The following is a 115,343-nucleotide window of genomic DNA, read 5'->3' as shown; positions in this document are numbered from 1 at the left end:
GCCAGTGCGATGGTAAAGGCGCCGAACGCCCCGATCCCGGCCGCCTCGGTTGAGGTGAACACGCCCAGATAAATGCCGCCGATAACGATCAGAAACAGCGTCAGCACCGATACGACGCCCCACAGCGCCAGAAACCGCTCGCGCATCGGCATCGGCGGTGCTGCCGGGCCGTCATCGGGGTTGAACAGGATGTGGATACGCACGGCGATCATATAGCCGATGATGCCCAGAATGCCGGGTATCAGCCCGGCCAGGAACAGTTGGCCGATATTCTGCTGGGTCAGAATGCCGTAGATGATCAGAATGACGCTGGGCGGAATCAGAATGCCGAGTGTCCCGCCCGCCGCGATCACGCCGGTGGCGAGCCGGTCGGAATAACCATAGTGCCGCATCGACGGCATGGCCACCCGCGCCATGGTCGCCGCCGTCGCCAGCGAGCTGCCGCAGACAGCACTGAAACCACCGCAGGCCATGGTCGTCGCCATGGCCAGGCCACCTCGCCGGTGGCCGAGAAAGGCATAAGACGCCCGATACAGTTCATCGGCCATGCCCGCCTTGACGATGAAATTCCCCATCAGAATAAACAGCGGCACGACTGAAAGGGTATAGGAAAGCCCGGTGTCGAACGTCGTCTGTCCCAGCATCGACAAGGCCGGACCCGTTCCGATCACCGACGCAACACCGAAGAATCCCACCAACCCCATGGCGAAAGCTACCGGCAGGCCGAGCGCGATCAGGGTCAGGAGGATCAGAAGGCCGGGAAGCCAAAGCTCCATGGCGGGGACAACCTTGCTGGGGAGGAGAACATGCGGCGGAAGACAGCCACCGCAGGTCAGGCGTTGGGCGGCGACGCGCCCTCGCTGTACGAAGGCCGCTGGCGAAGGCCGAACAGATACGAGATACCGTTGACGGCAGCCAGCAATGCCGCCATCGCGGCAAGGCCGGCGGCGGCGTAGACGACCGGCGCCATGGGTATACGCAGATAAGACGTCGTATCGCCGAACGACAACGCGCGTTCAGCGACATGCCACAGTCGCCACGCGACAACGCCTAGCAGACCGGCGATCAGCATATTGACCGCCGCTGCCTGAATTCGCCGGGCGGTCGCGGGCAGCAGATCGCTCAGCAGCGTTACCTGGACGTGCTCTTCTCGCCGGGTCACCAGCGGCAATCCGGCGAAGATCAGCAGCACGAGCAGGATCTGCGTCACCTCGAAGCCGCCGGGCAGCGGCCGGTTCAGGACATAGCGACCGAACACGTCGACGAAGGTCAGCACCATCATCGCCAGCAGCACCGTGGCCGCGACCGCCGCAATGGCGGCCGCGATCCGGTCGGGCCAGTTACCGCGATTATTCCGTCCCGGGTTCATAGGCCTCGACTTCGGCGCGGAACATTTCCAGCGCGGCCCCGCCATCGACGCCAGCCTCGTTCATGGACTCAACCAGCCCCTCTTCCACTGGGGAAAGGGTTTCGCGCAGCGAGTCAATCATCGCATCAGATGCGGTAATCATCTCGATGCCGGCTTCTTCGATGGCCTCAAGACCGGCAGCGTCGGCCTCGTCCCAGGCGCGCCCGGCCATGCGGGAAAAGTCCTCGCCGGACACGCTCATGATTGCCTCCTGATCCTCGGCGCTGAGCGCGTCGAACCGGTCGGCGTTCATGACGAAGAAGAAGCTGGTGTTATAGAGGCCGCCCGGCACGATGGTGCCGTATTCGAGCACGCCTTCCAGGTTGAAGAACGGCACGCTTTCATGCGGGAACAGAATGCCGTCGGCGACGCCGTTGGACAGCAGTTCGTATGTCTCGGTCGACGGCGCCGGAACGGTGACGACATTCAGCAGATCGGCCACCTGGCTGACGATACCGCCGCCGACACGCAGCTTCATGCCGTCGAGATCCTCGACCGCCTCGACCGGCTGCACGGTATTGAAGATGTGACCGGGGCCGTGCGTGAAGACGCCGAGAACCTGTACGCCCTCGTGCTCGTTGGCCTCGGCCAGATGCTCTTCATGGACGCGCCAGTAGGCAACCGACAGCGCCTCGGCGCTGTCGCCCAGGAAGGGCACTTCGACCATCTGGGTCAGCGTGAATCGGCCCGGCGTATAGCCGTGGACGCCGAAGGTCACGTCGGCGATCCCGTCGGCCGCCATGTCGAAATGCGCCGGCGGCGGGCCCAGCGGTGCGTCCAGAATATCGACGGTGACCCGTCCTTCGGTCGCTTCCTCGACATTTGCCGCCCAGGGCTGAACCATGTCGCGGACGATCGGATGGGATGGCGGCAGCCAGTTGGCGACCCGCAGCGTCTCGGCCCCCGCGGCCCCGGCGGACAGTCCGCCGCCGCCGACAATCCCGGCCATCAGCGCCGCCGTGGCGATGCCGGTGGTGAGTTTTGGTGCCTCCATTGTCCCTGTCTCCATATTCTTCATGGTTGATGTGGTTCTTCGATGCCCGCTTTTGGTCGGCCGGCGCGATCGATCCCGGTCAGCATGACCGATCCCTAGCGTCGATCATATCCCTGACGCGGTGATGTTGCACCTTGCCCATCGCATTTCTGGGCAATTCGCGAACGAACATGACTTCCCGCGGATGCTTGAATCGCGCGATCCGTCCATGCAGCCAGCCCAGAACGGCATCCGGATCGGGCTCGCCCCCGTCTTCGGCGAGAATCACCGCCACCGGCGTTTCGCCCCATTTCGGGTCCGGGCGTCCGACGACGGCAACATCGGCCACGCCGGGACAGCCGCGCAGCACGCGCTCGACCTCGGCCGGATAGATATTCTCGCCGCCGGAAATGATCATGTTCTTCTTGCGATCATGGATGAAATAGTCGCCGTCGGCGTCGCGGTAACCGATATCGCCGGTATGAAACCAGCCGTCGCGCAGGGCTTCCGTCGTCGCGGCGCTGTTGCCCCAGTATTCGAACATCACCTGCGGTCCGCGCACCAGGATCTCGCCGTCGCTGCCGTCCGGCACCGGCCGGCCGTCGGAACCGACGACCATGGCGTCGCAGTGCAGGCCCTGCCGCCCCGTGCTGCCGGGCTTGAACGGTGCCCCGGATTCCTGCTGATAGATCGCAATCGGTGCCGTTTCGGTCGAGCCATAGACCTGGATCATCGTCACACCCCGGTCGGCATAGGCATCGATCAGGTCCTGCGGCACCATTGACGATCCGGTGGTGACGAGCCTGAGCGACGACAGATCGGTGTCGGGAAACGCCGGGTGGCGAAGCACGGCTTCCAGCGTGGCGGGAACCAGAACCGTCAGTGTCGGCCGGTCCGCCGCAATGGCCGCCAGCGTCCGGCCGGGGTCGAAGCGGTCGTGAAGCAGTACCGTCGCGCCAGCATGCAGCCCCGGCAGGGTCTGGATGTTCAGGCCGCCGACATGGAACATCGGCAGTACCGTCAGAATCCGGTCCCGCCCCGTCAGGTCGTGCATATGCGTCGATTGCACCGCGTTCCAGAACAGCGCTCTCTGGGTCAGGACGGCGCCTTTCGGCTGCCCCGTCGTCCCGGACGTGTAGACGATCAGGAACGGGCAAGAGAGATCAACATGCGGATTGCAGTCATCCCCCGATCTGACATCCGGCGTGGCGAGCAGATCGTCGAGGGCATCGGCGTTCCCCAGCGCGCCGTCGAGTCCAATGGCCCGGATTCCGGCGCGGCCGGCGGTCACCTCGGCGATGGTCTCGTTGAACGCAGTATCGGCAACGAGCACCTTGACCGCCGCATCGGACAGGATGAAGGCATGTTCCGGCGGCGCAAGACGCCAGTTCATCGGCACGAACATGGCGCCGAGACGCGCGCAGGCGAACAGAACCACCAGCATGTCGGCGCTGTTGTAGCCGAGATGCGCCACCCGGTCGCCGCGATCGACGCCATAGGCCGATTTCAGAAGCCGGGCGACCGCCGCGACGCGGCCCGCCATGTCCGCATAGCTCAACGTGCCCGCGGCCGACACGATCGCCGGCTTGTCCGGGGTGAAGACCGCATGCCGGTCGATCCAACGCGACAGATCCATTCGCCCGTCTAGCCTTTCTTGCGACCCGTCATATCCTTAGTCGTCTGTCTCACCGGAAAGGTAGAGCGACTCGCGCCCGATTCTGTCGAGGCAGATTTCCGCCGTCCATGGCAGCATCAGCGACCCGCACCGGCTGTCACGATAATAGCGTTCCAGCGGCAGCGTCTTCAGCATCGATTGCCCGCCGCAAGTCCGGATCGCCAGCCGGGCAATCTCGTTGGCGTTTTCCATGACCGTGTGCTGAGCGGCGTAGGCGCGCAGCACCTGTTCCCTGGACGGATTGGCGCCGGCCTCGGTGATCGCCTGGAACCACAGAGCCTTGGTCTGTTCCAGCATCACATGCATCTGTGCGACCGCAAGCTGTTTGGTCGGGAACATGCGCCGCTTGACCGGCGGCGTGCCCGGCTGCTCGCCCCTGAGATAGCGCACGGTAAAATCGTAGGCCGCCTGAGCCATGCCCATATAGCTGGGCGACAGCGTCAGGAACATGTGCGGCCATTGCCCAGCCGCCTGGAAATAGACGCCCCGCGGCATCAGCAACGCATCTTCCGCAACGAACACGTCCTTGAACAACAGGGTGCGCGAAACAGTGCCGCGCATGCCCAGCGGATCCCAATCACCGACGACCGATACACCCTCGGCGCCAGCCGGCAGCGCCAGATACAGCGTATTGCGGCGGCTCGCCTTCTCGCCCTCCGTCACCTCGGTGCAGAGAACGCCGTAATAGTCGGCATGGCCGGCGAGCGATGCGAAGATCTTCTTGCCGTTGACGATCCAGCCACCCTCCACCGGCCGGGCCTCGGTCCCGAACGCCACCGTTCCGGCGGCCGCCGCCCCGCCCTCCGAGAACGGCTGGGAATAGATCGCCCCGTCTTCGAGAATACGCCGATAGTGAACCGACCGGCGCTGATGATGCGCGTGGCGCGTATTGGCATCCATGTCCAGATCGTCGGTTAGCGCGCCGGTCCACAGCGTCGAACAGACATGCATGTTCCAGGTCAGCGCGGTGGCGCCGCAATAGCGGCCCATTTCCGCAGCGGCCAGGCAATAGGTCTGAAAATCGGCGCCGAAGCCACCATCGGATTCCGGAATGCAGACGCCAAGCAGCCCCTCGCGGTGCAGATCGCGATAGTTCTCTGACGGAAAGCGGGCGTCGCGGTCGTATTCGGCGGCGCGGTCGGCCAGCACCGTCTGTCCGAGGCGGCGCACCGTGGCCAGCAGATCGGCTTGACGGTCGGTCAGCCGAAATGCCGACGGATCGAAAATCGGCGCATCAGGCACGATCACCCCGCTGGATGCACCACCCATGGTCTTCACTCCTCAATCGGTTTCTGTCAGGAACGCGCGCACCAGCGCGCTGAAGGCGTCAGGCCGCTCAAGGGATGCCAGATGGCCGGCTTCGGCGATAACGGCGAACCGGGCGCCGGGAATCTTCCCGGCCATTTTTTCCATCATCGGCGCCGGGGCGTTGGTGTCCTTTTCCCCGGCCACCAGCAGCGTCGGTACGGCGATACCGGCCAGCGCCTCGCGCCGGTCGAAGGTCACCAGGCATTCCATGGACTGTCGATAGACGGCCTCGGAGACCGACCCCATACAGTCGACGGCCAGGCTGATGCCCTCGGGGTCCGGATCGTTGCCAACCAACCCATCAACCAGCGAGGTTGCCAGTTCGGGCATGGTGTGCCCGGCATCCAGCGGCCCCAGACGTTCACTCAGGAACCGGGCCTGCCAATCGCCGTCCGGCCGCCCGAATGCCGGGCTGGTGCCCGACAGGATCAGCCGCCCCACGATCTCCGGACAGGTGGCGGCGAGTTCCTGCGCGACCATGCCGCCGATGGAGTGGCCCAGCACGGTTACAGGCCCGTCATCCAGATCGTCGATCAGCGCCTTCGCCCGGTCGGCAAGGGCCGGAAAGGTCATGGAGTCAAGCGCGGGCGACAGGCCATAGCCCGGCATGTCCCAGGCCACGAGGCGCCAGCGGTCGGCAAGCGCCGCGAGCTGCGGCGTCCAGTACCGGGCCGCGCCGCCGATCCCGTGAAGCAGAACCACCGTCGGCCCGACGCCGCCGGTTCGCAGGCTGGCCGGAACGTTTCCCTGCGCAGGAAATGTCTCTGCCTCGCGGCCGCCGATCCGGACGGTCATGGGCCTTCTCCGCCGACAAGATCGCCGTCCTCGACCACCGCCCGGCCGTCCAGCGCGATCGTGCAGCCGCGCACCGGGATATCGAAATGCCCGGCGGTATAGCGGCCCGCGAACTCGTTGGCGCCGGTACTGAACAGAAAATTACCGGCAAATGCCCGCAGTTCAGTGCCGTTGGTATCGCGTTGGCCGTACATGGCGAGCGCTTCATACCGGGCGCGCGGGTTCATGCCCCAGCCGACATGAGAAACGGCATAGGCGTCGCGATCGCCCCAGGCGGCAAAATACCGCCGCATCAGCTCGGCATCCGTGCCCTCGCCCGCGATATCGGTCACGTAATCGTCGTGAATGCGCAGGGTGACGGGACGTTCGAGATAGCGCTTGAAGGTCAGGTTGACGTCGCCGGCGTCGAGCACCAGCGTGCCGTTGACGCTGGAGCGCGCGGGAAAGGATACGACGACGCCGCCGGGCCAGTGCGCCACCGTTCCGGGCCGGTCGCAGTAGCCCCAGACACCGACGGTGCGGGCCTCGGCCAGCGCCACGCTCAGATCGGTGCCGACGCGCGAGGTCACCGACATTTCGCGGGCCGCGCGGACCTCCTTGACCGCCGCCTTGACCGCCGGTTCGAGCGCCGGATCGGGCACCAGCCTGGCCAGCGCCTCGGGATGTTCGTTGCTGACCATCAGCACGCGTGCGCCGCGTGCCAGAATATCGGGCAGTTCCGGTGCGTGCAAAAGCCCCTCGACCGTCAGGTCGACGACCAGCGAACTGTCAGCCAACGCGGTGACCGCAGGGCCCTGCCCGCCCAGCGCCTGACTGGCGCCGGTCGAGCGGACAGGGACCGGCGCCGAAGGTGGCTGCGTCGGGACCACGACATGAAACGCCCGGGCGTCAAGCCTCAGCAGGGCCAGCTCCGCCAGATGAACATTGAGACTGCGCGACTGCGTTTCGGACAGGATGGCGACATGATCGCCGGGACGAACGGCACATTGATCAAAGACGGCTGCGAAGGCATCGATCCATGCCGCCTCGATTCGGTCGTTGAGCATTGCCGGCCCCCTGTCTGTCGCTGTGAGCTTTTTTTCCGGAACGCATTCGGACAGCCGAATCCGACCTCGTCGCCCCAATCGCCTGTGCGGCGCAGCAAAAAACCATAGTTGACAAAGTATCAGAAATATAATTCCATGAAAAGTCATAATTTGAGGTTCATGGAACCCGCTTTCGTATCGTCGAACGACCGGCTTCAGGATGGGAGGAGCCCCATGGCAGGGATGGCGGCGGGTACGGCGCCCGAAACAACAACCACTCAGGCGCTTGACGGGCGCACGCTGCGCTCCGCGCTCGGCCATTTCGCAACCGGGGTGACCATCGTAACCGGAATTGGCACCCGGGGCCGACCGGTCGGCGTGACGGCGAACAGCTTTGCCAGCGTGTCACTCGATCCGCCGCTGGTGTCCTGGAGTCTGTCCCGGGAATCGCCCAATCTCGCAACATTCCGGGAAGGCGGCCGTTTTGCCATCAACATCCTGTCAGAAGATCAGCAGTCACTTTCGGCCCGTTTCGCCCGTCCGGTCGAGGACAAGTTCGCCAGCGTCCCGTGGTTCCCCGGCACAACCGGCTGCCCGATCCTGCCCGACGGCCTGGCATGGTTCGACTGCCGTGTCCACGCATCCCACGACGTCGGCGACCATGTGATCTTCATCGGACGGGTGGTGGCCTTCGAAGAACGCGGCGGAGCGCCGCTGGTCTTCTTCGGGGGGCGTTATCTGTCGGCGCCGGACCTGTATGAGCCGGACCTGTCTGAGCCGCCGAGTGTCCGGTGAAGCCGGTGGCGGATGACACGATCACATCGGACCCTGTCGACGCGCCGCAAACCGCGGCGGGCGCCAGTTCCGGCGAGCGCTTCATTGACGATTACCTGTCTTATCTGCTGTCCCACGCCGCCCATCTCGTCGCGCGGGAGTTCCATGCCCATGTGGAATCGATGGGCTTTTCCGTCCCGGTATGGCGGGTCCTGGCGACATTGTCCGACGGGGACGGATTGCCGGTCGGCGATCTGGCCCGCAAGACGCTTTACAAACAGCCGACACTGACAAGGATCATCGACCGCCTCGAAGCCGATGACATCGTCAGCCGCGCGGCCGACGCCGGAGATCGGCGACGCGTCCGGATCTATATCACCGGCAAGGGCCGGGAACTTGTTTCGCGGCTTCTGCTGGACGCCAAACGGCATGAAGCCGCAATCCTCAAGGGATACAGCGAGACAGAAGTCGCTCTGCTGAAAGAAGCGCTGCGCATGCTGATTGCCCGGTCCGGGGGGCGGTCCCTGTAATAGCGGAATCGCAGCCCTACTCGCCACGCGTTTTCGTGCCAATGACGGGCGACCGGCTCAGGTCGTTGTTGGCGTCGACCAGCCGGCGCAGCATCGCCATCAGCTTCTGACTTTCATCCTTTGACAGTGGCGCCAGAAGTCGCGTCTGCGCCTGATCGACCGCGTCCGACAACCGGCTCAGCAACGCATCGCCATCCGGCTTCAGGAACAACTGCCGGGTCCGTCGATCGGAATGACTCAATCGGCGCTCCACATACCCCTTGTGCTCCAAACGGTCGATGACGCCACCGATGGTCGACCGGTCGAAGGCGATCGCCCGCGAAAGCCCTGCCTGATCGATGCCGGGCCGTGCGCGTATTGCGACCATCGCGGCATACTGGACCGGCGTCAGTTGCTGGCCGTCGATCTCGTCGAAGAATATGGAAACGGCAATCTGGTGAAGCCGCCGGATCAGGTGACCGGGCCTCGCCAGGAGATCGTCAATATCGTCAGGCGCCCGATCGGCATCGTCGATAGCTGTCAATCCGAGGCCCCCATCTTGATTATCGCACGGTGACGAAACCCGGTTCCGGCATCAGCGATCATTCAGGCTATTCGATACCATTTCCGAAGCGTCGTAAAGAAGACGCCACCACCGTTTCAGAACACCTGCTGTCGCTCTATCGACGGCACGACGAAAAAAGGCCCCCGCCATTGTGGCGGGAGCCCTTATGTCGGGATCATCCGACACTTTCAGTCATGTGCAGCGGTAGACGCTTTCTGGCTTCAGTTCTGGGTCTCGCTTTCAGCGTCACCATTGTCGCTTTCAGACTGATCATCCGGGGATTCGTCGGATTCCATGTCCGATTCTTCCTCGGTCGCTTCAGAATCCGGCATTTCCTGCGACGGCGACTCAGCACCGCCCGTCTCGGCGCCGCCTAGTATCTCATCGTAAAACGCGACGATCGCCTCGTGCCAGGCAGGATCCTCGACATCTGGGAAACCGCCTTGTGCATAGCTTGGGGCGTTCGCCAGATCTTCGCGGCTGATGTCGAGGAGAAGCGCCATTCCTTCCAGCCGATGGCCGGGACCGACTTCTGCTCCGGACTGCTGCTGGGGCTGGGGCTGAGCCTGCTCCTGCTCCTGCTGCTGCTGTTCCTGCTCCTGCTCTTGCTCCTGCTCCTGCTGCTGCTCCTGCTCTTGCTCCTGCTCTTGCTCCTGCTGCTGCTCCTGCTCTTGCTCCTGCTGCTGCTCCTGCGGTTGCTGTGCCTCATAAGCCTGGCTCAACAGCATATCGGGGGGCAGAACCGCCTCGTCTGTGTATTCGACCTCAGGCTGGTCTCGTATCTGGTCTTCGGTAAGCGGCAGAACCAGACGTTCGTTTTCGGCGTCGTAACTGAACTGCGTAGCCCGGATCGCGACGCTGGATTCTCCGATACCAAGGAAGCCGCCAACACCAAGGACGAAATGAGGTTCGCCGTTCAGATTTATGACCTCGGCAACATCGGAAATCGTTTCGCCTTCCTGGGTCGCAACGGTCATCCCCTGGATATCGTTGATGGTGGCGCTTGCCAGATTTTCATCCAGATTGTCAGCTGGCGACTGCTCCTGCTCTTCCGCAGGCTGCTCTTCTCCCGACTGCTCTTCCGCAGGCTGTTCTTCCTGCTGGCCCTCGTCCTGAGGCTGGCCCTCGTCCTGAGGCTGGTCACCGGACTGGGTCAGGGACTGCATTTCGACCAACTGCAGCGCATCAACGGGAACAGGGTACAGGGCCTGTTCACCGCTTCCCTCAGTCGCCCGGTCCTGCTCCTGCTCGGAATCCTGCTGCTCGGCTTCAGTCTGGGCCTCGGTCCGGGTTTCTCCACGCGCCGCCGAAGATCCCGAGTCGGTAGCCAACAGTGTATAGAGAACGGACGAGTCACGGAAATCTATGATGAAGTCTTCAATGCGCCCCAGCGTCTCGCCTTGCCTGTTGACAACATCGAGAGAACGGAAACTCTCACCTTGCACGACAATATCGAGCGGCCGGGTCTGTACATTCTGAATCGAAGTATTTTCTGCCTGGCTATCGGCCAGCGCCATGGACGGCACAACGATTAAAGCGCTCGTTGCCAACATCGCTGCATTCAATTTCTTCATCATCATCATACTTACTCCCTACAATTTTAGTCGTCTCAATGACGCTTGCCTATAAACCCACGAGCCATAACCTTTGTTCCATCGACGAAATCCGTAATTTACTCAGCACATGAAGACCATGAGAGTTATAATTACATAAAATTTTTTATACTGGGGATGCCATCCGGCCAACGCGTACCACCATTCATACGCCCCTATGGCCCGGCAGGCGGAACCGGCCACAGGAAAAATCCTTAAAGGTAGTATTTTTTGTTCCCCACACAGCCCGGTTGCACTATTATCCGGGGAAAATTCAGGCTTATCCAACGATTTATAGCTGTTATGGGACATTGCCGGCATGCAGGGACGGTCATACCTAACCGCCCATTGGAATGCGTTGACCCTTCATGAGACCGTGAACGGGACTGCACAGGCAAATGGGATCAGCCTTCGCCCGCGCGCTACGACCGCGGCGCCGACAAGCTCCGTGATCCATCGGCCAATGATCGGCCCGGACCATCGACGCCACAGGATATCACCTGCTTTGCCTTTTGGGCGGGCGCGCTTTTTGCGAAACGAACCTTCGGGCCGCCCCCTGAATATCGGTATTTTCATTCCGCTGTCAGGCGCTGCCGGCATCTGGGGACCATCATGCCACCGCTGCGCCGATCTGGCCGTCCATGAGATAAACGCGAACGGGGGTGTCGGCGGGCGCCCGATTACGATGTCTGTCGTCGATGCCGGACGTTCGCCGGAAGAAGTGGCGACGGCTGCCGAGATCATGTTGCGAGATGGCAATATTGACGCGCTGATCGGCATGCATATCAGTGCCGTCCGTGTCGCGCTGGTCGCTGCGATCCAAAGCCGGATCCCCTATATCTACACACCTCTATACGAGGGCGGGGAAACGGCAACCGGCGTCTATCCTATCGGTGAAACACCCAACCAACAGGTCCGCCCGGCCGTCCTATGGTTCTCGAAAACCTTCGGGACGAGACGCTGGGCACTGATCGGCAACGATTACATCTGGCCGCATGTCTCCCACCGCGCCGCACACCGGTATATCGGCGAAATTGGCGGCTGCGTCGCCGACGATCATTTCGTTCCCCTGGGACAGGAGGATCACGACAGTTCGATCCGCCGAATCGAGGCGTCAAAGCCGGATGCGGTTATGGTCAGTCTCGTGGGACAGGATCTGGTACATTTCAACCGACAGTTCGTCGCCCGAGGCCTGGACAAATCGATCAAACGCTTCTGTCCGGCGCTGGAGGAAAATGTCCTGCTGGCACTGATCCCGGATGCCGGTGAGGAGCTCTACACGAGCGGCGCCTATTTCGGCAGCCTGCGCTCGGCGCCAAACATATCGTTCTCGACCCAGTATCTGCGCCGTTTTTCAAATACGGCACCAGTTCTCAACCGGTTCAGTGCCTTGTGCTACGAGGGCGTCCGCCTGTACGCCGAGATGGTGCGAACCGCAGGGAGCACGCAATTCTCTGCTCTGGCCGACATCGCCGAGGGGCTCACTTTCGATGGACCGCGAGGACGGCGCCAGTTAGTGGGCAATCATGTCTCGACACCTATCTTCATCGCCAAGGTCGAGGATCAGATGCTGAAGACCATCCACGGCATCCCGAATCAGTCCCCCGGCAGGTAACCTGCGAAATTCACAGATTTCTTGTACATCCTCGCCCACCCCGATCGTACCGACACCGAGCGGGGATCCCGAACCGGATGCACGCGGTTCGATTGTCACGATCGAGAGTAGCTACACGAGATCCCGGGACGGCAGCGCGTCACTTCGTGGCCGCGCTGCGCCCGATCCGTGTCAATGCTGGGGATCGAGCCGAAAGATTCCGACCCGTCCGCCAGCACCTGTCCCGACACAAGGCGCGGCGCCCATCGAGACATCACATCGCGCATTTCGTCCAATCGGCCGAGCGCTCCAGCGCCGCGGCGGCCCGATACAAATTGAATTCGTCCCAATGACGTCCGACGATCATCGCCCCGACCGGCAGACCACCTGATGTTGCACAGGGTACCGAGATGGCCGGATGTCCCGTCACATTGAATGGCGCCGTATTGGCAATCATCTCGAAAGCACGTTGAATGATCAGAGCTGTGGGAGCGTCGTCTCCGGGAATCGGCGTCGCCGTCATCGGCAGGGTCGGCAGCAAGAGGGCATCGACCTCGCCACGCAACACTGTGTGGTAGGCAAGCCTCAACCGGCGGGCAAGATTCTGGGCCTTGGCATACAGCCGTCCTTGATGAGCATCGGCCATATGCGCCCCAACCAGCATCGACAGCTTCACCGTGTCGGGCATTTCATCGGCGCGCAGCCGCCAGCGGGAATGCGCATCGGCCAGCGAAACCGGGTAATAGCCGCGCCAGTTGGTGCCGCAGGCATTTCCGCTCATCAGGACGTCGACGAACCCTTCAAGGATGATCGGTGTCCATATCGCCAGCCCCTCCCGATGCATCGGCACCGAAACGGGTCGAATGACCGCCCCCTGCCCTTCCAGTCGGCGCGCTGCCTCGCGGACACCTTCATCGACAGCCGCTTCGCTGTTGTCATGGCCAAACCCCTCGGCCAGAACGCCGATGGTCATGCCGTCGGCACCAGCAGACACGCCCTGGGAATAGACACTGGTCCGCGGCGCGTACTGGCGCGGATCCAGACCGTCTTCTCCCGCGATCACCTCAAGCAGCACCGCGTTATCGGCAACCGTCCGTGTCATGGGGCCGGTATGATCTATGGTCATTTCGATCGGCATGATGCCCGTATAGGGCACAAGGCCATAGGTGGGCTTCATGCCGCAAATTCCGGAAAACGCCGCCGGCATTCTGATCGAACCACCCTGGTCGCCGCCGATGGCCATGTCCACTTCGCCAGCGCCAACCAACGCTCCGCAGCCGCTCGACGATCCCCCGGCGCTGAAGCCGTGCCGATGCGGATTGTGGACCGGACCGGTTGCGCTGGTATGACTTCCACCGGACAGGCAGAAATACTCCGATGTCGCCTTGCCCGCGATCTCGCCGCCAGCATCCAGAATGCGCGAGACGACCGTGGCGTCGGCCTCCGGGACATATCCTTCGAGGGTCGAGGACCCGTTGGCCATGGGCACCCCGGCAACCATCACATTGTCCTTGATGGCGAGCCGCTTGCCGGCCAGGGGGCCACTGTCTGCGCCCTTGATCGTCGATTTGACGGCCCAGGCGTTCATCGGGTTGTCGGCGGCATCGGGCCGGCTGCCGGGCGTCCGCGGGTATTTGACGGCCAGAGGATCATCGACCATGGCGTCAACGACGCGATATGCCTCGATGTTCGGCGTCATCAGTTCGCGATAGCTGTCAATAGCCTGTTCGCTCAATGAGAAGCCGAACTGCTCGGAAAGCTCGGAAAGCCGGCGATGAGTAGGAAGCGGTAGGGGCATGCGTTTAGGAACCCATTCAGAATTTCTGGTTCAGGCGCATCACCTTTCAGTGGAGATAAACGCCCGTTAATGACACTTAAAGTTGTATCACCGGGCAAAAAAATCGCGAAATAAAAGTTTTTACTTCAAAATGCCACCAAATCCTCACGAAAGCGCATGGGGCCATTCCGTGTGGAGAACGCTGGATTCAAGAAACGGAATCCGGCCTCGCCAACTGTTCGGCGGCTTGCGGGTGCAGCATTGGGTCTGCGTCCAGCACACCCTGATGATCGCTATCGGTAGCGTTCTCTTCATCCCGCATGGGAGCGACATCGTCGGAGGCGGCGTTGAGCTCCTGAAGCAGGGACATCAATTGCTCAGCTTTCTCGCGTCCGAGCGCGGCGAACAATTTCTGCTGTTGTTCGATCACGCGTCCGTGAAGACGGCTCCCGACGGCGCGCCCCTTGTCGGACAGATAGATAACGACCTTGCGTCGATCGGCCGGATCGGTAGCCCTGTAGATGAACGCCTGCCCGACCATTCTGTCGGCCACCCGCGTGAGCGTGGGCAGAGTCAATAAAGCCGCTTCGGCCAGATCGCCCATTGTCCAGCCGAATCCGTCGGATAGCACCCGCAGAATCCGCCACTGCTCGATCGTGATGCCTTCTTCACGAACAATCCCGTCCAGATGTGCGGCGCCTTGGCGATCAGCCTGTGTCAGGAGATAGGTAAGATAGTGAATCATGGGTTGGTGGTCGCTCACGGATCGATACCTCTGACGAAGCCTGGAAGGCGAAAGCAGGTTTGCACGCTGGTAGCGCAACCTCGGTATAGTATCAGGCGAAAAATCTGCTCCGTCAAACGATCTATAGCTGCCATGCCCACGATGCAATGGGGACACCCCCCGGCCCGTCGCGTCGGACAATTGCCGAATGGGTGCTGGACGCAGATGGCCTGAGACGCTACCCCGTCGCAGCCCCGGAACAGCGGTACTCTGAACAATGAACGCCCACGCCCGCCCAGGCCCCGACACGACGGTGACGCAGCTGTCACGCACCATCTCGCCGACCGCCGCCATGGCGGCCATCCTCGCGATCGGAACGATCATGCGGATCGTCAATGCCGCGTCGATCGGGCTGGGCGTGGACGAATCCTATGTTACGACCGTTTCCCGGACGCTCAGCCTGAGCTACTTCGATCACCCGCCGCTGCACTACTGGATTATCCACGCGACGGCCTGGCTGACCGGAACCGAACATCCCGTCGTGATCAGGCTGCCGTTCATCGCGATTTTCGCCCTGACCACCTGGCTGATGTACCGTTTGACGGCAAAGCTGTGCGATCCCTGGTCCGGCGTTGCGGCGGCACTGCTGCTGAACCTTTCGGCGGTCTTTTCACTGACGACGGGCGGCTGGGCACTGCCCGACGGCCCGCTCATGGCCGCGCTGCTTGCCGCCGCCCTGGTCCTGGCCAATATCCTGCTGCCCCGTGAACTACGGGTCGATGCCCGGCACGAACGGCACAAGATGCTGGGTGCGTGGTCGCTGGCCGGACTCTTCGGCGGTCTGGCCATGCTCAGCAAATATCATGGCGTCTTCCTGTTCGTCGGCGTACTGGTGTTTTTGCTGTCGCACCGCGGCTCCCGCCACTGGCTGACCTCGCCCGGCCCGTGGATCGGCGCGTTGATCGCCGCCGCCGTCGCCAGCCCGGTTCTGATCTGGAACATCCAGCACGACTTCGTCTCGATTGCGTTTCAGGGCGGACGCGGCGCCCCCGGCGACGAACTGCGCCCCGACCGCATCCTGTCGAACATCGCAGGCCAGGCCGCCTGGATACTGCCATGGATCTTTGTCCCGCTGGCCTGGGTCTTCGTGCGCGCCGCCCTGGCCGGCCCCGGTGATCCGCGCCGCTGGTTCCTTGTCTGTCTGGGCGCCGGACCGATCCTTGTCTTTACCATCGTCGTCATGTGGGGGTCGCGCGGCCTGTTCCACTGGCAGGCTCCGGGATGGCTGATGATTTTCCCGCTTCTGGGCGCCGCCGTCGCCGGGCGCCTGAGATCAGGCAATGCGGTGACCCGCTGGTGGCTGACAGCGAGCGCCGTCCTGCTGGCGGCGATCACGATCATACTCGCCACTCATACGGCCACGGGGTGGATACGGGCCGCCGTTCCAACCTTCGAGGGATCCGATCCGACCGTCGAGGCCCTGACATGGCGCGAGCTTCGCGTCGCCCTGGAGTCGTCCGATCTGCTCGACGGGGGGGATCGGTTCGTGGTCGCCCTCCATTGGCTCGAAGGCGGAAAGATCGGCCAGGCGCTCGGCCCCGACATGCCCATCGTGTGTTTCTGCAGCGACCCGCGGCATTTCGCCTTTATGGCGGATCCATCGACCTTCGAGGGGCGCGATGCCGTCATCATCGGCCGGCGTGACACCATCGACAGGCACGGCGAGGCCGCCGCAGACAGGTTCGCCGGGACCGGCCCCCGCCACGACATCACCATCGACCGTGGCGGCCGGGCAGAAGTGCCGGTGTCTTTCATCCCGGTCCGCGATCTGCTAGAGCCCTATCGGCTTCCCTACCCTGACCGCTTCGACCGTGACTCCCATGGACGCTGACCCCACGGGCATTGCATTGCCCGCGACCGATCGATCCGCCGGCCCGGCCTCGGCTTACCAGGCGCCGGAGCTGACCGTCGTCATTCCCACATTCAACGAGCGCGACAATGTCGACCCGTTGCTGGCGAAGCTGCGCACGGCCCTCGCCGGCATCGAATGGGAAGCGATCTTCGTCGACGACGATAGCCCCGACGGAACAGCGGCGCGTGTGATCGAACGGGCGCGAACGGACTCGCGCATCCGTTGCCTTCGGCGCATCGACCGGCGGGGACTGTCATCGGCCTGCATCGACGGCGTGCTGGCCAGCGCCGCGCCCTATTTCGCCGTCATCGACGCCGACATGCAGCATGACGAGACATTGCTGCCCGACATGCTGCGGCAGATCAGAGCCGACGGGCTCGACATCGTCATCGGCAGCCGCTACGTCGCCGGGGGTGGAACCGGCGAATGGTCGGGTCACCGCATCGCGATCAGCCGCTTTGCAAACGCTCTCAGCCGTCTGGTGACGCGTGTTCGCCTGACCGACCCGATGAGCGGCTTTTTCCTCATGCGGCGGGAGGCCTTCGACCGGGCCGCCCCGTCGCTTTCCGGTCAGGGCTTCAAGATCCTTCTCGACCTTTTCGCGTCGTCGCCCAAGCCCCTGACTTTCGCCGAATTGCCCTATACCTTCCGCAGCCGCACCTTCGGCGAAAGCAAGCTGGATGCCCAGGTCGTCTGGGATTTTCTGATGCTGCTGCTCGACAAGACGGTCGGGCGTTTCGTGCCCGTACGGTTTGCGCTGTTTGCCGCCGTCGGCGGCATCGGCGTCCTGGTCCACCTTGCCGTTCTGGCGGCATCGCTGGCGATCGGATTCGGATTCGCGGTGTCGCAGACCACCGCCATGCTGGTGTCGATGACGGGGAACTTCCTGCTCAACAACCTGATCACATTCCGCGACCGCCGCCTGAAGGGGCGGGCCGTTATTCGCGGGCTGCTGTCGTTCTATCTGGTCTGCAGCGTCGGGGCGGTTGCCAATGTCGGCGTCGCCACGATGATCTATGAAGGCGACGTCATCTGGTGGGCGGCCGGTATTGCCGGCGCCGTCGTCGGCGCCGTGTGGAACTATGCCGCATCGACGATCTTCACCTGGCGCACCCGCTAGATCCGCGAGCCTTTGGCCCATTGCGTTAAACTGCGATGGAATTATCATGGCGCGCAACACCAATCGAAACCGCTTCGCCCACTGGCGGGCGAAGTCCAGCATCAAGGATACGAGCGACATGACAGGAAAAATCGAAGCCCGGCTTTCCGAGCGGAACATCGTATTGCCGGCAGCATCGGCACCGGCTGCGAATTATGTCCCTACGGTCAGGACCGGCAATCTCCTGTTCATATCGGGCCAGATCCCCGTTCAGGATGGCAAGATCACCCATACCGGCAAGCTGGGCGAGGAATACGCCGTCGAAGACGGCTATGCCGCCGCCCGGACTTGCGCCCTGAACATCGTGGCCCAGGCCAAGGCAGCCCTGGGCGACCTGGACAAGGTCGTCCGCGTCGTCAAACTGGTCGGATTCGTAAATGGCGTTCCGAGTTTCCCCGATGCCCCCAAGGTGATCAACGGCGCCTCCGATCTGATGGCAGAGATCTTCGGCGACTCCGGCAGCCACGCACGGTCGGCGGTGACGGTCGCGTCCTTGCCCATGGGTGTCGCGGTCGAGGTCGAAGCCATTATCGAGGTCGCCTGAACAACGGCGGCAAGCGGAACGATCACCATGGCTGATGAGCCCGCACGCCTGGAGATTCGTGCCGTGTCGTCCATCGACCAGATCGGCGCCGCCGATTGGGATCGCTGCGCCGGGCTGTCCAACCCGTTCATCCGCCATGCGTTCCTCAAGGCGCTGGAGGATTCCGATTGCGTCGGCCGCGAGGCGGGATGGCTGCCGCATCATCTGGTCGTCACACAAACCGGCAATCCGCCCGGCGGCAGCGGCGTCGTCGGGTGCGCGCCGCTATACCTGAAGGGGCACAGCTATGGCGAATATGTGTTCGATCATGGTTGGGCGGCGGCGTTCGAACGTGCCGGTGGCTCCTATTATCCCAAACTGCAGTCGGCCGTCCCGTTCACGCCTGTGACCGGGCCCCGCCTGCTCGTTGCCCCCGACACCCCGGACCGCGAAACGATCATCGATGCCATGATCGACGGCATGGCGTCGCTCTGCCGTCGCAACGGTCTCTCATCGGCCCATGTGACGTTTCCGACCGAACATGAATGGGAACGGTTCGGGCGGCGCGACTGGCTTCAGCGGGTCGGGCAGCAATATCATTGGTTCAACGATGGCTATGACAGCTTCGACGATTTCCTGGCGACCCTGACCAGCCGACGGCGGAAACAGATCCGTCGCGAGCGCCGCGAGGTGGCCGATGCCGGTGTGCGCATGCATGCAGTTACCGGCGACGACCTCCGACCCGAGCATTGGGACGCTTTCTATCGATTTTACGAGGATACCGGATCGCGCAAATGGGGCATTCCGTATCTCAACCGGGAATTTTTCGGCTTGTTGGGCGAGACAATGGCCGACAGCGTTGTGCTGGTGCTTGCCGACTATAACGGACGGACAATCGCCGGCGCGCTGAATCTGCGCGGAAATGATACATTATTCGGGCGCAACTGGGGATGCGATACGCATATCCCGTTTCTGCATTTCGAAGCATGCTATTATCAGGCTATGGATTTTGCGATCGATAACGGCCTGACGAAGGTCGAGGCCGGTGCGCAAGGCGAACACAAGATCCAGCGCGGATACCTGCCGGTTCGCACATTCAGTGCTCACTATATTTCTCATCAGGGGCTGCGCCGGGCCGTCGCCAATTTCGTCGAGCAGGAAGCAGTCCACATTGCCGAAGACATGGAAGACCTGGCCGGCTTTGCACCTTTCAAACGCACGCCACCCGGCCGCTCGGAGTAATTCCCGCCAGGGGAAAACAAATCCGAGGCCGGATCAGTAGGCGATACGGTCTTCTTTCTGGTTCCACACGGAGAAGACGGCGTTGGCCTCGTCGCGCAGCAGCGCCACCATCGGCAATGATCGCTGGTCGGGCGCCAGAGCAAGTTCCCGGTAGATGTGGGCGTCGTCGAAACCTGCGGCGGCGGCATCATCGCGACAAGCAGCAAAGACGATCCGATCCACCCTCGCCCAGTAGGCCGCCGCAAGACACATCGGGCACGGTTCGCACGAGGCATAAAGGACAGCACCGGCCAACGAGAAATCGTCAGCAGCGGCACAGGCCCGGCGGATCGCAACGATCTCGGCGTGAGCCGTCGGATCGTTATCAGACGTAACCCGATTGGAACCTTCGGCGAGTACGGCTCCGTTACGAACGATCACCGCACCGAACGGACCGCCGCAGTCGGCCTCCATGCCCGACCGCGACAATGCAATGGCGCGGCGCAACCACCGGCGGTCGGCGGCGGTGGTTGCGCCTTCGTCCGTCATACCGTCAATGGTCATCCGTCGACCATCGCCGGTTCTTTGCGGGCATCGCCATCTTCCGGCGCATCGGGATAGTCGAACGCGAGGCCATCGCCTTCGGTACGGACCCGGACAAGGCCGCCATTAACCAGTCGGCCGAACAGCAACTCGTTCGCCAATGGCTTCTTGATGTGTTCCTGGATGACCCTGCCCAGCGGGCGGGCACCATAGGACGGATCATAGCCCTTGCGACCGAGCCATTTGCGCGCCTCATCCGTCAGCTCAATCGACACCCGGCGGTCGGCAAGCTGCAACTCCAGCTGGATGATGAACTTGTCGACGACGCTGTCGATGACTTCCTCTGACAGATGGGCAAACGGAACCACGGCGTCCAGCCGGTTGCGGAACTCCGGCGTAAAGGTCCGGTTGATCGCCTCGGTATCCTCGCCCATCCGGTTCGTCCGCTCGAACCCGATGGCCGGTTTGGCGATGTTCATGGCGCCGGCATTCGTGGTCATGATCAGGATCACGTTGCGGAAATCGACGATCTTGCCGTTATGGTCCGTCAGCTTGCCGTGATCCATGATCTGCAGCAAAACATTGTAAATGTCCGGATGCGCCTTCTCGATCTCGTCCAGCAGCAGCACGCAATGCGGATGCTGATCGATGGCGTCGGTCAGCAAACCACCCTGGTCGAAGCCGACATAGCCCGGCGGTGCCCCGATCAGGCGGCTTATGGAGTGACGCTCCATGTATTCCGACATATCGAAGCGGCGGAGTTCGATTCCCATGATCCGCGCGAGCTGCCGCGCCACCTCGGTCTTGCCGACGCCTGTCGGGCCCGAGAACAGGTAGTTGCCGATCGGCTTGTCGGCTTCGCGCAACCCGGCCCGCGAGAGCTTGATGGCACTGGCCAATGCCTCGATCGCCGGATCCTGCCCGAAAACGAGAGTTTTCAGATCGCGCTCGACCGTCTGCAGGATCGCCTTGTCGTCGCGGCTGACGTTCTTCGGCGGAATGCGCGCGATCTTCGAAACGATCATTTCGACATCGCGAACGCCGATCGTCTTCTTGCGTTTGGATGGCGCCACCAGCATCTGCGCAGCACCGACCTCGTCGATGACATCGATGGCCTTGTCGGGCAGCTTTCTGTCACCGATATACCGGGCCGACAATTCGACGGCCAGACGGATGGCATCATTCGTGTAGCGCACATTGTGGTGCTTTTCGTAATACGGCTTCAGGCCGCGGAGGATCTTGACGGCGTCCTCGATCGACGGCTCGCCGACATCGATCTTCTGGAAGCGGCGCACCAGCGCCCGATCCTTTTCGAAGTAGTTCCGGTATTCCTTGTAGGTCGTCGATCCGATGCACCGCAATGCGCCGGATGCCAACGCGGGCTTCAGCAGGTTCGAAGCGTCCATGGCGCCGCCCGAGGTGGCACCGGCACCGATAACGGTATGGATTTCGTCAATGAACAGAACGGAATTCTCGACCGTCTCCAACTCCGCAAGGACGGCCTTCAGCCTTTCCTCGAAGTCGCCGCGATAGCGCGTGCCGGCCAGAAGCGACCCCATGTCCAGCGCGAAGATCGTTGCATCGTTCAGGACGTCAGGGACGTCGGAATCGACGATGCGCTTGGCCAGCCCCTCTGCAATGGCGGTTTTGCCGACACCGGGATCACCGACATAAAGCGGGTTGTTCTTGGACCGGCGGCAAAGGATCTGGATCGTTCGCTCGATTTCCTGCTCGCGGCCGATCAGCGGGTCGATTTTCCCGTTCGCCGCCTTGATGTTGAGGTTGACACAATAGGCCTGAAGAGCCTCGTTGGTCTTCTTGGCTCCCTTTTCGCCACTGGGTTCTTCGTCCGTTCCAGACACGCGCGCACCCTCCGCCGATGTCCCCCGATGCGGGGCTTTGGCAATCCCATGGGAGATATAATTGACGGCGTCGAACCGGGTCATGTCCTGCTCCTGCAGGAAATAGACCGCGTGGCTTTCGCGTTCGGAGAACAGCGCGACCAGAACATTGGCCCCTGTCACTTCCTCGCGGCCGCTCGACTGCACATGTATGGCAGCGCGCTGCAGGACGCGCTGGAAACCGGCGGTCGGCTTCGCATCGTCCAGGCGCGTCGTGACCAGATTCGACAACTCGTTGTCGATATAGGCGGTCACATCCTTCCTGAGGCGGTCGATGTCCACCCCGCACGCCTTCATCACCGCGAGCGCGTCCTGATCCTCCGACAGCGCCATCAACAGATGTTCCAGCGTCGCGTATTCGTGTCGACGATCGTTCGCATAGCCCAGTGCCCGATGAAGGGTCTGCTCGAGATTTCTTGAGAGCATTAAGCCGTCGTCCTCGCTGGTATCGTCGTCATCGACCGACAGCGTCACTCTTTCTCCAGTATACACTGAAGAGGATGCTGATGCTGTCGCGCGAAATCCATAACCTGGGTGACCTTCGTTTCCGCGACTTCGAAAGTAAACACGCCGCAGAGCCCGACACCACGGTGATGGACATGCAGCATTATCCGCGTCGCTTCTTCCCGCGACATCGAGAAGAAACGCTCCAGAACGTGAACAACGAACTCCATCGGAGTAAAATCGTCATTCAACATCAAGACCTTATACATCGCAGGCTTTTTCGTCTTCGGCCGGTTTTGAACGACAACACCGGTGCCGCTGCCTTCGTCACCGTCCTTGTCTTGGTCGCTCATGGCTCTCGTATGCCTTACTCTGGTCCTCTCGCGAGCCCCCGCAGCAGGGGCGGTTCACTTGTCACTTTCGAAAGCCGGATCCGACGGTATCGCCAAGTCCACTCCCGAATCATATGTCATCGCGACCGTGTTGGGAAAGGTCTTGAAATCAACGATCGCGTTCCCAGTGATGATACGGCATCGCTGAACTTCTGCAATCCCCGTCTGCCTTACGAACCGTCCGCTGTGCCGCAAGAGCGGCAGTAACATGACGAGACGGCGGACGGCGCCGATCTGCGCGTGCTGTACGCCCAGCCCTCGTCAGCACCCCACCAAGCGGCAGAGACCCGACGACCGACCGGGCCAACGCAAAAAAGGGCAGGCGCGACAGCACATCGCACCCACCCCGGACTTCTGGCCCCCGTGATCCGCCGAAGCGCCCGCCGCGAGCAACCCTACGCGACCGATTGCGGTCAGGCGGCCATCGGCTTGGTCATCCGCACCATCGCGTCGTTGACGCGGTCGTTGAGCGGACCCATCGCCTCGTTGGCAGATTTCAGGCTCAACTCCGACATCCGGGTCATCTCTGAAACCATGGTGTCGAAGGTGTTCTTGGCATGTGCGGATTGCAGATCGACAACTTCGGAAAGCGAAGAGGCCGCCATCATGGACTTCGCGGTCTGCACGCTTTGGTCCATTATCGACTGCGAGACCGTAAACCAGATTTTGGCAACGTCTTCAGCACCCTTCATGATGGCCGTGTTGCTTTCGGTCCATGCTTTCAGCGTGTCCTGACCGGACTGCGACGCCTCTTCCCATCCCTTCGTCCACTGCTGGCCGGATTTCGCGAGATGGTCCTTCGCGGTATTCAGGCCATCATCGAGGCTCTTTGTATAGGCTTCCTGAGTCGTGTTCATTGCTTCCTCCATCTTCTGCCTGGTCATCGTCACCGTTTCCTCAACCGCTTTGGCCGTAGTCGCCCCTGCTGTTTCGGCTGACGTTGAGCTAGCCGTCAGGGTTTCGGTAGCTGCACCAGACATTTCTTCAGCAGAGGTTTCGGGGCCCTGCTGGTTCTGGTTCGATGAACGATTCGGTGTTTTCTTCGCGTTTTTGGCGGTACTCATGATCGATATCCCCTGATCTGTGGCGTTCGGCGCCGCGCCGACTGCGCGGCTTGGTCGTGGCCGGAAAACACCGGAACTCAGGGTTCCAATCTACCAGCCCACGGTACCCGGCCATTCGCGGCCGGGCTGAATATTGCGTTGCACAACACAGCATATGGCCAGGGACCCAGCGGCTGTCAAGAAAATTTGTGCACTGCAACATAGCCAGACCGCGTTGTTGGAAACCGGCTGATTCCGGACGAACCCGGCAGGAGCAACTGTCCGGAGAAACGGCTGGGCAAGAGACTGGGCAGGCGACTGGGAAGGCGACTGGGGAAACGAAACCGGAGATGGTCGGAAATTAACCGGTTGCCGGCTTTCATGTGTTATATCAGCGGTACCGTGTCAGCGGGACCGGAACGAACCGCCGGCGCCGGACGGCATTATGTTGGCGAGACGTAACAGCCGCCGATGGGCGGCAACTGTGACGCATTCGACGCGTTGAAGAAGGAATCAGACCCAACATGACCTATTGCCTCAGCATCCGTGTGCAAGACGGCCTCGTCGCTCTCGCGGACGGGCGGGTCACGAGCGGCAGCACAATCGCAGCCGCCAGAAAAATCGTTCTGCTGGGCGAGGGAGAAAACCGGTTCTTCATGATGACCTCCGGCTTGCGCAGTGTACGAGACAAGGCGCTGGCATATCTGCGGCGGCGCATGGCCGAAACGCCGTCAGGGTTCACGACCATGCTTGCCGCCGCCGACAACTTTGCGGCGATACTCCGGGAGGTCGCGCGCGAGGACAAGTCGGCGCTTGAAGACTCCAATCTGGTCTTCAACCTGCACACTCTGATCGGCGGCCAGCTCCGCGACGATCCGCACCATACCGTCTTTCTTGTCTATCCCCAGGGCAACTGGATCGAGATCGACGAACGCTCATCGTTCCTGTCGGTCGGCGCGACCGCCTATGGCAAGCCCATCCTCGACCGGGCGCTGACGTTCCAGACGGATCTGAGCCATGCTCTGAAGCTGGCCTATCTCAGCTTCGACTCGACGCGGTTCAGTTCCACGGATGTCGGCTATCCGATCGACATTCTCACTTATGAAGCAGCAACACGGACGTGGCGTGAAGCGCAGTTCCAGTACGAAGATCTCATCGAGCAGCGGCAGTGGTGGAACGAGCACCTTACGGCCCTGGCCGCACAGATGCCGGATGCCCCGCTTTCGCGCCACCTGCTGCCGAGCACGCCCAAACGCCTGTCGGTCGTCGCTGAGCCGGACTGACATCCCCGATTTCCGCGTCCCCGAATACCGCACCATTCGAATGCCGCACTTCCGGAGGTGCGGGTGCCACGATCGGCCGAACCCCGCTAACATTTCCGGCATGCTTGTGCATTTCAACCATTGCGAAAGGAATATTCGCTAGACAGGCATAATCGGAAACGCTTATCCTCATCCGGCAGAAGGGACCGCTATTTTCCTTCCGGAACATGGAGTTAGGGAGCAAAGCTCATGGAATGTCACAAGCTCTCGAAAACCTGGGCCCTGCCCTTGGCATTCCTGGCATTCTGCACCCCGTTCAACAGGTTCAGCGGCCGCCTCCCCCGATTCGCGGGAATGCCTTTGTCGATCTCGGGTTTGGTCATACTGCTGGCCATCGCCATGGCTGGCACGCCAGCGAATGCAAATCCGCGCTATGCCGCTTTTGTCATGGATGCCGCCACGGGCGAGGTGCTTCACGCCCGCTATGCCGACCGCCCTCTCTACCCGGCGTCGCTGACCAAGATGATGACGCTTTATATGGCGTTCCAGGCGCTGGATCGCGGTGACCTGACAATGGACCAGCGGATCACGGTTTCGCGTTTCGCGGCGTCGGAACCCCCCAGCAAGCTAGGAATCCCGGCTGGCGGCACCATTCGCGTGCAAGAGGCGATCTATTCGCTCGTCACCCGCTCCGCGAATGACATCGCGACCGCGATGGGTGAGGCATTGGGCGGCTCGGAAGCGCGCTTTGCTCAGCTGATGACACAGGAAGCCCGTCGACTGGGGATGAGCAACACGACATTCAGGAATGCTCACGGCCTCCCGGACACCCAACAAATCAGTACAGCCCGCGATATGGCCCTTCTGTCGCAGGCGCTCATGCGTGACTTCCCCCATTATTTTCACTATTTTTCCACGCGCAGCTGGACCTATGGTGGCTCGACCTACCGCAATCATAACCACCTGATGTCGTCGTACGAGGGAATGGACGGGCTGAAGACCGGCTATATTCGCGCGGCGGGATTCAATCTGGCAGCGACCGCCATTCGCGGCAACCTGCGCCTGATCGCGGTCCTTTTTGGCGGACAGACGGCCGACCGGAGAAATCGGGCGGTTCGCGATCTGCTGGACAATTCATTCGCCTCCGAGCGCGGGCGCTACCTCGTCGCCAATGGCACAACCGAAATCCAGCGTTTCGTCGCGCCGCTGCCACCGATGCGGCCAGACGGCGAGAACGCCTTTGCAGGGTTGGCCGGCGACAACATGCCTGACCGCGTGCTTGACCCCCTTCCCGCCCGGTTTGCGCACTATCCGACCCCAGGCTCACATCCGCGGCGCCAGGTGGTCGCGGCGGCCGCCGGAAATGCGGATGAAGCCGCCCGTCCGGAAACGGCATCACCGGCCCCGGACGACCGGATTGCGATGCTGGCGAGCGGCGACGACCTTATCGTTGACGAGATCGAGCAGGGATCGACGGATAACGCGGTTGAAGTTGCGGCCTCATCCGCCCCTGTATCGCAATGGGGCATTCAGATCGGGGCCTTCAGCGAGGAAGATGCCGGCCAGCAGGCGATCGAGCGGGCACGGTCCACCACCGAAGGCATGCTGGACAGTGCCGACGGGGTTATCATCCGCATCAACACCGACAACGGACCGCTATTCCGGGCGCGGCTTGTCGGATTCGATCAGGCCACGGCGGCTAACGCCTGCACACGCCTGATGGACCGGGGCAGCCCGTGTCTGACCATTGCCCCGAACACGTCATTCTAGCCACAAGCGGTTCGGGTCCGGGGTCGGGCGGCGTCGCACTGCTTGATGCCACCCGACCCTGTCGCCGTTTTATTCGACGTCGGCGGCAACGCGCATCTGGACGATCTGATCGGGGTTTGCCGGCGGCTCGCCCCGTGTGATCGCGTCGACATGTTCCATGCCCGAGGTGACCCGGCCCCATGCCGTGTACTGGCCGTTCAGGAACTGGGCATCATCGAACACGATGAAGAACTGGCTGTCAGCGCTGTCCGGGTGCTGGGCCCGCGCCATACCGACGACACCGCGCTGGAACGGAACCTGATTGAACTCTGCCGAAAGCCCCTGGCCCGAGCCGCCGCGGCCGGTCCCGGTCGGGTCGCCGGTCTGGGCCATGAAGCCGTCGATGACGCGGTGAAAGATGATGCCGTCGTAGAACCCTTCGCGGCTTAGTTCCTTGATACGCGCGGTATGGTTTGGTGCTTCCTCGGTAAGGAGGTCGATGACGACCCGACCCTGTTCCAGGTCCAGAAACAGGGTGTTCTCCGGATCGTTGGTTTGGCCGCTGGCATTTGTGGCGGACATGATGATAATCGCACTCCCGATCGTGGCGAATAGGCGGTTCAGGCGCATGAGATGCATCCGACTGCAAGATACGGTACAAGGCGGGCCGGTTGGAGCCGCCAGCCATCCCTATTAGACGACGATGTCGTCCGCCGCAAGATACCGCTCGTCCCGCGAAATCGTTGCGCCGTTTATGCTCCCGCCCGGCCCGCCTCTTTGCGGGCGATGCGGTGCCCGGCCGCCACCCCGAGGATCGCCGCCACCGCCGCCGCGCTGGCCAGCAGTAGCGGCGCCATCGACCAGCCGCCCGCGAACGCCACCCAGGCGGCCAGGGCAGGCGGACCGAAAATCTGGCCCGTATGCGACCCCTGGACCAACAGACCGTTGGCCGCCCCGATGGTTGCGGCATCTGGCGCGGCATGCGGAACTGCGGCCAGCAGTGCTGCCGGTATCATGCCGCCCGCCAGCGACAGCATGATAACGGCGACAAACCGGACAGGATCGGCCATGGTGCCGGGATAGATGACAAAGGCGGCCACCGCCATGACGGCGCTGCCCAGAACGACCAGGGCGCCCGTCCCGACGCCGCGCATCATCAGCGCACCCCCGAGCAGATTACCCGCTGCATTCGCCAGCACGGCAACGGCGGCCATCGCCGAAGCGGCGGCCGGGTCATATCCGCGCAGCTCGACCAACCAATAGGGCAGGAAGCCGATGACGCCCATGAATTGAAAGGTATACAGCGCGAATGTGGCTGCCAGCAGGACGGGTGCCGGACTCGTCACCACGCGGACCACGAGTATGGCAAAGCGATCGTCGCGCCGCCCTGTTCCGGAGCTGCCGACAGCCGCAGTACCAGGCGCCCTATCAGGGGGCAGCTTCGTGAACGCGGCGGCAAGGCCGGCGACGAGCAACAATGCGCTGACACCCCACACTGTGCGCCATCCGAACGACGCGGCCAGGGGCCCGGCCGAGGCCATCGCGAGCGCGAGGCCCGCTGGCATATAAACGGCCCACAGGCCAAACACCATGCGCCGATGGCGAGGCGCCGAACACGCCAGCAGCAACACCGGCGCGCTCACCACGCAAAGCAGAAATCCCCCGCCTTCGACCAGACGGGTGACGAACAACCACCACGGAGCGGTCGCCAGGGCGCCGGCACCCGCTGCTGCGGCCGACAGGCCGAGCCCGATCAGCATAAGCCGGCGCGGACCGATTCGGTCGGCAAGCGCGCCGCCCGCCACGCCCACGGTCATCACCACCAGACTGAAAATGGATATCAGCCATCCCGAGGCGACCAGACCAAACCCGAACTCGGCCCGCAAGAGCGCAAGCACGGGCGGCACCTTTCCAATCTGGAAGGCGACCACCATCCCGGCGAAGACGATCAGAGCAACCCGCGGCCAGGAGGTTGTCTGTTCGACTTCGGCTTTTTCGTCGGATTCCAGTATGTTCAAATCCTCTCGATTGCCGGCGCCAACGGGCCGGGAGACATTTGCGGACCCGCGCGAGACCGATCGCCTCCCGCTTTGCCATGCGGCGATTGTCTTTTCACCCCTTTCTCTTGGCCGCGGAAGTACCTATTTCTTCACCGTTTGCCACTCAGTTCCACCGTCCGTCTTCCGGCATCGTCACAGACAGGTCCGATATCGCCATGGCTACTGCGCCTCACACCCAGGAAGCGCCGACCCCGCGGGAGCCGGCAGCGGCTACGTCGACAGAGCGGGCGCGTGTGCCGACCGCCGACGCCGAAAGTTCGCCGCTGCGGATTTCATCGACCTTCCAGCCTGCCGGCGATCAGCCCGTGGCCATTGAGACCCTTGTCGATGGATTACAGCAGGACGAAAAGGATCAGGTCCTGCTCGGCGTCACCGGCTCGGGCAAGACATTCACCATGGCCCATGTGATCGAACGGATGCAACGCCCGGCGCTGATCCTGGCACCTAACAAGACGCTCGCGGCGCAACTTTATGGAGAATTCAAAAGCTTCTTTCCGGACAATGCGGTCGAGTATTTCGTTTCCTATTACGATTATTATCAGCCTGAGGCGTATGTCCCGCGCACCGACACCTATATCGAAAAAGAAAGCTCGATCAACGAGCAGATTGACCGGATGCGCCACGCTGCCACGCGCGCTTTGCTCGAACGGCGCGATTGCATCATCGTCGCCTCCGTTTCCTGCATTTACGGCATCGGCTCGGTTGAAACCTACAGCGAAATGACCGTGACGCTGGAAGCCGGCCAGACGATCAACCGCAGCGACCTGATCGCTGCCCTGATCGAACTGCAGTACAAGCGCAACGACATCGCATTCAGCCGTGGCATGTTCCGGGTACGCGGCGACGTGGTCGAACTGTTCCCGGCCCATTTCGAAGACCGTGCCTGGCGGATCAGTCTGTTCGGCGACGAGATCGAGGCGATCCACGAATTCGATCCCCTTACCGGCGAAAAGATCAAGTCGCCGGCAGCGATCCGGATCTATCCGAACAGCCACTACGTAACGCCGAAACCCACGATCAATCAGGCGATCAAGCAAATCCAGGAGGACATGAAAGCCCGCGTCGCAGAGTTCGAAAGCCAGGGCAAGCTGCTTGAGGCCCAGCGCCTTCAGCAACGCACTCAATTCGATGTCGAAATGCTGCACGCCACCGGCAGCTGCCAGGGGATCGAGAACTATTCCCGATACCTGACCGGCCGCCCGCCCGGCGCGCCTCCCCCGACCCTGTTCGAGTACCTTCCCGACGACGCGATCCTGTTCTGCGACGAAAGCCATGTGATGGTCCCGCAGCTCAGCGGCATGTATCGCGGCGACCGGGCGCGAAAACTGACGCTTTCCGACTATGGTTTTCGTCTGCCGGCCTGTGTCGACAACCGCCCGCTGATGTTCGAGGAATGGGAACGGATGCGCCCGCAGACGATTTTCGTCTCGGCGACCCCCGGCCCGTGGGAACTGGAGCGCACAGGCGGCGTCTTTGCTGAACAGGTCGTCCGCCCGACCGGTCTGATCGACCCGGTTGTCGAAATCCGCCCCACCACCAGTCAGGTCGACGACGTCATGGCGGAATGCCGCGAGATGGCCGCGCTGGGCCGCCGGGTGCTGATCACGACCCTGACCAAGAAAATGGCCGAAGCCCTGTCGGAGTACATGACCGAAGCGGGCATGAAGGTTCGGTATATCCATTCCGATGTCGAGACACTTGAGCGGATCGAAATCATCCGGGACCTTCGTCTCGGCACCTATGACGTGCTGATCGGCATCAATCTGCTGCGCGAGGGCCTGGATATCCCCGAATGCGGGCTGGTCGCGATCCTCGACGCCGACAAGGAGGGCTATCTGCGCTCCCGCACCTCGCTCATCCAGACCATCGGGCGGGCGGCGCGCAATGTGGACGGCCGCGCGCTGCTCTATGCCGACAAGATGACCGACAGCATGAAAGCGGCAATCGATGAATCCGACCGCCGCCGCCAGAAGCAGATCGCCTATAACGAGGAACACGGCATCACGCCGGAAACGATCCGGCGCGACATCGCCGATATCCTCGAAAGTGTCTATGAGCGAGACCGGGTGACCGTCGACACTGGCAGCAAATCGGCGAAGAACCTCGTCGGCAAGAGCCTCAAGGACCATATTGGCGATCTCGAAACCCGAATGCGCGAGGCCGCGGCCAATCTGGAATTCGAGGACGCTGCACGGCTCCGCGACGAGATCAAGCGCCTGGAAGCAAGCGAGCTGGGGCTTGACGGGGTTGTCGCGGACCCCGATACCGGCAGTGCCAACAGCAATGAGGGCCGCAAACGGACCTCCGGGAAACCGAAAGGGCGCGGGTCCCGGCAAGGCAAGAGCACCCGCTGAGCCCGCAATCGGGCAGGCACGCCCGACGTGGACCTGTCGAAGCATGATGATTTTCTCGCACTGCCCTGCCCCCGGGCATGGACTGTCCTCCATGAAAGCCGATCGATGATAGCTCTCGCCACTGTTCTTCTCGGCCTCGTCGTCGTCATCTTCGGCGCCGACATCCTGGTGCGGGGGTCCGTCGATCTGGCACGCCGCGTGGGTATGTCACCGCTCGTCATCGGTATGACGATCGTCGCCATCGGTACGTCGCTGCCGGAACTCGTCGTCAGCGTCGACGCCAGCCTGAAAGGTTCGCCCGGTCTTGCCGTGGGCAATATCGTCGGCTCGAACATTGCCAATGTGCTGTTGATCATCGGCGTGGCGGGCCTGTTGTATCCGATGGAATGCCCGCGCATCGCCCTCTACCGCGACGGCTTCTTCATGCTGGGCGCATCGATCCTGTTCGTTGGCGTGGGAATGACGGGGCCGTACGGCTTTTATTACGGCATCGTGGCGCTGGCGATCCTGGCCGTCTATCTGATCGCTTGCCCGTGGTTCGACGCCAAGCGCGGCCGGGAGAACCCGCTGGTCGCCGAAGCGGCGGATACCGGCGGCTTCAAATCCGTGCCGATGGCACTGCTCGCCATCGTGGGTGGATTGGTCGGTGTCGTCGGAGGCGCCAATCTTCTGGTCTCCGGCGCCATTACCCTGGCGCGCGTGGCGGGCGTCAGCGAGGAGGTGATCGGCCTGACCATGATCGCCTTCGGCACATCGGTGCCGGAACTTGCGACCACCGTTGCGGCGGCGCTGCGCCGCCAGACTGCCGTCGCTCTGGGTAACGTGCTGGGCAGCAACATCTTCAACATCCTCGGTGTCATGGGCGTCGTCAGCCTCGTTGCCCCGACTGGCCTGCCGCCACAGATCGCCGGATTCGACATCTGGATCATGCTGGCCGCCAGCGTCGTGCTGCTGCCCTTCCTGGCGACGGGTTGGCGCATCAACCGCTGGGAAGCCGCGATCTTCTTTGTCGCCTATCTCGCCTTCCTTGGAGCGCAGGCGGTCGGACCGACGATCGTCATGGATCAGGTCGGCACATATTGGGCCTCCCTGGCGTCGGCCGTGTTACCATAGTCCCGGCGCACCGCTTCAGAAGCGCCGGGTCAGGCCGATATCCAGGCGATGACGGTCGTACTGATAGATGTCCACGGTCGACACGTTATAGGTATAGCCGTAGCGCAATACCGGCGCGAAGCCGAAAAGGACCGGCTCCTGATAGGTAACGTCGATCGAGGCGTCGAAACGGTGGTCGACACGGTTTTCCGGGGAGAAGAACGGTCTTTCGTCGTACAGCCGATAATCTGCCGACCCCCGCAGGAATACAGCAAACGGGGCCTCGAAATCGTAATAATATCCGCCGCCGAGGCCGAGCGACGAATAAGCGTTGACCGGCAGCCCCGAGGCGGTCCTGTCAAAGCGTACGTTGCCGCGGACGAAAGACCGCGCGTTGATTTCGTAGGTGACCGTGCCGTCGGCCAGTACCCGGACACCATTGCGTTCCCGAAGGTCCGGAAAGTCGCGATACCGAATGTCCAGATATCCGTCGAACCGGGTGCGCGCGTCGAGCCTGCGGTCAATCTCCAGGCGGCCGCCAACATCCGCAGCCACCGGATCGGCGATAGCGGACAGGAAGTCATGTCCCAGACCTTGCCCCAGACTTTGCCCCAGTCCCTGCCAATGCGCTGATGCTACCGCCAGCACGCTGGTCGATCCGCCATCGTGGCGAAATCTGAGGCCTGCGTGACCAGAAGCGACAGTCGACGCAAGGTCCGGATCGTCATAGGCCACATGGCCGATGCCCGCGCCCAGTCTCAGGTCGGTACGCGTGCCCTGACCGAACGAAAACGGCAACTCGGGGCTATATTCGACAGAGGCATTGCCGAAGACCCCGATACCCGTCGACCGGCGCATGGACTCCGAAAGGCGCAACGGCAACCCGAACAACTCGATCTCGTCGATCGTCGTGCCCTGTGTAACATTGCTGTCCGGTGCGATCCCGATCGCGGCGTCGAATTGCCAGGGGTCCCGCGGCGTCATCGCGTCCACATACGCATCCACTACCGCGGCCGCCTCGGCCGATAGTCCGGGATCCGTTCGCGCGATCCGGAAATTCTCACGGGCCGCATCATAGTCGTCGTCCATGAACAGCAGCCGCCCGAGTTCGAGCCGCGCATCCACGCGGCTCTCATCCTGCGCCAGGATGCGGCGATACTGGTCGATCGCGGCAGGCGCCTGCCCGTCTTCGGCCAGTAGACGGGCCAGAATCATCCGGCCGTCAGTCAGGGAAAGGGTGCCGGCTGCAACCAGTGTCTCGACCATCGCCGTAGCGATGTCGAGGCGACCGGCTGCGATCAGCCGCCGCAACATGGCTTGCTGTTCGGAGGCCGACAGTTCGGAAAAATCGATGTGCGGCGTGTCGGGATTCCGGGGCAACGACACGATCTGGACCGAAACGGCCTGTCCCGGCCCGATTGGTCCGCTTCCGCCCGGCCCCATGACGGGCCCGGCTTCCGGAATCGCCGTAAGCGCTGTCCCGGCAACGCACATCACGGCAATACCTGTTACCGCATAGACGAGACCGGTCGGACGGAACACGGCAAATCCACAAAGAGGATACACGAGATCGATTGGCGGCCCAACTTACTGGCGCGTCGTTCCGAAAACACCATCGATACGGCTGCTGTCGCCATATTCACCCTCGAATACGCCCGCAGCGTTCGCCGCGTTGGGGCCATAGAAGCGTCCCTTGGCTTCTCCTCGGTTCAGACCGTCGCCCAGAAGTTGCATCCAGAATGAACTGCCGCCCATATTCACGCCCTCACCCGACCAGGGTTCTGCCGCGAATGAAGCATCGTCACCTACGCTGCTCTGAAGCGCGATATCCATCCTGACCCGGTTGGTTGTGAAGTTCGCCTCAAGGCTGGCCGTTCCGGACAGCGTGTCTCTGACACTGTTGTTCGCCTCGGTTCTGACGGCATAAGCAGTGCCGGAATAGCGCGCGGCCCCGGACAGATTTCCGGCCGCGTTGTTCGTTTCTTCACCCACGATGAAGAACGCATGCCGGTCGAGACGGAGGTCGCTGTCGCCGATATCCAGATCGGCAAGCGCGCTCATGACGAAATACGCGTCGTCCGGCGCAACCTGAGCAAGGAAAACGAGATTGTCGCCGCCGGCATGCTCACCTACGAAATGAACCCGGTCGTCGCCTTCCAGAACGCTCTGCGGGTCGAAGTCCTCCGCCAGGCCGAGCGATTCCCAGAACCCCGGCTCAGCATCTTCGTCCGCAGCACGGCCGCTGGCACCATCAATGGGCGAAAACCGATAGACATAGCTTTGGGTATCGCCATCGAGCACAACGCTGACCGTGTCGTCATCATTGTAGCGAAGCCGGACGGCGCTGGACTGAATTCCGGCGCTGAGGCTCGAACGCGCTTCGGTTTGAAGGTAAACGCCGCTTGGAACCATCAGATTGTCCGTAACCCGAAGGTCGCCTGGCACCGAGCCGACGCTGATGGAGTCAGGCTGTGACTCGTCATCCACCTGTTGATCGTTGGAAGCCCCGCCCCCGCCGGAAGCTGAAGGTCCGCTACCTGACGATGAACCGCCGACACACCCGCTCAACAAGAAACCGGACGACAGAAGGATGCCGGCGACAATGAGAGGCAACAAAGGTTGTGAACGCATGATAGTTTCCGCCAACTCGGTTGGGCACCAGCACCCACATCAATAGATCTATAATCAATTAAATACCATATGATTTTTATGTTGATTGGCCGTTTCTCCGCAACAAGTTGAAGCAGGACGGAATCCGAAATCATGGTCAGAGGCAAATCGTGATGCCGAACCCAACACTGAACGATCGGGTTCATGAGCAGGTCGCGCTTGCGGTTCCCCCGGAATGGCGAGACTGTCTCGCCCAGGCAATACAGTGCATCGGCGGCGAATGGACAGCACGGCTGAACATTCGGATACTCGACACGCCCGAGGGCGCGGTCTCCGACCTCAGACAGGCGGGCGACCAGTCGCGGGTGCACCTGGTCATTGTTTCCGAGCTGGCGGCGCAGTCGCGGCGTCCGGTCCATCTTGACGAGTTCCGGTCACGAATCGGCCGTCTGGCCATGGAGAATGCGCCGCGGATCCGGGTCAACGCGGTCCTGATCAGGCTTCCCGATGCGCTGGCAGCTTCAGTAACGCCACAGCCATCATTCGATGACGGACGAATCATCGTCGGCCTGGCGCAGTCATTGACCGAGATAAGATCGGCGACTGGCCAAACGCTCGACTGGCAAGCCAGCGCCCTGCCCCGAACGGATTAGCCCGGATGGAGAATGCCGGGTACCGGCAGGTCACGCCTTTGGGATGCAAAGAGCGGCGACCATATTTCGGAATTTGTTCACAGGGACGGTAATCAGACCCCGGCGACCAGAGTCAAGGAAGTCATAGCCCCAATCCACCGAGCCATAGGGCATTGACATCCAGACAGTTATTGAAAATCAGATACTTAACAAAACTGCCTATTTTTTAGGCAGCGGGCCATAGTTGCTGATTCCCGCCGTTCCGGAGAGACTGCCCATGTTCTGCCCACAGAGTTATCCACAGGAACCGTGGACAGCAACAGTGACGTCTGAGTCTCTCGACCGGTGTCGCCGATTGTTGTATTCCGCGATGCAACGGCCGATATGGGTGGCGAGCAATCCACCGCCAGCCGCATGCAGCACGAGCGAGCCGCCGAACCAGCGGTATATCGGGACATGGACGAAGCCAAAGACACCAACGACGCCACAACGAACCTTGGTTCGCTCGACCACACCTCCGTCGACGACCGTCGCGGCGGGGCTGTGGACGGGGCCATGGATGAAGCCGAGACGGATTCCGAAGCGGGCCGCGCCAGACGCCGCCGGGTCACGGCTGCGGATATCGCTTCAGGCGTGTCGATCATTGCCGGGTATCTGAAGACCCTGCCGCATTCGGCCGGTGTTTACCGTATGCTCGACGCCAAAGGCGACGCCTTGTATGTGGGCAAGGCCCGCGATCTGAAGCGGCGCGTAACCTCATATACCCAGACCGGCAAGCACCCTGCCCGCCTTCTGCGCATGATTGCAGAAACGCAACAGATGGAATTCGTCGTCACGCGATCCGACGTCGAAGCCCTGTTGCTGGAAGCCAACCTGATCAAGCGCCTGCGGCCCCGCTACAATGTGTTGCTGCGTGACGACAAGACGTTCCCGCAGATCCTGATCACGGGCGATCACAGATTTCCGCAGATTACGAAGCATCGCGGCGCCGAAAGCCGGAAGGGACAATATTTCGGACCGTTTGCTTCGGCCGGCGCCGTGAACAGGACGATCACGGTGCTTCAGCGCGCGTTTCTGCTGCGCAATTGCTCCGACGCCGTCTTCAGCAATCGCACGCGCCCCTGCCTTCAATACCAGATCAAGCGCTGTACGGCGCCCTGCGTCGGCTTCGTCGACGACGAGGCCTATGGCCGGCAGGTCTCCGATGCCGTCGCCTTCCTGAAGGGCGAAAGCGACGCCGTGATCGGCTCGTTCAAGAAGCGCATGCAAGAAGCCTCGGACGCCATGGAATTCGAGTCGGCTGCGCGATACCGGGATCGGATCCGGGCGCTGGCCGCCATCCAGGCGCACCAGGACATCAACGTCTCGGGGCTTGGCGACGCCGACGTCTTCGCCGCACATCAGGATGGCGGTCAAACCTGCATCCAGGTCTATTTTTTCCGTGGCGGCCGCAATTACGGCTCCCGGGCCTATTTCCCGAGCCACGACCGCGTGCTTGAAACCGCCGATGTCCTCGGCGCGTTTCTCGCCCAGTTCTACGACGCCAAACCGGCGCCACCACTGATACTGCTCAGCCACGCGATTGCCGAATCCGGACTGCTGGGCGAAGCGCTGGGCGTGAAATCCGGTATCAAGGTGCAGGTTTCGGTGCCCAGGCGCGGCGAGAAGAAGCGCCTCATCGATCATGCGCAGGACAATGCCCGCGAAGCCATGGGACGCCGGCTTGCCGAAAGCGCAACCCAGGCCCGCCTTCTGGACGGTCTGGCCGAGGCGTTCGATCTGGGGCAACGGCCCGAGCGCGTCGAGGTGTACGACAACTCGCATATTTCGGGAACCGATGCCGTGGGCGCAATGATCGTCGCCGGCCCCGACGGTTTTCAGAAGAACGCCTACCGCAAGTTCACCATCAAGTCGGCGGAAGCCGCCGGCGATGATTTCGCGATGATGAGGGAAGTCCTGACCCGCCGTTTCACCCGGGCGCTAAAGGAAGATCCCGAGCGGACAGAGGGAACGTGGCCCGACCTGCTGCTGATCGATGGCGGCAAAGGCCAGTTGTCGGCCGTCATGGAGGTTCTTGCCGATCTCGGGATTGAGGACGTGGCGATCGTGGCGGTCGCAAAAGGGCCGGATCGCAACGCCGGACGCGAGCGGTTTTTCCTTCGGGATGGACGCGAGCTGTCGCTGGATATCAAGGACCCGGTTCTTTATTTCCTGCAACGGCTGCGGGACGAAGCGCACCGATTCGCCATCGGCACACATCGCGCCAAACGCGCCGGACGCATCGGCGCGTCACCGATCGACGACGTGCCCGGCATCGGGCCCCGGCGCAAAAAGGCGCTGCTGATGCATTTCGGATCGGGGCGGGCAGTGACCAAAGCCGGACTGGCCGATCTGGAAGCGGTCGAGGGCATCAGCAAAGCGGTCGCCAAGCGACTCTACGATCATTTCCAATCGAAATAGTGACGACCGGCCGCGTTGTCCCGGTCGCCGACTCAAGGGCGCATGGCCGCTCTGAATTGATCCGTATCAATGCCGATCACCGTATGCCGCTGCAGACTCACCGGTGGTGGGGGTGCGCAGATGTCGGGTGCGGAGGGGAAGTGCAGCCATGCCACACAAGCAGGTGATGTTCCGGTCCGCGGCGCGGGAGAAGATTCTCCGCGGCGCCGCGCAATTGGCCGATGCGGTCCGAATTACGCTGGGGCCGCGGTCGAAATCGGTCCTGATCGAACGCAAATGGGGGGCGCCGATCGTTTGCAACGACGGCGTCACGATTGCCAAGGAATTCGACCTCAAGGACCCCGAGGAGAATCTCGGCGCGCGGATGCTGCGTCAGGCCGCGGAAAAAACCGGTGACATGGTCGGCGACGGGACGAGCACATCGACCATCCTGGCCCATGCAATCCTGTCGGATGGCGTTCGCAACGTCGTCGCCGGTGCCAGTGCGATCGAGATCAAGCGCGGCCTGGATCGCGGGGCCAAGCGCGCCATTACGGCATTGCAGTCCATGTCCAGACCGGTCGGAACGCGCCGGGAAAAAGAACAGATCGCCACGATCTCCGCCCATAACGACCCGGAAATCGGCGCGCTGATCGGCGAGGCGATGGAGAAAGTCGGCGATGAGGGCGTGATCACGGTCGAAGAGTCGAAAACTACCGAAACGGTGCTCGAAATCGTCGAGGGCATGCAGTTCGATCGCGGCTTCATCTCGCCCTACTTCGCCACCGACACCGAAAAGGTGGAGGCCACTCTCGATGATGCCCTCGTTCTGATCGTCGAGCGCAAATTGTCGTCATTGCACGATATGATCCGGCTGCTGGAGGAAGTGGCGAAGTCGGGGTCGCCGCTTCTGGTCATCGCCGAAGACGTCGAAGGCGAGGCCCTGGCGACACTGGTGGTCAACGAGATCCGCGGCATTCTGCGCAATTGCGCCGTCAAGGCGCCGGGCTTCGGCGACCGACGCAAGGCCATGCTTCAGGATATCGCCGTTCTGACCGGCGCGGAGGTGATATCCGAGGAAGCCGGGATCAAGATGGATTCGGTCGGCATCGACCGTCTGGGCCGGGCAAAACGCGTGGTGATCGACAAGGATAGCACGACCATCATCGGCGGCGGGGGCGATCCCGCGGCGATTGCCGCGCGGGCCGACCGGATCCGGCGCGAAATCGCCGATACGACCAGCGACTACGATCGCGAAAAACTCGAGGAACGGCTGGCGAAACTGTCAGGCGGCATCGCCGTGATCCGGGTCGGCGCGCCCACCGAAGCTGAAATGAAATCGAAGAAGGAAGCTCTGGACGACGCGATCAGCGCGACCAAGGCCGCCGTGGCGGAAGGCATCGTTCCCGGCGGCGGGCTGGCGGCCATACGATGTATGAAGGCGGTCGCCGATGAAGAACAGTCGTGCGAGGGCGACGAGCGCACCGGTGTGCGCATCCTGCGTCGTGCCCTGGAAATGCCGGTGCGCCAGATCGCCGAGAATTCGGCCGTCGACGGCGGCGTCATCCTCGCCCGAATGCAGGAGGGCGAGGGCAATCTCGGATTCGACGCCGCGCGCAATGCCTATGTCGATCTGATCGAGGCCGGCATTATCGATCCGACCAAAGTCGTCCGGATTGCCCTTGAGAACGCCGTTTCGGTTGCGGGCGTTCTGCTGTTGACCGAAGCCACCATGACCGAAATCCCCGAACCGGCGAAGGAGCGCGCCCCGGCACCGGAAATGGAATTCTAGACGGCCATGCCGGCCTTTCGGGAGGGACGACCATGCGTTTCTTCGTCTTGAACGGAGCGGAAGAACTCGGCGCGTCGATCGCCGCAGCGCTGGGACACGCCCCGGCGCCGCACGAAGAGCGGGACTTCGAAGGTGGGGAACACAAGGCCCGCCCTTTGACGAGCGTGCGGGACGAGGACGTTTTCGTCCTTCACGATCTTGTCGGCGACGCCCGATTCTCGGTCAATGACCGGTTGGTGAGGCTGCTGTTCTTTCTGGCGGCCTGCCGCGACCACGGCGCAGCCCGAGTGACGGCGGTCACCCCGTGTCTGGCCTATGGGCGCAAGGACCGGCAAACGAAGGCCCGAGACCCGGTGACCACCCGCTATGTCGCGCAATTGTTCGAAGCCGTCGGCGTCGACCGGATCGTCACGGTCGATGCACACAACATTGCCGCGTTTCAGAACGCCTTCCGGTGCGAGACGGTGCATCTGGATACCAGGCGGCTGTTCACCCCGACGATCCGGCAACTGGCAAATGGCCGGCCCGTTACGATCCTGTCGCCCGACGGCGGCGGCATCAAGCGCGCTCAACTGCTGAAAGCGTCGCTTGAAACCGACACAGATATGAAGATCGGATTCGGATTGATGGAAAAGCGGCGCAGTCGCGGCGTCGTCTCCGGCGACCTGTTCGCCGGCTCGGTCGAGGGTACGGTCGTCGTCATCATCGATGACATGATCGTCAGCGGCGGCACGATCCTGCGCGCCGCGGAAGCGTGCCGCGAACACGGGGCGGCGTCGGTCCATGCATTTGCAGCGCACGGAATGTTCGACTCTGCGGCTGTGCGGCTGTTCTCGACCGACGCCATCGACAGCATCGCCGTCACTGACAGCACGGCCGCCGCCGCGCGCGCGAAAACCGCTTTCCCCGCCGCCCGTCTCGATATCATCGGTGTCGGCGACCTGATCGGGCAAGCCATCACCCGACTTCATTCCGGAGGGTCAATCGCGGACCTGCTGGGCATGGAGGAATGAACCGGCCTTCGCCGATCAATCATCGCCCTTTCCGGCGTCGAAATCCTGCGCGACCGGCGCGCGCGAAGAAGTCGCGACATCGATCTCCCGCTCGGCCTGGCGGATATAGGCAATCGCCAGCGGCCGCCACCGTTCGGCGTGCCGGACGGGCTTCGAAAGTAGATGCACGATGCACAGCCGTGCTCTCAGAAGTGCCCTGAACCCGCCATAGAGCGCCAGCAGCGCGGGCGACGGGTCGGAAAACGGGCCGGCACCGGAGCGGTCGGAGGCGGACGGCTCAGCGGCCGCCATCATGCGCTCCAGAGTCCCACGAACCCCGGATGCGCCCAACATATCGCACTCCATGCCCAGATACGTGATTTCGTCGCATGGATCGATGATCCGCATGGCGCGGTTGAATTCCAGACAATCGATGATCTGGGGCGGGTCGGTGAGGCAGATGTGCTCGGGTCTGAGATCGCCGTGCCCTTCGACGATCATATGCGTTGCCATACGGTCGCCGATCTCTTTCTGACAGGCGTCGAAAAGCCTGTCGACCGCCGCGAGCGGGCCAGCGGCGATGTTGGCCAATCCCAACGCCCGCCGCATGAGGATAGATCGGTTCAGGCCCTGCTCGGCGGCGAGGAAGCGTAGATAAGAGGTTCCGTCCACCCGGTTTTCCGGTCGCCGGGCACGGATGTAAAAATCGGAAAGGCGCGTGGCGATGCACCGGACATCCGAAACCTGGAGCCGCCCCTGGCGGATCCGCGCATCCAGCATATCCGATTGCGGCAGCCGCTTCATTTCGACCAGCCAGTCGACCACACGCCCGGTCCCTTCGACACTCTCCTCGCCCAACGTCAATCCACCGCTGCACAGCCGCCGAAGGGGAAGCGTCCGGACATAGGTTTCGGCCGCCAGCCGGCGGTTGAGGCGCACCTCTTCCTCACAGAAAAACCGGCGCTTCTCCAAGGTGCTGAAGTCGAGGTGCCGGTGCTGAACGGGCTTCTTGAGCTTGAAGGCACGGTCATCGGTCAGAAACACCCAGGACATAGTCGTTTCGAGGGTTTCGACCCGGCGCGTCGGCGTCGGATAGGCGGTCGGACTGCCGAGAAAGCTTACCTTTTCCGCCGTTGGATCGATGCGGCGGCTCGTCCTCGACTGGGTCATGACCAGGGGCTCCGCACTATCGGCCGTGCAGGATGCTATCGCGGATTTCGCCTTGATATCGTTTCAGGTCGGCGCTGACGGCGACGGGATAAGGTGAATCCGCGGGCGCGAGGCGCCGCAGCCGGTCCGGCAATGTGTCGACCAGGGCTTGCGCCCGCGCCCGTATGTCGCTGATCGGTTCGCGCTCCATCCCGAGATGCGCCGTCCGCCGGCCGCCCGTCATCACCGGCCTGAGCAAGGGGTCGCCAGCATCGTTCGGACCGGCGCCCTCCTCGGTTGCCAGGGCAATCGTGTCACCGACGGCGATCCCGTTCGAGAAGCGCCTGAATACCTGCTTGGGCCCCGGCAAGGTCTCTTTGCCGGCCGACATCTTCAGCCGGCCCCGTCCCTCGTAGTCTGTCAGCTTGTAAGCGATGTCCAGAGACGGGGCGTCGGTCGAGACGATCATATCCGTCCCGACACCGAAAGCATCGATCGGAGCGCCGCCCATCAAGAGACGATCGATCTGCCATTCGTTCATGCCGCCGCTGGCGACGATGGCCACCCCTTCCAGTCTGGCAGCATCCAACCGTCCGCGCGCCTGTTGCGACAATGCCAGCAGATCGCCGGAATCCAGCCTGATCGCCCGGATTTTGAAATCCAGCCCCCGCTCCCTGGCCAGAGCAATGACGGTCTCGACACCACCCATCGTGTCATAGGTGTCGACCAGCAAGGCAATATCCGGGACGACGGACGAAATGGCGCGGAACGCGTCGATTTCGGATGGAAAAGCCTGCACAAAACTGTGTGCCATGGTACCGGCAACCGGAATACCATAGGCGCGTCCGGCTTCCACGTTCGACGTTGCCGTCACACCGGCAACATAGGCGGCCCGCGCCCCCATGATCGCAGCCTCGCGGCCATGAGCCCGTCTGCCGCCGAAATCGGTGATCGGCCGCCCCTGGGCGGCGCTGACGATACGAGCGGCTTTCGAAGCGATGGAAGTCTGAAAACTGACGATATTGAGCGCCAGTGTTTCAAGGAGTTGCGCTTCGGCAATGGGTCCCCGGATTTCGACGATCGGCTCGTTCCCGAACACCGGCGTGCCTTCCGGAACGGCGCGTATCTCCCCGCTGAAGCGAAAGGCCTTCGCCCATTCAAGGAAGTCTGCCTCGAACGGGCCCAGCGTCGCGAGATAGCGGATATCCTCGTCATCGAAACGGAAGTCGTCGACAGCCTGAAGCAAATCGTCAAGCCCGCAGGCGATCATGAAGTTCCGATGCTGGGGCAGCTTGCGCACGAACAGGCTGAAGACGGCGTCGCCCTTCATCGAGTGCGCACGATAGGCGCGGGCCATTGTGATCTCGTAGAAATCGGTGAAGAGTGCGGACATTGTCTCACCCTGGCCAGCCGTTTCGATGGTACGGGACGAGTCCCCGGTTTTCGAAGAATTCGCCCATGGTGAACGCATAGAGGCCAGCGGGAAAGCCCGGTGATCATATCTTTCCGGTACCGGCTTCCAGGGGCACCTGATCCCCCCGAACGATCCCGCGGCAACATCGGCCAACGCCGCAATTACCACTCGGCGCTCAGCCAAAAATTGCCATGATCCATCACCATAATTTACCATTCGTCTTCCTTTGAAGACAGTGAATCACAGCACCCCCTTCCAGGGTTCCCGTAATGGGTCCCCGGTCGGGCTGCGCCTATGGATCCGGATGCACACATTTCCGGATGTTCTCATCGTCGTTGGACGTCTGTATCGTATGCGTGGTGACGGATGCGTCGTGCAGTCGCCGTGATGGGACTTGTCATCGGCAGGCACGTCGCCCAGAAAGGTGCATGGGAACCGGCTTCACCGCCGGTGGCGACCACGGACAGTCGAACGGGTAACCATGATCACATCCCTGCCCAATGCGCTGACCATTTTCCGGATCATCTGCATTCCGGTTCTTGTCGGGCTGTTTTTCATCGATCGCCCATGGGCGCCATGGACGGCCGGGGGCATTTTCGTAATCGCTGCGGTTACGGATTTTTTCGACGGCTATCTCGCACGCAAGATGGAAGTCGTATCGCTTCTGGGTAAACTTCTGGACCCGATCGCGGACAAACTGCTGGTTGCGGCGACACTGCTGACGCTGATCGCATTCGACCGCATCACCGGACTGACGTTCCTGGCTGCGCTGGCCATTCTGCTGCGCGAGATCCTGATTTCCGGCCTGAGGGAATTCCTCGCCGGCATGAACGCACCGGGATTGCCGGTATCAAACCTTGCGAAGTGGAAGACCGGGATCCAGATGACGGCGTTGGGGATGCTCATCGTCGGCGATTCGGCACCGGGTTGGTGGCAGGTCGATCCGGTCGGTATGCTTCTGCTTTGGATCGCCGCGGTACTGACAATGGTCACGGGATGGACATATCTGCAAGCCGGCCTCAGCCAGGCGATGCATCCCCAATCGCCGCCGCCCGCTTCGACGCGCGATCAATCGACCAACAGGGCCAGTTCCGTTGGCTGAAGCGACGAACTCAAGGGTCGTCGACATTTCCGATTCCGCTCCGTTCGCGGGACCGTCCAGGAAATCGGTTTCCCGATCGGTTTCGGGTAGGAAGGATTTTGCCACCGGCGAAGCGATCTCGCGCGCGGGTCGGTCTCGGCTCGGGCACCGCAATAACTCGGACGCGCAGTCACCGAAGTGATCTGGTTCCGCAAACGATTCTTTCGACATCTTCTGAGGCCGATGATCCGGATGCAGCTGACGCCGGAGGTCATCGCCCGCAGCCTTGCCATTGGTGTCTTCTGGGGGGCCTCGGCGACCGTCGGATTTCAGTTCATCGGCATCGCGGTTTGCTGGGCCATTGCACATTGGTCCAGGCGACCGTTCAACGTGGCAATCGCCCTGGTCTTAACGAATATCACGAACCCGTTTACGATAACCCCGGCCTATTCGCTGTTCATTCTGACCGGATGCGCGATCTCGCCGAGTTGTATGGGCGGGGCGGCGCTGGTCAACGATCTGGTCAGCCGCCTACAGGCCGACGGGGTGCTGGCCGTGGTCCAGGAAAGCGGCTATCTGCTGCTGCTGGCATTTCTGGGGTCGATGCCCTATGCGATACCCGCAGCCATCGGCAGCTATTTCCTGGGACGCATGATCGGCCGGCGCCTGGAGACGCGCCGACGCCGGAAGGCGCGCAGGGAAGTCGGTAATGCCGGACCCAACGGCAAACCGGATGCCCGCCCCGCGGTTTCCGTCGGGTCGCTGAACAATCGGTCGTTGTGACCTCAAATCGAATTGGTAGCGCCTGTGGATTTTGCCGCCTATTGTTTTCACCTGAACCGCAGAAGCGTCGGACGACCGAGGAGGCGATATGAAGCTGCTCTATTTCGCATGGCTGCGGACACATATCGGCGTCAACGAGGAACTCGTGACACCGCCCGACGATGTGAGGACGGTCGCCGACCTCGTCGGCTGGTTGAAAACACGCGGCAGCGGCTATGCCGAAGCGCTGAAGCACGATTCGGTCGTTCGCGTCGCCGTCAATCAGACATTTGCCGATCCGGCGACGCCGGTCGGTCAGGACGATGAAGTCGCTTTGTTCCCGCCGATGACCGGCGGCTGAAGGAATATCGCAATGGCCGAGATCGACGTCAGAGTACAGGAACAGCCGTTCGATGCCGGCGTCGAATACGGCCGGTTCGTCCAGGTGCCGGCAGTGAACAATGCTACCGATATCGGGGCGGTCGCGTCGTTCGTCGGCCTCGTCCGGGGTAGCGATGATCGTCATGGTCCGGGCCCTGATGATGCCGAGCACGCCGCAAACGGCGAGACCACGATCCGGGCGATGACCCTGGAGCATTATCCGGGCATGACGGAAAAGGCGATCACGGCGATCGCAGAAGAGGCCGCCGAGCGGTGGCCTGCCCTTCGACGAGCCACCGTCATCCACCGGTTCGGCCGCATGCTGCCCGGAGAACCGATCGTGCTCGTCCTGACCGCGTCGCCGCATCGCGACGCCGCCTTCGACACCTGCCGGTTCCTGATGGATTGGCTGAAGACAAAGGCACCGTTCTGGAAGCTCGAAGAGACGCCGTCCGGCGAACGCTGGGTGGATGCCCGCGACAGTGACGATGCCGCTGCCGCGCGCTGGAACCCAGGCAACACGGAATAGATTATTCCGCGGCGCTTGTCGCGGAAGCAGTGGCTGAAGGCGCGTTGACAGCCCTGGTATAGGCATCGATCAGGGTTTCGGTGATCTTGCCCGGCGTATAGGTGCGGCTGTCGATCAGCCCGACGGGCGTCACCTCGGCCGCGGTACCGGTAATGAACACCTCCGTCGCCTTTTCCAGATCATCCGGCCACATCGGACGTTCGATCACCGTCATGCCTGCCTCGCGCGCCAGACCGATCACCGTGCGGCGCGTGATCCCGTCGAGGAAGCAATCCGGTTCGGGCGTGTGGATTTCCCCGTCGATGACAAAGAAGATGTTGGCGCCCGTCGATTCGGCAATCCGGCCGCGGTAATCGTACATCAGGGCGTCGTGGAAGCCCGCGCCCTCGGCGGCGTGCTTCGACATGGTGCAGATCATGTAGAGACCCGCCGCCTTGGCGTGCACCGGCGCCGTTGCCGGTGACGGCCGTGCCCATTGGCTCGTCTGCAGTTTGATCCCCTTCATCCGCGCCGCCGGATCGAAATAGCTTGGCCATTCCCAGGTCGCGATGGCCATGCGGATGGTGTTGTGCTGAGCTGAAACGCCCATCATTTCCGACCCGCGCCACGCAACCGGTCGCACATAGCCATCGACGATATTGTTTGCGGCGATGACCTGGCGTGTGGCCTCATCGATCTCGGCCGCCGTTATCGGCAGGTCGAAGCCGAGCACGCGGGCAGAGTAGACGAGCCGCTCGGAGTGTTCCGTCAGCTTGAAAACCTGACCGTTGTAAACCCGTTCACCCTCGAATACACAACTGCCGTAATGCAAACCGTGGGTCAGGACATGAATTTGCGCGTCACGCCAGGGCACCATCCGGCCATCAAGCCAGATCGAGCCGTCACGATCATCGAATGGAAGATTCGCCATGATAAAATGGTCCAGTTGTTAGAAAGTTACCGTTCCCTCGCTCACTGTGTAACATTTTCCCTTTCGGTGTGTCAACATAGCTGACATAATCGGTACCATCATGCCTGAGTTTCCGAGGCGACATGACTGAACCGAAGGTTGGTGCCAATCCTCTGTTCCTCCGTGAGGAGGAGTTGCGCCAGGGCATAGAGCTGCTTTTTTTCGCTTATCGTGATTTCACCGGCGAGGCCGACCGAATTCTCGACGAGCTCGGACTCGGCCGCGCCCATCATCGCGTTATCTATTTCGTCGGGCGCAATCCCGGGATAACCGTATCCGACCTGCTGCGGATCCTTCGGATCACCAAGCAAAGCCTGAGCCGTGTGCTGACGGATCTGATGTCGAAGGGCTATGTCGTTCAGCGTCAGGGCACGACCGACAGACGCCAGCGTCTGCTGGAACTGACCGAGGACGGCGAAGCGCTGGAGCGAAGCCTGTCCGAACGTCAGCGGGCCCGGCTTGCCCGCGCCTATCGTGAGGCAGGCGCCGACGCTGTAGAAGGATTCCGGCAAGTGCTTCATGGCCTCATCGACGAGGACAAGCGCTTCCAGGCCCCGGATATCGGGCGCGACAGCACCCGGCAAGGACGCCGATCATGACCGGCCGGCCCGGCGTGACCGCCGCCGCAACACACGGCCTCTGCACATGAGGCAACGGAACACTTCGGCGCCGGCCGTTGCCGATGCCCTGCCCTCGCCGGCGGTCGCGCTCGGGATTGCCCTCGTCCTGATCGGCATGTTCCTGTTCAGCGCCAACGACGCGCTGGGCAAATGGCTGGTCACAACCTATTCCGTCGGACAGGTACTGCTAATTCGCTCGGCGGCCGCCCTTGTCGCCCTGCTGCCCTTTATATGGCTTTGGGGGCGTCCGGCGATCGTTTCCCGCGACCGGCCGGGCATCCAGGCATTGCGTGTCCTGTTCTCCACAGCCGAAGTGTTCTGTTTCTATTCCGCAGTGTATTTTCTACCCTTGGCCGACGTCATGACATTCTGGCTCGCTGCGCCGATCTATGTCGCGGCCCTGTCGCCGATGCTTCTGGGCGAGTCCGTCGGATGGCGCCGCTGGACCGGGATTATCGTAGGCTTCATCGGCGTCATCATCGTCCTCAACCCGTCGTCGGCCACGCTTACGCTCCCGGCGCTCATTTCCGTCGTCGGCAGCCTGACCTTCGCCTTGATGATGCTGACGGGCCGCATGCTCAGACGAACGCCGGACACGGCCCTCGTTTTCTGGCAGACTATGGGGGCCCTGATTGCGGGTGCGGTCCTGGCGCCGTGGGGCTGGGTGCAGCCAACCGATTTCGACTGGATGCTGCTTGGCTGCCTCGGCATCATTGCCATGGGTGCGCATGTCCTGATCAACCGGTCGCTAAAGCTTGCCGATGCCGCAACGATTGCGCCGTTCCAGTACACGCTGCTGCCCTGGGCGGTTATCTTCGGCTATTTCTTCTTCGGCGACATCCCGCGTTGGAACATGCTGATCGGGGCGGCTGTCATCGTCGGCGCAGGGCTCTATATCTATTTCCGTGAACAGCGCGTGAAAAAGCACCGCCAAGTGGTGACGACGCGCCCTCCCGGGGACGTCCCGGGCGCCTGAACTGCTCGCCTTACAAAGCGATAAAGCCAAACCGGAAACCGAAACTTCCGGATAGTATGCCATCATCCTGAAGGAGTATGGCGAGAAGTTGCTGGACCTCGCCTTGTCATCGGGCATACAATTAAGCATCTATGCAATCAAAGAAAAGCCGACCGCCGGCATGTCCGGCTTGGCAGCCCCGGCATCCGTGAATGCGGGCCGGCGAAACCGGAGGAACCGACCATGCCTGACGACATTCAGTCCCGAGATCCCCGCACCAACTTTGCCGACGCGTATTCCGAGGGCATCGAAGCTGGCGACCGCCGGCTCTGGGGCCGCATTGCTCATTCCGACAGACGTGGCTTCCTGCGCGGCGCCGGCCTCAGCGCCATGGGCCTGGCGATCGGCGCTTCCATTCCGTTCCATCGCAGCATGCCGGCCGGCCTTATCCCGGCAGCATTCGCCCAAATTCCCGAAATGGACGCGTTTGGACAGTATGACGGCCTTACCCTGCTCAACGAACGTCCGCTCAATGCCGAAACGCCGCCTCACCTGCTCGATGATGCCATCACGCCCAACGATCGCATGTTCATCCGTTCCAACGGGCTGATACCGGACAATCAGTCCGACGATGTGGTGGAGAATTGGCGCCTGATCATCGATGGCGAGGTCGATAATCCGCTGGAACTGTCGATCGCCGATCTGCAGAACGACTTCGATGTTCACACCGTCGCCCTTCATGTCGAATGTGGTGGCAATGGCCGGGCGTTCTTCAACCCCGGTGCATCGGGCAATCAATGGACCTTTGGCGCGGTCGGCTGCCCCGAATGGACGGGCGTAAGGCTGCGCGATGTGCTGGAACGCGCCGGCGTACGCGACAGTGCGGTCTATACCGGGCACTATGGCAACGACCCCCACATTTCCGGCGATACCGAGCGGGACGCAATAAGCCGGGGTGTGCCCATAGAAAAAGCCATGGATCCGACTGTCATGATCGTCTGGGCCATGAATGGCGGGGATATGCCGCAGCCAAATGGCCATCCCCTTCGTCTCGTCGTGCCGGGCTGGCCCGGTTCGTGCAGCCAGAAATTCCTGACGCGAATCCAGGTGCGCGACCAGGTTCACGACGGCGAAAAGATGGGCGGCTACTCGTACCGCATGCCGGCCTATCCCGTCGCGCCCGGCACCGAAGTACCGGAAAGCGACATGGAGATCATGGAGGCCATGCCGGTCAAATCCATCATCACCTTCCCGGAAACGGGCACTGAGACTGCTGCAGGTGAGGCGACGGAAATCCGCGGCCACGCCTGGGTCGGCGACGCGGAAGTTTCCGCCCTCGACGTTTCGATCGATTTCGGCCAGTCTTGGCAGGCGGCGGAACTCGACGATCCGGTCAATCCGGGCGCATGGCAGAACTGGCGAACCACGGTGACGCTGCCCGAGGCTGGCTATTACGAGGTCTGGGCTCGCGCCACCGACTCCAACGGGCGCATGCAGCCTCCGGTCATTCCCGGCTGGAATCCGCGCGGTTACGGCAACAACATGTCGCACCGGATCGCTATCTTCGCAGCCTGAGTATCACGAACTGACCGGCGGACGGGGCACAGACACCGTCCGCCGGACTTCTGCCCGACCGGCCCCGGCCCCCACCGGTCGCCAGCATTCGCCGCTTCTCCTCGCCCCGCTTCCCCTCGCTTCGATTCAAGAGATTGCCGTTGCCGATGACCACTTCGACCAATCCAGGCACCACCGTGCTGAAAGCCTTCGCCGTGGCCATCGGCATCGCCGGCGCCGTTTCCATCGCCGGTCATTTCGCAGTTCAACCCGGCCACGACGCCTGGCAGGCTGACTTGGCGGCGGCTCAGCGCGACGCAGCCGAAGCCAGGGCCGCGGCACAGGCCGAGGCCGAAGCCCAAGCTGCCGCTGAGGCCGAAGCAGAGGCCGCGCGGCGCGCCGAAGACCGCCGTCAACAGGCACAGCAAGCCCTGTCCAGATCGCTGGGATCGCCGGCGGGACCGTCCGTCTCCGGTGGCGGCTTCAACCCCCTGGCGCCGGGTGGCGGCACCGGCAGTTCGTCGAACGCTGGATACGACGGCCCCCGGAACCCCGACTTTGGCAATCTGCCGGACACCGAAGGGGTCGAAACCGTCTACTACAATTGCACAAGCTGCCATTCAGCGACGGTTTTCACCCAGCAAAGGATGACGCGGGACCGCTGGGACTATACGCTGGACTGGATGGTGACGCATGGCGGCATGGCGGAACTGCCTGACGCCGATCGAGCAACGGTCCTGGATTACCTGGTACGTCACTTCAGTAGCTGACATCACGCTCTGCCGGTGCGTGCCTTAGTACCGGTCCGGAAATGGTCGGGACTGCAGGGTAGAGTCAGGCGGGAACGAGAATCGGTCCGGGACACGGCCCATGACTTCGTGGCTTCACGAACAGCGCCTTCAAGCGGTCCTGGACGCGGTTGGCGACTGCAATCCTGGCACCGTCCTCGACCTTGGCTGCGGCGACGGCGATCTGCTCGTCCGGCTGGCGACCTGGCCGACCGTCAAAGCAATCGTGGGCATCGACTTGTCGGCCCCATCCCTTCGGCAACTTCGCGCCCGTATGGCGGCACTGGAAGACCGTATAACGGCGTCAGTCGACCTGATCCACGGCTCGCTGACTGAAAACTGCCGATCCCTGACCGGCTTCGACTGCGCCGTCCTGGTCGAAACGATCGAGCACATCGATCCCGGCCGTTTGGCAGTGGTGGAGCAGGCGGTATTCGGCGAAATGCGGCCGGGGCGGGTCGTGATCACGACACCGAACGCCGAATTCAATCCGGTGCTTGGCGTCCCTTTGCACCGTTTCCGTCACCCGGACCATCGGTTCGAGTGGGGGCGCGACCGTTTCCGCCGCTGGGCCCGTGGCGTCGCCGGCCGTCACGGTTACACCGGGTGCTGTTCCGATATCGCGGGAACGCATCCGGAACTGGGCGGCGCCAGCCAGATGGCTGTATTCGACCGCGAGGACCGGCGATAGACAGCGCCGCAAAATCTTGCTGTGGCCCCTTTTATTACGTCACTTTATATATTATTTAATCGATAGACGGACCCGCTTGCCACCGCTGCCGGAAATCTCGGTGAATCCGCAAAACCGGAGCGACCGCAAGAGCCGCCAGCCCGATCCGAAAGCGGGATATCGAGCCCATTTGAGAGGTGCAGGATGAACGATTTACAGAAACCGCAAGTGACTGGTTTTTTCGACGAACGGACCTTTTCGGTTCAATACGTCGTGGCCGACCCGGCAACCCGGAAATGCGCCATCATCGACCCCGTCCTGGATTTCGATGAAAAATCCGGGGCGACGGCGACGATCAATGCCGACCGAATCCTCGATTTCATTGAAACGCAGGGTCTGACGGTCCAGTGGATTCTGGATACCCATCCCCATGCCGACCATTTCTCCGCAGCCCGGTACCTCAAGGAAAAGACCGGTGCGCCCACCGCGATCGGCGAAAAGGTCGTTGAGGTCCAGAAACTCTGGAAAGGGCTGTATAACTGGCCCGACTTTCCAGCCGACGGCTCCCAGTGGGATAAACTGTTCGCGGATGGCGAGACGTTCAAGGTAGGCAATATAGACGCAAAGGTAATGCTGTCGCCCGGCCATACCCTGGCTTCGATTACCTATGTGATTGGCGATGCCGCATTCGTACACGACACGTTGTTCATGCCGGATAGCGGCACTGCGCGCGCTGATTTCCCCGGCGGCGATGCGCGGGTGATCTGGAAATCAATTCAGCAGCTGCTGTCCCTGCCGGATGAAACCCGCGTCTTTACCGGCCATGATTACCAACCCGGCGACCGGGAGCCGCTATGGGAAAGCACGATCGCACAACAGAAAGCTCAAAATATTCATGTCGCCAGCGGACAGAATGAAGCCGCATTCGTGGAGTTGCGCGAGGCGAGAGACCGCACACTGCCGATGCCGAAACTGATCCTCCATTCCCTTCAGATAAATATGAATGGCGGCAGGCTACCGGCGCCGGAAAGCAACGGCCGACAGTATCTGAAAATTCCTCTCAATACGCTTGAAGGCGCAGCCTGGGACTAACCTCACTTGACACCTCATACTATAGGGTCCGATCGACGATGCGTTCGCAAGATGAATGCATCGTCTTTCGGTTTGTGGCACATTATTGCTCACATTGCCCGACATATGGTGGAGTAAGTGATGAGGATTCTGTTCAGGTTGCTTCGACTGTTCGGTGATTTCCAGGCCATGAGCCGGGGACGGCTGGGTTCGCGTCTGGTGCGGCGAACCCTGCGCCGGTCGATGCGGCGCGGCAAGCTTCGCGGACCATTCTGACTGGCGGCCGAGCCAGGACCGCTAATGGAACTGATGCGGTCGACCTCTGGTATACTGCTGGCACACCAGCGTATCACTGGATTGTTCCGTTGACAGAAATATCGTCGGCAGGTTTATTGCTTGAAAAAGGGCTTTTCACACATCGGCGCGCGTCCTATTTATTCGATCAGACTGTTCAAATCGCTTGGATATCCCAATGGCAGGACGCCCCAAAAAGCTGGGACCCGATGATCAGGCACGAATCATCGAGTTGCGTGATCGACACGGAATGACATTGTCGGCAATTGCTACCCAATTTTCAGTCGGGATCGCGACGGTCAGCCGCATTTGTGCCAGCGGTTCCGGCGCGAGAGACACGCCGCCCCAGCCGGGTCGCAGTCACGGCGATGCTCTGACTGGCACGACATCGGACCCTGTCGTCACGAGGGCCAATGACACTGCACCTGTCGATCAGGCCGTCAGGGTCGAGACCGGCAATGAGTCAAGGAGCCGCAACAAACCCGAGCCTGGCCTGAATGCTGACGTCGTCACGGCGCCGAGGGAGCCGAGGGAGTCGCGACCGGTACTGTCACTCCAGAATCAGGGTTCGGTTTCGAGTTCGGTTTCGGGCCACGAGGCGCGTCTCGACGCAAAGGCGGGGAGCGATCGCCCACAGCCAACGGCGGCCAATGCCGGGCAAAACGGCTCCGGGACTTCGGGGGCGGACAGTCCCGCACCGGGTTCGGCGGGTGTGCAATGTGCTGCCGGTGAAATCCGCGATTCGTCCAGGGCAGTGGCCCAGGCGCTGGAGCAGTGGCGCCAGACCCGCGCTCAGGAGGACTATGCCAGGGTCGACAAGGCACTCGCTGATATTCGACGCGCCCTGGCGAAAGCCGAAGTGGAACTATGGACGTGGCAGTAGCCGTTTCGGCCCCGATCTGACAATCATGCCGACGGGCTGCCATTTTCCGGTGCCTCGCTTGCCAGCCATTCCCCAGGAGATTCCGCCCCCGGCGGCCGATCATCCAGCCGCCATACCACAGGATAGCTCGGCGCATACTGACAGAAGACACCTGTATGGCGAACGCGCCATGTGATTGCCGACCGCGCCCGTTCATTGTCGTCACCGATACGCCGACGTCGCCCACCAAATCCGAATGCGCGCGAAAGCGACGCGATCAACGATTCGATTTCTTCGGGCACCCTTTCGGCACGTCCGGTGTCGTTGGCATCTTTGGGGCACAGCGCCACCGCCCGATCGACATATCAACCAGCCTGTTCGAAAGCATTTCGATAGAGCTGGGCCTTTCCCAGAACGAGATTGACCATCGCGTCGCTGTCATCGCGATCCAGAGCCCGGTGTGCATGAACGTAAGACTGGCGGCTTGCCTCCTCGAACCTGTCCCAGAACCGACAACTCCACTCGTTGAACCAACTCAGCGACATACCCGCATGCGCCCGTGCTTATTGCGGATCCAGGCCGATCGCCTGCTCGAACAACTGGCGTGCCGCCTCGTCTGCTTCAGCGTCCCCTCGCGCAGGAGACTGAGGCCCTGAAGCGTCACTTCGTGAGCGGCAAGACTTTTTGCCGGCCCTCGGCGGTCCGCCGCGTAGCGGCTCGGCGTGCCTCGCGGGGGCGGCAAGCGCGAGGGACCCTGCCGTATTGCACTGCCCGGATCGGGCCACCTGATCGAAATGGCGGTGCGGGACGGCTGGATGGCCGAATGTCAGAAACGGGAGCCGTAAGCAGCCGAATTGTCAGACTCGGGGGATGCGGCGATCGCGGCGCATCGGTCCGGGACCCCCGGTCTTCACGGACCTGGCGCCCGGTCGGCCTGCTTCGGTATCTCCGCCCTGGCCGGCCTCGATACGGCGGCCGATCCTGGCCAGAAGCTCGGCATTCATTCGTGTCGAACGTATCTGTTCCAGCAGGTCGGCGGTCATTGATCCGGGTGCCGTATCGCCTCGCATCGATCCAGGTGCGGCCGTTACTGTCCGCAGCGCCTGGCGAATCTTGCGCTCCTGATCGTCGAAGAGCAGCGACCACTGACGCGTTTCGGATTTGGCCATATCCAGCGCCGGCCATATTTGCCGCTCCGCGATGCGCCGGTCGAGGACGATTTCCGAGTTGCCGGTCCCTTTCCATTCCTCATAGATCAGATCGTCCATTCGCGACCCGGTTTCCACCAGTGCTGTCGCCATCACGGTGAGCGACCCGCCCTCGCGGAGATTGCGCGCGGCGCCGAACAGCTTTTTCGCCCGCTGCAGCGAAATTGCCTCGATGCCTCCGGACATGACCCGCCCCGTTGCCGGCGCCATCGCGTTGTAGGCGCGGGTCAGCCGGGTAATGCTGTCGATCAGCACCACGACATCCCGACCGAATTCGACCAGCCGCTTGGCTTTGGCCAGGGTCTTCTCCGCCACTTCGATATGTTCATCAGGCGGCGAATCGAAGGTGGAGTAGCAGACTTCGGCCTGGGTATTCTCGATGAAATCGGTGACTTCCTCGGGCCGTTCATCGACCAGAAGCGCGATCAGCATGGCGCGCGGGTGGTTGTAGGAAACGCCGTTGGCGATTTCCTTCAGCAGCATCGTCTTGCCGCTGCGGGGCGGCGCGACGATCAATGTGCGCTGCCCCTTGCCTTGCGGCGCAATGAGATCGACCATCCGGGTTACTTCCGGAGAGCCCGCGCCAGGGTATTCGAGCGGCAGGAACCGGTCGGGATGGATAGGGGTCAAATGGCAGAAATTGCGGCGGCGCTGAGCCGCCCAGGCGGGTTTGCCATTGACGTTGGTCACGGCCACCATGAAGAACCGGCCATCTGGCCCCGGCGCCGCACCCAGCCGACCCGTCAGGACATCGCCCGCCCGCAAATTGCAGTCGCGGATCAGTTCGCCCGGAACCTGAACGATATCGGCACCGTCGCCATAGCGGTCGGTAACGCGAAGAGACGCTGACGCCTTCGCGTCCGAACCGACATCATCCTCGCAAAGAACACCTTCAACCGTAAGCTGCTTCAGGTCGTGATGGCGAAACAGATTCCGGATCACCTGGCGTATGGCTTCCGGCCGCTCAAGGCGCCACCACTCGTCGACGTTCACAGCATCCGCAAGGGCCGACAATTCATCGTCGCTCTTACCGGTGATCTGATCCAGATACATGCATGAACTCCGAGCGTTCCCAATTCACCAGATGGCGCCGCCAGCTGCGGCGAAATTTGCCCCGGCGACAATAGACGCTCAGGCGGCGAACGCCAAATAGTACATGGCAAACGGGTCCAGAATCGCCCGGCGCTACTCCGCCGCGATCTTTATCGGCGGCATGGCCCCCCAAACACCCTCTGCATACTCCCTTATGGTTCGGTCGGATGAGAACCAGCCGCATGAGGCGGTATTGATCGCCGCTTTCTTCATCCAGCGGCGCTGATCGGCGAACAGTGTCCCAACCGAACGCTGGGTATTGTCATAGGTGGCGAAATCGGCAACCGTCATCCAGGTATCGCCGTGATACAGGCTGTCAACCATGAACCGGAACCGGTCCGGTTCGTCGGGCGAGAACACGCCGGACGCGATCATATCCAAAGCGCGTTTCAGCGCGGGATCGGCGTCAATGATCGAAGCCGGATGATAATCTCCCGACTGCCGAAGGTCGGCAACTTCGTCGGCCGAAAGCCCGAAGATGAAGATGTTCTCGTCACCGACCCGCTCGCGTATCTCGACATTGGCGCCGTCCATCGTTCCGATCGTAAGCGCGCCATTCAGGGCAAATTTCATATTGCCGGTTCCGGAAGCCTCTTTTCCGGCGGTGGATATCTGCTCCGACAGATCCGCACCCGGAATGATGATCTCCGCCAGACTGACATTGTAGTTCGGCAGGACGGCGACCTTGAGCATGTCGCGGACTGCGGGGTCCTGGTTGACGACGCGGGCGATATCGTTGGCCAGTTTCAGCGTCATCTTGGCGACGTGATAGGCGCTGGCGGCCTTGCCGGCGAAGACCTTGACCCTCGGCACCCAGGACGCCGTCGGGTTGTCGCGCATCGCATTATACAGCGCGACAGTCTGGATCAGGTTCATGAATTGCCGCTTGTATTCATGAATGCGCTTGATCTGTACATCAAACAACGCGGTCGGATCGACGGACAAGCCGATGCGCGATTCGATCTCTGTTGCCAGGCGCTGCTTGTTGGCGCCTTTGGCTGCGGTATAGGCGTCAAGGAAGCCCACGTCGTCGAGATGCGGCTTCAACCGTTCGAGTTGTTCGAGATCGGCAATCCACCGATCGCCGATAGTATCGGTTATCAATCGTGACAACGGCTTGTTGCACTGGTGCAGCCAACGCCGCGGCGTGATGCCGTTGGTCTTGTTGACGATGCGCGTCGGGAATTGACGGTGCATGTCCCGGAATACGGTCTTTTTCATCAGTTCGGTATGCAGGCCCGAGACGCCGTTGACGGTATGACTGCCCAGAAACGCCAGATTGCCCATCCGCACCCGACGCTCCCCATGCTCGTCGATCAGCGACAGCGACGCGAGCATGGCATTGTCGGATTCCGGATGCTGCCGGACCCGTTTCAGAAATTCCGCATTGATCTCGTAGATGATCTGCATGTGGCGAGGCAGAACGCGCTCGACGAGAGGCACGGGCCAGGTTTCCAGCGCTTCGGGCAGCAAGGTATGGTTGGTATAGCTGATCGTCCTGGTCGTCAGATCCCAGGCTTTCGCCCAGGAGAGCCCGTGCATGTCGATCAGCAGGCGCATCAGCTCGGGGATGGCGATCGTGGGATGGGTATCATTCATCTGGATCGCCACCTTGGCCGGCAGCAAGTCCCAGTCTTTATGGTCCTGCAGAAAGCGCCGCAGAAGATCCTGCAGAGACGCCGAAGTGAAGAAGTATTCCTGCCGGAACCGCAGTTCGAGGCCGATCGGCGTGCTGTCGTTCGGGTAGAGCACGCGGCTCAGATTCTCCGACATGACCTGCTCTTCAACGGCGGCCATGAAGTTGCCGCTGTTGAAGTGGCCCAGATCGAAGCCCGAACTCGGCCGCGCCGACCATAGCCGCAGCGTATTGACGGTCTGGCCACCCCAACCAACCACCGGCGTATCATAGGCCATGGCCACCACACGCTGTGTTTTGACCCACGTAAAATGACGATTGCCGTCGGCGTCCACTGCGGCATCGACCGACCCGTAGAAGTCGATCGGATAAGCGACTTCAGGCCGCTCGAATTCCCAGGGATTGCCGTATTGCAGCCAGTCCTCGGGCGATTCGACCTGATAGCCACGCTCGAACTGCTGCTGGAACATGCCGTACTCGTAGCGGATGCCATAGCCGTAGCCGGCGACGCCAACGGACGCCATGCTGTCCATGAAGCAGGCTGCGAGCCGGCCAAGTCCGCCATTGCCGAGCGCTTGATCCGGCTCCGCCAGAAATATCTCTTCCGGGTCGAGGCCGAGTTCGGTCAGTGCCTCATGCACGATATCCCGTATGCCGAGATTGGCGACATTGTTCGCCAGAAGCCGGCCAATCAGGAACTCAAGACTCAGGTAGTAGACACGCTTCTTGTCTTCGGCGTAATGGCTCCTCGTCGTATCCATCCAGTTGTCGACAGCCCGATCCCGCACAGCCAGCGCGACGCTGGAGAACCAGTCACGCGACGTCGCGTGTCCGGGATCCTTGCCCACCGCATAGGTCAACCAGTCGATGAACGACTTCTTGAGCGCCTCTTTATCGAGGCTACGGCGGTCTCGGTCGTCGCGTTGTGTCGTCATATCCATTAATGCACCCTAGTATTGCGTCCGGCGACGGTCCGGGCCCCCGACGGCCCCTCGCATACGAGGACCTGCCGACGCCGCAAACCAGACCCCACAGGGGATCGGTACGCCACAAACCGCATACCCACACGTAGCCCTCACCCAACTTCTGGCGATCCACCCTTTGGCAGGCCGTCACGGGACGATGGATGGCGACGACGCTGCGCGGGCAGCGGCGATGTATCAGTTCGATCGAAGAAGGACCGTTGTTGAAGCAACCTTTCGGACAAACTTGGTCAATTTTGCAATTTTCCGTCTGCGAGGTTACAACGCTCGCGCGACATTGCAACCGCCAAAATGCGTACCCCAGCGCTGGCCCGGCGACCGCGAGGTATCGCCGACTACTCTTCCCTTTCATCGGCTGCACGATCGTCACTGCCCGTCATGCCGGTGTCTGTCATCCCGGATCGCGGTCCGGGAATACCGGGTCGCCCAGCCGTTTCGCATTCGCCGGTGGCCACCACCAGCCCCACACCGCGCTCGCCCAGGAGCGCCCTGAAATGGTCCGACGGCGGACGGTCGGTATAGAGCGTTGAGACTGCCTCCAGCGGAGCGAGTTTGACCATTGCGCCCCGGTTGAATTTCGTATGGTCGGCAACCAGAAACGCCCGCCGGCTGTTGGACAGAATCGCCTGCGCGACCCTAACCTCGCGGGTATCGAAATCCAGCAGCGTACCGTCAGGATCGATCCCGCTGCACCCGATGATCCCGAAGTCTACCTTGAAAGAGTTAATGAAATCGATCGATGCCTCGCCCACGATTCCGCCATCCGCATTCCGGACGATCCCGCCCGCGATCAGCACCTCGAAATCCGGACGGGCCATCAGAATGCGGGCGACATTGATGTTGTTGGTGATGACGCGAAGCCCGGCATGATTGCCAAGGGCACGGGCAACCGCCTCGGTCGTCGTGCCGATATTGATGAACAGCGAACTGTTGTCGGGAATATCGGCCGCGACCCTTGCTGCGATCATTTCCTTTTCGGCCAGGCGGCTGATACGGCGATCGGCATACTCTGTGTTGCGTGCGCTCGATGGCAGGCCGGCGCCGCCATGATAGCGCAGAACCGCACCCTGCTCACTGAGCCGGTTGATGTCCCGCCTGATGGTCTGGGGAGTGACGTCAAAACGGGCAGCCAGAGCCTCGATCGTGGCAAATCCCCGCTCTCCGACCAGCTTCAGGATCTCCTGCTGGCGCTCATCACCCGTCATTGCTGTTCCGCTGCATCAGGATCACCGGCGCCCCGTCCGACCGATGCCGGGTCAGCTTCGCCGCCGGCGATCGGGGCCGAGCCGCTTGAATAGCTGCACATACTCGATATCGTCAGCATCGAAAGAGTCGAGTTCCTCGAATCCCATTCGCGCATACAGGGCCTGGGTCTCCCACATTGCGGCTGAATTCGTCACCTCCAGCCGAGAAAGCCCCTGACGATAGGCCGTCATCTCGGCGAACATCAGGAGATTGCGCCCGATCCCGCGGTGCTGGTGCCGCGGCAACACCGCCAGATCCGAGATCACGAGCGTCCGGCCCCGTTGCGCAAGCGTTACCGTGGCAACCGGTCCCTCCGGTTCCTTCGGCGGCGCTGCCTGCGCTGCGGCGCGCGCACCGGCGACCGGACGGACGGTCGGTTTGGCGAACCACCGCACCGGCCTGGCCCAGGAGCGCGAGCCGAAACCGCGTTTCGGCGCACGTCTGGGGTCGAGTTCCCCGTCGACGACATGGACCTGCCGGGCCTGTATTCGTTGCGGCAGCGTGGCTGCGTCCGGAATGGCAGCCGGACCGAGTCTCGGCAGATAGATGGCGAAGGCTTCTGCGAATATCGCGGCGATGTCAGCCGTGTCGCGCTCGGTGGCGTGCCGCGGCATGCGCGCCCTGCGTATCTTGCGCCGTTCGGCGGCGCTTCTGGCCTGCGGTAAGGATACCAACGTTTTTACCCTCGTCTGCTTTCGGTTCCGGCACCAGCGGCCCTGACCCTGCTGCCTACGCCATCGCCGTTCGTCCGGTCCCGAAGAGGTTTCGATAGCACGCTATCGGGATCGACCGCGTTGAACTGAAGCGCCGCCAGCCGTGCATACAGCCCGCCGCGCTCCAGCAATTCCTCGTGCCGGCCAATATCGACGATCCGGCCGCGATCGAGCACGACGATCCGATCGGCCTCACGCACTGTCGCGAGCCGATGGGCGATGACCAGCGTCGTCCGACCGGCCATGAGCCGGTCGAGGGCCGCCTGAACATAATGCTCGCTCTCGGCATCCAGCGCGCTGGTTGCTTCGTCGAGCAACAGCAGCGCCGGATCGCGAAGCAGGGCGCGCGCAATGGCGATCCGCTGCTTCTGACCGCCGCTCAACCGCACACCACGTTCTCCGACCACACTGTCGTAGCCATCGCCAAGATCGCGGATGAAGCCGCTGGCATTGGCGGCTTCGGCAGCCGCCTCCATTTCGTCGTCGCTGGCCGTCGGGCGGCCATAGCGGATGTTTTCGGCCACCGTCCCCGAAAAAAGTACCGGATCCTGGGGCACCAACGCCATTCGGCCCCGGACCGCCCCTGGGTCGGCATCCCGCAGATCGACCCCGTCGAGCAGGATGCGTCCCGCCAGCGGATCGCGAAAACGCAATGCCAGATGGAAAACCGTGCTTTTGCCGGCACCGCTCGGCCCGACAAGCGCGACCGTTGTGCCTGGCTCTACCACGAGATCGATATCCGCCAACACCGCGCTGCCCGGGCGGCTCGCATACGCGAAGGATACGCCGTCGAAAGCCAGAGCGCCCCGTGACGGCAGCGGCAGCGGCGTCGGCAGGTCCGGCGCCGCCACGACCGGCCGGGCGTTTATGAGCTCGAACAGCCGATCGGTGGCGCCGGCCGCCCGCTGCAGTTCTCCCATGACCTCGCTCATGCCGCCGGCCGCACCGGCGACCAGAACGGAGTAAAAGATGAACGCCGTCAACGCGCCGGGGGTCAGGTCGCCGCTGATCACCTGATGCCCGCCGACCCAAAGGACGATCACGATCGCACCGAACACCAGCGTGATGACGGACGCCGACAACGCGGCGCGCATATCGGCCTGCTTCATGGCCGCAGCAAGGGCATCGGCTGTCTGCTCCGCGAATCGTTGGCTTTCCCGCTTTTCCTGGCCGAACGCCTGAACCGTGGCAACGCCGTGGACGGTCTCGTCGATACGCGCGCCGAGATCGGCGATCCTTTCCTGGGTGATCCCTGAAAGCCGCCGGACCCGCCGTCCGATTACGATCATCGGCACGAGCGCGACCGGAACGACCAACGCCGTCAGGGCCGCCAGCCATGGCGACGTCATCACCAACAGCACCGCGCCGCCCGCCAGAGTGAGCGAATTGCGCAGAAACACCGGCAGCGTGCCGCCGACGAGCGATTGCAGGATGCCGGTATCCGCGGTCAGGCGGGCGACCACGTCGCCGGACCGCATGGTCTCGAAATAGTCGGGATCGAGGACGATGACGCTATCATAGGCATCGCGCCGCAAGCCGGCGACGACCGTTTCTCCTATCCACGAGACCAGCTTGAGACGCAAATATGTCGTTCCGGCCATCACCACAATGACCGCGACAAGAATCGCGATGGCCCGATTGAGGAAATCGGGAGCGCCGTCCGCGAAACCGCGATCCACCATGATGCGGATTCCGATCCCCATTCCCAACAGCGTCATTGCCGTGATCGTCAGCGCCGCCCCCGCGACGGCCAGGCGCCCCTTGTGCGGCGCGAGATAGGGGCCGAGTCGCCGAATGGCATCGAACGGCCGTGACTGCGCTGTCGGGTCGGTCATTGCTCCCCCTCTGGGCGACCGGGCCGCGGTCCTGTGAAGGCAGGCGGGACGACGACCGGCAGGCAGCGCGATGCGGCGGTTGCGTGCAGGTCACTCATCGGCTATATACCCGCCTGACTTTTCCGAGGGGCTGATCCATGAAAAACGAAATCCATCCTGACTATCACGACATCAAGGTCATTATGACCGATGGCAGTGAATTCACCACCCGGTCAACCTTTGGCAAGCCGGGCGATGTGATGCGGCTCGATATCGACCCGAAATCACACCCGGCCTGGACGGGCGTCCAGCGCGCGTCGAGCCGTGGCGGCCGCATTTCGAAGTTCAACCAGAAATTCGGTTCTTTCGGCCTCAAGTCGAACGACTGAATCAATCCGGCGGCAATAAGCAGGCCGCCGTTCTGGACGACTCGATCGGCTCTGTGACAACCTGGAGGTCGGAAGGCGACAGAAAAATCGCTTTCCGACCTTTTTGGTGTTGCTTCAGCCTGACTCACGCTCGGCGAGCGCCTTCGCCTTCTCCCGCAGTGCAAATTTCTGGATCTTGCCGGTCGACGTTTTCGGCAGATCACAAAATACAACGGCCCGCGGACATTTGTAGTGCGCCATGGTCTCGCGGCAAAATGCGATGATCTCCTCTTCGGTCAGAGCGACACCGGGCCTCGGCGTCACGAATGCGCAGGGTGTCTCGCCCCAGACGTCATGCGGCTGGGCAACCACTGCAGCATCCAGTACGCCGGGGTGGCGGAAGAGAACGTCCTCGATCTCGATCGTCGAGATATTCTCGCCACCCGAGATGATGATGTCCTTGGAGCGGTCCTTCAGTTCGATATAGCCGTCGGGATGGATGACGCCGAGATCGCCAGTGTGGAACCATCCGCCCGCGAACGCCTTCTCCGTCGCCTCCGGGTTCTTCAGATACCCCTTCATGACCACGTTGCCGCGCATGAAAACCTCGCCGATCGTGACGCCGTCGCGCGGAGCCGGCACCATCGTGTCGGGCTCGGCCACCATAAGGCCGTCGAGCACCGGATAGGATACGCCCTGGCGGGCCCGTCTGGCGGCCCGCTCGTCTGCCGGCAATGCGTTCCAATCCTCGTTCCAGGCACAGACCACTGCCGGGCCATAGACCTCGGTCAGGCCGTAGACATGCGTCACGTCGATGCCGATCTCGTCAATTGCCCGCAGCACCGCCGACGGCGGCGCGGATGCGGCCGTCATCATCGCAACGCGGTTGGGCAAGGCGCGACGTTCGGCCGGGTCGGCATTGACCAGCATCGACATGATGATTGGCGCGCCGCACAGGTGGGTTACGCCATGTTCGGCCGCCGCCTGATAGATCGCAGGTCCTGTCACCTTGCGCAGACAGACATGAGTTCCGGCCATCGCCGTGATCGTCCACGGAAAGCACCACCCGTTGCAGTGGAACATGGGCAGTGTCCAGAGATAGACCGGGTGGTGACCCATGCCCCAGGTCATGATGTTGCCGACGGCCGTCAGATAGGCGCCCCTGTGATGATAGACGACGCCCTTCGGGTTTCCAGTGGTGCCCGAGGTGTAGTTGAGGGCGATTGCCTCCCATTCGTCTGCCGGACCGGTTGGCTCGAATGCCGGGTCGCCTTCGGCCACCAGGTCGTCATAGGTAATGCCGGGGTTCGGAATCCCCCCTGACGCGTCTTTCGGCGGCAGTTCCGCTTCAGGATCGTCGATGATCACCAAAAGCGGTGCCGGGCCGCGCATCTGCGACAAAGCATTGCTGATGACGGGTTCGTATTCACGATCGGCAATGAGAATCCGGGCCGCGCTGTGGTCCAGAATATAGGCGACGGTCTCCGAGTCCGACCTGGTATTGAGCGCGTTCAGCACGGCCCCCGCCATCGGAACCGCGAAATGAGCCTCCATCAGTTCCGGGATGTTCGGCGCCATAACGGCCACGACATCGCCGCGATCGACACCCCGCCCCCGCAGCGCCGAAGCGACTGCCAGGCACCGGTCGTGGGTTTGCCGCCAGGTGCGCCTTAGCCGGCCATGGATAACGGCCGTTCTGTCGGGGAACACCGACGCGGTCCGCTTCAGAAACGACAATGGCGTCAGCGGCGCGAAATTGGCGCTGCGACGGTCCAGATCGCCGCTTTCGAACGGGCTGATCGGATCCTGCGCGTATTCGGACATGGTGGCCTTGTTCCTCCTGATCATGACGTTGCCGGCACCCGGCGCGCCCGTCGCGCGGGGATGAATTGGCCCGACAGTATCCGGTTCATCGCTGACGGCAACCGGGGACGCACTTTTGTCGTGCATTTAACCCTTCTTTAAATCCTCCGGTATAGGGTGTATATTGTTAGGGTAGTGGCCCTCGGGCCGCTGCAGCGGCGGTCAGGTCGAAGATTGATCTGATCCTCATTGATGCCTCCCTGTTGTACTTGGCCGTCTCTCGTTTTCGAGAGACGGCCATTTTTCGCCCGAATTCCGGTTCGCGCGCAACCATTCATCCCTTTCACCGACGACGTCCGACCAACAGGACCAATCGCCTGCGAGGGTTGAATACGCCGCCGCCCGGCGACCAGAAATGTGCCCGGACTTGTCATAATCCTGTTGACGCACCTTCACCGCGATGATTAGCTTCACTTAATAAAGCAGTTGAACAGGCGAGGCGCCATGAGGACCGTCCCCGATCGGGGCGGTCCTTTTTTATGTGCCCGCCGTGCCCGTCCATGCGAGAGTCTGCGCATAGCGGCACCGACCCTCAGGGAGCGCCTTCAGGAGCCATCACCCCTATCATGCCCTTCTCTTTCATCGGCCGATCGGCGGGCGGCCTGCTCGATATGCTTGGCCGACTCGGACCGGCCGCCCTGCCGCTCGGCCTGGTGGCGGGATTGCTCGCACCCCCTGTCGCCGCTGTTCTGCGGCCGTTTCTCACCCCGTTCATCGTCGCCATGCTCGTGCTGGCGCTTGTTCGCCTGGACCCGGCCGATCTGATGACGCGGCTGCGGCAGCCTGTGCGCCTGATATCCCTTCTCGTCTGGCTGATGATCGTGCTGCCGGTCGCTGCCGGGCTTGCGCTCATTCCCGTCGGCGCTGTCGTCGACGCTCTTATGCCGGATCCCGGCATCGAAGCGGTGACGATCGGCTGGATGCTGTATGCCAGCGCGCCGCCACTATTGGGGGCTGCGGGCATCGCCATGATGTTGCGCGCCGATGCGTCCATGACGGTGATCGCCATCGTCCTGACGACGATCGTCAGCCCGCTGACGGTGCCGCCAATAATCCTGCTTGCCTCGGGTATCGATATTCCGATCGCGGCCGGGCTGTTCATGGGCCGGCTGGGTTTGATCATCGTCGGGTCGGTCGGGCTGGCGATGATTTGCCGACGGTTAATCGGCGTCGACCGCATCGGCCGCCATGGCGACCGGATCAGCGGCGGTCTGGTGCTGGCGATGTGCCTATTCGCCGCCGGCGTCATGGACGGAGTACGCGGCCAGATCGCTCAGGATCCGGCGGCTGTCGGCCTCATCGTGTCGATGGCGCTATTGCTGAGCTGCCTTCTGCAGGCGCTTTGTCTGCCAATGGTCCGATGGCTGAGCGGGCCTGCGGCTGCGGCGGTCATGCTGATGGCCGGTTATCGCAATATGGGCCTTCAGATCGCAGCCCTCGGCGGCGGCGCCGACAGTGACGTGCTGCTGTTCTTTGCTGCGGCTCAGGTACCAATCTACGGGCTTCCGGCGGTGCTTGCCCCGCTCTATCGCCGGGTGATCCGGCGCCCCGCCCGGCATCGCAAAATCCCGACAAAGGCCTGATTGCGCAAAAAAAAGGGGGGCGGAAAATCCGCCCCCCTCCTGGCTGTTACGGCAGACGGTCAGGCTGCCTGATGTTCCTGGGAGCTTTCCGACGACAGCGCCGGGCGTTCGGCTGAACGCTCACCCTGATCCTCGACCGAGCGGGCACCGGCTTCGGCGTCCGTGGCGATATTGATCGTCCGCGGCCGCATCTGCTCAGGCACCTCGCGGTGGAGATCAATATGCAGCAACCCGTTGTCGAGCCGCGCGTTCACGATGCGGATATGATCCGCCAGTTGAAAGCGTCGGTCGAAGCTTCGCGCCGCGATGCCGCGGTGGAGAAACTCCTTGTCGCCTTCCTTGGTTTCCTTGCGGCCCGAAATTACCAGCGATCCGCCGGTCTGGGTAACGTCCAGCTCTTCCCGTGAGAAACCGGCGACGGCCATCGTTATGCGATAATCGTCATCGCCAAGCTTCTCGATGTTATAGGGGGGATAGGAATGAGCGGACGTATCCTGTTCCAGAGCACTGTCCAGAAGACGGCTCATCCGATCGAAACCGATGCTGGAACGCAGAAGCGGATTCAGGTCGTAACTACGCATAGTATACCCTCCTTCAGAGCGATATAATGGCGGACACCCCATATTCGATGGCGGCGTCCTTGTGGGTCTTTGCGAGGGCCCCGCGTTCGGCGACCCTCATGATATCAAGTAGGAATTTCGTCGGGTCCGATCAAGAGGCCGGAGCGACGATCCGCGCCCAATTCCGGGGCGCGGCCATCGCCATCGCGCATGAGTATTCACGCATCGTGCCGATTGGTCTGATCGAGCCGTTGATATAAGCTGCATCGACGTATGTGAACTGGAATTCGAGGCTGGGAAAGGGTCGTCTGTTGGCGGACGTAATTGCGGCCACACCGTTCTTCAGGAAGACCTATGACGAAACACTCGCCCTGATCGTCGAGGCCCGAAACTATATGGCCTATACCGATCATGCCGGAAGGGCGGAATGGTCACCGGATACCCGGCTGCTGATCAGCCAGGAGACCATGCGGATCACGAGCCGACTGACCCAGGCCATGGCGTGGATGCTTGCCCACCGGGCCGTGGAAACCGGCGAAATGTCGATGGACGAAGCCCTTTCCGACAGGTTCGCGTTGGGCGCACATGGCGTTTGCCTCGACGATCGATGGCTTGACGACGAGCGGCTGCCTGAGGCGGTGATCAGCCTCGGCCGACGATCGCTCGATCTGTTTCGCCGAATCGACCGGCTCGAATCCATGCTCCGTGACGAACGCGACATGCCGGCGCCAGAGTCGCCGCCGCAGCATCCCCGACTCTGAAGGCCCGCCCCTGAAGACCCGGACCTGAAAACCCCCGACCGGTGTTCTATTGGGCAGTCCACCCACCGTCGACGGAAAGCGACGTTCCGGTGATCTGAGCGGCCGCCGGTGAGCACAGAAAAAGCGCTGTTCCACCCAGTTGTTCAGGCGTCACGAACTGGTGCGACGGCTGTTTGGCAGAAAGCAGATTGACCGCGGCCGATTCGACGTCGGTTCCGTTCTCCTTTGCCAATTGCTCGATCTGACGTTCGACCAGCGGCGTCCGTACCCAGCCAGGGCAAATCGCATTGCAGGTGACGCCACTGCCCGCGTTTTCGAGTGCGATCACCTTGGTCATGCCGACCAACCCGTGTTTGGCGGCGACATAGGCTGATTTGTTGGCGCTCGCGACCAGACCGTGTGCGGATGCGATATTGATGATCCGGCCCCATCCACGTTCGCGCATTCCCGGCACGGCTGCCGCGCTGGAATGGAACGCGGATGACATGTTGATAGCGATGATCGCGTCCCATTTGGCAGTGGGGAAATTCTCGACCCGGTCGGTATGCTGGATGCCGGCGTTATTGACCAGAATGTCGACCGACCCCAGCCGCTCGGTCGCGTCGGCGATCATTCCCCGGACAAGGTCAGGCCTGGTCATGTCCGCCCCGTCATAGAGAACCGACACGCCGAATTCCTCGGCCAACCCGGCGCGGGTCTCCTCGATCCTGTCCGCATCGCCGAGGCCATTCAGCACGATATTGCACCCTGCAAGGGCGAAATGCCGTGCAATGCCGTATCCGATCCCGCTGGTCGAGCCGGTCACCACCGCCACCCGGCCCGAGAGATCGGCGCTATTGCCCATGGTCTTCGTCATATCCGATTTTCCTCCGCCAAACGGTGTCGGGACTATGCCATCGTCGCGTACCGGTTGTCATCCGCCCGGCAAATGGGTTACTTCAGTACCGAACGACAGCCGGAAACGTCGTCGCGCATGCCGATCATGCCGCGATACGTCTTCCCTGGGGCAATGTCCACCTTAAGGAGGCGTCATGATATCCTCGTCCGATACCGGCAACCCGTCGGCCCGGGACCGAACCGGCGACATTCCCGGCACCATGCGCGCCGTAGAAATTTCCGGCCCCGGCGGTCCGGAGGTCCTGAGGATCGCGAGCGTCGACGTCCCCCATCCGGACGATGGTCAGGTGCTGATCAAAGTCGAGGCAGCTGGCGTCAATCGGCCCGACGTCCTGCAACGCATGGGGAAATATTCCCCGCCTCCGGAAGCGAGTCCGCTGCCCGGGCTGGAGGTCGCCGGCACGGTTGTCGGGATCGGAACCGGCGTCGGGTTTCTGTCGATCGGGCAACCGGTCGCCGCGCTCGTGAACGGCGGCGGCTATGCTGAATACGTGGCTGTCCCGGCCACCCAATGCCTGCCCGTCCCGGCCGGTCTGTCGATGACCCAAGCGGCTGCATTGCCGGAAACGACCTTTACCGTCTGGAGCAATCTGTTCGAACGGGGCGGACTGCAGGAGGGGCAAACGGCCCTGATCCATGGCGGGTCGAGCGGGATCGGCACAACCGCGATCCAGATGGCGTCATTGTATGGTGCCAGAGTGATCACCACGGCCGGAAGCGACGAGAAATGCGCCGCCTGCGAAAATCTCGGCGCCGCGCGGGCGGTCAATTACCGAACCGAAGATTTCGTCCAGGCGGCAAAGGACATGACCGGCGGACGCGGCGTCGACGTCGTGCTGGACATGGTCGGAGGCGACTATATCGCTCGCAATATCGACTGCATGGCCCCCAACGCCCGACATGTCAGCATCGCCTTCCTCGGCGGTGCCAAGGTCACATTGAACATGCAGAAAGTGATGGTGAAATGCCTGACGCTGACAGGTTCGACCCTGCGGCCGCGCACGACCGCGGAGAAGGCGGCCATCGCGGATGGCGTCCGGACCGTCGTCTGGCCGTGGATCTCTACCGGCCGTATGCGGCCGATCATCCATGCGACCTTCCCTCTCGCCGACGCGGCAGAGGCACATGCCATGATGGAACGCTCCGATCACATCGGCAAGATCGTCCTTACCGTCGCCTGACTTCCGGATTGATCACCACTTTTTCAAAGCGGGCGACGCCGGACCCGTCGTCATGAGCCCCGGTCCCCTACCTGCGCCCTTGGCGTCGCTGGATAGCCTGATGTCCCTCGCGGCTCAGGTGCTGCGTGTCCCGATGGTGGGTATCCGGCTGCACAACAGCCGGCTCTTCGCCGCCGCCGTTGGGGGACTGCCGTCCGTCGTCCGCGGCGATGCCGCCCGAATCGGCCCCCGGGAATCAGTCGTCGCCGAGGATTTTGGGACCGGCATTTCGGAACTGACGCGGTCGCCCTTTGGCGGCCTGTTTGTCGACCCGGCGCGCATCGGTTTCGCAGCGGTGGCACCATTGGCCGACGACCACGGCCGGCAGATCGGCGAACTGATCGCGGCCGCCCCGAACGCCCAGGCATGGTCGCACGACATGCGAACGGTCTTTCTCGGCTTCGCGCGGACGGCAGCGGCTGTCGTCAAGGAGCAGGACCTCAAGGACGGGGAGCACGCTTCCCGTCCTTACGACGCATCGGAAAAGCGGCGCGAACTGGACCTTCAGGGAATCGAGGCATCGGTGCTGCGGCTGTCGGGGACCGATACGCCGCTGGGCGATATTCTTTCGGATATCGTCCGGCGTGTGGATGATACTCTGCCTGCGGCGCGATCCTCGATCCTTCTGGTCGACGACGAGGGCCGTCTGCGCGTGGGCGCCGCCGGACGGCTGCCGGGAGGTTTCAATCTGCTTGTCGACGGGTTGGTGGCCGCGGAAGGGGTCGGTTCGTGCGGGACGGCCGTGGCCCGGGGAACCACGGTCGTCGTCGAAGACACCGCGACCAGTCCGTTATGGGCCAGCGCCGCCGAAGTCGTTACAGGCTTCGGTCTCAGGGCCTGCTGGTCAACACCGGTTCTCGACGCCACCGGCCGCGCCATCGCCACCTTCGCGTTGTACTATGGGCAGCCGAAGACGCCCGCACCCGATGACATCGCGCTCATTCAGAGGGTCGGCCAGTATGTCAGGATCGCTGTCGAGCGCAGCCGCGAACGCGACCGGCTGCGGCTCAGCGAGGCCCGCTGTCGGTCGATGTTCAATCTCGTGCCAGTGGCGGTTTGGGAAGAAGACGTTTCAGAAATCATCAGGATGGTCGATTGGGCGCTCGGCCAGTGCGGCGGCGACTTTGCGGCATGGCTCGACGACAATCCGGCATTCGTGAAAGACACGATCGACGCTCTCGATATTACGGACGTCAACGCCTATGCCCTTGAACTCTATGGTGCTGATCATCTGGACGATCTCGTTGCCCTGGTGCGGGGCCTGAGCGACAGCGAAGAAGGCCGGGACGCGTTCAAGCAGCACCTGATCGCCCTGGCTGAAGGCCACTTCCACCGGGAAACTGAATATTCGGTCATCAACTGCAAGGGCGAGCGGCTCGATCTTCTTGTACGGATGTTCCGCGATCCGGACGAACCGGCGCGGGTCATAATCTCGGAATCGGATATCACGGCACGGAAACGGGCCGAGGAGCGGTTTCGTGTGGTTGCGCAGGCGACCAGCGACGTTGTCTGGGAACACGATCTCGTCACGGGATTGATCTGGCAGGCAGATAACAGCGTGCCGCGATTCGGCCTGGATCCGGACAAGAAGGATCGGACGCGGTCATACTGGATCAACGCGATTCATCCCGACGAGCGCGAAGCCGTGGTTGCAAGCGCCGATGCCGCCATCTCATCCGATGCCGCGCAATGGCAGCACGAATACCGGTTCGCAAGGGAAGACGGCTCCCATGTTCTCATTCGTGAGCGGGCGATGATCCTGCGCGACGAGAACGGCAAGGCCGTGCGAATGATCGGCAATATGGTCGATCTGACCCCGCAGAAGGAGCTGGAAGAACAATTGCGGCGGTCGCAGCGTCTCGACGCCGTCGGGCAGTTGACCGGCGGCATCGCCCACGACTTCAACAATCTTCTGACGATCATCCTGGGCAACGTTGACATCATGACCGAACTGGCGCCTGCCGACAGCCCGATCCGGAAACTGGCCGATGCAACGGCGCAGGCTGCGAGCCGCGGCGCGAATCTGACCAGCAGGCTGCTTTCCTTCGCCCGCAAACAGCCTCTTTATCCCACGGTCGTGGACGTAAGTCGCGTGATCTGCGGCATGGAGGACATGCTACGGCGGACCCTCACACCGGCCATCGAGGTCAAGGTCGCACCGGGCGACCATCTGTGGTGGGCCCTTGTGGACGTCCCGCAGCTCGAAAGCGCCATCCTGAACCTCGCGATCAATGCGCGCGCGGCGATGCCCGGCGGCGGCCGGCTGGCGATCGACATGCACAACGTCATCATCAAGGAGGCAACAGGCAATCCGGGCGATCCGATAACGCCGGGCGAATACGTCCTGCTGGAGATCGCGGACTCCGGGATCGGGATGGATTCCAGAACGCTCCAACAGGCGTTCGAACCGTTCTTTACAACCAAACCGGTCGGCGAAGGCAGTGGATTGGGCCTGAGCATGGTCTATGGCTTCGTCATGCAGTCGGGTGGACACATTCGTGCCTATTCGGAAGTGGGGTGCGGGACGTCGATTCATCTTTATCTGCCGCGCGCACCAACCCCCGTTCCGGCGCCCGACATCCTGTCGGATGGCGCGGGTCAATCGGGCAACGAACTGATCCTGCTGGTCGAGGACGATGAACTGGTGCGCGATTACGCCACGCTTCAGCTGAAGGCGCTCGGATATCGGGTCAGCGCCGTTGTCGATGCCGAATCCGCGCTCCAGGCGCTTGATGGCGATGACGGTTTCGACCTGCTGTTCACCGACATCATCATGCCCGGCGCCATGGACGGGCGCCAGCTGGCAGAGACAGTCGCACGGATACGGCCCGATCTGCCGATCCTGCTCACTTCGGGCTGTACCGAGCGCAATTCCGGGAGCGACGATGAAGCGGCCGTCTGCGGTCCGTTCCTGCCCAAGCCGTATCGGCGCGAGGAACTTTCGCGCAAGCTGAGAGAGGTCCTTGCAGGAAACGGCTGAGCATCGGCTGACCGGAGTCCGCACGCCGACCGTACGAGCCGGCAACGACCGCCGCGGCGGGACGGGACCAAATCGGTACAAGGGCCGGAATTCATTTGCGGAAACGGGCCCGCTGCCTATATTCAGGGCATTGACGCCAGCCAGACATTGCAATGAATGTCCCGCGATCGGCGGGGCGAAGGCCCGTTCCGGTTTCCACGCGGATCGGGGTTCGAATGGATTATGGCGCGGCATTTGGATACCGAGGGTTCGAAGGAGGAACGATGGCGAAGCCACTGATGCCGAAGGCGACCGCCGTCTGGTTGGTTGAGAACACGGCGCTGACATTCCAGCAGATCGCGGATTTCTGTGGCTTGCACGAGTTGGAAATCCAGGCGATCGCCGACCAGGAGGTTGCCAGCGGCATGGTCGGGATGGACCCGGTCCAGAACGGCCAGTTGACGCAGGGCGAAATCGACCGGTGCCAGGCCGACCCGAAAGCCTCGCTTCGGTTGAGAAAAACCGATTTGCCGGAACCCAAGGTCCGGCAAAAAGGACCGCGCTACACGCCGGTGACCAAGCGGGGCGACAAGCCGGATGCCATCGCGTGGCTGCTGAAGCAAACACCTGAATTGTCGGATGCCGCGCTGTGCCGGCTGATTGGTACGACCAAGAATACCATCAAGGCCGTGCGCGACAGGACGCACTGGAACAGCCAGAACATCAAGGCGCGCAGCCCCGTTCTGGTCGGCCTCTGCACGCAGCAGGATCTGACCGACGCATTGGAGAAGGCGCGTCCGGCGGGAGCCCCGCCGCGCGAGGCACCGAATCCCTATCTTGATCCGGATGCCGTGCCGGATCCCGGCCCGTCGGAAGAGGAACAGCAGCCCGACATTTCCACGATCTTCGGTGGGTACACGCCACCGCCACGTCACGAGGAAGCGCCGACAGCGCGTGACGCCGCCCGGGCGGCGGAGGAACTGTTTTCCCGCCGTCCCGCGGCCGAGGCCGAGGCCGAAAACAAGCCGGACGACGACAATGTGGGTGAAGACACCCCGGAAACGGTATCCCCGGATGCTGCAGATCAGGCCGACCCGCCGGCTTCGCCCAACAGCGAGGCCGACGAGGACGAGCCGGTCGGTGGTGATGCCGATCGTAATCACGGATCCTGATCCGGGGCATCGATCGGTCCCAATAAAAAGGGGAACCCCCAGGGTTCCCCTTTAATTATGTGCGGACGACCATGCTGCGGCATAAAGCCACGCCGGGTAAACGCTTTTGCGATTTGCCGTACCAGTCGTACTGGCCTCGCTGGTCCCCACGCTGTTCATCGTACTTGATTCAGAATTTTCGAAGCCCCCGGAACGGGCACTTTGCCTGCCATCAGTTTCCGGTACTGTCCTGGTTCTGGCGTATCAATCCGGGGCATCAGGCGCCCGGCGCCATTCGGGCCATCTCGTCTTTGATGCGCAATTTCTCACGCTTCAGCGTGTGTATCTTGTCAGGATCCGGATAAGGGCGCTGGCCTTCGGTTTCAAGCGCAAACTCCAAGGTCTGGTGCTTCACCTTCAGTGACTCGAAACGCTCTTGATGAGGCATCTGTCGTCCCTCCTCCTGTTTGAGAATGATCAGAAAGTTACCCATTTTCGAGAGTACCTTTCCATCTATTACAGTGGGGGCCTTTGTCCGAAATTTCAATCCTGTTGCGATACGGATAGAAGAATTGCCACAAAACCGGGAACTTTATGGTTATGAAGGGCTAATTTTGCGCAAAAAAGGGGCGCCCCGTATGGGGCGCCCCTGATCTCGTCGATCCGATCGGCATTCACACCGGAGCCTAGTCACCGATATAGATGCCCAGACCGCGCGCTGTCCTGACCAGCGCCGAATCCGACGAAACAGCCTGATAATTCGCAATCGCCTCTTCGATCGAGACATCCACGACCTGCCGGTTCGTCCAGGCAACCATCCGGTCGAATTTCCCCTCGGCCACCAGGTCGACGGCGTGAACGCCGAATGCCGAAGCGATCATTCGGTCGTTCCAGGTTGGCGACGAACCGCGCTGAACATGGCCCAGCACCGTGACGCGGGTTTCCGCACCGGTAGCCGTGGCGATTTTCTCGCTCAGATAATCGCCGATGCCGCCGAATCGTTTTTCACCGCCGTGATATTCCTTCTGACGGACTCCGCCATCGAGCGTTTTCACCGCTTCGGAGACAACGACCAGGGCAAAGTTCCGGCCCTGGCTGCGCACCTTCTCGATCTTGGCGGCAACGCCCTCTACGGAATAGTCGATCTCCGGGATCAGGATGACGTCGGCGCCGCCGGCAATACCTGCATTCAGAGCGATGTGGCCGGCGTCACGACCCATGACCTCGAGCACCATGACGCGGGCATGGCTGGCGGCCGTTGGCTGCAAACGGTCGAGCGCCTCGGTCGCCACCATCACGGCGGTGTCGAACCCGACGGAATATTCGGTGAGGCCGACATCATTGTCGATGGTCTTGGGAATGCCGACGAAGTTGATGTTGCCCCGGCCGAAAAGCTTGCGAAGGATGGCAAAGCTGCCATCGCCCCCAATGCCGATGACACTGTCGATACCCAGTTCGCGGATTCCGCCGATGATTTCGTCGGCCCGATCCTTCACGCTGCCGTCGGCCATGGGATAGGCGAACGGATTACCCTTGTTGGTCGTGCCGAGCACCGTTCCGCCCTGGCGCATCATATGGCCGGAGAACATTTCGGGTTTGAGAACCTCGTACCGCAGCGGCCGCGTCAACAGCCCCGCCGTACCTTCCTTGATTCCAATCACGGTCCAGCCCAACTCGTCAGCGCGGTTTACTACCGCACGGATTACCGCGTTGAGACCGGCGCAGTCACCGCCGCTTGTCAGCAGCCCGATGCGCTTGTTGTTTGCCATAACGAAAGACTCTTTCGTGGTTGTCGAAATTCGAGCGCTCGATCTACTACCGGACCCTGGAAGCGCAACCCAGGATCGTAAAACACCGGTCTTTTATCACAACATCGGTTGGCCCGTAACAGCGCGCTGCGATCTCTTTCGCCTTCCCGGTCGGTGCTTTTGCCTGATATAGTGATTTCAGGGTCGACGAAAGGTGCATCCTTGGACACGCTTTATAACGATACAGACGCCCTTAGGGAACGGGTAGCCGCGCTCCTGACGGAGCATCGCGATCTGGACGCTGCCATCGAGCGTCTGTCACAGGATCCGCATTTCAGCGCGATACAACTACAAAGGTTTAAAAAGCGCAAGCTTGCAATCAAGGACGAGATAACGCGCCTTGAAAGCCGTCTGGTCCCCGATATTATTGCATGAATGCGCGGTGATTTTGCGGCCCCGATCCCGAGCAACGGTGGCGTCACGGGTTGCGGCATTCCGGTCTTCGCCCTAAAACGTCCGCGCACAACAGCAGCCACTTTGTCTCAGGCCGCTTTACCCAGGCGTCCATTCCCCAAGCGCCAATCTGCCAAGTGATCGAGACCATGTCCGACAACGAGCCGCCCCGCCCCCCGGTCAACGCCCCGGATGAATCGCCGGATTCCTCGCCCGCGACCAACCGGCCGCGCCATGCGCTGGACGATCCGATCGTCGGGGTCATCATGGGTAGCCAGTCCGACTGGGAGACCATGTGCCATACGAGCGAGACGTTGAACACACTCGGCATCCCGCACGAATGCCGGATCGTCTCCGCCCATCGGACACCGGATCGGCTGGTGGCTTATGCCAAGGGTGCGCGCGAGCGCGGGCTGAAGATCATCATCGCCGGCGCCGGCGGTGCCGCCCATCTGCCGGGCATGGCCGCGGCCATGACACCCCTGCCCGTCTTCGGCGTTCCGGTCGAAAGCCGGACGCTGAAGGGTCAGGACAGCCTGCTGTCGATCGTTCAGATGCCGGCGGGTATCGCCGTCGGCACCCTTGCCATCGGGCGGGCCGGCGCGGTCAACGCCGCCCTTCTTGCCGGATCGGTACTGGCCCTGGAAGACGCCGCCATCCGCGATGCGCTCGACGATTATCGCGCCGCGCAGTCCGCGGCAGTCATGGAAATCCCCAGCGACCCTCCTGCGTGATGCGGTGTTGCCGCTCGCGGGAACTGAATTTCGCTGTTCGGTTCCGAAGCCCAAAACCGGATTAGACCGATGCCGATGAAGTTCACATCCGACCCCATACCGCCAGGTTCCACGATCGGAATTCTCGGCGGCGGCCAGCTTGGCCGAATGAGCGCGCTCGCCGCCGCCGAACTGGGCTATCGCGTGCATATCTTCGCGCCGGACGCTCGCTCGCCCGCCGCACGCGTCTCGGATGCCGAAACGGTGGCAGACTTCGGCGACCGCGATGCGCTTTCGGGATTTGCCGATGCCGTCGACGTCGTGACGCTGGAATTCGAGAACGTGCCGGCCGATGCGGTGTCGCATCTGGCTGAATTGGTGGCCGTTCGACCCGGCGCATCCGTGCTCGGCGTCTGCCAGGATCGGGTAGCCGAGAAGCTGTTCGCCGCCGGGCACGGCATCGCGACCGCCCGGTTTGCCGCCATCGACGGGCCGGAGGATCTGGCGCAAGCGGCGGCCAGCGAATTTCCCGCCATTCTGAAGACCCGGCGCGACGGCTATGACGGCAAAGGCCAGGTTCGCGTCAACGCGGCCGGCGAACTGTCCGACGCCTGGGCGGCGCTGGACCGTCGCCCGGCGATCCTGGAGTCGGCGGTCGCGTTCCGCCGCGAGCTTTCGGTCATCGCAGCCCGAAATTCCAACGGCGATATCGCTGTATTCCCGCTGGCCGAGAACCGGCATTCCGGCGGCATTCTGGTGCGTTCTCTGGCCCCGGCCGAGGCCGACCCGGTCATTGCGGAGCGCGCGGCCGAGATCGGTCGGACACTGGCCGAGCAGCTGGACGTCGTCGGACTGCTGGCGGTCGAGCTTTTCGAAACGGCCAATGGCGAGCTGCTGATGAACGAGATGGCGCCGCGCCCCCACAATTCCGGCCATTGGACCCAGGACGCCTGCCGGACCAGCCAGTTCGAACAACATATCCGGGCGGTCTGCGGATTGCCGCTGGGCTCGATAGCGGCAACCGGGAGGGCGGTGATGGACAACCTGATCGGCGAGGCCGCCGGCGACTGGCCGGCCATCCTGTCCGACCCGGAGGCCCGCCTGCACCTTTACGACAAGGGCGAAGCCCGACCGGGCCGGAAAATGGGCCACGTCACCCGCGTCACACCGCTTTAGGTCGGGGTCGGAATCGGCGCGCTTGTCGCGGCGCGGTATTCAGGGATAAACAGTGTCCATTCCCGAACGACCCGTGGATACACATGGGTACGAAAACTCCTGTCAGGTCGCCGGCACCCTTCGCCGGGACACACTACCGAAAGCGAGGCACCCATGGCCGATCAGCCGAACACCCGAATCGAGACCGATAGTATCGGTGAAATGGCCGTTCCCGCCGACCGCTACTGGGGTGCCCAGACCCAGCGATCGCTGCAGAATTTCCGGATTGGCGGCGAGCGGATGCCGCCGGCGCTGGTCCGCGCGCTCGGCATCCAGAAAAAGGCCGCCGCTCTGGTCAATATGGAAATGGGCGCCCTGGACAAGACAATCGGCAACGCGATGGTCGCCGCCGCCGACGAGGTGATCGACGGCACGCTCGCCGACCATTTCCCGCTGGTCGTCTGGCAGACCGGTTCCGGCACCCAGACGAACATGAATGCCAACGAAGTGATCTCGAACCGGGCGATCGAGATTCTCGGCGGCACGATGGGCACCAAATCGCCGGTTCATCCCAATGACCATTGCAATATGGGGCAGTCGTCCAACGACACCTTTCCGTCTGTCATGCACATCGCGGCGGTCGAGGAACTGAAGAATCTTCTGCTGCCCGCATTGCGGCATCTGCACGAAGCACTGGACGCCAAGGCGCGCGCTTTTGATGACATCGTCAAGATCGGCCGAACCCATCTTCAGGACGCAACGCCGCTGACCCTGGGTCAGGAATTTTCCGGCTATTCGACACAGGTGCGATACGCGATCGATCGCGCCGAAACCACCCTGCCCCGGCTGCTCATGCTGGCCCAGGGCGGCACGGCCGTCGGCACCGGACTGAACAGCAAGGCCGGCTTCGATCAGGCCTTTGCCGCAAAGGTCGCCGAGATCACCGGCTCGCCGTTCGTCACGGCCGAAAACAAGTTCGAGGCCCTGGCCGCCCATGACGCCGTGGTCGAATGCTCCGGCGCCATGAATACGATCGCCACGAGCTTCATGAAGATCGCCAATGACATCCGGCTGCTGGGTTCGGGCCCGCGCTGCGGCATTGGCGAGTTGATCCTGCCAGCCAACGAGCCGGGCTCGTCGATCATGCCCGGCAAGGTCAACCCGACCCAGTCCGAGGCCCTGACGATGGTTTGCACCCAGGTCATGGGGAACCACGTTTCGGTGACCGTCGCCGGGTCGCAAGGCCATTTCGAGCTGAACGTCTTCAAGCCGGTGATGATCTACAACCTGCTGCAATCGATCCGCCTGCTGGCCGACGGCGCGAACAGCTTCGCCGACAACTGCGTCGCCGGCATCGAGGCCAACAAGGAAAGGATCGATCAGTTATTGCACGAAAGCCTGATGCTCGTGACGGCACTGAACCCGCATATCGGCTATGATAACTCTGCCAAAGTAGCCAAAAAGGCCTATGCCGAAAGCATCACCCTGCGCGCGGCATGCGAGGCTCTGGGCTTGCTGAGTGGCGTGGATTTCGATCGGCTGGTGCGTCCGGAGAACATGGTCGGCCCGACACCATGACCCCCGACACCATGACCCCCGACACCATGACCGGCGCCGTGACCGATCGCCGCTAGTTTTCCTGCCGCGCCATGAGCCTTACCAAACGGTCGGTCGTCGTCGGCGGCCACAGAACGAGCGTTTCGCTGGAGCCTGCGTTCTGGGAGGCTCTGGCGCGCATGGCGGCACGCCGCGGAGTCTCCGTCAACATGCTGGTGACGGAGATCGACCGCGACCGGGCAACGCCAGGCGATCAGTCTGAAGCGGCAGACCCGAAAACGACTGGGCTTTCCAGCGCCATCAGGGTCGCCGTGCTGGAATGGGCGATGGCGGAACGCTCCGGACTATCGTCCTGACCGCTGCACCGGCTTTGCGCTGCCGGATCAGACGGGTGGGGCCCTGCGCGACCGCACCCAGTCGAAAAAGCGCATGGCGACGCCGGTAATGATCGCGACCCCGGCGATCGTCGTCCCGCCTCCGACCACGACATTCCAGGTCAGGACTTCGCCCAGGAACATCAGCCCTGACATCACCCCGAAAACCGGCACCAACAGGGTGAACGGGATGGCCTGACTGACTTCGTATTTGCGCAGCAGCCAGTACCAGAGCGAATAACATACAACGACGACGAGCACCGCCTGATAGGCAATCGACGCCCACACCCGCCAATCCGCAGCCGTGATCGCCTCCCACTGACCGGATTCGACCATGAGCGAGGTGAACAGAAGCTGCGGCGTGGCGAATAACGCCATCCAGGCGTTCAACTGGAATCCGTTGACGTTCGACAGACGTTTCATCTGCATCGTCGCCACGGCCCACATAAAGGCGGCGCCGACAATCATCAGAACGGCGGAAAGGTCGGACTGCGCCTGCGGAGCGCCGGCCAGGATGACGACCCCGACGGCGGCGATAACCATGCCGACGACCCGCGCCGTCGTGACCGGTTCGCGATACAAAAGGGCGCCGAGGGCTGCGGCAATCGGGACCTGAACCTGAATGGTGATCGCGGCCACCGACGCATCGACCCGGCTGAGGCCGGTGAACATCAGGGCGAAATGGGCCGACCCCAATGTCACGGACAACAGGAAAATGTCCTTCATGTGCTCGGTCGGTATCCGCGTTATTGGCAGCAGCAGTGCCGCCACGACGGCGAAGCGCAGACCGATCATGAAGATCGGCGGTATCTGTTCCAGAGCGACCTTTGAAACTGCGAAATTGAAGCCCCACACGGCCATGATCAGCAGTACGATCAGAAGGTCTCTCGCCTTCACGATTTACCCATTTCTTCCACTGCCATAGCCAGTTCGAGCCATCTGTTTTCCGCGTCATCCAGTTCTTCGCGGGCGGCCGTTATTCTCGCCGTATCCCGATTGAAACCAGCGGCATCCCGGCGGAAATAATCGGCGTCGGCGAGCCGGGCCTCAAGCTCGGCGATTTCGCCCTGAAGCACGTCGATACGGGCCGGAAGCTGTTCCAGCGCCCGCTGATCCTTGTAGCTCAGTTTTGTCGGGGCCGATTTCGGTTTGGGCGCCTGATCTCGCGCCTTGCCCGCCCCCTTCCGCGTGGCGGGCTTTGGACCCTCGGCTTCGCCGTCGATGGCACGTTTTCGCGCAGCATAGTCAGAATACCCGCCAGCATACTCCACGATCTCGCCATTGCCCTCGACCGCGATCGTCGACGTGACCATCCGGTCCAGAAAATCCCGGTCATGGCTGATCAGGATCAACGTACCCGCAAAGTCGGACAGAACGTCCTGAAGGACATCCAGCGTCTCCATGTCGAGGTCGTTCGTCGGTTCGTCCATGACCATCAGGTTCGACGGCCGCGCGAACTGTGCCGCCAGAAGCAGGCGGTTGCGCTCGCCGCCGGACAGGCTCGAAACCGGACTGTCCAGGCGCGACGGCTCGAACAGGAAGTCGCGGGCATAGCTGGCGATATGGCGCGGCTTGTCACCAACGAAGATCGTGTCGCCACCCTGGGGCAGCAGCGTGTCGCGAATGGTGGCGCTGGTCGAAAGCGTGGAGCGGGTCTGGTCGAAATAGGCGATCTTCACGCCGGTGCCCAGGCGCACGCGCCCCGAGTCGGGCGGGACCCGGCCGATCAGCATCTGGATCAGGGTCGTCTTGCCGGCACCGTTCGGACCGATGACACCGACCCGGTCGCCACGGACCATGCGGGTCGAAAAACCATCAGCGACCACGACCCGCCCTTCCGGCCCGTCGAAAGCTTTGCAGATGTTCTCGGCCTCAAGCACCATGGTGCCGCCGCGATCGGCCTCGGCGGCATCGAAACTCGCGCGGCCCGGCGCGGAAACACGGTCCTGTCTGGCGGCGCGCATGTCGTGCAGTGCCCGGACACGGCCCATATTGCGCTTTCGACGCGCGGTCAGCCCCTCGCGCAGCCAGCGCGTTTCCTCGGCGATTTTGCGGTCGAGACGCTCGGCCTCGCGCGCCTCGTCCTCAAGTACCTTCTCTACCCAGTCATCAAACGCCTTGAACGATATGGAGGCCGTTCGCAGCGTGCCGCGATCCAGCCAGTGAACCGTGTTGACCACGGCGTCCAGAAAGGCCCGATCGTGGCTGATGGTCAGGATGGCGCCGTTAAACCCGGCCATCAGCCCTTCCAGCCATTCGATGGTCGGCAGATCGAGATGGTTCGTCGGTTCGTCCAGCAGCAGAACATCAGGCTCGGCGGCAAGGATGGCAGCCAGTGCCACACGCCGTTTGCCGCCGCCTGACAGTGTGGCAGGGTCCGTCTCCGGGCCCAGCCCTACCTTGGCTATCAGCGCATCGGCACGGTGGAGATCCATGCGCCGGTCCGCCGGCAGACCGGCGGCGACGGCGTCGCGCACGGTTTCGAACCCGGCCAGGTCGGGCTCCTGCTCAAGATAGGCGATCGCGGTGCCGGGCTGCACCCATACCGTCCCGGCATCGGGCTCGATCCGGCTGGCGAGCAGTTTAAGCAGAGTCGATTTGCCGGACCCGTTGCGTCCCACGAGCGCGGCACGCTCGCCCCGGCGGATGGTCAGGTCCAGACCGGTGAACAACGGTTTCGGGCCGAAGCGAATCTCCGCGCCCTGGAGGGTCAAAAGCGGTGGTTGCGTACTCATTTGTGCCCGTAGTCCTATCTTAATCCGCGGTCTTTTGCGATACGATCATAGGCCGCATTGATCACCGCCATTCGCTGAGCGCCCGTTCTTATCAAGTCGGCTTCCAGACCTTCGGCCGAAAGCCGGTCCGGATGATGTGCCTTGACCAGTTCGCGATACCGCCGCTTGATTTGTTCGGGTTCAGATGTCCGTTTGACGCCAAGCACTTGATATGGATCGGTTTCGTCCGGTCCCATTTCCGCGGCGCGTATCGTTTCAAAAGTTTCGTCGTCGATGGCAAAGATTCTGGCGACATCGGAAAGAAACGCGACCTCAGCCCCGGTGATCTTTCCATCGGCCTTGGCGATGTGAAAAAGGCATAGCAGCAATTCCTGGAGCACATTCGGCCGATCGGCGAACAATCCGGCCAGTTGGCGCGCATAGGGCTCATAGCCAGCTGAATCCTGACGGGCATGGTTGAACACGCGGCCGACATTCTCCTCTTCTTCCGGCGGAATGCGGAAAACCTGCCGGAAGGCGGTCACCTCGTCGCGTGTCACCCGGCCGTCGGCCTTTGCCATCTTGGCGCCGAGCGCGATCGCCCCGATCGTGAACGCGATCGATTTCGTCCGGTCGCGATCGCCCTTTGACAGCGAAACCAGACCGAAATCGCTGTCACTCAGGATATCCATGCCCGCACCGAGAACAACGCCGATAAGGGCGCCAATCGGGCCCCCGATCGCCAACCCCGCGGCTCCACCGAGAATCTTGCCCCACACTGACATTCAGCACACTCTCCCACGCCGCCCGCGCGCACCGGCCACGATAGCGGTTCTCCTATCGATTCCACCGTCTCGATACACCAATTGCGGACACGACCGCACGTCCTGCTTTCACGGCCGTTCAATTGAATTGCCATGGTGAATACCATACTCTACCGAGCGAATGGCCAACCGGCGCTCACTGTTCGAACCCGCATCCGACGCCCATCGGCCTTCCCTTTATCCTTCCTACCCTTCTCACCCGTACCGTTATTCGATCCAAAGGACACGACCGCAAGATGGTGGCAGCGACATCCGAGAACCCGCAGCGGCGCCGGGCGCCAACATCTCTCCTGCGCGATCTGCAGGAGCGATTCGGCGATCGCTTTTCCGTCAGCGCCGCCATTCTGGACCGGCACGGCCAGGATGAAAGCTACCATGCCGGCATGGCACCGGATGCCGTGGTGTTCGCCCGGTCCACCGAAGACGTCGCCGACATCGTGCGTCTTTGTGCCACCACCGATACACCCATCATCCCGTTTGGTACCGGCACGTCGCTGGAAGGCGGAATCGCAGCGCTCCAGGGGGGTGTCTCTGTCGACCTGTCGATGATGAACGACGTGATCGAGGTCAACGTTCCCGACCTCGATTGCCGCGTTCAAGCGGGGGTAACCCGCAAACAGGTCAATACACATCTTCGTGACACGGGTCTGTTCTTTCCCATTGATCCCGGCGCCGACGCCTCGCTGGGCGGGATGGCCGCGACCCGCGCGTCGGGCACCAATGCCGTGCGCTATGGGACAATGAAAGACAACGTCCTGGGGCTGACGGCCGTCATGGCGGATGGCCGCATCATCAGAACCGGAGGCCGGGCGCGGAAATCAGCAGCCGGATACGACCTGACGCGGCTCCTCGTCGGTTCGGAGGGAACGCTGGGAATCATCACCGAACTCACCCTGCGCCTGCAGGGAATACCGGAAGCCGTTTCGGCCGCTGTATGTCCCTTCCCCTCGATCGCCGATGCCGTCAACGCCGTCATCGTCACGATTCAGGCCGGCATCCCGGTCGCGCGGATCGAGTTCCTGGACGACGTCCAGATGGGAGCGGTGAATGCGTTTTCCAAGCTCGACTATGCCGTTGCGCCGACACTGTTCTTCGAATTTCACGGCACAGAGGCATCGGTCGTCGAGCAGGTGGAAACGGTCAAGCAGATCGCCGCCGATCATGGCGGTCACGAATTTCGCTGGGCAACCCGGCAGGAAGACCGTTCGAAGCTGTGGCAGGCCCGGCACGACGCCTATTACGCGGCGGTCTCGTTGCGTCCCGGCGCCAAGGGTATGGCGACCGACGTATGCGTTCCGATCTCCCGTCTGGCCGACTGCATGGTCGAAACCAAGGCCGACAACGATGCCGCTGGCGTACTGGCGCCGATGGTGGGCCATGTCGGCGACGGGAATTTCCACCTGAGCTATGTCATTGACCCGACATCACCTCAGGAAATCGAAGCCGCTTCCGCCCTTCACGAACGGCTCGTTCTGCGGGCCCTGGCAATGGGCGGAACCTGCACCGGCGAGCACGGTGTCGGCTATGGCAAGATATCCTTTGTCGAGCGGGAGCACGGCGACGCCGTTGCCGTCATGCGCCAGATCAAGGATGCTTTGGACCCGAAAGGTATTCTGAATCCAGGCAAGGTGATCAGAATGTAAATTAAATGTTAACTTACGATTTAAAAGCAATTAGCGTATGATTTTCAAAAAATTTTGTTAATCGACAAACATTATATTTTCGTCGCGCACCGGATTATACTATACTCGGTACGGGGGAGCTTTGGGCATAGATGCTCAGCTATGGTAGCTCCCCATCATCCGGTAAGACTGGTGACGGAATGGAGTCGGACAAAAACGAATACCCGGTCGCCGGGCGCGACGAGTCCGCAGATGCAGACTGTACCGCCTCGGGCGGAGCGTCGGCAAAGCGCGGACTGGATGGCGTGGCACGGCTGCTGGCGGGGTTTTTCGTCAAGAAACCGGCATCAGCCGACCCATCCATGGGTCGAACGGATCCGCTGGTCGATGCCATCGGTCTTGGCAAGCCGGTTACCAAACCGGGACCGAACCAGATCGTTTTCTACACCCATCCCGAAGACCGCAACAGGGTATCGGCGATAATCAGCGACGCAGCAGCGATGCGTACGGCCTGCCGGGTCACGTTCAGAACCGACCCGGCCCATGGGCCGCAACGGTGGCTGACGACGGTGACCAATCCGGTATTCGACGGTGACCGCGTTGCGTGGGAAATCGTCAGCCGCGACGTGACGCACAGCAAGGAAGCCGAACGTCCGGATGACAGCACGCTTTGCCGTGATCCGCTTACCGGTCTCGTCAACCGTCAGGTATTCATCGACCTGCTGGCGACGATGATCGCGCGCCCGGATGATCCGGATCAAGTCCATTCCACCTCGATCTGCAAGTCGCTCCACCTTATCGATCTCGACGATTTCCGCGACGTCAACCAGGCTCTGGGATACGATGCCGGCGACGATATAATTCGCATGCTGGGATCGCGCCTGTCGGATACGACCGGCGAGTTCGGCGTCGTCGCCCGTCTGGGCGATGATGAATTCGCTGTCATCATTGACCACGATCGCCACCCCCGCGACGGCGAAAACGACGATGCTTCGGTTCGCCATTGGGCGGAGCGACTGGGCGCGGCTATTGCCAGGCCGGTGGATCATGCCGTCGGAAGCTGGGTGGTCTGGGGCACGCAGGGTGTCTCCGTCCTGAGCGGCCAGCCGGGCGCGCCTCGGGGCGCCGAGCTGGAAGCCGCGCGTCGTCTGATGGCGAACGCACAGTCAGCGCTGCATTTTTCCAAACGCGAGAAACGCCGCACATTCGCCATCTATTCCGAAAGCCTGATGGCCGTCTCGAAGCAACGGCTGGTCGTTCGGCAGGCGATGGAAACGGCACTTGAGAACGCGGAGTTCGAACTCTACTACCAGCCAAAGATCGATATGCGCGATGGCAGCATCATCGGTGCAGAGGCTTTGCTGCGGTGGTTCAGCCCCGAAATCGGCCGCCAGATGCCCGGTTTTTTCATCCCGATCGCCGAGACGACGGGCATGATCATTCCGATCGGCCGATGGCTGCTGGCAGAGGCTTGCCGCTGCCGGGCCGAATGGGGCGACCGGCTGGGCTCTGACGCACCCATCGCCGTCAACGTCTCCGGCATCCAACTGCGCGACCCGCAATTCGTCGAGACCGTGCGGGCGGCACTGGAGTCGTCGGGTCTGAAGCCGCATCAGCTGGAACTTGAATTGACCGAAGGGGTGCTGATCGTCGCCTCCGGCGCGGCCCATGATATCGTGGAGCGACTGCGGGGGCTGGGCGTCCGGGTTGTCATCGACGATTTCGGTACCGGCTATTCGTCTTTCGGATACCTGCGCGATCTGACGGTGGACGGGCTCAAGATCGACCGCAGATTCGTCCAGTCGATCCGCACCGACCGTGTCAGCATGGCCATCACCAAGGCCATTCTGTCCGTCGGCAGTTCTCTGGATCTGGACGTGATTGCAGAAGGCGTCGAAACGGCAGCCGAACGGCGATCCTTGCTTGAGGCCGGTTGCATCGCCGCTCAGGGCTATCTCTTCAGCCCACCGATCACACGAGAGGCGTTTCTCGGGATGCTCGATTCCGGCCTTCCCCATGGCGCGACAGAGATGCGCGCCGTTACATCCTGAGCCGTGATATCCTGATTGGTGCCGGCCGGATCAGACCAGGCTGACCGGACCGGGCGCGCCGCGCAGCAGACCTGCGCGGCCATCTGAGTGCCGCCCTCTATTCGGAATGACGATAGATGAAATCTTTCAGCCGGGGATAGATCAACTCGCGCCAGCGCCGGCCGTTGAAGATGCCGTAATGACCGACACCTTCCTGAAGTATGTTCTCGCGCTGGTCCGATGACAGTCCGCTGCACATGTCGTGAGCTGCCAGGGTCTGGCCCGGCGCGCTGATGTCGTCGAATTCACCCTCGATGGTGCACAGCGCCGTGTCGGTGATCACCGAAGGTACAACCGGCTCGCCACGCCACGTCATCGTCCCCCTGGGCAATTTGTATTCCTGGAAAATCTCGGACAGGGTCTCAAGATAGAATTCGGCCGGGATATCCATGACGGCAAGATATTCGTCGTAGAACGCCCGGTGGGCCTCGACGCTGTCGCCGTCACCTTTGATCAGATTCTCGTACATCTTGAGATGCGCGTTGACATGCCGGGACGCATTCATCGAGATGAAGGCGCTCAACTGAAGGAATCCCGGATAGACCCGACGGCGCCGTCCCTCGTAATGCCGGGGTACGTCGTATACCGCGGCGCGCTCGAACCAGTCCAGGGTATGACTCTGCGCCAGATCGGTGACGCCAGTCGGCGCTGCGCGAGGGTCGACCGGCCCCCCCATCAAGGTCATGGTCCGTGGCTGTGCGCTTTCACCCCGCGCGGCCATCAGCGCCGTCGCTGCCAGAACCAGCGGGGCCGGCTGGCATACCGCGAGGACATGCGTTCCCGAGCCCAGCGTCCGCATATAATCCATGACATAGTCGATATAAACTTCGAGGCCGAAGCGGCCGCTTTCCAACGGTACGTCGCGGGCATCCTTCCAGTCCGTCACATAGACGTCGTGATCTTCCAGCAACTTCGTTACCGTTCCGCGCAGCAGAGTCGCGAAGTGACCCGACATGGGCGCGACGACGAGGATCGTCGGCACCGCATCCGTCCGGTCGGTTCGGAAATGCACCAGATCGCAGAATTCACGTGTGCGAACGATATCCTGAGTGACCGCGAGTTTCCGGCCCCGAACCTCGACGGAGTCGATCCCCCAAACCGGCTTTTCGCGCCGCTCGGTAATGTGGGTAAGGACATCCGCGCCCGCAGCCATTGCCTGGCCGGGCCATGTGTAGGAGGCCGGCACGAAGGGGTTGTTCAGGACATTCTTCGTCGCATGGGCCATCATACGTACAGGTGTAAAAAACGCATGATTGGCGTCGTGGAAATCGTAAAGCATATGCCCCTCTCGTTAAGACGATCACGCAGTTCCGAACGTCCAACCGACGCGATACCCCTCCCCCAATACCATCGGGGGATCGAAAATTCTTTCCTCTTTTCGTCAAGACCTCGTAAACGAAACGCAAAATTCGGAAAAACCGCCATCCCGGGAATGGGCCGAACCCAGTGAAATGTCTTCTTCGGACACAGCACGCCCGGACAGGACATAAAGGAGGCCGAATCTGTTCGTGGACCGCATTAATGTGCGTCCGGCGGCAGGAAAGCGCCTTGCGCGACCGCCGCCCGCAATCGGCTGCGGCTTCGCGCTTATTCGCGGTGCCGCATGTCCCGCGGCGTTAATTTTGGGTTCGTGAGGCCGAATCTCAAGACATTTTCAACAAACACTCTGCTGCGCACCGGAATACTGAACGCAAAAGTCTCAATACCCTCATTTTTCGCTATTATATTATATTCCCCTCGAATGGATTCGTTCCGTCAGCCGTCTCGATTTCAACGACCCAGAGATCCGGATCACGATTGACTGCCCGTTCGATATAGCTGTCAGCTTCCGATTCCGGCATGAACGCCCCCTGTTGGGCACCGAACCAGGCCATCCGGCCGTCCGGATCGCGCGTCTGGGTGAAAACCCGGCATTCCGGACCGGGTCCTGTTTCTGTTCCGGGGCCAAAACCCGCTTGCCGATCGAACTTGGTCAGCTTCAGAACCACGAGGCCGCCGCCGGGGTCACCCTTGCGAACAACGGCGACATCGATCCCTTCGGCCATGAACCGGCGTACATGGGCCATGACAAACAAATGAGTCGGTAGCCGATCGTCACTCATGCCCCGGATGCCGGTTCGTTGTCATCGACATCCGCCCCGGTCCTGGCGTGCCCGTCCAGCCGCCCGTCCAGCCGCCCGTCCAGCCGATGGCCGTCCAATCGGCGGTTGTCGAGTCCCCGTCCCTTTTCGACTGTTTCTTTTTCGGCCCTGGTCCGGCCGTGAATAATCCGGTTTTGTTGCGCGCGATCGTCCTTGTCCCGTCGTTTGCGCTCCTTGCGCGCCTGTCGAAGATTGATAACCGACGTCATGGCGTGTACCCGTTGTTGGCGTAAAGCGTCCGGACGCTCGAAACGGTGCTGCAATGGAAACCCGGCGGAGAAACAGCATTCTTGCACGTTTCGTTAACCATCAGTCTGCACCTTTCAGTCACAGTCCGGGCCGCGTCGGCCCGGTAATCGGGCAGCATGCAACTCCAATGCCGGACATCGGCGAACGCACGCGGATCGATCGCCAGTGAAAAAAGCGCTTCTCATCCTGGGGCTGTTCATCGTCGGTGTGGTGATCGCCGCCCTCGTCGCGCCGAGTTTCGTGAATTGGAACACCTATCGCGATCGTCTGGCAACACAAGCTTCGGCAATGCTGAATCGCGAGGTCACAATCGGTGGCGATCTGGAATTCCGCATTCTTCCCTTTCCTACATTGTCGGTCGGTGACGTGTCGGTCGCAAACGACCGCGATGGCGAATACCGGAACATGCTTTCGATGCGGGACATGGATATCCGCATGTCACTGATGCCGATATTACGGGGCAACGTGCAGATCGATCGGATGATCCTCGTCGAACCCGTCATCGCCTTCGAACGCATGCCGGACGAGACATTCAACTGGTCGGTACTCGCGGCCGGACAGGGGTTGCGTGACGCCGTATCCCTTGACCGGGTGACGATCGAGAACGGCACCTTGCACTGGCGGGACCATATCGACGGAGCCGGAGGCTCATTCGGGTCGATATTCGGCCAGATTTCGGCAGAAAGCCTGAATGGCCCGTTCACCGCCATCGGCAGTCTCGATGCCGGTGGCCTGTCGATCGCCCTCGACAGCAGGATGGGGCGGATCGGCGCAGACGGGACGGCATCGCTCGACGCTGGTCTGGGCCTCGACGGCGCCTCGATCGATGCAACTCTGAACGGCCTCGTCCATTGGCGCCAGCCGCGGGTCGATCTGGAGTTCACCGCCACCGGCGGCGACTTTTCCACCCTGATCCGACGCGTCGTGGAGGGGGGCAACTGGTCTTCCGATGACGCCGGTTCCATTCCGGACGGCGTCATGCCGGACCGGCCGTTCTCGCTCACGGGCCGCCTGCAGGGTTCACCCGATGGTGTCGGGCTTCAGGACGCATCATTCACGATCGACGATACGCGGATCAGGGGGTCGGTGACCTATGACACCGCGATCGATCCCCGAATCGATGTTGCATTGGCAACCAGCCGGATCAATCTGGATGCTCTGGACATCGCGCCCCGTGCGCAGACGATTTCACGTCTGATCGACGCAGTGGCGGCGCTGGGATCCGACACCGGGCGCAACGCACCCATGGTTACACTCGATCTCTCCGCCGAAGCCGTCACCTACCGTGACGCCCTGATACGCCAGTTCCGCTTCGATGGTGTGGCGGCGGACGGCGTGCTGGCGATCAACAGTCTGCGAACGGATTTGCCTGGCACAACGGACATATCTCTCGTCGGCACCCTGCGGGAAGAGAACGAGAGGCCCTTTGCCGATCTCACGCTCGACGGCCGCTCCATCGATCTGCGCCGGCTCCTTTCGTGGCTTGAGGTCGACCTCGGCGACCTTCCCTCCGACAGGCTGCGCCGGACCGCCGGATCCATGACGCTCAGGGGCTGGCGGGACCACATCACACTGACCGATATCGACGTCACCGTCGACACCAGCACCGTACGCGGATCGCTGGACATTCGGGCTCCCTCCTCCGGCGCCTCCGGGCCCGGAGCCGACCCCGGACCCGACAACTTGCCAGGGAACGAAGGGGCAACGATGCCCATGTTGACGGCAGACCTGTTCGTCGACCGGCTCGATCTGGACGCCTATGGCCTGACCTCGATGGCGGCGCGTATCCTTCAGGAACGAATTGCCGTGGACTGGGACGGCGACATCGGCAACCAGATCGTTGCCGAGCTGTCGAACGGACTTGGCGCAAGCAATGTCTCCGTCCTGTTGTCAGCCGATCACATCGTGCTCGGTGGGCACCAGATGGGCGGTGTCGAAATCGATGCCTCCATTGCCGACGGCGGGATGACGGTTCGGCGAGCCGTCATCGACGAGATCAACGATGGATCGGTCGCTATCTCGGGTTCGGTGGATGAACTGCGCCCGCTTGCCGGTCTTGACGTATTGTTCAATCTGGAAACCGGGGCGCCGGGCCCGTTCTGGACCGACGCCGCCATTGCCCTGTTCGATGCAGAGCCGGACCTTGCCCGCCGCCTGACGACAGACGGTGTCCTTGCCGGCCATGTCCGCGGCGACGCATCGGCCATGGAGATCGCCCTCGACGCCCGTCTCGCCGAGGTCTCCGCTTCCCTTCGGGGGCTGATCTCCGATCCGCTGGCGCTGAAACTGTCACCGACAGACGTCGCCGAGGGTTCGTCGCCGACATCGTTCGACCTTTCGCTGCGTGCCGACCATCAGGACTACGCGGCTCTGCTGCGTTTGCTGGGACAAGACGGAGCAGCGGAGTTCATTGCCGACGGGCGGGAGGCTGTTGTGTATGCCGATGTGATCGGCACGCCCCACGAAGTCGAGATTGCCGACATTCAGGCCGATCTGGCGGGCTTGGCGGTCAATGGCGACGGTCGCCTGTCGATCGCATCAGGCCAGGCGCCGCAAATCGAAATCGCGCTGGCGACATCCGACATCGACGCCGACATCTATCTGCCGATCATTGCCGCCGTCACCCGACGCACAGTCGATGGTAGAAATCTCCCCTGGTCGGCGACCGTCGAAATCGAATCCAGCCGCTGGGCATCGGAAGCCGCCGATATTTCGGTTACGGCTCCGGCCGCGCGTCTGGAATTCGCACAAGGGGCGGTGACCGTCGACCGGTTGACCGGCTCGGTCTTCGGCGGTGACCTTTCGCTGGCCGCTGGCATCGGCCCGAGTGGGGCGACAGCCGAGGGCGCCCCGGAAGACGCTCGACAGGCTTGGATGGAGGGATCGCTGACCGGAATATCCGTCGGATCGGCGCTACGCCCCCTCCTGGGCGTGAGAGCGCTTGAGGGCGAGGCAGATCTCGCGCTCTCGGTCCACGGCAACCGGGACGGCCAGAGCCGCCAGAGCTTCAGCCCCGAAAGTTTCGACGGTTCCGCGACGGTCAGATGGCGCGACGGTGGTATCAGGGGCATGAACATCGCGGCAATCGATGCCGCATTGGCCGACCGGGTCGGGCCGGTTGCCTTTCTCGAACGCCTCCAGAGCGCGACCGACCGAGGGAGCACGTCATTCGAGGATGCCACCCTGACCATCGGCATGACCAATGGCGTTCTGACATTCGACGATGTAGAACTTGAGTCGCCAGCAGCCCACGCAACCATGCGAGGAACATTCGACCTGTCGCGCTGGCATCTCGACCTGACGACTGATTTCGTATTTTCCGATCGACCCGGTGCCCCACCGCTTTCGATCCGGATCGCCGGGTCGCCGGAATCGCCAACCCGGCAGTTGCAGACCGGCGCGCTCCAGGCGTTTGTCGCGCAGCAGACAGCCGACGCAATCGGGCGCAGCATCAATCCCTGACGAACTGGACTTGACTCGGTGCAATTGGCGGGCCGGCTTGATTGGGGGGCGTTGCCCGCCAAGCGTCGGCAGATCGACATACTGGAGTTGCCACACTGAACCAGTGCGCACACGCAAAAACCCGGTGAAGCATGGCCTCACCGGGAGATTGGATCGTGTCGCGTCAGGCCGGACTTTATGCCGAAGCAGAATTCCGCGCTTCGACGGCTTTGGCAACTCGGCCGCGAAGCCGACGCATATCAGTGCTCAGCTCCGATGGGCGCGCTGCCAGCAAGAAGCCGTCGATGCCGCCGCGATGTTCCACCGTGCGAATGGCGTTGGCCGACAAGCGCATCCGGAAGCTTTCCTTGAGCGAATCCGACAGCAGCGTAACGGGCTGAAGGTTCGGCAGGAAGCGACGCCGGGTCTTGTTGTTCGCGTGGCTGACGTTGTTGCCCGACTGCACGCCTTTTCCGGTCAAACCGCACCGTCTTGCCATTTTACTCTCCTGAAACCAAACAAACCGATTATCGCGTGCCGAACAGCCGGCCCACGCGCGAAGGGAAAGCGACCGTTGGTCTGCCTTTCGCCCGCAGAAAAAATTACGCCGGGATACCCAGCGTGCCGCGCGGATATACGAAATCCGCATCACCGCGTCAAGCGTTCCGAACTCAGAACAAACGCCCCTGCCCGGTTTCGCCGTTGCCGGCAGACGACTTGCGCACCGCCGCCGCCGTCTTCCGCGGTGCCTGGTGTTGCCCCGGATTCTGCCCCTGGTTTTGCCCCTGCCGTTCATCCGCCTCGATAGCACTTTCGCTGCCACCGGAAGCGGTCGGCAGGATTTCCGCGTCCCGGTATTGTCCTTCACTGAACTCCAGGCGAATCCGGTCGCCGGCCGTCAAGGCGGCGGGATCGGTGACAGCGACGCCGTCCGGGCCGCGCACCACCGCAAATCCGCGATCCAGCGTCTTCTTGTAGCTATAGCTTTCCAGCAGCTTGCCCTGCGCCTCCAGCCTTTGTGCCGTCGTGGCGAACGTGCCCTGCCCGGCCCGCGTCAGCCGGCCGTCGAGATCGGCCAGTCGTTGCCGACGGTCCTGCATCGATCTGACCAGCGGCGCCGTCACCAGTCTGGCGCCAACACGGCCCAGATCACCCTGCAAACGCCGCAGCAAAACGGCGCGCGCCGCATCCTGTCTGGCTCCGGTCTCGCGCACGCGGCGCGCCGCCTCGCGCAGGGACTGCCGGGGATGAGGGATCGCCGCGACAGATTGCGCGACGCGGGCGCGGTAACGGTCGATCAGGACCGGCAAGGCTCTGTCGAGCCGTTCGGCCCGATCGTCAAGGCGCTGGGCCATCGCTTCCCACAGCCGGGCCGGATCGCCCAGTGCCTTGCCGGCACTCTCGATCCGAAACCGGCGGTCATCCAGCAGCCGGGCGGTCGCCCCCTCCAGCCGTCCGGCCCGGTCCAGAACGTCGGCCAGCAATTCCGACCGCACCGGAACCGCCATCTCGGCCGCCGCGCTCGGGGTCGGTGCACGGCGATCGGCGGCCAGATCGATCAGCGTCGTGTCTGTCTCGTGCCCGACGGCGGAAATAACCGGAATGATGCTGGCGGCCGCTGCGCGCACCACCGATTCCTCGTTGAAGGCCATCAGATCTTCCAGGCTGCCACCGCCGCGCGCCACGATCAGGAGGTCCGGCCGCGGGACGTGCCGCCTGGTTCCGGAACCGGCATCGGCGTCCAGCCTGTTGAACCCTTCGATGGCGGCAGCGATCCTTGCAGCCGCGCCTTCGCCTTGCACCGGCACCGGCCAGATCAGGACATGTCGGGGGAATCGCTCTGCCAGCCGGTGCAGGATATCGCGGATCACGGCACCCGTCGGCGACGTCACGACGCCAATGACGGTCGGCAGGAACGGCAGCGGCCGTTTGCGTGCAGCGTCGAACAGACCCTCTGCCGCCAGCCGCCGCTTGCGGTCTTCGAGAAGCTTCAGCAGCGCCCCTTCGCCGGCAAGCTCCATCGACTCGATGACGATCTGGTATTTCGACTGACCGGCATAGGTCGTCAGCCGCCCCGTGCAGACGACCTCCATCCCCTCTTCGGGGCGAATCGACAGCCGCGCGAGCGTCGTTCGCCAGCAGACCGCGTCGAGGACCGCGCGGTCGTCCTTCAGCGTCATATAGAGATGGCCCGAGCCGGGGATTTTTGGCCTGGAAATCTCGCCACGGACGCGAATATGGCCAAATCCGGCCTCGACCGTCTGCTTCAGCGCGGCGGATATCTCGCTGACCGAATATTCAGCCACGTTCGAGGCGGGTCGGCCGGCTGGCGCCGAGGCGGAGCCGGTAAAGGGCAAGTCTTGTGTCATGATCCCCAGATGATACAAACCACATGGCGTCGAACAAGCCCCGCGCCGAGGCCGGCATCATATTTCCCCCGACCAGGTCCTGTGGGTGGACCATGCGGGGCTACGGAGACAATTACGTCATGTCCATGAACATTCTCGTCGTCGGCGGCGGCGGCCGGGAGCATGCCCTGATCGCAGCGCTGGCCGCGGCGCCGAGCCGGCCAACGATCGTCTGCGCCCCCGGCAATCCCGGCATCGCGGAGATCGCCACCTGCAAGCCGATCGCGGCGGACGACATCGACGCCTTGTCCGATCTTGCCCGATCGATGGGCGCCGATCTGGTGGTCATCGGACCCGAGGCACCGCTGATGCTGGGTCTGGCCGACCGGCTGCGCGCCGCCGGCATTCCCGTTTGCGGGCCGGATGCCGCAGCCGCCCGGCTTGAGGGCTCCAAGGCCTTTACCAAGGACTTCTGCGACCGGCACGCCATTCCGACAGCAGCCTATGCGACCTTCACCGACCCCCATGCCGCCCGCGCCCATATCCGCGACCGCCATGCCCGCTCCGGCGGCGCGCCGATCGTCGTCAAGGCCGACGGGCTGGCCGCCGGCAAGGGCGTGGTCGTCGCCGCGACCGAAGCCGAAGCTCTGGCCGCAGTCGACGCTGCAATGGTCGATGGCGCCTTCGGCGATGCCGGGGCCACGGTCGTGATCGAGGAATTCATGACGGGCCGCGAAGTCAGTGTTTTTGCCCTGTGCGACGGCAACGACGCGATCATGCTGGCCACGGCTCATGACTACAAGCGCGTCGGTGACGGCGATACCGGCGCAAACACGGGCGGCATGGGATCGGTTTCGCCGACGCCGCGTCTGACCCCGGCGCTGGAGGAACGGGTGATGGCCGAGGTCATCCGCCCGACCGTCGCCGGCATGAAGGCCGACGGCGCACCGTTCGTCGGCGTGCTCTATGCCGGCTTGATGCTGACGCCGGAGGGGCCGAAGCTGGTCGAATACAATGTCCGATTCGGCGACCCGGAATGCCAGGTGCTGATGCCCCGGCTGCAAAGCGACGCGGCGACCCTGCTGCGCGCGGCGGCAACGGGGTCGCTTGGCACCGTCCGTCCCGAATGGCGGCGCGAAGCGGCGGTCTGCGTCGTCATGGCCAGTCGGGGCTATCCGGGCGCCTATGCAAGGGGAACGCGCATCGCCGGGCTGGACGCTGCGACGGCGATGCCCGGCGTCACCATCTTCCATGCCGGCACCGCCACTGCGCCCGACGGCGCGCTGATCGCCGCAGGCGGACGGGTACTGGGCATCACCGCACTCGGCGACAGTGTCGCTGCAGCGCGGGATCGAGCCTATGCCGCCGTCAGCGCGATCGACTGGCCCGAGGGGTTCTATCGAACGGATATCGCGCAGCCGGATGATCCCCCACCCGGCTGAGGCGTCAGGATCCGGGTGTGGACATGCGGTCGCGCCAGGTCTCGGCCTTGCGTCCGTCGCCGCCGGCGGTGCTGCGGCGCCGGGCACCCCGCCGCGAGCGGAAGAACGACCGCAGCAGCGCCGCCGACCGCCCGCCATCATCGAACTGCTCGACCTCCGGGCGGTGATGGCAGGTCGGTTGGCCGAAGAACCGGGGCCCGTTGACGACCGCGCCGCCCTTGGGATCCTCGGCGGCGAACACCACGCGAGCGACCCTGGCAAAGCTGATCGCCGCCGCGCACATTGCGCACGGCTCCAGAGTGACATAAAGAACGGTGCCGGGCAGCCGCGGCCGGCCCGTGTGTCGGGCGGCCGCACGCAGGACCAGGATTTCGGCATGGCCCGCCGGATCGGGCGCACATGCTTCCGGGTCCGGAGAATCGGTGCAATAGCCTTCAACCGCGTTTCCGGCCCGGGCCAGGATGACGCCGTCGGCATCCGCCAGCACGGCGCCGATGGGGACTTCGCCCCGGCCGGCGGCGCGTTCGGCTTCATCGATCGCGGCGGCCATGAGCCGGGCGGACGTTCGGGTGTCGGACGGGTGGTTAAGTGACATGGGCGATATGATATCATAACCGCCGGAACGAAGGATCGATGAGTATGGCCGAGAACCGCGACCAGAAGCCAAAAGACAAAGCCGTCCCTCCGGACGCCCCTGGGGACGCCCCTGGGGACGCCCCTGGGGACGCCCCTGGCACCTCCGGCGATGACGGCCGGGAACGGATCGCGAAGGTCATGGCCCGTGCCGGACTCTGCTCGCGCCGCGAAGCGGAGACCTGGATCACCGGGGGGCGCGTGGCCGTGAATGGCGAGGTGCTGACCAGCCCGGCCATTGCCGTCGGCCCCCGGGACCGGGTTCTGGTCGACGGCCGCCCACTGCCGGCGCGGGAACCACCGCGTGTCTGGCGGTACTACAAGCCCGTCGGGCTGGTCACGACCAGCAAGGACGAAGCCGGACGGCCCACGGTATTCGAAGCCCTTCCAACCGAGATACCCCGCGTCATGAGCGTCGGACGTCTCGATCTGACCAGTGAAGGCCTGCTGCTGCTGACCAATGACGGTGAGTTGGCACGCCATCTGGAAATGCCGAGCACGGGCTGGATCCGCCGTTACCGTGTCAGGGTTCACGGCCGGGTGGACGAGAAACAGCTTGCGACCCTGGCTGGCGGGATCACGATCGAGGGCGTTCGCTATCAGGGCATCGAAGCTGCGCTCGATCGCCAGCAGGGCGCGAACGCGTGGCTGACCGTCGGGCTCAAGGAAGGCAAGAACCGCGAAGTCCGCAAGGTGATGGAAGCTCTGGGCTATTCCGTCAGCCGGCTGATCCGGGTGTCGTACGGGCCGTTCCAGCTTGGCAACCTGCGCGAAGGCGAGGTCGAAGAGCTCCGCGCCAGTGTGTTGCGCGACCAGCTTGGCGCCATTCTGGCGACCCTGACCAAACGCACCGGCACCTGGACGGGGTCGGGGACTCCTGGGCCGGAAACTGGAGGGACGGGCGGCAAGGCAGAGCCCGCGAAGACATACACAAAGGCCGGCACAGGACGACCGCCGCGTTCGCTCCCGCCGCACAGCAAGGCAGCGGCCGGGGCCGCACCCAAGTCACCCACGGGGGCCGGCAAGGCCGCCGACCGGCCGGGGCAGCCCAACCGCAAGCCGCGCCCGAAACCGGCGCCACAGCCGATGGAGGAGCGCGCCTCCGCCGACCGCGACTCTCACCGTGGTCGCTCGGGTTCGTCCGGCGCAAACAGCAGCGGCAAGGCACATCGCCATGCGGATCGTCGGCGGTAGCCTGCGGGGGCGCAGACTCGCCCCGGTTCCAGACAAGGGGGTCCGCCCGACATCCGACCGACTGCGGGAAAGCCTGTTCAACATCCTGCAGCATCACGGCTGGCTGCCGGTGAACGACCCGGTGTCTGGCGATGCGGAAACAACGCAGGGCGGGCCATCGGTCGTGCTCGACGCCTTTTGCGGCACGGGCGCGCTGGCGCTGGAGGCCCTGTCGCGCGGCGTCGACCGGGCCCTGCTGATGGATCGCCATGCCCCGACCCTCGCCACCGCGCGCGACAACGCCGCCACACTGGGCGTCGAAGATCGGTGCCGGTTTGTAAAATGCGACGCGACCCGGCCGCCGTACTCGTCCGACGCCGCCGGCCTGTGTTTCCTGGACCCGCCCTATCGTCAGGGCCTGTTGCTGCCGGCGCTATCCGCGCTCGATGCCAGGGGATGGATAGCACCGGGCGCGATCTGCATCCTGGAAGCTGACGCACTTGACCCGATCGACCTGCCGCCGCAATTCGAGGTGCTCGACGATCGGCGCCTGGGCAAGACCCGCGTCGTCATCGCCGGCAGAAACCCGGGGCATTTCGTGCCAGGATCAGATCAGAGCCAATAGCAACGAGATTAGTTCGGTGCAGAAGACGCCTGTTCCGGACTACACTGGTCCATGCGGACCGACGCATTCAATCAGGAGCCCGGCATGAGCTGGTTGCCGTCGAAAGATCCCGCCGAAACCGGTGTCATGCCCGAGGGCGTCGACCTGCTGGTTGTGCCCCGCGTCCGCGACATCGGCGGGTTCGAGGTGCGCCGCGCGCTGCCGTCGGTGAAACGCAAGACGGTCGGCCCGTTCGTTTTTCTCGACCAGATGGGCCCGACGGAGGTCATGACCGGGAGCAGCCTCGACGTGCGCCCGCATCCCCATATCGGGCTTTCCACGCTGACCTATCTGCTCAGCGGTTCCATCGTCCATCGCGACAGCCTGGGCACGGTCAGCACCATCGAACCCGGTGCCGTCAACTGGATGACGGCCGGTCGCGGGATCGCGCATTCCGAACGCACATCGCCGCTCGACACACCGTCCGGACAGACGTTGTTCGGCTTGCAGGCATGGGTCGCGCTGCCGAAGGCAAAAGAGGAAGGCGAACCTTCGTTCCTGCATCATGGCGCCGACAAATTGCCGGAGGAATCCGGCGAAGGTGTCACTGCCCGCGTCGTGGCCGGCACGATTTTCGGCCGCTCCTCACCGCTGTCGGCATCCAACGACGCGGTCTATGCCGATATCGCCATGGCGCCGGGCGCGCGCCTCGATATCCCCGCGACGGTGCCCGATCGGGCGCTCTATCTGGTGTCGGGCGAAATCGCCATCGAGGGGCAGAGCTTTGCCGCCGGACAGCTGATCGTGCTTAAACCGGGGGCGATCATCACGCTGGCGACGTCGGCCCCGGCCCGGATGATTCTGATGGGCGGGGAGCCGCTGGACGGACCGCGGCATATCTGGTGGAACTTCGTCTCATCCTCGAAAGAACGCATCGAGGCCGCCAAGGCCGATTGGGCGGCCGGCCGTTTCGCCGCCGTGCCGGGCGATGATGAAGCATTGCCGCTTCCGGGCCGCTGATCCTCGAACCGGAATGCTGCCTCGGCGGCGGCCGGTCACACCGCTGCCGCGAACCGATCGGCAGCGGCCATCGCCCACCAACGGCCGTAAATGGTATCGTCGGGCGCGTCGAGCAGGATGCCCGGCGTCAGGAAATCATAGATTGAATCGGCCGAATGCACTTCGTTTCCGGCCATACGAATCCGCAGATGATAGGGGCGAAGGTCCCACGGATGGCTCAGCCCTGCAGCCCCGACATATTCCGATAACGCCGCCACGGTGTTTCTGTGAAAGTGGTAGACCCTTGGCGCCTTGTCCTCGACCACCAGGCCGGCCTCGCGCCATCGGTCCTGAGTGGCCACGCCCACCGGGCAATGGCCGGTATGGCACTGCTTCGTCTGCACGCATCCCAGCGAGAACATGAACGGCCGGGCCGCGTTGCACCAGTCGGCGCCAAGCGCAATGTTGGCGGCCATGTCATGGCCATCGACCACCTTGCCGGCGGCGGCGATCTTGATCCGGTGGCGCAGATTAGCGCCGGTCAGGGCGTTCACGACGAAGATCAGCCCTTCTCTCAGCGGTGTGCCGACATGATTGGACAATTCGGCCGGTGCCGCCCCGGTGCCGCCTTCGGCTCCGTCGACCACGATGAAGTCGGGCGTAATGCCGGTTTTCAGCATGGCCTTGACCAGCGCCAGGAATTCCCACCGGTGACCGACACACAGCTTGAATCCGACCGGCTTGCCGCCCGACAACTCGCGCAACTCTGCGATCCAGGTCATCAGGCCGACCGGATCGGAAAAGGCGCTGTGGCCCGGCGGGGAAAGAACGTCCAGGCCGATCGGAACACCGCGCGCATCGGCGATTTCCTGTGTCACCTTCGCCCCCGGCAAGAGCCCGCCCTTGCCCGGCTTGGCGCCCTGGCTCAGTTTGATTTCGATCATCCTGACCTGATCCGATGACGCGCGGTCGGCAAACGCTTTCGGATCGAATCGGCCGTCCGGGGTGCGGCATCCGAAATATCCGGTACCGATCTCCCACACCAGATCGCCGCCATGAATCCGATGATGGCTGGAAATCCCACCCTCGCCGGTATCGTGATAAAAGTTGCCCATTTTGGCGCCCTGGTTCAGCGCCTCGACCGCCCGCCCGCTCAACGAGCCGAAACTCATCGCCGAAATGTTGAAGACGGACGCGCTATAGGGCTTTGCGCAGTCAGCATCGCCGATGGTGATGCGATAAGCCTCGGCATCCTGTTTGCGGCCCTGCATGGCGTGGTTGATCCACTCGTAGCCCGGTGAATACGGGTCCCGATCGGTTCCGAACGCCTGAACGCTTTCGACATTCTTGGCGCGCTTGTAGACCAGCGCCCGTTGGTCATGACTATAGGGCCGGCCCTGATGATCGCTGTCGAGCAGGTACTCGCGCAGATAAGGGCGCAGCCATTCGAAAAACCAGCGGAAATGGGCGCTAACCGGATAAACGCGCTTCAACGAATGGGATTCCTGGCAAAGATCCCAAACACCCAGGAACGCCAGAGGCGCCAACACGATCAAGGGCAGCAGCCACAGCGCCGAGGCGGCAAGCCCAAGGCCGAGAAACAGAAGCGTCAGAAATACGATCGCAAGAAACGGAATATAGCGCATGTCGGGAGCTCGCGGCAGGACGGGGTCGCCCGTCAGGCTTGGCCACCGCACCGTCGAATGTCAATGCAAACCACGAACCAACACTTCGGGGGCAAACCACCAGGCCGGACCGACATCCGTCAACGGCGTCCGAACAGCTTCTCGATGTCCTTGAGGCCGAGGGAGATATAGGTCGGCCGGCCGTGGTTGCATTGACCGCTATGGGGCGTCGCCTCCATCCGGCGCAGCAGGGCATCCATTTCAGCCGTCGTCAGCCGGCGACCGGAGCGCACGCTGCCGTGACAGGCCATGGTCGAGCAGACGGCCTCCAGCCGCTCGGTCAGGGCCGAGGTGTCGTCGATATCCTCCAGCCGGTCGGCCAGATCGCGGACCAGCGCACCGGCGTCGGCCTGCCCCAGCATGGCCGGAATTGACCGCACCGCAACGGCGCCGTCACCGAAACCGTCCACCTCCAGCCCCAGCCGCGACAGTTCCTCGGCCCGATCCACGATCCGGTCGCGGGCGGCCATCGGCAACTCGACCACTTCGGGGATCAGCAGCCGTTGTGCCCTGACCGGGCCGGACAGCAGATCCGCCTTCATATCCTCGTACACCAGACGTTCATGGGCGGCATGCTGGTCGACGATCACCAGGCCGTCGCCGGTCTGGGCGATGATGTAGTTCTCGTGGAGCTGGGCGCGCGCGGCACCGAGTGGATGATCCGGTCGATCGTCCGGGGCCGCTGGCGCATCGTCAGCGGCCGCGTGCTCTCTGACATGGTCGGAGGACGGACCGGGATCCTCCACACCGCGCGCTGAGGGCGGCGGCATCCAGGGCGCGGACAGCTGCGCATTCATACCCGAAGTCCCGCCGACCGGCGCCTGAAACCGGCCCGATGCGTCGAGCGCCGCCGAAGACGGCCGCGCGGCCGAACCCTGCCCCCAACCCCCATGCGGGACCATCGGCCGGCGGCCGGTGGGGTCTGACGCTCCGGCGGGTTCCGGGCGAAAAGCACCCAGCGCACCGGTTCCGCCGGTTGTCGCCGATCGATGACCGGCATCGGCCAGTGCCTTTTTGATCGCCGACACGACCAGCCCCCGGACCATGCCCGCATCCCGGAACCGCACCTCGGCCTTGGCCGGGTGTACGTTCACGTCAACCTGCGACCCCGGCAGACCGAGAAAGAGCGCAAGCACCGGGTGGCGGTCGCGGGGCAGCAGATCGCCATACGCGCCTTTGACGGCACCGATAAGCAGCTTGTCGCGCACGGGACGTTCGTTGACGAACAGGAACTGATGCAGCCCATTGCCCCGGTGAAAGGTAGGCAGGCCAACGAAACCCGACAGCACCATTTCTTCGCGCTCGGCCGCCACCGGAACGGCGTTGTCGGCAAAGGCACGGCCGAGAATGGCCCCCAGTCTCGTGAGCCGGCGATCGTTGCCGGCCTGCTCCGGACACTCTCCTGACCGCAGAGCCGGCGCCGGATCAAGCTTGAGGATCGCCCGCTTCTCGTCGCGGAGCGTGAAGCCGACCGCAGGGCACGCCATGGCCAGCCGCGAGACGACATCGGTTATGGCCGCCTGTTCGGCGCGACCGGATTTGAGGAATTTCAGCCGGGCGGGCGTGGCATGAAACAGGTCGCGCACTTCGACCCGGGTGCCACCATTGCCGGCCGCGGGAACGGGTTCACTCACCTGCCCGGCATCAACCGACAGCGACCACGCCTGATCCGCGGTGCGGGTTCGGCTGGTGATCGTCATCCGGCTCACCGAGCCGATCGACGGCAATGCCTCGCCCCGAAACCCAAGCGTGCCGATCGCCAGCAGATCGTCGCCGTCCAGCTTCGACGTCGCGTGGCGCTCCACCGCAACCACGAGATCCTCCGGCCCCATTCCGTCACCGTCATCGGCGACGACAATGAGCGCCCGGCCTCCGTCGCCGATCGTGATATCGATCCGCGACGCCCCGGCGTCGACGGCATTTTCCGCCAGTTCCTTCACCACGGCCGCCGGGCGTTCGACGACCTCGCCGGCGGCGATCTGATTGACGAGGACGGATGGCAGGCGTCGGATGGACATGCAGTGCGCTCGGCGGCCCGTGAGGGGATCGTTTGGGGGGCGACGGTGACAGACTACGGTCTTTGGTCCCGACCTGCAAAGCGCCTTCGCTCCCTGTTCCCCATGACTCAAGCAGGATTTGCACAAATCTTGCCGGCTACCACCGCAGCTTGAACGGCGCTGGCCGATGCCGTAGTGTCTCTCTTCAGGAGACAATGGTCGGGTGAATCTCGCTCATTTGCCTGGAAACAAGCACAATCGGGTACCCGCTGAACGCAACAGCCGGGGCTTGATCAACAAGCGCACAGGGAGAACGACTTGCCATTCAAAAACACGAACGAGCCCGCCCCTGACCGCAACCGGCACACCGGGTCATTCATTGCCGGTGCAGCCGCCGTCGCCGTCGGTGCAGCGATCTCAATGCTGCCGGATAGTGCAGCCCACGCAGAAACGATCCAGAGCCTCGGACTTTGCGGTAACACATCTGCCGATGCCCGCTTCGAACTGGCCATGGCGCTATCGGAATCTCCCTGGCAAATCAGTTATCAGGCCGGATATGTCGTCGCACAGGGCATGGCGATGGCACATCCCGCCTCCAGCCAGGTCGAACAAGGCAGCTTCGAAGTGACCGCCGATGGCGCGTTGCGACTCATTCCCCGGGATCCGAACGGGGCCATGGAAGTCACGTTCGACTGGGTCGATGACGAATTGTGGAGTTTCGACTCCGAACCGAGCCTGCCCGACGGCGCGAGGCTGGCGCCGGGCTCGCAGCCGCTTCCGTCTCTCGCCGTCACCGACGACGAACTGGCGGTGCTGACCGACTGCCCGACCAACAGCATCCCTCGGCTCGTCGGCACCGGAACGACGACGATGCAAGGCGTGGCAGCCGAATTCGTGCTGCGTCTGCTGGTCGTCGATCTGGACATGATTTATGGATTTCAGGAGTTTCGTGGCAGCGCGCGCGGGATGACTGTCGTCGAGCGCCGTCCGTTCGTCATGTCGTCCCAGTAACCCTTGCCGACAGCGGTCCCGGCCGAGTCGCGGTTCGGCCGGGATATTCCTGACGCCGCGTCAGGCGCGATAGACATTCAGCGCGTCGGGCATCAGGGCATCGAGTTGTTGCAGGCGGCTGGTGCCGGCGGGGTGGGTCGACAGCCACTCCGGCCCCCGGCCGCCGGCCTGGGCTTGCATTGTCTGCCAGAAATCCATGGATTCGCGGGGATCGTAACCGCCGCGTGCCATGTAGAACAAACCGACGCGGTCGGCTTCGAGTTCCTGATCCCGGCCGAACGGCATGATCATTCCGTACTGCACGCCTGCGCCCATCAATGCCGCAATCTGATCGGCATAGCCGGGATTGCCGGCGCCGAAGGCCGCCGAGATCGCGGCCACGCCGAGTTGCGACATCTGCGACGCGCCCAGCCGCTGCGCTGCGTGCTCCTGGGTGTTGTGGGCGATCTCGTGCCCGACGACGGTGGCCAGTTGCGCATCATTCTCCATATGCCGGAATATGCCTTCGTAGAAGCCAACCTTACCGCCCGGCAAGGCAAAGGCGTTCGCGGAGTCGCCCTGAAACACCAGGAACTCCCACTGCCCGCCGATGCCGTTGGATTGCACGATTCGCCGACCGACGGAGTTCAGTGCGTTCTGCATGCTGCTATTGCGGCTCACGGATGTTTCGCTGCGTATCCGGGCCCAGGTCTCCTCGCCCAGCTGCACGGTTTGCGACCGCGGCGCCGCTGGCGCCATCCGGGCGATATCCGTCGGCTGACAGGCGATCAACGCCGTTCCCGATACGCCGACCATTCCGACCAGGACGGCACGGCGCCCCATGGCGGACCGGGTTGCCGAGGGCACTTGAATGGCCGTGGACCAGTCGATCTTTTCGTCCGTCGATGGGCCGTTCAGAGTTTCGTGATGTGGGTGGGCGCAATCGAACCGGTTACACATGTGGCCATTTCTCCTTATGCCGGGCCCCGCACGAACCAAGGGTCAGAATCCCTGAGCCCCGAAAACCTACCTTACGCTAAGCACACGAAGCACTAGGCGGATAACGGGGCGAAAATGCGGTCTCTGGTGCGAACCGGCCGGGGCGCGGCGGCGGTCAGCCGGGTCGGTGCCCCTTGATCCGGGCGATCAGGCCGCTGGTCGAGGCATCCTGCGCCTTGGGCGCCCCACCCTCCCCGTCCGGGTCGGCCAGTTCGGGAAGAATGATCTTTGCCAACTGCTTGCCCAGTTCCACACCCCATTGGTCGAAACTGAAGATGTCCCAAACCATTCCCTGAACGAAGATCTTATGCTCATAAAGCGCGATGAGCATGCCCAGCGTCCGGGGATCAAGCCGATCCAGAAGAATCGACGTCGATGGCCTGTTGCCGGGGAAGATCTTGTGCGGCACCAGGGCTTCCAGGGCATCGCCGACAAGGCCGCTTTCTTCCAGTTCCGCCCGGGCTTCGGACTCTGTCTTGCCAAAGGCCAGCGCCTCGGTCTGCGCCAGGAAATTCGACAGCAGTATCCGGTGGTGGTCGCCAACCGGATACTGGCTTTCAATCGGGGCGATAAAATCCGACGGGATCAGCTTCGTGCCCTGATGGATCAACTGGTAAAAGGCGTGCTGGCCGTTGGTTCCGGGTTCGCCGAAGATGATCGGGCCCGTCTGCCAGGTGACCGGCTGGCCGTCGCGGTCGACGCGCTTGCCGTTGCTCTCCATATCGGCCTGCTGAAGATAAGCCGGGAAGCGGTGAAGCAGTTGATCGTAGGGAAGCACGGCATGGGTCTGACAGCCGTGGAAATTGTTGTACCAGATGCCGAGCAATCCCAGGATCAGCGGCAGGTTCGATTCAAGTGCCGCTGTCCGGAAGTGGGTGTCCATGGCATGGGCGCCATCCAGGAATTCTCCAAAACGCGCCGGTCCAATGGCCAGCATGACCGGCAGACCGATGGCCGACCACACCGAATAGCGTCCGCCGACCCAGTCCCAGAATTCGAACATCTGGTTGGCATCGATACCGAACGCTTCGACGGCCTGCCGGTTGGTGGACAGGGCGACGAAATGTTTGGCGATATCGGATTCCGCTGCCCCCGACTCGAGGAACCAGGCCCGCGCGGTTCGGGCATTGGTCAAGGTCTCCTGCGTCGTAAAGGTCTTGGACGCGATGATGAACAGCGTCGTCTCGGGGTCGACGTCTTCCAGTGTGCGGGCAATATGGGCCCCGTCCACATTCGACACGAAATGACAGCGGAGACCCTTTTGGACATAGGGCGCCAGCGCCTCGCAGACCATATTCGGACCGAGGTCGGACCCGCCGATGCCGATATTGACGACCGACCGGATCGGCTTCCCGGTGTGCCCCGTCCAGGCACCCGAACGAACACGCTCGGCAAAGTCCGCCATACGGGAAAGCACGCCCCGGATGTCGGGCATGACGTCACGGCCGTCCACCATCACCGGCGCGTCCGATCGATTGCGCAGCGCCGTGTGGAGAACCGGTCGGCCTTCGGTTCGATTGATCGCCGCTCCCGCAAACATGGCGTCGCGATGACCCTCGACGTCGGTCTGACGTGCGAGTTCCACCAGCAACGCCATGGTTTCAGATGTGACCAGGTGCTTGGAATAGTCGACGAATATGCCTTCGAACTCGACCGAGAATCGCTTGAACCGGTCAGCATCCCCGCTGAACAGATCGCGGAGATCCAGGTCGCCCTGCGCCTGCAGATGGCGTTGCAGATCTTTCCAGGCAGCCAGAGCCGTTACATCGGTCATTGATTCGTCTCCATGGCCGTCAAGGTCTCGAAACGGCAGATTCCGGTCTAGCGCCCCAATTCCCTGTCGACGATCTCACGCGCCGAAATCGTTTCGTCGGCGGAGAATTCCTCTGGCGGCTGCCCGACGACGAGAACACTGAGCGCCTCGGGGTCGAGAAGCGAATTCGCTATCCAGTTGACGTCCTCAACCGTCACCGCCTGGATCAGGGCATTGCGCTCCCTGATATAATCTTCACCGAGATTCTGCAACTGCATGCTGAGCAGCATTGAGGAAAGATCGCGCGTCGATGTCAGCTGCAGGGGAAAGGATCCAGTTATATAGCGCTTCGCGTCATCCAGCTCGCTCTGGGTGACCCCGTCTTCGCGCATGGTCGCCCATTCCTGTCTGATCAGATCGAGTGCCGGGACGACATTGCCATGGGCGAGCGAACTGTTGACCATCAGCAGGTTGGCGACATCCGTATTATAGAAGCCGCTGCCGATGCCGTAGGTGAGTCCGCGGCGCTCGCGCACTTCTTCGGTCAGGCGCGAGCCGAAGCCGCCGCCCCCAAGTATGTGGTTCATCACCAGGGCGGCGTAGTAGTCGGGGTGGTCGCGCGAAATACCGGCCTGGGCCAGCATCAGGATGCTTTGCGGGCCCTGCCACTCGACCACCGTGCTGAAAGGTTCCGGCGGTTCCCAGTCGGGCACCTCGGCGGGTTCGCCCGACGCCGGCAGATCGCCGAATGCCCGGTCCAGTGCCGGGCCCAGTTCGTCGGCGGTGATATCACCGGCAACCGCGACGGTCAGGGCGTCGCGGGTGAAGCGCTCCTCGATGAACTGACGAAGATCATCCACTTCGAGCGCCATCAGCGACTCCATGGTACCGCGCGATGGGCGGGCAAAGGGATGATCGCCCAAAACGCGTTCCAGGAAAGCCCGCCGGCCGATCCAACCGGGGTCGCCGGTATTCGACCGGATCGCCCCGGCCACGGAATCGCGCATGCGCTCGACCGGCTCGGGGTCGAATCGGGGCTCCGTCAAGGCCAGGGCCAGAAGGTCGAGCGCCTCGTCGAGATGCTCCTTCGTCGTATAGAGCGTGCCGTTGATCTCCTCGATGCCGGCGGAGAACCGCATCGATATCGACAGATCCGCAAGCCGCCGCTGGAATTCCTGACTGCGGATATCGCCCGCGCCCTCGTCCAGCAGGGTCGTCACCAGATTGGCCCGGCCCTCCTTGCCGGCGGGATCGGTCTCGATGCCGCCGTCGAAGGCAAAGTTGATCGACACAACCGGCACGAAATCGCTCGAAGCCAGATAGGCCTGGACTCCCTGATCGGACACCACCGTTTCGACATGAGAGAACCCATTGCCGCTATCGGCGTCCTGGCCGAGTGCGGTGCCGGACGGACTCAGAAACGCAGTTGTCATTATGGCCCCCAGGACCGTCAGCGTGAAAGCGGCAGAGCTCAGTCCTGTTGGCCGGGTCCCCATAGCCCTGATCATTGCACGATCTCCGTGTCCATGTCCGGCGACACCGCGTCAGGATCGACCGGTTCGTCCAATCTGATCGCAGCGTCGGGATCTTCCGGCAGCAGATAGCCGGTGACGTGGCGGCCATTGGCGCCGAACACGGCCTCGGCCGCAGCCATCACATCGTCGGCCGAGATCGCGTCGATGCGACTGGGCCAACGCTCCACGTCGTCGATCGTTCCGCCGGTTGCCAACGCCTGTCCGAATGCATAAACCGGCGCCATGAGGCTGTCTCTGGCGAAGGTGCTGCTGATTGTCAGCCGATCCTTGGCGGTGGCGACCTCTTCTTCGGTCAGTCCCTCTGTCAGCAACCTTTCTATCTCGGCCTCGAAAGCCTCTTCCAGCGCGGCCATTCCGGTGTCGCCGCGCGGTGTCATATAGGCGACCAGCGGCCCCTGGTCGACGCCGGCCGGCCGATAGCTGGTGCCGGCCGCAACGGCGATCTCCTGCTCCACGACCAGAGACCGGTATAGGCGGCTCGTCGTTCCGGTGCCGAGAAGTTCGTCGAGCACCTGAAGCGCATAGGCATGTCCGTTTGGATCGTCGGTATAGGTCGGCGCCAGATAGAACCGCCGCCAGTTCGGAAGCTGAACCTGATCGGAGGTCAGGGTGACGGAGAACTCGGCACCGCTGTCCGGTTCTTCCAGACGCGTGCGCTCCGGCACGTCGCGGGCGGGTATGCGGCCATAGGTTTCCTCGACCAGTGGCCGTGCCGCCTCGACGTCAATATCCCCCGCGAGCACCAGCACCGCATTGTTCGGTGCATACCAACGATCGTAGAAGGCGCGCGCGTCGTTGATCGACAGATCCTCGATCTCGTGGCGCCAGCCAATGATCGGTATGCCGTAAGGGTGGTTCTGAAACAGCGTCGCATACATCTGTTCGTTCAGCCGCGACGACGGGCGGCTCTCGACCACTTGCCCGCGCTCTTCCAGAATGACGTTGCGTTCGGGCGCGACGACCTCATCCGTGATGGCAAGATTGGCCATCCGGTCGGCCTCGAGTTCCATCATCCGGCCGAGCCGATCGGACGCCACGTTCTGGAAATAGGCGGTATAGTCCCAGCTCGTCATGGCATTCGAGCGGGCACCCTCACGCTGAACGATGCGGCTGAATTCGCCATCGGGCACCGTCTCGGTACCCCGGAACATCAAATGCTCAAGGAAATGGGCGATCCCGCTGACGCCGGGCTCCTCGTCCGCCGCGCCGACCTTGTACCACAGCATATGGCTCACGACCGGCGCCGTGCGGTTGGTTACGACGACGACCGTCAGACCATTGTCGAGTTCGAATACATCAGGCCTGAAAACTTCGGCACCGGCAGACGGCGCGAGGCCGGCGCCGGTGGCTACTGCCAACAGGGCCGTTGCCGCCGCATTCGCGCGTTTAATCGTCACGATCTAACCTCCCATTCCGCAACTCGCCACCCGTCCGGACGACAAGACCATTCGGACGACAAGACGTTGTGCAGAATTCAGACGGCAAAACAATGGCACCGACCGGCTATTCGCGGATCGGCGGAAGTCGGGAATCGGCAGCCCCGAAAAACGGGCCTGTGAACGAGGATCCCGACGGGAGGTTAAAAGAAGCCGGAAAGGATTCCGCCCTCTCGGCGTTCGATCGTGGGCACGTCGCCGTCGCCGAGCGGCCGTCCCGCACGCCGGGCCTGGTCGAGACGTGCGCTCTCTTCCTCGGGGTCGACCACGCGTTCGCTGCTGCCGCCGCCCTGCCAGAAGAGCAGGCGCTGAACGAAGTTCTCGTCCGCATCGACCGAACCGGCGGCGCGGTCGACCGTATCGCGCACGGAATCGTCCACACCCGCTGCACCTGTTCGAGACAGCAGCATGTCCTCCGCTGCGGAACCGGATGTCGAGGCGACGGCGCCGGCCCCGGCGTCACTCCCGGACATGGCTGCACGAGCCCGATCCGACGCCGTGCCTTCCTGCGGGCGCGGTGCCCCCGGGCGCGGAGGCGCCAGCGAATAACTGGGCGGTACTGCCAGCGGTGCGCGCGAAACAACGGCGAACTCGTCGGGCGAACTCTGGCCGAACGAGAAGACGTTCTCGGCCGCGCTGCACGCCGCGAGCCCCGATCCCATGCCGATCAGTAAGCCGAATCGCGCAAATCTGGACAATCTGGTCATAGTCGTCGTCCCCTGCCCTTTCACATATCCCCCCGATGCCGACCCGATGCCGGCCCGCCGTTCGTGTGGTCGGTCTGACCGACGATACTGTCGTACAATAGCAACGCAACGCCAATCATGATGGCGCTGTCGGCGACGTTGAACGCCGGCCAATGATAACCCCAGATATGGAAATCCAGGAAGTCCGCTACAGCGCCATAGAGGATTCGATCGATCACATTGCCCATCGCGCCGCCGACGATCAAGCCCAGCGCCGCCGCAACCAACCGCGATCCGGCCCGCGACAGCCATACGAGCATGCCGACGCTGATGCCAACGGCCACGGCGATCAGCAGCCAGCGGACGACCGGACTGCCCGCCGAGAACATTCCGAAACTGACGCCCATGTTCCAGACCGTGACGAGATTGAAAAAACCCGTAACGGCAATCGCCGGATGCCACGAACTGATCCCCGCCGGGAAATCGAAGCCGAAGACCCCATAGAGCATCAGGCTTTTCGTCACCTGATCGATCACGATGACGACGAGTGAGATGCCCAGCCCGAACCGCATCATGGGGCTATACGGCCTCTCTGGCCTGTTGGTCGACGACATCGGCACAACGATTGCAAAGGTCGGTATGAGGCCCGGCCGTCACTTCCGGCAACACTTTCCAGCATCGGGCGCATTTCTCGCCGTCGGCCACCGTGGGCACGACGGCGACATCGGGCACGTCGTCCAGCCGGTAGGCGTCGGCGGGCGCCGGTACGGTCGTCAGGGTCAGATTCGACGTGATGCAGATATCACCCAGATTCATGCCCTCGACATTGCGGCGCAGATCGTCGCTGACATGCACCGTCGGATGGGCCTGCAGCGATGAACCGATACGCTTTTCGACGCGTTCGACTTCCAGCGCACCGGTTACGACCCGGCGCACACGCCGCACCAGCGCCCATTTCTCCGCCAGCGCATCGTCCCGCCAATCCGCGCGAACCTCGGGATAGAGCTGCAGGTGAACACTGTCGGCATCGGCGCCGTGCCGGGTGCGCCAGACTTCCTCAGCCGTGAAGCACAGAATCGGCGCAAGCCACGTCGTCAGATGGGTCAATACGAGATCCATGACCGTGCGCGCCGATCGCCGCGTGATGTCCGTGGCCCCATCGCAATAGAGGCTGTCCTTGCGTATATCGAGATAAAAGGCGGACAGGTCGTTGGCACAGAAATTATGCAGCGCCGATGCCATCGCATGAAAGTCGAAGGCATCGACGGCATCGCGGATCAGCCGATCCATTTCATGCAGCCGATGCAACACCCAGCGCTCCAGCTCCGGCATATCGGCGGGGGCAACGGCTTCCGCAGCGGCGTCGAAACCGTTCACGGCGCCCAACAGATAGCGCAGCGTGTTCCGGAACCGGCGATAGGCGTCGGTCTGGCCTTTCAGGATTTCGTCGCCGATCTTGACGTCTTCGGAGAAGTCGGACGAGACCACCCACAGGCGCAGGATATCGGCGCCGTATTTCTTCTGGACTTCCTGGGGTGCCACGACATTGCCAAGCGACTTCGACATCTTGCGGCCATGCTCGTCCAGGACGAACCCATGGGTCAGCACGGCGTCGTAGGGCGCCCGGCCCCGGGTGCCGCAACTTTCCAGCAGCGATGACTGAAACCAGCCGCGATGTTGGTCGGATCCTTCGAGATAGAGGTCGGCCGGCCATTTCAGATCGTCGCGCGCTTCCAGCACAAAGGAATGGGTCGAGCCGCTTTCGAACCACACATCGACGATGTCGAAAACCTGATCGTAGGCCGCGGGATCATGGCCATCGCCCAGAAACCGTTCCGGCGGCGACGTGAACCATGCATCGGAACCTTCCTGTTCGAATGCGTCGGCGATGCGCTCGCAGACCGCGTCATCGCGCAGCGGCTCTCCGGTGCTGCGTTCCACGAAAATGGCGATCGGCACACCCCAGGCGCGCTGGCGGCTGATGCACCAGTCGGGGCGGCTTTCGACCATCGAGGTCAGGCGCGTCCGGCCGCCTTCCGGCACGAACCGCGTGTTCGACAGCGCCTTCAGCGCCGTGTCCCGCAGGCCGCTGCGATCCATCGGGATGAACCACTGCGCGGTCGCCCGAAAGATCAGCGGCGCCTTGGAACGCCAGGAATGGGGGTAATTGTGCCGCAGCGACCCCTTGGCCAGCAGGCCGCCACCCTCGTTGAGCGCCCCGATCACGGCGCCGTTGGCGTCGCCCGGTTTGCCGTCGGGCATCAGCACCCGTTTACCGGCAAAATAGGGAATCCGGTCGGTGTAGACGCCGTCCTCGGTCATGGTCTCGATCAGCGGCAGACCGTGACGGCGACCGAGTTCGAAGTCGTCGGCGCCGTGGGCAGGAGCGATATGAACCAGCCCGGTTCCCTGCTCCGTCGTGACGAAATCGCCCGCCAGAACCGGAACCTCGAAGTCGAATCCGAGATCAGCGAAAGGATGAGCGCACACGGTGCTGACGAGGTCCGACCCGCCAAGCGACGCCCGGCGCTCCCAGCCTGTGATGCCGGCCGCCGCAGCAACGTCTTCGATCAGCTCGTCGGCCAGGACAAGACGCTCACCCACGGTGGCGCGGGCGCCGTCTTCGACGGCCGTCACCTCGACTACGCTATAATCGATCTCCGGCGACGCGGCCACAGCCCGGTTGCACGGGATCGTCCAGGGCGTCGTGGTCCAGATGACCACACTCGCGCCGTCCAGTGCCGGAACAGACGGCGCCGTGATCGGGAACCGAACCCAGATCGTCGGGGATTTATGGTCGTGGTATTCGACCTCGGCCTCGGCCAGGGCGGTTTTTTCGACCACCGACCACATCACCGGCCTCAGCCCGCGATAAAGGTCGCCGGACAGCGTGAACTTGTGAATCTCGCGAACGATCTGGGCTTCGGCCGGCCGGGTCATTGTCGTATAGGGCGCCGACCAGTCGCCGATCACGCCCAGCGACCGGAATTCTTCCGCCTGGACGCCGATCCAGCTTTGCGCAAAATCCCGGCACTCCTGGCGAAAGTCGACGATCGGCACGGCATCCTTGTCCAGGCCCTTGGCGCGATAGCCTTCCTCGACCTTCCATTCGATCGGAAGGCCATGACAATCCCAACCCGGCACATAGACGGCATCATAACCCGACATCTGATGCGTCCGGACCACGATATCCTTGAGGATCTTGTTCATCCCCGTGCCGATATGGATATTGCCATTGGCATAGGGGGGCCCGTCATGCAGGACCCAGCGTAGCCGGCCCTTCGATTGCGCCCGCAGCCGGCCGTAGAGATCGCCGTCTTCCCACGACTTCAGGATGCCCGGCTCCTTCGCCGGCAGACCCGCCCGCATCGGAAACTCCGTCTTCGGCAGAAACACCGTCGATTTGTAGTCGCCGCCATTCGATCCTGAACGCTCGCTCATCACTTCCCCTGTCGGCCTGCCCTGGCGCCTCCAGGCGATCGATGTCGCCCGGCGCAAGAGAATCCGGCCCCCGTCGTCCCTGCATGAAAACCGGGCGGATCGTAGCGGAACACGCGAGGCGGTCAAGCGTGTCGCGCCATCCAACCCCCGACGCTAACCGCCCGCCAGAATTCGCCGTGCCGCCGCGGCATCCTCGTTCATCTGCGCCACCAACCCCCCGACATCATCGAAGCGCTGCTCGCCACGCAGAAATTCTATCAGTTGAACCCTGAGGGTCCGGCCGTACAGATCGCCGGCAAAATCGAAAAGATGCGCCTCTAGCACCGGCTCCGGCGTCTCGAACATGGGCCTTATCCCGAGATTGGCGACACCGTAGTGCCAACGAGGGTCGGGGGCCTCCGGGCCGCCCGGGGCGTCCACGATCCCGCATCTGACGGCATAGATGCCAAAAGCCGGGCGGATATAGTCGTCCATCGCGATATTGGCGGTGGGATAACCGAGATCGCGCCCACGCTGGTCGCCCCGGCACACCTCACCCTCGATCTCGAACGGGCGGCCGAGAATCGACGC

The 115,343-nt window shown here is 62.8% G+C and carries 97 protein-coding genes and 2 pseudogenes (2 of these 99 running past the window's edge); 47 read left to right on the top strand and 52 right to left on the bottom strand.

The annotated features are described in order from the left end of the window. From ABZ728_RS15740 to ABZ728_RS15710, 7 genes are all read right to left on the bottom strand, one after another. Positions 1–776, bottom strand: the 5' portion of a protein-coding gene (locus ABZ728_RS15740; protein ID WP_366657174.1) for a TRAP transporter large permease. It extends 514 nt beyond the left edge of the window; the window shows 776 of its 1,290 coding nt (coding positions 1–776); the start codon lies at positions 774–776; the stop codon falls past the left edge of the window. 56 nt (positions 777–832) lie between these two features. Continuing rightward, on the bottom strand, positions 833–1,369 hold the full coding sequence (locus ABZ728_RS15735) for a TRAP transporter small permease (protein WP_366657173.1): 537 nt from the start codon (positions 1,367–1,369) through the stop codon (positions 833–835). Continuing rightward, a complete protein-coding gene (locus tag ABZ728_RS15730) occupies positions 1,350–2,402 on the bottom strand; it encodes a TRAP transporter substrate-binding protein (protein WP_366657172.1) in 1,053 nt (350 codons plus the stop codon). Before ABZ728_RS15730 ends, ABZ728_RS15735 begins: the two co-directional genes overlap by 20 nt. A 79-nt stretch (positions 2,403–2,481) precedes the next feature. Continuing rightward, positions 2,482–4,017 (bottom strand): AMP-binding protein, encoded by a 1,536-nt coding sequence (locus tag ABZ728_RS15725; protein ID WP_366657171.1) that lies wholly within the window; start codon positions 4,015–4,017, stop codon positions 2,482–2,484. Positions 4,018–4,053: 36 nt separating this feature from the next. Further along, complete coding sequence (locus tag ABZ728_RS15720) at positions 4,054–5,325, bottom strand: acyl-CoA dehydrogenase (protein WP_366657170.1); 1,272 nt, start codon at positions 5,323–5,325, stop codon at positions 4,054–4,056. 12 nt (positions 5,326–5,337) lie between these two features. Further along, complete coding sequence (locus ABZ728_RS15715) at positions 5,338–6,159, bottom strand: alpha/beta fold hydrolase (RefSeq protein WP_366657169.1); 822 nt, start codon at positions 6,157–6,159, stop codon at positions 5,338–5,340. Beyond that, complete coding sequence (locus tag ABZ728_RS15710; protein ID WP_366657168.1) at positions 6,156–7,205, bottom strand: 2,5-dihydroxypyridine 5,6-dioxygenase; 1,050 nt, start codon at positions 7,203–7,205, stop codon at positions 6,156–6,158. The genes ABZ728_RS15715 and ABZ728_RS15710 overlap by 4 nt, the downstream gene beginning before the upstream one ends. Before the next feature lie 213 nt (positions 7,206–7,418). Between ABZ728_RS15710 and ABZ728_RS15705 the strand changes: the two genes are divergently transcribed. Then, entirely contained in the window at positions 7,419–7,979 is a 561-nt protein-coding gene (locus tag ABZ728_RS15705) for a flavin reductase family protein (protein ID WP_366657167.1), read from the top strand. A gap of 5 nt (positions 7,980–7,984) precedes the next feature. Continuing rightward, a complete protein-coding gene (locus tag ABZ728_RS15700) occupies positions 7,985–8,488 on the top strand; it encodes a MarR family transcriptional regulator (protein ID WP_366657166.1) in 504 nt (167 codons plus the stop codon). Positions 8,489–8,504: 16 nt separating this feature from the next. On the opposite strand, the gene ABZ728_RS15695 is transcribed toward ABZ728_RS15700, so the two are convergent. Together ABZ728_RS15695 and ABZ728_RS15690 are read right to left on the bottom strand one after the other, a co-directional pair. Then, a complete protein-coding gene (locus tag ABZ728_RS15695) occupies positions 8,505–9,011 on the bottom strand; it encodes a MarR family transcriptional regulator (protein WP_366657165.1) in 507 nt (168 codons plus the stop codon). Between the two features lie 242 nt (positions 9,012–9,253). Continuing rightward, positions 9,254–10,615, bottom strand: coding sequence for a PRC-barrel domain-containing protein (locus tag ABZ728_RS15690; RefSeq protein WP_366657164.1), 1,362 nt, complete (start codon positions 10,613–10,615; stop codon positions 9,254–9,256). Between the two features lie 328 nt (positions 10,616–10,943). On the opposite strand from ABZ728_RS15690, the gene ABZ728_RS15685 reads away from it, so the two are divergent. After that, positions 10,944–12,239, top strand: coding sequence for a substrate-binding domain-containing protein (locus ABZ728_RS15685; RefSeq protein ID WP_366657163.1), 1,296 nt, complete (start codon positions 10,944–10,946; stop codon positions 12,237–12,239). A gap of 253 nt (positions 12,240–12,492) precedes the next feature. Here the strand turns inward: ABZ728_RS15685 and ABZ728_RS15680 are convergent, their stop codons facing one another. Further along, positions 12,493–14,016 carry an amidase gene (locus ABZ728_RS15680; protein WP_366657162.1) on the bottom strand — a complete coding sequence of 508 codons (1,524 nt, stop codon included), beginning with the start codon at positions 14,014–14,016 and terminating at the stop codon, positions 12,493–12,495. A 187-nt stretch (positions 14,017–14,203) separates the two neighbouring features. Next, positions 14,204–14,758 carry a MarR family transcriptional regulator gene (locus ABZ728_RS15675; RefSeq protein ID WP_366657161.1) on the bottom strand — a complete coding sequence of 185 codons (555 nt, stop codon included), beginning with the start codon at positions 14,756–14,758 and terminating at the stop codon, positions 14,204–14,206. A gap of 238 nt (positions 14,759–14,996) precedes the next feature. On the opposite strand from ABZ728_RS15675, the gene ABZ728_RS15670 reads away from it, so the two are divergent. The 4 genes from ABZ728_RS15670 to ABZ728_RS15655 all read left to right on the top strand — a co-directional run bounded on the left by ABZ728_RS15670 (position 14,997) and on the right by ABZ728_RS15655 (position 19,555). Next, on the top strand, positions 14,997–16,610 hold the full coding sequence (locus tag ABZ728_RS15670; protein ID WP_366657160.1) for a glycosyltransferase family 39 protein: 1,614 nt from the start codon (positions 14,997–14,999) through the stop codon (positions 16,608–16,610). Then, the gene (locus ABZ728_RS15665; protein ID WP_366657159.1) at positions 16,600–17,751 is read left to right on the top strand and encodes a glycosyltransferase family 2 protein; all 1,152 of its coding nucleotides are present in this window, start codon (positions 16,600–16,602) and stop codon (positions 17,749–17,751) included. Before ABZ728_RS15670 ends, ABZ728_RS15665 begins: the two co-directional genes overlap by 11 nt. A 118-nt stretch (positions 17,752–17,869) precedes the next feature. Next, a complete protein-coding gene (locus ABZ728_RS15660) occupies positions 17,870–18,334 on the top strand; it encodes a RidA family protein (RefSeq protein ID WP_366657158.1) in 465 nt (154 codons plus the stop codon). Between the two features lie 27 nt (positions 18,335–18,361). Further along, a complete protein-coding gene (locus ABZ728_RS15655; RefSeq protein ID WP_366657157.1) occupies positions 18,362–19,555 on the top strand; it encodes a GNAT family N-acetyltransferase in 1,194 nt (397 codons plus the stop codon). Between the two features lie 33 nt (positions 19,556–19,588). On the opposite strand, the gene ABZ728_RS15650 is transcribed toward ABZ728_RS15655, so the two are convergent. The 4 genes from ABZ728_RS15650 to ABZ728_RS15635 form a co-directional block, all read right to left on the bottom strand. Continuing rightward, positions 19,589–20,098, bottom strand: a complete 510-nt coding sequence (locus tag ABZ728_RS15650; RefSeq protein WP_366657156.1) for a nucleoside deaminase — start codon at positions 20,096–20,098, stop codon at positions 19,589–19,591. After that, on the bottom strand, positions 20,095–22,404 hold the full coding sequence (gene clpA, locus ABZ728_RS15645) for an ATP-dependent Clp protease ATP-binding subunit ClpA (RefSeq protein ID WP_366657209.1): 2,310 nt from the start codon (positions 22,402–22,404) through the stop codon (positions 20,095–20,097). Before clpA ends, ABZ728_RS15650 begins: the two co-directional genes overlap by 4 nt. Positions 22,405–22,448: 44 nt before the next feature. Continuing rightward, positions 22,449–22,775 (bottom strand): ATP-dependent Clp protease adapter ClpS, encoded by a 327-nt coding sequence (clpS, locus tag ABZ728_RS15640; protein ID WP_366657155.1) that lies wholly within the window; start codon positions 22,773–22,775, stop codon positions 22,449–22,451. A 452-nt stretch (positions 22,776–23,227) separates the two neighbouring features. Next, positions 23,228–23,878, bottom strand: coding sequence for a phasin family protein (locus ABZ728_RS15635; RefSeq protein WP_366657154.1), 651 nt, complete (start codon positions 23,876–23,878; stop codon positions 23,228–23,230). Between the two features lie 503 nt (positions 23,879–24,381). Here ABZ728_RS15635 and ABZ728_RS15630 point away from each other — a divergent pair. Further along, positions 24,382–25,140, top strand: a complete 759-nt coding sequence (locus tag ABZ728_RS15630) for a peptidase (RefSeq protein WP_366657153.1) — start codon at positions 24,382–24,384, stop codon at positions 25,138–25,140. 228 nt (positions 25,141–25,368) lie between these two features. Next, positions 25,369–26,889 (top strand): D-alanyl-D-alanine carboxypeptidase, encoded by a 1,521-nt coding sequence (locus ABZ728_RS15625; RefSeq protein ID WP_366657152.1) that lies wholly within the window; start codon positions 25,369–25,371, stop codon positions 26,887–26,889. A gap of 69 nt (positions 26,890–26,958) precedes the next feature. On the opposite strand, the gene ABZ728_RS15620 is transcribed toward ABZ728_RS15625, so the two are convergent. Continuing rightward, the gene (locus ABZ728_RS15620) at positions 26,959–27,450 is read right to left on the bottom strand and encodes a peptidylprolyl isomerase (protein WP_366657208.1); all 492 of its coding nucleotides are present in this window, start codon (positions 27,448–27,450) and stop codon (positions 26,959–26,961) included. A 170-nt stretch (positions 27,451–27,620) separates the two neighbouring features. Next, positions 27,621–28,886: an MFS transporter gene (locus tag ABZ728_RS15615; RefSeq protein WP_366657151.1), complete on the bottom strand. Its 1,266-nt coding sequence runs from the start codon at positions 28,884–28,886 to the stop codon at positions 27,621–27,623. Positions 28,887–29,083: 197 nt separating this feature from the next. Here ABZ728_RS15615 and uvrB point away from each other — a divergent pair, with 197 nt between their 5' ends. Continuing rightward, positions 29,084–31,282: an excinuclease ABC subunit UvrB gene (gene uvrB, locus ABZ728_RS15610; RefSeq protein WP_366657150.1), complete on the top strand. Its 2,199-nt coding sequence runs from the start codon at positions 29,084–29,086 to the stop codon at positions 31,280–31,282. Between the two features lie 105 nt (positions 31,283–31,387). After that, complete coding sequence (locus ABZ728_RS15605) at positions 31,388–32,395, top strand: calcium/sodium antiporter (RefSeq protein ID WP_366657149.1); 1,008 nt, start codon at positions 31,388–31,390, stop codon at positions 32,393–32,395. A gap of 15 nt (positions 32,396–32,410) precedes the next feature. Here ABZ728_RS15605 and ABZ728_RS15600 read toward each other — a convergent pair whose 3' ends face one another. Together ABZ728_RS15600 and ABZ728_RS15595 are read right to left on the bottom strand one after the other, a co-directional pair. Beyond that, complete coding sequence (locus tag ABZ728_RS15600; protein ID WP_366657148.1) at positions 32,411–33,916, bottom strand: surface lipoprotein assembly modifier; 1,506 nt, start codon at positions 33,914–33,916, stop codon at positions 32,411–32,413. A gap of 45 nt (positions 33,917–33,961) precedes the next feature. Further along, positions 33,962–34,861, bottom strand: a complete 900-nt coding sequence (locus ABZ728_RS15595) for a transferrin-binding protein-like solute binding protein (protein WP_366657147.1) — start codon at positions 34,859–34,861, stop codon at positions 33,962–33,964. 296 nt (positions 34,862–35,157) lie between these two features. On the opposite strand from ABZ728_RS15595, the gene ABZ728_RS15590 reads away from it, so the two are divergent. The 4 genes from ABZ728_RS15590 to prs all read left to right on the top strand — a co-directional run bounded on the left by ABZ728_RS15590 (position 35,158) and on the right by prs (position 40,860). Further along, complete coding sequence (locus ABZ728_RS15590) at positions 35,158–35,637, top strand: hypothetical protein (RefSeq protein ID WP_366657146.1); 480 nt, start codon at positions 35,158–35,160, stop codon at positions 35,635–35,637. Between the two features lie 534 nt (positions 35,638–36,171). Then, positions 36,172–38,076, top strand: a complete 1,905-nt coding sequence (gene uvrC, locus ABZ728_RS15585; protein WP_366657207.1) for an excinuclease ABC subunit UvrC — start codon at positions 36,172–36,174, stop codon at positions 38,074–38,076. Between the two features lie 148 nt (positions 38,077–38,224). After that, a complete protein-coding gene (gene groL, locus ABZ728_RS15580; RefSeq protein WP_366657145.1) occupies positions 38,225–39,847 on the top strand; it encodes a chaperonin GroEL in 1,623 nt (540 codons plus the stop codon). A gap of 32 nt (positions 39,848–39,879) precedes the next feature. Then, positions 39,880–40,860, top strand: a complete 981-nt coding sequence (prs, locus tag ABZ728_RS15575; protein WP_366657144.1) for a ribose-phosphate diphosphokinase — start codon at positions 39,880–39,882, stop codon at positions 40,858–40,860. Between the two features lie 15 nt (positions 40,861–40,875). On the opposite strand, the gene ABZ728_RS15570 is transcribed toward prs, so the two are convergent. Together ABZ728_RS15570 and ABZ728_RS15565 are read right to left on the bottom strand one after the other, a co-directional pair. Next, positions 40,876–42,009 carry a hypothetical protein gene (locus ABZ728_RS15570; RefSeq protein WP_366657143.1) on the bottom strand — a complete coding sequence of 378 codons (1,134 nt, stop codon included), beginning with the start codon at positions 42,007–42,009 and terminating at the stop codon, positions 40,876–40,878. Between the two features lie 16 nt (positions 42,010–42,025). Further along, positions 42,026–43,381: a nicotinate phosphoribosyltransferase gene (locus tag ABZ728_RS15565; protein WP_366657142.1), complete on the bottom strand. Its 1,356-nt coding sequence runs from the start codon at positions 43,379–43,381 to the stop codon at positions 42,026–42,028. A gap of 502 nt (positions 43,382–43,883) precedes the next feature. Here ABZ728_RS15565 and pgsA point away from each other — a divergent pair. The 4 genes from pgsA (at position 43,884) to ABZ728_RS15545 (ending at position 46,155) form a co-directional block, all read left to right on the top strand. Next, positions 43,884–44,504 (top strand): CDP-diacylglycerol--glycerol-3-phosphate 3-phosphatidyltransferase, encoded by a 621-nt coding sequence (gene pgsA / locus ABZ728_RS15560; RefSeq protein ID WP_366657141.1) that lies wholly within the window; start codon positions 43,884–43,886, stop codon positions 44,502–44,504. Between the two features lie 177 nt (positions 44,505–44,681). Continuing rightward, a complete protein-coding gene (locus tag ABZ728_RS15555; protein ID WP_366657140.1) occupies positions 44,682–45,266 on the top strand; it encodes a DUF2062 domain-containing protein in 585 nt (194 codons plus the stop codon). An 88-nt stretch (positions 45,267–45,354) separates the two neighbouring features. Further along, complete coding sequence (gene moaD, locus ABZ728_RS15550) at positions 45,355–45,606, top strand: molybdopterin converting factor subunit 1 (protein WP_366657139.1); 252 nt, start codon at positions 45,355–45,357, stop codon at positions 45,604–45,606. Between the two features lie 21 nt (positions 45,607–45,627). Beyond that, on the top strand, positions 45,628–46,155 hold the full coding sequence (locus ABZ728_RS15545) for a molybdenum cofactor biosynthesis protein MoaE (protein ID WP_366657206.1): 528 nt from the start codon (positions 45,628–45,630) through the stop codon (positions 46,153–46,155). A gap of 1 nt (position 46,156) precedes the next feature. Here ABZ728_RS15545 and ABZ728_RS15540 read toward each other — a convergent pair whose 3' ends face one another. Beyond that, positions 46,157–47,065 (bottom strand): branched-chain amino acid aminotransferase, encoded by a 909-nt coding sequence (locus ABZ728_RS15540; protein WP_366657138.1) that lies wholly within the window; start codon positions 47,063–47,065, stop codon positions 46,157–46,159. 122 nt (positions 47,066–47,187) lie between these two features. Between ABZ728_RS15540 and ABZ728_RS15535 the strand changes: the two genes are divergently transcribed. The 8 genes from ABZ728_RS15535 (at position 47,188) to ABZ728_RS15500 (ending at position 53,939) form a co-directional block, all read left to right on the top strand. Further along, the gene (locus ABZ728_RS15535; RefSeq protein ID WP_366657137.1) at positions 47,188–47,703 is read left to right on the top strand and encodes a MarR family transcriptional regulator; all 516 of its coding nucleotides are present in this window, start codon (positions 47,188–47,190) and stop codon (positions 47,701–47,703) included. 46 nt (positions 47,704–47,749) lie between these two features. Next, complete coding sequence (locus ABZ728_RS15530; RefSeq protein WP_366657136.1) at positions 47,750–48,700, top strand: DMT family transporter; 951 nt, start codon at positions 47,750–47,752, stop codon at positions 48,698–48,700. Between the two features lie 222 nt (positions 48,701–48,922). Beyond that, positions 48,923–50,254: a sulfite oxidase gene (locus ABZ728_RS15525; RefSeq protein ID WP_366657135.1), complete on the top strand. Its 1,332-nt coding sequence runs from the start codon at positions 48,923–48,925 to the stop codon at positions 50,252–50,254. 146 nt (positions 50,255–50,400) lie between these two features. Then, complete coding sequence (locus ABZ728_RS15520; protein WP_366657134.1) at positions 50,401–51,003, top strand: hypothetical protein; 603 nt, start codon at positions 50,401–50,403, stop codon at positions 51,001–51,003. 100 nt (positions 51,004–51,103) lie between these two features. Beyond that, the gene (locus tag ABZ728_RS15515) at positions 51,104–51,712 is read left to right on the top strand and encodes a methyltransferase domain-containing protein (RefSeq protein WP_366657133.1); all 609 of its coding nucleotides are present in this window, start codon (positions 51,104–51,106) and stop codon (positions 51,710–51,712) included. Positions 51,713–51,895: 183 nt separating this feature from the next. Further along, entirely contained in the window at positions 51,896–52,783 is an 888-nt protein-coding gene (locus ABZ728_RS15510; RefSeq protein WP_366657132.1) for an MBL fold metallo-hydrolase, read from the top strand. 120 nt (positions 52,784–52,903) lie between these two features. After that, positions 52,904–53,038 (top strand): hypothetical protein, encoded by a 135-nt coding sequence (locus ABZ728_RS15505; RefSeq protein ID WP_366657131.1) that lies wholly within the window; start codon positions 52,904–52,906, stop codon positions 53,036–53,038. A gap of 196 nt (positions 53,039–53,234) precedes the next feature. Continuing rightward, positions 53,235–53,939 carry a helix-turn-helix domain-containing protein gene (locus ABZ728_RS15500; RefSeq protein WP_366657130.1) on the top strand — a complete coding sequence of 235 codons (705 nt, stop codon included), beginning with the start codon at positions 53,235–53,237 and terminating at the stop codon, positions 53,937–53,939. A gap of 344 nt (positions 53,940–54,283) precedes the next feature. Here the strand turns inward: ABZ728_RS15500 and ABZ728_RS15495 are convergent, their stop codons facing one another. The 6 genes and pseudogenes from ABZ728_RS15495 to ABZ728_RS15470 all read right to left on the bottom strand — a co-directional run bounded on the left by ABZ728_RS15495 (position 54,284) and on the right by ABZ728_RS15470 (position 62,630). After that, a complete protein-coding gene (locus tag ABZ728_RS15495; RefSeq protein WP_366657129.1) occupies positions 54,284–54,463 on the bottom strand; it encodes a hypothetical protein in 180 nt (59 codons plus the stop codon). Between the two features lie 312 nt (positions 54,464–54,775). Then, positions 54,776–56,179: a transcription termination factor Rho gene (gene rho / locus ABZ728_RS15490; protein WP_366657128.1), complete on the bottom strand. Its 1,404-nt coding sequence runs from the start codon at positions 56,177–56,179 to the stop codon at positions 54,776–54,778. 132 nt (positions 56,180–56,311) lie between these two features. Then, positions 56,312–58,795 (bottom strand): glycogen/starch/alpha-glucan phosphorylase, encoded by a 2,484-nt coding sequence (locus ABZ728_RS15485; protein ID WP_366657127.1) that lies wholly within the window; start codon positions 58,793–58,795, stop codon positions 56,312–56,314. A gap of 545 nt (positions 58,796–59,340) precedes the next feature. Then, positions 59,341–60,042: pseudogene (locus ABZ728_RS15480) on the bottom strand (DeoR family transcriptional regulator); the annotation flags it as partial. A gap of 51 nt (positions 60,043–60,093) precedes the next feature. Next, positions 60,094–60,756: a GNAT family N-acetyltransferase gene (locus ABZ728_RS15475; protein ID WP_366657126.1), complete on the bottom strand. Its 663-nt coding sequence runs from the start codon at positions 60,754–60,756 to the stop codon at positions 60,094–60,096. 5 nt (positions 60,757–60,761) lie between these two features. Beyond that, complete coding sequence (locus tag ABZ728_RS15470) at positions 60,762–62,630, bottom strand: ABC transporter transmembrane domain-containing protein (protein WP_366657125.1); 1,869 nt, start codon at positions 62,628–62,630, stop codon at positions 60,762–60,764. A gap of 137 nt (positions 62,631–62,767) precedes the next feature. Between ABZ728_RS15470 and rpmE the strand changes: the two genes are divergently transcribed. Beyond that, complete coding sequence (gene rpmE / locus ABZ728_RS15465) at positions 62,768–62,998, top strand: 50S ribosomal protein L31 (protein WP_366657124.1); 231 nt, start codon at positions 62,768–62,770, stop codon at positions 62,996–62,998. A gap of 114 nt (positions 62,999–63,112) precedes the next feature. Here the strand turns inward: rpmE and ABZ728_RS15460 are convergent, their stop codons facing one another. Continuing rightward, a complete protein-coding gene (locus ABZ728_RS15460) occupies positions 63,113–64,801 on the bottom strand; it encodes an acyl-CoA synthetase (RefSeq protein WP_366657205.1) in 1,689 nt (562 codons plus the stop codon). Between the two features lie 605 nt (positions 64,802–65,406). Here ABZ728_RS15460 and ABZ728_RS15455 point away from each other — a divergent pair. After that, on the top strand, positions 65,407–66,423 hold the full coding sequence (locus ABZ728_RS15455) for a hypothetical protein (protein WP_366657123.1): 1,017 nt from the start codon (positions 65,407–65,409) through the stop codon (positions 66,421–66,423). 59 nt (positions 66,424–66,482) lie between these two features. Here ABZ728_RS15455 and ABZ728_RS15450 read toward each other — a convergent pair whose 3' ends face one another. Continuing rightward, the gene (locus ABZ728_RS15450; protein WP_366657122.1) at positions 66,483–67,004 is read right to left on the bottom strand and encodes an Hsp20 family protein; all 522 of its coding nucleotides are present in this window, start codon (positions 67,002–67,004) and stop codon (positions 66,483–66,485) included. Between the two features lie 98 nt (positions 67,005–67,102). Between ABZ728_RS15450 and ABZ728_RS15445 the strand changes: the two genes are divergently transcribed. Both ABZ728_RS15445 and ABZ728_RS15440 read left to right on the top strand, forming a co-directional pair. Beyond that, a complete protein-coding gene (locus tag ABZ728_RS15445) occupies positions 67,103–67,243 on the top strand; it encodes a hypothetical protein (RefSeq protein WP_366657121.1) in 141 nt (46 codons plus the stop codon). Positions 67,244–67,294: 51 nt separating this feature from the next. Further along, positions 67,295–67,744: a DUF1465 family protein gene (locus tag ABZ728_RS15440; protein ID WP_366657120.1), complete on the top strand. Its 450-nt coding sequence runs from the start codon at positions 67,295–67,297 to the stop codon at positions 67,742–67,744. Positions 67,745–67,790: 46 nt separating this feature from the next. On the opposite strand, the gene ABZ728_RS15435 is transcribed toward ABZ728_RS15440, so the two are convergent. Continuing rightward, positions 67,791–68,600 (bottom strand): 3-hydroxybutyrate dehydrogenase, encoded by an 810-nt coding sequence (locus ABZ728_RS15435; RefSeq protein ID WP_366657119.1) that lies wholly within the window; start codon positions 68,598–68,600, stop codon positions 67,791–67,793. Positions 68,601–68,775: 175 nt separating this feature from the next. Between ABZ728_RS15435 and ABZ728_RS15430 the strand changes: the two genes are divergently transcribed. The 3 genes and pseudogenes from ABZ728_RS15430 to ABZ728_RS15420 form a co-directional block, all read left to right on the top strand. Beyond that, positions 68,776–69,822, top strand: a complete 1,047-nt coding sequence (locus ABZ728_RS15430; RefSeq protein WP_366657118.1) for an NAD(P)H-quinone oxidoreductase — start codon at positions 68,776–68,778, stop codon at positions 69,820–69,822. A 100-nt stretch (positions 69,823–69,922) separates the two neighbouring features. Beyond that, positions 69,923–72,841 (top strand): PAS domain-containing protein, encoded by a 2,919-nt coding sequence (locus ABZ728_RS15425; RefSeq protein ID WP_366657117.1) that lies wholly within the window; start codon positions 69,923–69,925, stop codon positions 72,839–72,841. A 263-nt stretch (positions 72,842–73,104) separates the two neighbouring features. Beyond that, positions 73,105–73,605 (top strand): annotated as a pseudogene (locus ABZ728_RS15420) (cell cycle transcriptional regulator TrcR); the annotation flags it as partial. A gap of 643 nt (positions 73,606–74,248) precedes the next feature. Here the strand turns inward: ABZ728_RS15420 and ABZ728_RS15415 are convergent. Both ABZ728_RS15415 and ABZ728_RS15410 read right to left on the bottom strand, forming a co-directional pair. Continuing rightward, positions 74,249–74,464, bottom strand: coding sequence for a YdcH family protein (locus ABZ728_RS15415; protein ID WP_366657116.1), 216 nt, complete (start codon positions 74,462–74,464; stop codon positions 74,249–74,251). Between the two features lie 193 nt (positions 74,465–74,657). Beyond that, positions 74,658–75,740, bottom strand: a complete 1,083-nt coding sequence (locus tag ABZ728_RS15410; RefSeq protein WP_366657115.1) for an ATP-dependent 6-phosphofructokinase — start codon at positions 75,738–75,740, stop codon at positions 74,658–74,660. Between the two features lie 201 nt (positions 75,741–75,941). Between ABZ728_RS15410 and ABZ728_RS15405 the strand changes: the two genes are divergently transcribed. The 5 genes from ABZ728_RS15405 to ABZ728_RS15385 all read left to right on the top strand — a co-directional run bounded on the left by ABZ728_RS15405 (position 75,942) and on the right by ABZ728_RS15385 (position 79,953). Further along, the gene (locus ABZ728_RS15405) at positions 75,942–76,154 is read left to right on the top strand and encodes a DUF465 domain-containing protein (protein WP_366657114.1); all 213 of its coding nucleotides are present in this window, start codon (positions 75,942–75,944) and stop codon (positions 76,152–76,154) included. Between the two features lie 284 nt (positions 76,155–76,438). Beyond that, on the top strand, positions 76,439–76,906 hold the full coding sequence (gene purE / locus ABZ728_RS15400) for a 5-(carboxyamino)imidazole ribonucleotide mutase (RefSeq protein WP_366657204.1): 468 nt from the start codon (positions 76,439–76,441) through the stop codon (positions 76,904–76,906). Between the two features lie 69 nt (positions 76,907–76,975). Then, positions 76,976–78,061 (top strand): 5-(carboxyamino)imidazole ribonucleotide synthase, encoded by a 1,086-nt coding sequence (locus ABZ728_RS15395; RefSeq protein ID WP_366657113.1) that lies wholly within the window; start codon positions 76,976–76,978, stop codon positions 78,059–78,061. Positions 78,062–78,214: 153 nt separating this feature from the next. Further along, positions 78,215–79,618, top strand: a complete 1,404-nt coding sequence (fumC, locus tag ABZ728_RS15390) for a class II fumarate hydratase (RefSeq protein ID WP_366657112.1) — start codon at positions 78,215–78,217, stop codon at positions 79,616–79,618. 71 nt (positions 79,619–79,689) lie between these two features. Further along, positions 79,690–79,953, top strand: coding sequence for a ribbon-helix-helix domain-containing protein (locus ABZ728_RS15385; protein ID WP_366657111.1), 264 nt, complete (start codon positions 79,690–79,692; stop codon positions 79,951–79,953). 27 nt (positions 79,954–79,980) lie between these two features. Here the strand turns inward: ABZ728_RS15385 and ABZ728_RS15380 are convergent, their stop codons facing one another. Genes ABZ728_RS15380 through ABZ728_RS15370 form a run of 3 tightly spaced genes read right to left on the bottom strand, consistent with a single transcriptional unit; the run spans position 79,981 to position 83,470 of the window. Further along, complete coding sequence (locus ABZ728_RS15380) at positions 79,981–80,868, bottom strand: EamA family transporter (RefSeq protein ID WP_366657110.1); 888 nt, start codon at positions 80,866–80,868, stop codon at positions 79,981–79,983. Then, positions 80,865–82,706 (bottom strand): ATP-binding cassette domain-containing protein, encoded by a 1,842-nt coding sequence (locus tag ABZ728_RS15375; protein ID WP_366657109.1) that lies wholly within the window; start codon positions 82,704–82,706, stop codon positions 80,865–80,867. Before ABZ728_RS15375 ends, ABZ728_RS15380 begins: the two co-directional genes overlap by 4 nt. Positions 82,707–82,720: 14 nt before the next feature. Continuing rightward, entirely contained in the window at positions 82,721–83,470 is a 750-nt protein-coding gene (locus ABZ728_RS15370) for a TerB family tellurite resistance protein (protein WP_366657108.1), read from the bottom strand. Between the two features lie 275 nt (positions 83,471–83,745). Here ABZ728_RS15370 and ABZ728_RS15365 point away from each other — a divergent pair, with 275 nt between their 5' ends. Together ABZ728_RS15365 and ABZ728_RS15360 are read left to right on the top strand one after the other, a co-directional pair. Continuing rightward, positions 83,746–85,152 carry an FAD-linked oxidase C-terminal domain-containing protein gene (locus ABZ728_RS15365; RefSeq protein WP_366657107.1) on the top strand — a complete coding sequence of 469 codons (1,407 nt, stop codon included), beginning with the start codon at positions 83,746–83,748 and terminating at the stop codon, positions 85,150–85,152. A 179-nt stretch (positions 85,153–85,331) separates the two neighbouring features. Beyond that, the gene (locus ABZ728_RS15360) at positions 85,332–87,182 is read left to right on the top strand and encodes an EAL domain-containing protein (RefSeq protein ID WP_366657106.1); all 1,851 of its coding nucleotides are present in this window, start codon (positions 85,332–85,334) and stop codon (positions 87,180–87,182) included. 97 nt (positions 87,183–87,279) lie between these two features. Here the strand turns inward: ABZ728_RS15360 and phaZ are convergent, their stop codons facing one another. The 3 genes from phaZ to ABZ728_RS15345 form a co-directional block, all read right to left on the bottom strand. Further along, positions 87,280–88,500: a polyhydroxyalkanoate depolymerase gene (phaZ, locus tag ABZ728_RS15355; protein WP_366657105.1), complete on the bottom strand. Its 1,221-nt coding sequence runs from the start codon at positions 88,498–88,500 to the stop codon at positions 87,280–87,282. Positions 88,501–88,942: 442 nt separating this feature from the next. Beyond that, the gene (locus tag ABZ728_RS15350; RefSeq protein ID WP_366657104.1) at positions 88,943–89,323 is read right to left on the bottom strand and encodes a DUF1491 family protein; all 381 of its coding nucleotides are present in this window, start codon (positions 89,321–89,323) and stop codon (positions 88,943–88,945) included. Then, a complete protein-coding gene (locus ABZ728_RS15345; protein ID WP_366657103.1) occupies positions 89,320–89,571 on the bottom strand; it encodes a DUF4169 family protein in 252 nt (83 codons plus the stop codon). Before ABZ728_RS15345 ends, ABZ728_RS15350 begins: the two co-directional genes overlap by 4 nt. Before the next feature lie 205 nt (positions 89,572–89,776). Between ABZ728_RS15345 and ABZ728_RS15340 the strand changes: the two genes are divergently transcribed. Further along, positions 89,777–93,073, top strand: coding sequence for an AsmA family protein (locus ABZ728_RS15340; protein WP_366657102.1), 3,297 nt, complete (start codon positions 89,777–89,779; stop codon positions 93,071–93,073). A gap of 175 nt (positions 93,074–93,248) precedes the next feature. On the opposite strand, the gene rpmB is transcribed toward ABZ728_RS15340, so the two are convergent. Both rpmB and xseA read right to left on the bottom strand, forming a co-directional pair. Beyond that, positions 93,249–93,551: a 50S ribosomal protein L28 gene (gene rpmB, locus ABZ728_RS15335; protein WP_366657101.1), complete on the bottom strand. Its 303-nt coding sequence runs from the start codon at positions 93,549–93,551 to the stop codon at positions 93,249–93,251. A 172-nt stretch (positions 93,552–93,723) separates the two neighbouring features. Continuing rightward, a complete protein-coding gene (gene xseA / locus ABZ728_RS15330) occupies positions 93,724–95,421 on the bottom strand; it encodes an exodeoxyribonuclease VII large subunit (RefSeq protein ID WP_366657100.1) in 1,698 nt (565 codons plus the stop codon). Between the two features lie 125 nt (positions 95,422–95,546). On the opposite strand from xseA, the gene purD reads away from it, so the two are divergent. Continuing rightward, on the top strand, positions 95,547–96,842 hold the full coding sequence (gene purD, locus ABZ728_RS15325; protein ID WP_366657203.1) for a phosphoribosylamine--glycine ligase: 1,296 nt from the start codon (positions 95,547–95,549) through the stop codon (positions 96,840–96,842). A gap of 4 nt (positions 96,843–96,846) precedes the next feature. Here the strand turns inward: purD and ABZ728_RS15320 are convergent, their stop codons facing one another. Continuing rightward, positions 96,847–97,437: a nucleoside deaminase gene (locus ABZ728_RS15320; protein ID WP_366657099.1), complete on the bottom strand. Its 591-nt coding sequence runs from the start codon at positions 97,435–97,437 to the stop codon at positions 96,847–96,849. A gap of 44 nt (positions 97,438–97,481) precedes the next feature. On the opposite strand from ABZ728_RS15320, the gene ABZ728_RS15315 reads away from it, so the two are divergent. From ABZ728_RS15315 to ABZ728_RS15305, 3 genes are all read left to right on the top strand, one after another. Further along, entirely contained in the window at positions 97,482–98,669 is a 1,188-nt protein-coding gene (locus ABZ728_RS15315) for a pseudouridine synthase (RefSeq protein WP_366657098.1), read from the top strand. Next, complete coding sequence (locus ABZ728_RS15310) at positions 98,650–99,273, top strand: RsmD family RNA methyltransferase (RefSeq protein WP_366657097.1); 624 nt, start codon at positions 98,650–98,652, stop codon at positions 99,271–99,273. Before ABZ728_RS15315 ends, ABZ728_RS15310 begins: the two co-directional genes overlap by 20 nt. 84 nt (positions 99,274–99,357) lie before the next feature. After that, positions 99,358–100,272: a pirin family protein gene (locus ABZ728_RS15305; protein ID WP_366657096.1), complete on the top strand. Its 915-nt coding sequence runs from the start codon at positions 99,358–99,360 to the stop codon at positions 100,270–100,272. Positions 100,273–100,307: 35 nt separating this feature from the next. Here the strand turns inward: ABZ728_RS15305 and ABZ728_RS15300 are convergent, their stop codons facing one another. Next, on the bottom strand, positions 100,308–101,897 hold the full coding sequence (locus ABZ728_RS15300) for an FMN-binding glutamate synthase family protein (protein ID WP_366657095.1): 1,590 nt from the start codon (positions 101,895–101,897) through the stop codon (positions 100,308–100,310). A gap of 119 nt (positions 101,898–102,016) precedes the next feature. Then, entirely contained in the window at positions 102,017–103,954 is a 1,938-nt protein-coding gene (mutL, locus tag ABZ728_RS15295; RefSeq protein ID WP_366657094.1) for a DNA mismatch repair endonuclease MutL, read from the bottom strand. Between the two features lie 297 nt (positions 103,955–104,251). On the opposite strand from mutL, the gene ABZ728_RS15290 reads away from it, so the two are divergent. Beyond that, positions 104,252–104,944, top strand: coding sequence for a hypothetical protein (locus ABZ728_RS15290; protein WP_366657093.1), 693 nt, complete (start codon positions 104,252–104,254; stop codon positions 104,942–104,944). A 60-nt stretch (positions 104,945–105,004) separates the two neighbouring features. On the opposite strand, the gene ABZ728_RS15285 is transcribed toward ABZ728_RS15290, so the two are convergent. The 8 genes from ABZ728_RS15285 to ABZ728_RS15250 all read right to left on the bottom strand — a co-directional run. Beyond that, entirely contained in the window at positions 105,005–105,883 is an 879-nt protein-coding gene (locus tag ABZ728_RS15285; RefSeq protein WP_366657092.1) for a M48 family metallopeptidase, read from the bottom strand. Between the two features lie 154 nt (positions 105,884–106,037). Then, the gene (pgi, locus tag ABZ728_RS15280; RefSeq protein ID WP_366657091.1) at positions 106,038–107,696 is read right to left on the bottom strand and encodes a glucose-6-phosphate isomerase; all 1,659 of its coding nucleotides are present in this window, start codon (positions 107,694–107,696) and stop codon (positions 106,038–106,040) included. 47 nt (positions 107,697–107,743) lie between these two features. Then, the gene (locus tag ABZ728_RS15275) at positions 107,744–109,108 is read right to left on the bottom strand and encodes a pitrilysin family protein (protein ID WP_366657090.1); all 1,365 of its coding nucleotides are present in this window, start codon (positions 109,106–109,108) and stop codon (positions 107,744–107,746) included. A gap of 71 nt (positions 109,109–109,179) precedes the next feature. Then, positions 109,180–110,607, bottom strand: a complete 1,428-nt coding sequence (locus tag ABZ728_RS15270) for a pitrilysin family protein (protein ID WP_366657089.1) — start codon at positions 110,605–110,607, stop codon at positions 109,180–109,182. A 182-nt stretch (positions 110,608–110,789) separates the two neighbouring features. Continuing rightward, positions 110,790–111,353 (bottom strand): DUF3035 domain-containing protein, encoded by a 564-nt coding sequence (locus ABZ728_RS15265; RefSeq protein ID WP_366657087.1) that lies wholly within the window; start codon positions 111,351–111,353, stop codon positions 110,790–110,792. A 20-nt stretch (positions 111,354–111,373) separates the two neighbouring features. Then, positions 111,374–111,907, bottom strand: a complete 534-nt coding sequence (gene lspA / locus ABZ728_RS15260; RefSeq protein ID WP_366657085.1) for a signal peptidase II — start codon at positions 111,905–111,907, stop codon at positions 111,374–111,376. Between the two features lie 4 nt (positions 111,908–111,911). After that, a complete protein-coding gene (gene ileS / locus ABZ728_RS15255; protein ID WP_366657083.1) occupies positions 111,912–114,773 on the bottom strand; it encodes an isoleucine--tRNA ligase in 2,862 nt (953 codons plus the stop codon). Between the two features lie 153 nt (positions 114,774–114,926). Beyond that, positions 114,927–115,343 carry the 3' portion of a bifunctional riboflavin kinase/FAD synthetase gene (locus ABZ728_RS15250; protein WP_366657081.1) on the bottom strand. It continues 543 nt past the right edge of the window, so only the last 417 of its 960 coding nucleotides appear in the window; its start codon lies off the right edge, out of view — the gene reads right to left on this strand; the stop codon is at positions 114,927–114,929.

It is taken from the genome of Fodinicurvata sp. EGI_FJ10296 (assembly GCF_040712075.1).
GTDB lineage: Bacteria > Pseudomonadota > Alphaproteobacteria > DSM-16000 > Inquilinaceae > JBFCVL01.
The sequence above is the reverse complement of the archived record's forward strand: the minus strand, read 5'-3'. Positions and strand labels throughout refer to the sequence as shown.

Bases quoted from the DNA above. Each gene is read 5' to 3' on its own strand.
- ABZ728_RS15735 (WP_366657173.1), bottom strand. From the start codon at position 1,369: ATGAACCCGGGACGGAATAATCGCGGTAACTGGCCCGACCGGATCGCG.
- ABZ728_RS15730 (WP_366657172.1), bottom strand. From the start codon at position 2,402: ATGGAGGCACCAAAACTCACCACCGGCATCGCCACGGCGGCGCTGATG.
- ABZ728_RS15725 (WP_366657171.1), bottom strand. From the start codon at position 4,017: ATGGATCTGTCGCGTTGGATCGACCGGCATGCGGTCTTCACCCCGGAC.
- ABZ728_RS15720 (WP_366657170.1), bottom strand. From the start codon at position 5,325: ATGGGTGGTGCATCCAGCGGGGTGATCGTGCCTGATGCGCCGATTTTC.
- ABZ728_RS15715 (WP_366657169.1), bottom strand. From the start codon at position 6,159: ATGACCGTCCGGATCGGCGGCCGCGAGGCAGAGACATTTCCTGCGCAG.
- ABZ728_RS15710 (WP_366657168.1), bottom strand. From the start codon at position 7,205: ATGCTCAACGACCGAATCGAGGCGGCATGGATCGATGCCTTCGCAGCC.
- ABZ728_RS15705 (WP_366657167.1), top strand. From the start codon at position 7,419: ATGGCAGGGATGGCGGCGGGTACGGCGCCCGAAACAACAACCACTCAG.
- ABZ728_RS15690 (WP_366657164.1), bottom strand. From the start codon at position 10,615: ATGATGATGATGAAGAAATTGAATGCAGCGATGTTGGCAACGAGCGCT.
- ABZ728_RS15685 (WP_366657163.1), top strand. From the start codon at position 10,944: ATGCAGGGACGGTCATACCTAACCGCCCATTGGAATGCGTTGACCCTT.
- ABZ728_RS15680 (WP_366657162.1), bottom strand. From the start codon at position 14,016: ATGCCCCTACCGCTTCCTACTCATCGCCGGCTTTCCGAGCTTTCCGAG.
- ABZ728_RS15670 (WP_366657160.1), top strand. From the start codon at position 14,997: ATGAACGCCCACGCCCGCCCAGGCCCCGACACGACGGTGACGCAGCTG.
- ABZ728_RS15665 (WP_366657159.1), top strand. From the start codon at position 16,600: ATGGACGCTGACCCCACGGGCATTGCATTGCCCGCGACCGATCGATCC.
- ABZ728_RS15660 (WP_366657158.1), top strand. From the start codon at position 17,870: ATGACAGGAAAAATCGAAGCCCGGCTTTCCGAGCGGAACATCGTATTG.
- ABZ728_RS15655 (WP_366657157.1), top strand. From the start codon at position 18,362: ATGGCTGATGAGCCCGCACGCCTGGAGATTCGTGCCGTGTCGTCCATC.
- ABZ728_RS15650 (WP_366657156.1), bottom strand. From the start codon at position 20,098: ATGACCATTGACGGTATGACGGACGAAGGCGCAACCACCGCCGCCGAC.
- clpA (WP_366657209.1), bottom strand. From the start codon at position 22,404: ATGCTCTCAAGAAATCTCGAGCAGACCCTTCATCGGGCACTGGGCTAT.
- clpS (WP_366657155.1), bottom strand. From the start codon at position 22,775: ATGAGCGACCAAGACAAGGACGGTGACGAAGGCAGCGGCACCGGTGTT.
- ABZ728_RS15635 (WP_366657154.1), bottom strand. From the start codon at position 23,878: ATGAGTACCGCCAAAAACGCGAAGAAAACACCGAATCGTTCATCGAAC.
- ABZ728_RS15630 (WP_366657153.1), top strand. From the start codon at position 24,382: ATGACCTATTGCCTCAGCATCCGTGTGCAAGACGGCCTCGTCGCTCTC.
- ABZ728_RS15625 (WP_366657152.1), top strand. From the start codon at position 25,369: ATGGAATGTCACAAGCTCTCGAAAACCTGGGCCCTGCCCTTGGCATTC.
- ABZ728_RS15620 (WP_366657208.1), bottom strand. From the start codon at position 27,450: ATGTCCGCCACAAATGCCAGCGGCCAAACCAACGATCCGGAGAACACC.
- uvrB (WP_366657150.1), top strand. From the start codon at position 29,084: ATGGCTACTGCGCCTCACACCCAGGAAGCGCCGACCCCGCGGGAGCCG.
- ABZ728_RS15605 (WP_366657149.1), top strand. From the start codon at position 31,388: ATGATAGCTCTCGCCACTGTTCTTCTCGGCCTCGTCGTCGTCATCTTC.
- ABZ728_RS15590 (WP_366657146.1), top strand. From the start codon at position 35,158: ATGCCGAACCCAACACTGAACGATCGGGTTCATGAGCAGGTCGCGCTT.
- uvrC (WP_366657207.1), top strand. From the start codon at position 36,172: ATGGATGAAGCCGAGACGGATTCCGAAGCGGGCCGCGCCAGACGCCGC.
- groL (WP_366657145.1), top strand. From the start codon at position 38,225: ATGCCACACAAGCAGGTGATGTTCCGGTCCGCGGCGCGGGAGAAGATT.
- prs (WP_366657144.1), top strand. From the start codon at position 39,880: ATGCGTTTCTTCGTCTTGAACGGAGCGGAAGAACTCGGCGCGTCGATC.
- ABZ728_RS15570 (WP_366657143.1), bottom strand. From the start codon at position 42,009: ATGACCCAGTCGAGGACGAGCCGCCGCATCGATCCAACGGCGGAAAAG.
- ABZ728_RS15565 (WP_366657142.1), bottom strand. From the start codon at position 43,381: ATGTCCGCACTCTTCACCGATTTCTACGAGATCACAATGGCCCGCGCC.
- pgsA (WP_366657141.1), top strand. From the start codon at position 43,884: ATGATCACATCCCTGCCCAATGCGCTGACCATTTTCCGGATCATCTGC.
- moaD (WP_366657139.1), top strand. From the start codon at position 45,355: ATGAAGCTGCTCTATTTCGCATGGCTGCGGACACATATCGGCGTCAAC.
- ABZ728_RS15540 (WP_366657138.1), bottom strand. From the start codon at position 47,065: ATGGCGAATCTTCCATTCGATGATCGTGACGGCTCGATCTGGCTTGAT.
- ABZ728_RS15535 (WP_366657137.1), top strand. From the start codon at position 47,188: ATGACTGAACCGAAGGTTGGTGCCAATCCTCTGTTCCTCCGTGAGGAG.
- ABZ728_RS15530 (WP_366657136.1), top strand. From the start codon at position 47,750: ATGAGGCAACGGAACACTTCGGCGCCGGCCGTTGCCGATGCCCTGCCC.
- ABZ728_RS15525 (WP_366657135.1), top strand. From the start codon at position 48,923: ATGCCTGACGACATTCAGTCCCGAGATCCCCGCACCAACTTTGCCGAC.
- ABZ728_RS15520 (WP_366657134.1), top strand. From the start codon at position 50,401: ATGACCACTTCGACCAATCCAGGCACCACCGTGCTGAAAGCCTTCGCC.
- ABZ728_RS15515 (WP_366657133.1), top strand. From the start codon at position 51,104: ATGACTTCGTGGCTTCACGAACAGCGCCTTCAAGCGGTCCTGGACGCG.
- ABZ728_RS15510 (WP_366657132.1), top strand. From the start codon at position 51,896: ATGAACGATTTACAGAAACCGCAAGTGACTGGTTTTTTCGACGAACGG.
- ABZ728_RS15505 (WP_366657131.1), top strand. From the start codon at position 52,904: ATGAGGATTCTGTTCAGGTTGCTTCGACTGTTCGGTGATTTCCAGGCC.
- ABZ728_RS15500 (WP_366657130.1), top strand. From the start codon at position 53,235: ATGGCAGGACGCCCCAAAAAGCTGGGACCCGATGATCAGGCACGAATC.
- ABZ728_RS15495 (WP_366657129.1), bottom strand. From the start codon at position 54,463: ATGTCGCTGAGTTGGTTCAACGAGTGGAGTTGTCGGTTCTGGGACAGG.
- rho (WP_366657128.1), bottom strand. From the start codon at position 56,179: ATGTATCTGGATCAGATCACCGGTAAGAGCGACGATGAATTGTCGGCC.
- ABZ728_RS15485 (WP_366657127.1), bottom strand. From the start codon at position 58,795: ATGGATATGACGACACAACGCGACGACCGAGACCGCCGTAGCCTCGAT.
- ABZ728_RS15470 (WP_366657125.1), bottom strand. From the start codon at position 62,630: ATGACCGACCCGACAGCGCAGTCACGGCCGTTCGATGCCATTCGGCGA.
- rpmE (WP_366657124.1), top strand. From the start codon at position 62,768: ATGAAAAACGAAATCCATCCTGACTATCACGACATCAAGGTCATTATG.
- ABZ728_RS15460 (WP_366657205.1), bottom strand. From the start codon at position 64,801: ATGTCCGAATACGCGCAGGATCCGATCAGCCCGTTCGAAAGCGGCGAT.
- ABZ728_RS15455 (WP_366657123.1), top strand. From the start codon at position 65,407: ATGCCCTTCTCTTTCATCGGCCGATCGGCGGGCGGCCTGCTCGATATG.
- ABZ728_RS15450 (WP_366657122.1), bottom strand. From the start codon at position 67,004: ATGCGTAGTTACGACCTGAATCCGCTTCTGCGTTCCAGCATCGGTTTC.
- ABZ728_RS15445 (WP_366657121.1), top strand. From the start codon at position 67,103: ATGATATCAAGTAGGAATTTCGTCGGGTCCGATCAAGAGGCCGGAGCG.
- ABZ728_RS15435 (WP_366657119.1), bottom strand. From the start codon at position 68,600: ATGACGAAGACCATGGGCAATAGCGCCGATCTCTCGGGCCGGGTGGCG.
- ABZ728_RS15430 (WP_366657118.1), top strand. From the start codon at position 68,776: ATGATATCCTCGTCCGATACCGGCAACCCGTCGGCCCGGGACCGAACC.
- ABZ728_RS15425 (WP_366657117.1), top strand. From the start codon at position 69,923: ATGTCCCTCGCGGCTCAGGTGCTGCGTGTCCCGATGGTGGGTATCCGG.
- ABZ728_RS15415 (WP_366657116.1), bottom strand. From the start codon at position 74,464: ATGGGTAACTTTCTGATCATTCTCAAACAGGAGGAGGGACGACAGATG.
- ABZ728_RS15410 (WP_366657115.1), bottom strand. From the start codon at position 75,740: ATGGCAAACAACAAGCGCATCGGGCTGCTGACAAGCGGCGGTGACTGC.
- purE (WP_366657204.1), top strand. From the start codon at position 76,439: ATGGGTAGCCAGTCCGACTGGGAGACCATGTGCCATACGAGCGAGACG.
- ABZ728_RS15395 (WP_366657113.1), top strand. From the start codon at position 76,976: ATGCCGATGAAGTTCACATCCGACCCCATACCGCCAGGTTCCACGATC.
- fumC (WP_366657112.1), top strand. From the start codon at position 78,215: ATGGCCGATCAGCCGAACACCCGAATCGAGACCGATAGTATCGGTGAA.
- ABZ728_RS15385 (WP_366657111.1), top strand. From the start codon at position 79,690: ATGAGCCTTACCAAACGGTCGGTCGTCGTCGGCGGCCACAGAACGAGC.
- ABZ728_RS15375 (WP_366657109.1), bottom strand. From the start codon at position 82,706: ATGAGTACGCAACCACCGCTTTTGACCCTCCAGGGCGCGGAGATTCGC.
- ABZ728_RS15370 (WP_366657108.1), bottom strand. From the start codon at position 83,470: ATGTCAGTGTGGGGCAAGATTCTCGGTGGAGCCGCGGGGTTGGCGATC.
- ABZ728_RS15365 (WP_366657107.1), top strand. From the start codon at position 83,746: ATGGTGGCAGCGACATCCGAGAACCCGCAGCGGCGCCGGGCGCCAACA.
- ABZ728_RS15360 (WP_366657106.1), top strand. From the start codon at position 85,332: ATGGAGTCGGACAAAAACGAATACCCGGTCGCCGGGCGCGACGAGTCC.
- phaZ (WP_366657105.1), bottom strand. From the start codon at position 88,500: ATGCTTTACGATTTCCACGACGCCAATCATGCGTTTTTTACACCTGTA.
- ABZ728_RS15350 (WP_366657104.1), bottom strand. From the start codon at position 89,323: ATGAGTGACGATCGGCTACCGACTCATTTGTTTGTCATGGCCCATGTA.
- ABZ728_RS15345 (WP_366657103.1), bottom strand. From the start codon at position 89,571: ATGACGTCGGTTATCAATCTTCGACAGGCGCGCAAGGAGCGCAAACGA.
- rpmB (WP_366657101.1), bottom strand. From the start codon at position 93,551: ATGGCAAGACGGTGCGGTTTGACCGGAAAAGGCGTGCAGTCGGGCAAC.
- xseA (WP_366657100.1), bottom strand. From the start codon at position 95,421: ATGACACAAGACTTGCCCTTTACCGGCTCCGCCTCGGCGCCAGCCGGC.
- purD (WP_366657203.1), top strand. From the start codon at position 95,547: ATGAACATTCTCGTCGTCGGCGGCGGCGGCCGGGAGCATGCCCTGATC.
- ABZ728_RS15320 (WP_366657099.1), bottom strand. From the start codon at position 97,437: ATGTCACTTAACCACCCGTCCGACACCCGAACGTCCGCCCGGCTCATG.
- ABZ728_RS15315 (WP_366657098.1), top strand. From the start codon at position 97,482: ATGGCCGAGAACCGCGACCAGAAGCCAAAAGACAAAGCCGTCCCTCCG.
- ABZ728_RS15310 (WP_366657097.1), top strand. From the start codon at position 98,650: ATGCGGATCGTCGGCGGTAGCCTGCGGGGGCGCAGACTCGCCCCGGTT.
- ABZ728_RS15305 (WP_366657096.1), top strand. From the start codon at position 99,358: ATGAGCTGGTTGCCGTCGAAAGATCCCGCCGAAACCGGTGTCATGCCC.
- ABZ728_RS15300 (WP_366657095.1), bottom strand. From the start codon at position 101,897: ATGCGCTATATTCCGTTTCTTGCGATCGTATTTCTGACGCTTCTGTTT.
- mutL (WP_366657094.1), bottom strand. From the start codon at position 103,954: ATGTCCATCCGACGCCTGCCATCCGTCCTCGTCAATCAGATCGCCGCC.
- ABZ728_RS15285 (WP_366657092.1), bottom strand. From the start codon at position 105,883: ATGTGTAACCGGTTCGATTGCGCCCACCCACATCACGAAACTCTGAAC.
- pgi (WP_366657091.1), bottom strand. From the start codon at position 107,696: ATGACCGATGTAACGGCTCTGGCTGCCTGGAAAGATCTGCAACGCCAT.
- ABZ728_RS15275 (WP_366657090.1), bottom strand. From the start codon at position 109,108: ATGACAACTGCGTTTCTGAGTCCGTCCGGCACCGCACTCGGCCAGGAC.
- ABZ728_RS15265 (WP_366657087.1), bottom strand. From the start codon at position 111,353: ATGACCAGATTGTCCAGATTTGCGCGATTCGGCTTACTGATCGGCATG.
- lspA (WP_366657085.1), bottom strand. From the start codon at position 111,907: ATGATGCGGTTCGGGCTGGGCATCTCACTCGTCGTCATCGTGATCGAT.
- ileS (WP_366657083.1), bottom strand. From the start codon at position 114,773: ATGAGCGAGCGTTCAGGATCGAATGGCGGCGACTACAAATCGACGGTG.